This window comes from Paenibacillus sp. MMO-177 (assembly GCF_037147795.1).
Classification (GTDB): Bacteria; Bacillota; Bacilli; order Paenibacillales; family Paenibacillaceae; genus Pristimantibacillus.
Genome location: NZ_JBBCUR010000011.1, coordinates 56,458 through 171,800 on the forward strand (window position 1 = coordinate 56,458; position 115,343 = coordinate 171,800).

Annotated in this window: 105 protein-coding genes and 3 pseudogenes (2 of these 108 only partly in view); 82 read left to right on the forward strand and 26 right to left on the reverse strand. The window is 47.7% G+C overall.

The genetic code is table 11. The annotated features are described in order from the left end of the window. From WFK81_RS25640 to WFK81_RS25655, 4 genes and pseudogenes are all read left to right on the forward strand, one after another. Positions 1–36, forward strand: partial view of a DMT family transporter gene (locus WFK81_RS25640; RefSeq protein ID WP_336789579.1) — the 3' end only. Its footprint begins 876 nt before the window's first position; 36 of the gene's 912 nt are visible here — the last part of the coding sequence; the start codon falls outside the window, past its left edge; the stop codon is at positions 34–36. Positions 37–137: 101 nt separating this feature from the next. Further along, positions 138–410: pseudogene (locus WFK81_RS25645) on the forward strand (GNAT family N-acetyltransferase); the annotation flags it as partial. A 164-nt stretch (positions 411–574) separates the two neighbouring features. Continuing rightward, positions 575–2,746, forward strand: a complete 2,172-nt coding sequence (gene glgP / locus WFK81_RS25650; RefSeq protein ID WP_336789581.1) for an alpha-glucan family phosphorylase — start codon at positions 575–577, stop codon at positions 2,744–2,746. Positions 2,747–2,974: 228 nt separating this feature from the next. After that, positions 2,975–3,907, forward strand: coding sequence for a glycoside hydrolase family 43 protein (locus tag WFK81_RS25655; protein ID WP_336789583.1), 933 nt, complete (start codon positions 2,975–2,977; stop codon positions 3,905–3,907). A gap of 341 nt (positions 3,908–4,248) precedes the next feature. Here WFK81_RS25655 and WFK81_RS25660 read toward each other — a convergent pair whose 3' ends face one another. Continuing rightward, a complete protein-coding gene (locus WFK81_RS25660; protein ID WP_336789585.1) occupies positions 4,249–4,737 on the reverse strand; it encodes a DUF2663 family protein in 489 nt (162 codons plus the stop codon). 63 nt (positions 4,738–4,800) lie between these two features. Between WFK81_RS25660 and WFK81_RS25665 the strand changes: the two genes are divergently transcribed. The 17 genes from WFK81_RS25665 (at position 4,801) to WFK81_RS25745 (ending at position 25,249) form a co-directional block, all read left to right on the forward strand. Further along, positions 4,801–5,034: an HPr family phosphocarrier protein gene (locus WFK81_RS25665; RefSeq protein WP_336789587.1), complete on the forward strand. Its 234-nt coding sequence runs from the start codon at positions 4,801–4,803 to the stop codon at positions 5,032–5,034. A gap of 171 nt (positions 5,035–5,205) precedes the next feature. Continuing rightward, positions 5,206–6,837, forward strand: coding sequence for a response regulator transcription factor (locus WFK81_RS25670; protein ID WP_336789588.1), 1,632 nt, complete (start codon positions 5,206–5,208; stop codon positions 6,835–6,837). 148 nt (positions 6,838–6,985) lie between these two features. Next, positions 6,986–8,791 (forward strand): sensor histidine kinase, encoded by a 1,806-nt coding sequence (locus WFK81_RS25675; protein WP_336789590.1) that lies wholly within the window; start codon positions 6,986–6,988, stop codon positions 8,789–8,791. A 322-nt stretch (positions 8,792–9,113) separates the two neighbouring features. Beyond that, positions 9,114–10,439 carry an ABC transporter substrate-binding protein gene (locus WFK81_RS25680; protein WP_336789592.1) on the forward strand — a complete coding sequence of 442 codons (1,326 nt, stop codon included), beginning with the start codon at positions 9,114–9,116 and terminating at the stop codon, positions 10,437–10,439. 161 nt (positions 10,440–10,600) lie between these two features. Further along, positions 10,601–10,909, forward strand: a complete 309-nt coding sequence (locus WFK81_RS25685) for a PadR family transcriptional regulator (RefSeq protein WP_336789595.1) — start codon at positions 10,601–10,603, stop codon at positions 10,907–10,909. Continuing rightward, positions 10,906–11,253: a DUF1048 domain-containing protein gene (locus WFK81_RS25690; RefSeq protein ID WP_336789597.1), complete on the forward strand. Its 348-nt coding sequence runs from the start codon at positions 10,906–10,908 to the stop codon at positions 11,251–11,253. The genes WFK81_RS25685 and WFK81_RS25690 overlap by 4 nt, the downstream gene beginning before the upstream one ends. Positions 11,254–11,286: 33 nt before the next feature. Next, positions 11,287–11,613 (forward strand): DUF1048 domain-containing protein, encoded by a 327-nt coding sequence (locus WFK81_RS25695; RefSeq protein ID WP_336789599.1) that lies wholly within the window; start codon positions 11,287–11,289, stop codon positions 11,611–11,613. A gap of 209 nt (positions 11,614–11,822) precedes the next feature. Beyond that, on the forward strand, positions 11,823–12,806 hold the full coding sequence (locus tag WFK81_RS25700; RefSeq protein WP_336789601.1) for an ABC transporter permease: 984 nt from the start codon (positions 11,823–11,825) through the stop codon (positions 12,804–12,806). A 15-nt stretch (positions 12,807–12,821) separates the two neighbouring features. Then, a complete protein-coding gene (locus WFK81_RS25705; RefSeq protein WP_336789603.1) occupies positions 12,822–13,703 on the forward strand; it encodes a carbohydrate ABC transporter permease in 882 nt (293 codons plus the stop codon). Between the two features lie 65 nt (positions 13,704–13,768). After that, positions 13,769–15,361 carry an extracellular solute-binding protein gene (locus WFK81_RS25710; RefSeq protein WP_336789605.1) on the forward strand — a complete coding sequence of 531 codons (1,593 nt, stop codon included), beginning with the start codon at positions 13,769–13,771 and terminating at the stop codon, positions 15,359–15,361. Positions 15,362–15,462: 101 nt separating this feature from the next. Beyond that, on the forward strand, positions 15,463–17,280 hold the full coding sequence (locus WFK81_RS25715) for a beta-L-arabinofuranosidase domain-containing protein (RefSeq protein WP_336789607.1): 1,818 nt from the start codon (positions 15,463–15,465) through the stop codon (positions 17,278–17,280). A gap of 116 nt (positions 17,281–17,396) precedes the next feature. Beyond that, positions 17,397–19,169, forward strand: coding sequence for a sensor histidine kinase (locus WFK81_RS25720; protein WP_336789778.1), 1,773 nt, complete (start codon positions 17,397–17,399; stop codon positions 19,167–19,169). Further along, on the forward strand, positions 19,117–19,863 hold the full coding sequence (locus WFK81_RS25725) for a response regulator transcription factor (protein ID WP_336789609.1): 747 nt from the start codon (positions 19,117–19,119) through the stop codon (positions 19,861–19,863). Before WFK81_RS25720 ends, WFK81_RS25725 begins: the two co-directional genes overlap by 53 nt. 6 nt (positions 19,864–19,869) lie before the next feature. Beyond that, positions 19,870–22,188 (forward strand): glycoside hydrolase family 95 protein, encoded by a 2,319-nt coding sequence (locus WFK81_RS25730; protein ID WP_336789611.1) that lies wholly within the window; start codon positions 19,870–19,872, stop codon positions 22,186–22,188. A 42-nt stretch (positions 22,189–22,230) separates the two neighbouring features. Continuing rightward, entirely contained in the window at positions 22,231–23,661 is a 1,431-nt protein-coding gene (locus tag WFK81_RS25735) for an MATE family efflux transporter (RefSeq protein WP_336789613.1), read from the forward strand. Between the two features lie 252 nt (positions 23,662–23,913). Then, positions 23,914–24,297 carry a nuclear transport factor 2 family protein gene (locus WFK81_RS25740; protein ID WP_336789614.1) on the forward strand — a complete coding sequence of 128 codons (384 nt, stop codon included), beginning with the start codon at positions 23,914–23,916 and terminating at the stop codon, positions 24,295–24,297. 187 nt (positions 24,298–24,484) lie between these two features. Continuing rightward, positions 24,485–25,249 carry a nucleotidyltransferase domain-containing protein gene (locus WFK81_RS25745; protein ID WP_336789779.1) on the forward strand — a complete coding sequence of 255 codons (765 nt, stop codon included), beginning with the start codon at positions 24,485–24,487 and terminating at the stop codon, positions 25,247–25,249. 333 nt (positions 25,250–25,582) lie between these two features. Here the strand turns inward: WFK81_RS25745 and WFK81_RS25750 are convergent. Further along, positions 25,583–26,659: pseudogene (locus WFK81_RS25750) on the reverse strand (IS110 family transposase); the annotation flags it as partial. 498 nt (positions 26,660–27,157) lie between these two features. Here WFK81_RS25750 and WFK81_RS25755 point away from each other — a divergent pair. From WFK81_RS25755 to WFK81_RS25815, 13 genes are all read left to right on the forward strand, one after another. Next, complete coding sequence (locus WFK81_RS25755) at positions 27,158–27,670, forward strand: cysteine hydrolase family protein (protein WP_336789616.1); 513 nt, start codon at positions 27,158–27,160, stop codon at positions 27,668–27,670. A gap of 217 nt (positions 27,671–27,887) precedes the next feature. Continuing rightward, the gene (locus tag WFK81_RS25760; RefSeq protein WP_336789618.1) at positions 27,888–28,730 is read left to right on the forward strand and encodes a hypothetical protein; all 843 of its coding nucleotides are present in this window, start codon (positions 27,888–27,890) and stop codon (positions 28,728–28,730) included. A 440-nt stretch (positions 28,731–29,170) separates the two neighbouring features. Further along, a complete protein-coding gene (locus tag WFK81_RS25765) occupies positions 29,171–30,268 on the forward strand; it encodes a helix-turn-helix transcriptional regulator (RefSeq protein ID WP_336789620.1) in 1,098 nt (365 codons plus the stop codon). A gap of 359 nt (positions 30,269–30,627) precedes the next feature. Beyond that, positions 30,628–31,080 (forward strand): DUF4279 domain-containing protein, encoded by a 453-nt coding sequence (locus WFK81_RS25770; RefSeq protein WP_336789622.1) that lies wholly within the window; start codon positions 30,628–30,630, stop codon positions 31,078–31,080. 194 nt (positions 31,081–31,274) lie between these two features. Continuing rightward, complete coding sequence (locus WFK81_RS25775; protein WP_336789624.1) at positions 31,275–31,649, forward strand: VOC family protein; 375 nt, start codon at positions 31,275–31,277, stop codon at positions 31,647–31,649. Between the two features lie 205 nt (positions 31,650–31,854). Continuing rightward, positions 31,855–32,238 (forward strand): DUF7674 family protein, encoded by a 384-nt coding sequence (locus WFK81_RS25780; protein ID WP_336789626.1) that lies wholly within the window; start codon positions 31,855–31,857, stop codon positions 32,236–32,238. Positions 32,239–32,466: 228 nt separating this feature from the next. Further along, positions 32,467–32,919 carry a hypothetical protein gene (locus WFK81_RS25785; protein WP_336789627.1) on the forward strand — a complete coding sequence of 151 codons (453 nt, stop codon included), beginning with the start codon at positions 32,467–32,469 and terminating at the stop codon, positions 32,917–32,919. Between the two features lie 82 nt (positions 32,920–33,001). Next, positions 33,002–33,637, forward strand: a complete 636-nt coding sequence (locus WFK81_RS25790) for a hypothetical protein (protein ID WP_336789628.1) — start codon at positions 33,002–33,004, stop codon at positions 33,635–33,637. A gap of 158 nt (positions 33,638–33,795) precedes the next feature. Beyond that, on the forward strand, positions 33,796–34,332 hold the full coding sequence (locus tag WFK81_RS25795; protein WP_336789629.1) for a WGR domain-containing protein: 537 nt from the start codon (positions 33,796–33,798) through the stop codon (positions 34,330–34,332). 150 nt (positions 34,333–34,482) lie between these two features. Further along, entirely contained in the window at positions 34,483–34,803 is a 321-nt protein-coding gene (locus tag WFK81_RS25800; RefSeq protein ID WP_336789630.1) for a hypothetical protein, read from the forward strand. A gap of 246 nt (positions 34,804–35,049) precedes the next feature. Further along, entirely contained in the window at positions 35,050–35,526 is a 477-nt protein-coding gene (locus tag WFK81_RS25805) for an RNA polymerase sigma factor (RefSeq protein WP_336789632.1), read from the forward strand. Then, entirely contained in the window at positions 35,507–36,217 is a 711-nt protein-coding gene (locus WFK81_RS25810) for a hypothetical protein (protein ID WP_336789634.1), read from the forward strand. Before WFK81_RS25805 ends, WFK81_RS25810 begins: the two co-directional genes overlap by 20 nt. A 254-nt stretch (positions 36,218–36,471) precedes the next feature. Next, on the forward strand, positions 36,472–37,368 hold the full coding sequence (locus WFK81_RS25815) for an AraC family transcriptional regulator (RefSeq protein ID WP_336789636.1): 897 nt from the start codon (positions 36,472–36,474) through the stop codon (positions 37,366–37,368). 280 nt (positions 37,369–37,648) lie between these two features. Here WFK81_RS25815 and WFK81_RS25820 read toward each other — a convergent pair whose 3' ends face one another. After that, entirely contained in the window at positions 37,649–38,500 is an 852-nt protein-coding gene (locus WFK81_RS25820; RefSeq protein ID WP_336789638.1) for an acyltransferase domain-containing protein, read from the reverse strand. 309 nt (positions 38,501–38,809) lie between these two features. On the opposite strand from WFK81_RS25820, the gene WFK81_RS25825 reads away from it, so the two are divergent. The 7 genes and pseudogenes from WFK81_RS25825 (at position 38,810) to WFK81_RS25845 (ending at position 43,032) form a co-directional block, all read left to right on the forward strand. Then, a complete protein-coding gene (locus WFK81_RS25825) occupies positions 38,810–39,169 on the forward strand; it encodes a hypothetical protein (RefSeq protein ID WP_336789640.1) in 360 nt (119 codons plus the stop codon). A 321-nt stretch (positions 39,170–39,490) separates the two neighbouring features. Then, the gene (locus tag WFK81_RS25830; RefSeq protein WP_336789642.1) at positions 39,491–39,820 is read left to right on the forward strand and encodes a hypothetical protein; all 330 of its coding nucleotides are present in this window, start codon (positions 39,491–39,493) and stop codon (positions 39,818–39,820) included. Between the two features lie 203 nt (positions 39,821–40,023). Beyond that, positions 40,024–40,413, forward strand: coding sequence for a hypothetical protein (locus WFK81_RS25835; RefSeq protein ID WP_336789644.1), 390 nt, complete (start codon positions 40,024–40,026; stop codon positions 40,411–40,413). 831 nt (positions 40,414–41,244) lie between these two features. Beyond that, positions 41,245–41,601 carry a VanZ family protein gene (locus tag WFK81_RS31025; RefSeq protein ID WP_442956101.1) on the forward strand — a complete coding sequence of 119 codons (357 nt, stop codon included), beginning with the start codon at positions 41,245–41,247 and terminating at the stop codon, positions 41,599–41,601. Continuing rightward, a pseudogene (locus WFK81_RS31030) lies at positions 41,595–41,738 on the forward strand (VanZ family protein); the annotation flags it as partial. The gene WFK81_RS31025 and the pseudogene WFK81_RS31030, both read left to right, overlap by 7 nt. A 71-nt stretch (positions 41,739–41,809) precedes the next feature. Then, complete coding sequence (locus WFK81_RS25840) at positions 41,810–42,265, forward strand: hypothetical protein (RefSeq protein ID WP_336789646.1); 456 nt, start codon at positions 41,810–41,812, stop codon at positions 42,263–42,265. Between the two features lie 197 nt (positions 42,266–42,462). Beyond that, entirely contained in the window at positions 42,463–43,032 is a 570-nt protein-coding gene (locus WFK81_RS25845) for a GNAT family N-acetyltransferase (protein ID WP_336789648.1), read from the forward strand. Positions 43,033–43,260: 228 nt separating this feature from the next. On the opposite strand, the gene WFK81_RS25850 is transcribed toward WFK81_RS25845, so the two are convergent. Beyond that, the gene (locus WFK81_RS25850) at positions 43,261–46,677 is read right to left on the reverse strand and encodes an S-layer homology domain-containing protein (RefSeq protein ID WP_336789650.1); all 3,417 of its coding nucleotides are present in this window, start codon (positions 46,675–46,677) and stop codon (positions 43,261–43,263) included. Between the two features lie 854 nt (positions 46,678–47,531). Between WFK81_RS25850 and WFK81_RS25855 the strand changes: the two genes are divergently transcribed. From WFK81_RS25855 to WFK81_RS25905, 11 genes are all read left to right on the forward strand, one after another. Further along, the gene (locus WFK81_RS25855; RefSeq protein ID WP_336789652.1) at positions 47,532–48,401 is read left to right on the forward strand and encodes an alpha/beta fold hydrolase; all 870 of its coding nucleotides are present in this window, start codon (positions 47,532–47,534) and stop codon (positions 48,399–48,401) included. Continuing rightward, positions 48,398–49,168, forward strand: coding sequence for a DUF1684 domain-containing protein (locus tag WFK81_RS25860; RefSeq protein ID WP_336789654.1), 771 nt, complete (start codon positions 48,398–48,400; stop codon positions 49,166–49,168). Before WFK81_RS25855 ends, WFK81_RS25860 begins: the two co-directional genes overlap by 4 nt. A 165-nt stretch (positions 49,169–49,333) precedes the next feature. After that, on the forward strand, positions 49,334–50,959 hold the full coding sequence (locus WFK81_RS25865) for an ABC transporter substrate-binding protein (protein ID WP_336789656.1): 1,626 nt from the start codon (positions 49,334–49,336) through the stop codon (positions 50,957–50,959). 45 nt (positions 50,960–51,004) lie between these two features. Next, positions 51,005–52,000 carry an ABC transporter ATP-binding protein gene (locus WFK81_RS25870; protein WP_336789658.1) on the forward strand — a complete coding sequence of 332 codons (996 nt, stop codon included), beginning with the start codon at positions 51,005–51,007 and terminating at the stop codon, positions 51,998–52,000. Further along, a complete protein-coding gene (locus tag WFK81_RS25875; RefSeq protein ID WP_336789660.1) occupies positions 51,993–52,988 on the forward strand; it encodes an ABC transporter ATP-binding protein in 996 nt (331 codons plus the stop codon). The genes WFK81_RS25870 and WFK81_RS25875 overlap by 8 nt, the downstream gene beginning before the upstream one ends. A gap of 21 nt (positions 52,989–53,009) precedes the next feature. Continuing rightward, complete coding sequence (locus WFK81_RS25880; protein WP_336789662.1) at positions 53,010–53,984, forward strand: ABC transporter permease; 975 nt, start codon at positions 53,010–53,012, stop codon at positions 53,982–53,984. Then, positions 53,981–54,895 carry an oligopeptide ABC transporter permease gene (gene opp4C, locus WFK81_RS25885; protein WP_336789663.1) on the forward strand — a complete coding sequence of 305 codons (915 nt, stop codon included), beginning with the start codon at positions 53,981–53,983 and terminating at the stop codon, positions 54,893–54,895. Before WFK81_RS25880 ends, opp4C begins: the two co-directional genes overlap by 4 nt. Positions 54,896–55,237: 342 nt before the next feature. Then, the gene (locus WFK81_RS25890) at positions 55,238–55,552 is read left to right on the forward strand and encodes a hypothetical protein (RefSeq protein ID WP_336789665.1); all 315 of its coding nucleotides are present in this window, start codon (positions 55,238–55,240) and stop codon (positions 55,550–55,552) included. Between the two features lie 3 nt (positions 55,553–55,555). Beyond that, positions 55,556–55,792 (forward strand): hypothetical protein, encoded by a 237-nt coding sequence (locus WFK81_RS25895; protein ID WP_336789667.1) that lies wholly within the window; start codon positions 55,556–55,558, stop codon positions 55,790–55,792. 346 nt (positions 55,793–56,138) lie between these two features. Further along, a complete protein-coding gene (locus WFK81_RS25900; protein WP_336789669.1) occupies positions 56,139–56,576 on the forward strand; it encodes a hypothetical protein in 438 nt (145 codons plus the stop codon). Positions 56,577–56,709: 133 nt separating this feature from the next. Further along, a complete protein-coding gene (locus tag WFK81_RS25905; protein WP_336789671.1) occupies positions 56,710–57,306 on the forward strand; it encodes a hypothetical protein in 597 nt (198 codons plus the stop codon). A 605-nt stretch (positions 57,307–57,911) separates the two neighbouring features. On the opposite strand, the gene WFK81_RS25910 is transcribed toward WFK81_RS25905, so the two are convergent. Then, the gene (locus WFK81_RS25910) at positions 57,912–58,838 is read right to left on the reverse strand and encodes a LysR family transcriptional regulator (protein WP_336789673.1); all 927 of its coding nucleotides are present in this window, start codon (positions 58,836–58,838) and stop codon (positions 57,912–57,914) included. A gap of 99 nt (positions 58,839–58,937) precedes the next feature. Between WFK81_RS25910 and WFK81_RS25915 the strand changes: the two genes are divergently transcribed. From WFK81_RS25915 to WFK81_RS25985, 15 genes are all read left to right on the forward strand, one after another. After that, entirely contained in the window at positions 58,938–59,828 is an 891-nt protein-coding gene (locus tag WFK81_RS25915) for a DMT family transporter (RefSeq protein ID WP_336789780.1), read from the forward strand. 431 nt (positions 59,829–60,259) lie between these two features. Beyond that, entirely contained in the window at positions 60,260–60,736 is a 477-nt protein-coding gene (locus WFK81_RS25920) for a hypothetical protein (protein ID WP_336789675.1), read from the forward strand. Between the two features lie 186 nt (positions 60,737–60,922). Further along, on the forward strand, positions 60,923–61,420 hold the full coding sequence (locus tag WFK81_RS25925; RefSeq protein WP_336789677.1) for a 2,4'-dihydroxyacetophenone dioxygenase family protein: 498 nt from the start codon (positions 60,923–60,925) through the stop codon (positions 61,418–61,420). Positions 61,421–62,006: 586 nt separating this feature from the next. Then, positions 62,007–62,573, forward strand: a complete 567-nt coding sequence (locus tag WFK81_RS25930; protein WP_336789679.1) for a helix-turn-helix transcriptional regulator — start codon at positions 62,007–62,009, stop codon at positions 62,571–62,573. A 581-nt stretch (positions 62,574–63,154) separates the two neighbouring features. After that, the gene (locus WFK81_RS25935) at positions 63,155–63,568 is read left to right on the forward strand and encodes a VOC family protein (RefSeq protein WP_336789681.1); all 414 of its coding nucleotides are present in this window, start codon (positions 63,155–63,157) and stop codon (positions 63,566–63,568) included. A 289-nt stretch (positions 63,569–63,857) separates the two neighbouring features. Next, on the forward strand, positions 63,858–64,733 hold the full coding sequence (locus tag WFK81_RS25940; RefSeq protein ID WP_336789683.1) for an AraC family transcriptional regulator: 876 nt from the start codon (positions 63,858–63,860) through the stop codon (positions 64,731–64,733). Positions 64,734–64,928: 195 nt separating this feature from the next. Further along, the gene (locus tag WFK81_RS25945) at positions 64,929–65,855 is read left to right on the forward strand and encodes a phosphotransferase family protein (RefSeq protein ID WP_336789685.1); all 927 of its coding nucleotides are present in this window, start codon (positions 64,929–64,931) and stop codon (positions 65,853–65,855) included. Between the two features lie 137 nt (positions 65,856–65,992). Then, positions 65,993–66,436 (forward strand): GNAT family N-acetyltransferase, encoded by a 444-nt coding sequence (locus WFK81_RS25950; protein ID WP_336789688.1) that lies wholly within the window; start codon positions 65,993–65,995, stop codon positions 66,434–66,436. A 237-nt stretch (positions 66,437–66,673) separates the two neighbouring features. Beyond that, positions 66,674–67,597, forward strand: a complete 924-nt coding sequence (locus WFK81_RS25955) for an ABC transporter permease (RefSeq protein ID WP_336789690.1) — start codon at positions 66,674–66,676, stop codon at positions 67,595–67,597. A gap of 18 nt (positions 67,598–67,615) precedes the next feature. Next, a complete protein-coding gene (locus tag WFK81_RS25960) occupies positions 67,616–68,500 on the forward strand; it encodes a carbohydrate ABC transporter permease (protein ID WP_336789692.1) in 885 nt (294 codons plus the stop codon). A 56-nt stretch (positions 68,501–68,556) separates the two neighbouring features. Then, positions 68,557–70,128 (forward strand): extracellular solute-binding protein, encoded by a 1,572-nt coding sequence (locus WFK81_RS25965; RefSeq protein ID WP_336789694.1) that lies wholly within the window; start codon positions 68,557–68,559, stop codon positions 70,126–70,128. A gap of 134 nt (positions 70,129–70,262) precedes the next feature. After that, complete coding sequence (locus tag WFK81_RS25970) at positions 70,263–76,193, forward strand: S-layer homology domain-containing protein (RefSeq protein ID WP_336789696.1); 5,931 nt, start codon at positions 70,263–70,265, stop codon at positions 76,191–76,193. A gap of 159 nt (positions 76,194–76,352) precedes the next feature. Next, positions 76,353–77,321 carry a Gfo/Idh/MocA family protein gene (locus tag WFK81_RS25975; RefSeq protein WP_336789698.1) on the forward strand — a complete coding sequence of 323 codons (969 nt, stop codon included), beginning with the start codon at positions 76,353–76,355 and terminating at the stop codon, positions 77,319–77,321. Positions 77,322–78,351: 1,030 nt separating this feature from the next. After that, complete coding sequence (locus tag WFK81_RS25980; RefSeq protein ID WP_336789700.1) at positions 78,352–79,575, forward strand: enolase C-terminal domain-like protein; 1,224 nt, start codon at positions 78,352–78,354, stop codon at positions 79,573–79,575. 27 nt (positions 79,576–79,602) lie between these two features. Beyond that, positions 79,603–80,439, forward strand: coding sequence for an NAD-dependent epimerase/dehydratase family protein (locus WFK81_RS25985; protein WP_336789702.1), 837 nt, complete (start codon positions 79,603–79,605; stop codon positions 80,437–80,439). A gap of 60 nt (positions 80,440–80,499) precedes the next feature. Here the strand turns inward: WFK81_RS25985 and WFK81_RS25990 are convergent, their stop codons facing one another. The 5 genes from WFK81_RS25990 to WFK81_RS26010 all read right to left on the reverse strand — a co-directional run bounded on the left by WFK81_RS25990 (position 80,500) and on the right by WFK81_RS26010 (position 86,209). Then, the gene (locus tag WFK81_RS25990) at positions 80,500–81,384 is read right to left on the reverse strand and encodes a carbohydrate ABC transporter permease (protein WP_336789704.1); all 885 of its coding nucleotides are present in this window, start codon (positions 81,382–81,384) and stop codon (positions 80,500–80,502) included. A gap of 12 nt (positions 81,385–81,396) precedes the next feature. Next, complete coding sequence (locus WFK81_RS25995) at positions 81,397–82,359, reverse strand: ABC transporter permease (RefSeq protein ID WP_336789706.1); 963 nt, start codon at positions 82,357–82,359, stop codon at positions 81,397–81,399. Between the two features lie 18 nt (positions 82,360–82,377). Next, positions 82,378–83,967, reverse strand: coding sequence for an extracellular solute-binding protein (locus WFK81_RS26000; protein ID WP_336789782.1), 1,590 nt, complete (start codon positions 83,965–83,967; stop codon positions 82,378–82,380). A gap of 111 nt (positions 83,968–84,078) precedes the next feature. Further along, positions 84,079–84,945, reverse strand: coding sequence for an AraC family transcriptional regulator (locus tag WFK81_RS26005; protein ID WP_336789708.1), 867 nt, complete (start codon positions 84,943–84,945; stop codon positions 84,079–84,081). Between the two features lie 115 nt (positions 84,946–85,060). After that, the gene (locus tag WFK81_RS26010) at positions 85,061–86,209 is read right to left on the reverse strand and encodes a glycosyl hydrolase family 8 (protein ID WP_336789710.1); all 1,149 of its coding nucleotides are present in this window, start codon (positions 86,207–86,209) and stop codon (positions 85,061–85,063) included. Positions 86,210–86,671: 462 nt separating this feature from the next. Here WFK81_RS26010 and WFK81_RS26015 point away from each other — a divergent pair, with 462 nt between their 5' ends. Both WFK81_RS26015 and WFK81_RS26020 read left to right on the forward strand, forming a co-directional pair. After that, positions 86,672–86,998 carry an NIPSNAP family protein gene (locus WFK81_RS26015; RefSeq protein WP_336789711.1) on the forward strand — a complete coding sequence of 109 codons (327 nt, stop codon included), beginning with the start codon at positions 86,672–86,674 and terminating at the stop codon, positions 86,996–86,998. Positions 86,999–87,282: 284 nt separating this feature from the next. Next, entirely contained in the window at positions 87,283–87,522 is a 240-nt protein-coding gene (locus WFK81_RS26020; protein ID WP_336789713.1) for a hypothetical protein, read from the forward strand. A 232-nt stretch (positions 87,523–87,754) separates the two neighbouring features. Here the strand turns inward: WFK81_RS26020 and hxlB are convergent, their stop codons facing one another. From hxlB to WFK81_RS26035, 3 genes are all read right to left on the reverse strand, one after another. Next, the gene (hxlB, locus tag WFK81_RS26025) at positions 87,755–88,306 is read right to left on the reverse strand and encodes a 6-phospho-3-hexuloisomerase (RefSeq protein WP_336789715.1); all 552 of its coding nucleotides are present in this window, start codon (positions 88,304–88,306) and stop codon (positions 87,755–87,757) included. Between the two features lie 6 nt (positions 88,307–88,312). Further along, positions 88,313–88,942: a 3-hexulose-6-phosphate synthase gene (gene hxlA / locus WFK81_RS26030; RefSeq protein ID WP_336789717.1), complete on the reverse strand. Its 630-nt coding sequence runs from the start codon at positions 88,940–88,942 to the stop codon at positions 88,313–88,315. Between the two features lie 176 nt (positions 88,943–89,118). Continuing rightward, positions 89,119–89,514 (reverse strand): winged helix-turn-helix transcriptional regulator, encoded by a 396-nt coding sequence (locus tag WFK81_RS26035; RefSeq protein ID WP_336789719.1) that lies wholly within the window; start codon positions 89,512–89,514, stop codon positions 89,119–89,121. A 145-nt stretch (positions 89,515–89,659) separates the two neighbouring features. Here WFK81_RS26035 and WFK81_RS26040 point away from each other — a divergent pair, with 145 nt between their 5' ends. Next, complete coding sequence (locus tag WFK81_RS26040) at positions 89,660–91,138, forward strand: methyl-accepting chemotaxis protein (RefSeq protein WP_336789721.1); 1,479 nt, start codon at positions 89,660–89,662, stop codon at positions 91,136–91,138. A 49-nt stretch (positions 91,139–91,187) separates the two neighbouring features. Here WFK81_RS26040 and WFK81_RS26045 read toward each other — a convergent pair whose 3' ends face one another. Genes WFK81_RS26045 through WFK81_RS26060 form a run of 4 tightly spaced genes read right to left on the reverse strand, consistent with a single transcriptional unit; the run spans position 91,188 to position 95,253 of the window. Next, a complete protein-coding gene (locus WFK81_RS26045; RefSeq protein ID WP_336789723.1) occupies positions 91,188–91,409 on the reverse strand; it encodes a hypothetical protein in 222 nt (73 codons plus the stop codon). Between the two features lies 1 nt (position 91,410). Further along, complete coding sequence (locus WFK81_RS26050; protein ID WP_336789725.1) at positions 91,411–92,586, reverse strand: Ger(x)C family spore germination protein; 1,176 nt, start codon at positions 92,584–92,586, stop codon at positions 91,411–91,413. Next, positions 92,583–93,674 (reverse strand): GerAB/ArcD/ProY family transporter, encoded by a 1,092-nt coding sequence (locus WFK81_RS26055; protein WP_336789727.1) that lies wholly within the window; start codon positions 93,672–93,674, stop codon positions 92,583–92,585. The genes WFK81_RS26050 and WFK81_RS26055 overlap by 4 nt, the downstream gene beginning before the upstream one ends. Positions 93,675–93,693: 19 nt before the next feature. Continuing rightward, positions 93,694–95,253, reverse strand: coding sequence for a spore germination protein (locus WFK81_RS26060; protein ID WP_336789729.1), 1,560 nt, complete (start codon positions 95,251–95,253; stop codon positions 93,694–93,696). Positions 95,254–95,483: 230 nt separating this feature from the next. On the opposite strand from WFK81_RS26060, the gene WFK81_RS26065 reads away from it, so the two are divergent. After that, positions 95,484–95,699 (forward strand): DUF6199 family natural product biosynthesis protein, encoded by a 216-nt coding sequence (locus WFK81_RS26065; RefSeq protein WP_336789731.1) that lies wholly within the window; start codon positions 95,484–95,486, stop codon positions 95,697–95,699. Positions 95,700–95,733: 34 nt separating this feature from the next. Further along, on the forward strand, positions 95,734–96,324 hold the full coding sequence (locus WFK81_RS26070; RefSeq protein WP_336789733.1) for a hypothetical protein: 591 nt from the start codon (positions 95,734–95,736) through the stop codon (positions 96,322–96,324). A 50-nt stretch (positions 96,325–96,374) separates the two neighbouring features. Here WFK81_RS26070 and WFK81_RS26075 read toward each other — a convergent pair whose 3' ends face one another. Continuing rightward, a complete protein-coding gene (locus WFK81_RS26075) occupies positions 96,375–97,256 on the reverse strand; it encodes an ROK family protein (protein WP_336789735.1) in 882 nt (293 codons plus the stop codon). A gap of 157 nt (positions 97,257–97,413) precedes the next feature. Continuing rightward, complete coding sequence (gene manA, locus WFK81_RS26080) at positions 97,414–98,361, reverse strand: mannose-6-phosphate isomerase, class I (protein ID WP_336789737.1); 948 nt, start codon at positions 98,359–98,361, stop codon at positions 97,414–97,416. Positions 98,362–98,487: 126 nt separating this feature from the next. On the opposite strand from manA, the gene WFK81_RS26085 reads away from it, so the two are divergent. Continuing rightward, positions 98,488–99,501, forward strand: a complete 1,014-nt coding sequence (locus tag WFK81_RS26085) for a substrate-binding domain-containing protein (RefSeq protein WP_336789739.1) — start codon at positions 98,488–98,490, stop codon at positions 99,499–99,501. A 15-nt stretch (positions 99,502–99,516) separates the two neighbouring features. Here WFK81_RS26085 and WFK81_RS26090 read toward each other — a convergent pair whose 3' ends face one another. Continuing rightward, positions 99,517–99,912, reverse strand: a complete 396-nt coding sequence (locus WFK81_RS26090; protein WP_336789741.1) for a DUF2500 domain-containing protein — start codon at positions 99,910–99,912, stop codon at positions 99,517–99,519. A gap of 190 nt (positions 99,913–100,102) precedes the next feature. Between WFK81_RS26090 and WFK81_RS26095 the strand changes: the two genes are divergently transcribed. The 3 genes from WFK81_RS26095 (at position 100,103) to WFK81_RS26105 (ending at position 104,933) form a co-directional block, all read left to right on the forward strand. Beyond that, the gene (locus WFK81_RS26095) at positions 100,103–100,699 is read left to right on the forward strand and encodes a TetR/AcrR family transcriptional regulator (protein ID WP_336789743.1); all 597 of its coding nucleotides are present in this window, start codon (positions 100,103–100,105) and stop codon (positions 100,697–100,699) included. A 93-nt stretch (positions 100,700–100,792) separates the two neighbouring features. After that, positions 100,793–102,883, forward strand: coding sequence for a YhgE/Pip domain-containing protein (locus tag WFK81_RS26100; RefSeq protein ID WP_336789745.1), 2,091 nt, complete (start codon positions 100,793–100,795; stop codon positions 102,881–102,883). Positions 102,884–103,088: 205 nt separating this feature from the next. Beyond that, on the forward strand, positions 103,089–104,933 hold the full coding sequence (locus WFK81_RS26105) for an LTA synthase family protein (RefSeq protein ID WP_336789784.1): 1,845 nt from the start codon (positions 103,089–103,091) through the stop codon (positions 104,931–104,933). A gap of 1,017 nt (positions 104,934–105,950) precedes the next feature. Here the strand turns inward: WFK81_RS26105 and WFK81_RS26110 are convergent. After that, entirely contained in the window at positions 105,951–106,436 is a 486-nt protein-coding gene (locus tag WFK81_RS26110) for a hypothetical protein (protein WP_336789747.1), read from the reverse strand. A gap of 200 nt (positions 106,437–106,636) precedes the next feature. On the opposite strand from WFK81_RS26110, the gene WFK81_RS26115 reads away from it, so the two are divergent. Together WFK81_RS26115 and yunB are read left to right on the forward strand one after the other, a co-directional pair. Continuing rightward, positions 106,637–107,116, forward strand: coding sequence for a nucleoside deaminase (locus WFK81_RS26115; protein WP_336789749.1), 480 nt, complete (start codon positions 106,637–106,639; stop codon positions 107,114–107,116). Positions 107,117–107,280: 164 nt separating this feature from the next. Next, positions 107,281–108,393, forward strand: a complete 1,113-nt coding sequence (gene yunB / locus WFK81_RS26120; RefSeq protein ID WP_336789753.1) for a sporulation protein YunB — start codon at positions 107,281–107,283, stop codon at positions 108,391–108,393. Between the two features lie 52 nt (positions 108,394–108,445). Here yunB and WFK81_RS26125 read toward each other — a convergent pair whose 3' ends face one another. Continuing rightward, positions 108,446–109,519 (reverse strand): M23 family metallopeptidase, encoded by a 1,074-nt coding sequence (locus tag WFK81_RS26125; RefSeq protein WP_336789755.1) that lies wholly within the window; start codon positions 109,517–109,519, stop codon positions 108,446–108,448. Between the two features lie 131 nt (positions 109,520–109,650). Here WFK81_RS26125 and lipA point away from each other — a divergent pair, with 131 nt between their 5' ends. Together lipA and WFK81_RS26135 are read left to right on the forward strand one after the other, a co-directional pair. Further along, a complete protein-coding gene (lipA, locus tag WFK81_RS26130) occupies positions 109,651–110,553 on the forward strand; it encodes a lipoyl synthase (protein WP_336789757.1) in 903 nt (300 codons plus the stop codon). 35 nt (positions 110,554–110,588) lie between these two features. After that, positions 110,589–111,332 (forward strand): YutD family protein, encoded by a 744-nt coding sequence (locus tag WFK81_RS26135; RefSeq protein ID WP_336789759.1) that lies wholly within the window; start codon positions 110,589–110,591, stop codon positions 111,330–111,332. A gap of 155 nt (positions 111,333–111,487) precedes the next feature. On the opposite strand, the gene WFK81_RS26140 is transcribed toward WFK81_RS26135, so the two are convergent. Together WFK81_RS26140 and ylbJ are read right to left on the reverse strand one after the other, a co-directional pair. Then, entirely contained in the window at positions 111,488–112,276 is a 789-nt protein-coding gene (locus tag WFK81_RS26140) for an NAD kinase (RefSeq protein ID WP_336789761.1), read from the reverse strand. 84 nt (positions 112,277–112,360) lie between these two features. Next, the gene (gene ylbJ, locus WFK81_RS26145) at positions 112,361–113,419 is read right to left on the reverse strand and encodes a sporulation integral membrane protein YlbJ (protein ID WP_336789763.1); all 1,059 of its coding nucleotides are present in this window, start codon (positions 113,417–113,419) and stop codon (positions 112,361–112,363) included. A gap of 409 nt (positions 113,420–113,828) precedes the next feature. On the opposite strand from ylbJ, the gene WFK81_RS26150 reads away from it, so the two are divergent. Next, positions 113,829–114,212 (forward strand): globin domain-containing protein, encoded by a 384-nt coding sequence (locus WFK81_RS26150; RefSeq protein ID WP_336789786.1) that lies wholly within the window; start codon positions 113,829–113,831, stop codon positions 114,210–114,212. A gap of 13 nt (positions 114,213–114,225) precedes the next feature. Then, positions 114,226–114,951, forward strand: coding sequence for a DUF2225 domain-containing protein (locus tag WFK81_RS26155; RefSeq protein ID WP_336789765.1), 726 nt, complete (start codon positions 114,226–114,228; stop codon positions 114,949–114,951). A 15-nt stretch (positions 114,952–114,966) separates the two neighbouring features. On the opposite strand, the gene WFK81_RS26160 is transcribed toward WFK81_RS26155, so the two are convergent. Continuing rightward, positions 114,967–115,209, reverse strand: coding sequence for a hypothetical protein (locus tag WFK81_RS26160; RefSeq protein WP_336789767.1), 243 nt, complete (start codon positions 115,207–115,209; stop codon positions 114,967–114,969). After that, positions 115,206–115,343, reverse strand: partial view of a YycC family protein gene (locus tag WFK81_RS26165; RefSeq protein WP_336789769.1) — the 3' portion only. The gene runs 54 nt beyond the window's last position; only the last 138 of its 192 coding nucleotides appear in the window; its start codon lies off the right edge, out of view — the gene reads right to left on this strand; the stop codon is at positions 115,206–115,208. Before WFK81_RS26165 ends, WFK81_RS26160 begins: the two co-directional genes overlap by 4 nt.

A 115,343-nucleotide genomic window follows, 5' to 3' on the forward strand; every position in this document is an offset into this window, starting at 1 on the left:
TCATTCATCGGAGGGCGGAAAGTCGGTAACCATTGATGAGGTTGGGATCAAGCTCACGGTTTATTTTTGTTGCAAATACAACAAAAATAAGATAACATTTTGAGTAACAACAGGGCTGTAATCGTCCTTAGTCCCTAACGGAACAAATGGGTGACAAAGCGCTTGAGATCGAGAGAATTTATATCCGCTCCGGCTATCAGAGAAAAGGGCTTGGCAAGCATCTTTTTGACAAGGCATTGAAAATCGCTATTGGCCATGACAAAAAGAAGATCTGGCTGGGGGTTTGGGAGAAGAACGAAAACGCCATAGCCTTTTATGAGAAGGCGGGATTCGTTCGGACGGGAGTCCACTCCTTTTATATGGGCGACGAGGAACAAATTGATTTTATTATGAGCAAGACGTTGAAGTAACTTTATTCACCAGAGCGGCTAATCGGAATGATTAGCTGCTTTTTTGTTGCGTTGCCCTTAATCAAATGCATAGGCACGAGTACCATGAATCGGCATATAGTAGTAAGGCATCAAGTTTTTGTGGCGCTTTCATGGCGCAAATTGGCGAAAAACGAGGTGGAAACATGCAAAACAGCAGGATTGCGTATTTCTCGGCGGAGTTTGGACTTGATGAATCCTTACCGATTTATTCGGGTGGTCTTGGCATACTGGCTGGCGACCATATCAAGGCGGCAGCAGACTTGAATATTCCGCTTACGGGCGTAGGCATATTTTACGGTAAAGGTTATTTCCAGCAGCATATTGACGAAGGCGGCTCGCAGCATCATTGGTATCCCGAGGTCGATCTGGAGGCGAGCGTTTACCCGATTGAGCTCGTGCGGAACGGCAATGGCCATCCAGTTATTATCGACGTTCCGCTGGAAGGCAGAAAGGTGTATGCAAAAGCGTTCTCCGTGCAGGTAGGCTCTGTCACCCTGTACCTGCTGAATACCGACGTTGAATCGAACAGCGATGCGGACCGCCGCTTGACTGACACGCTGTATCCCGGCGCACAGGATATTCGCATAAGCCAGGAAATTCTCCTCGGCATCGGCGGTACGAGATTGCTTACCGCGCTGGGCATCCGGCCCGAGGTCTGGCATATGAACGAAGGGCATTGCGCTTTCCTGACCCTGGAGCGCATCCGCATGCTGTCGGCTGAAGGCGTGCCTTTCGAGACGGCGCTTGAAGCCGTCAAGGCAAGTACCGTATTCACGACTCATACGCCGGTTCCGGCGGGGCATGATGTGTTTTCCGTTGAGATGATGGACCGTTATTTTGGCGATTATTACTGGCAGCTCGGAGCGGACAGGGAGCGGATATTATCGCTTGGCATTATGAACGGCGTATTCAACATGACGCGCCTTGCCGTCAGCGCGTCTTCGAAGGTGAATGGAGTAAGCAAGCTGCACGGCGAAGTTACCCGGGAAATGTTCCACCGGTGGATGCCGCATATTCCGGCTAAGGATATTCCCGTTGATTCGGTCACGAACGGCATCCATACGGGAACATGGCTGGCCACCGGCATGAAGGAGCTGTTCGATCGTTATCTCCCGTCCGATTGGTCCTTGCAAGCAGCGGAGCCGGAAGCATGGGCTGCTGTTCGGGAGATTCCGAGCCTTGAGCTGTGGGAGGAGCACCAGCGGGCGAAAGCCAAGATGCTCCAAGCTTTTGGTCTGCCTATCGCCCCTTCGAACGGAGTACCGCTAATCATTGGCTTCGCCAGACGGTTTGCCACGTATAAGCGGGCGCTGCTTATCTTTAACGACCCGGAGCGGATCGCGCGCATTCTGGGGAATCCGGATCGTCCGGTGGTGCTTGTGTTCGCGGGCAAGGCGCATCCTTCGGATGGACCCGGGCAGGACTTGATCCGCAAAATTGTAGAGCTGTCTCAAGATGAAAGGTTCAAAAACCGTGTTTATATGGTTGAGAACTACGCAATGGATAAAGCAAAGCTGCTTGTTCAAGGCGTCGATGTATGGCTCAATACGCCGCTCAAGCCAATGGAAGCCAGCGGTACAAGCGGGCAAAAGGCTGCCCTGAACGGCGTGCTTAACTGCAGCGTACTGGACGGCTGGTGGGTGGAAGGCTACAACGGGCGAAACGGCTGGGCGATCGAGAGCACGATCGATGGCGACCCTTGGCTGCAGGCGAAGCAGGACACCGAAGCGCTTTACCGGCTGCTCGAGGAAGAGATTATCCCGCTGTACTACAAGCGGGGGGAACGGAATGTCCCCGAGGAATGGGTCAACCTGATGAAGGAATCGATCTGTTCGCTTGCGCCGGTCTACAATACCCACAGAATGGTAACGGATTACTGGAACAAGATGTACGTGCCTACAAGCGAGAGAGGGAAGCGGTACGCCGCGGATAACTTCGAGGTTGCGTCAAGGGTTGCGGCCTACAAGCAATTCATCCGCAGCCATTGGTCTGGCGTTCAGGTCAGGAATGTGAATATACAAGAAGACAACGGCAGCAGGAACGAAATAAAAAAATTTCGCGCGGAAATTCAACTAGGCGCTATATGGCGCGGGGATGTCCGTGTGGAAGCGGTTGGCTCCGATGGCCATCGCGGGATCTGGAAGGTGAAGCTGGATCCGGTACAGCAGCAGGAAAAGGGACTGTATGTCTTTGAAGGAGCTTCCGGAGATATCCCGACAGACAACATCTGGGAGGCAGACGTCAACGTGAGGGTTACTCCAATCAGCCCGGATTTCGCTAACGAATTCGAGCTGGAGCTGGCTGCTTGGGGGTAATAGCAGGGAAGCATGATGATATAAAAAGCCGGATCCTTGGAGATCCGGCTTTTTACATGTTTCAACCTGCAATGAAATGGCCTGGAGAACGAGGAAATACAAATCATTACTATTGATTAGTGGATGGTATTGGCTGTTTTGGAATAGGGTAGGGACAACGGGTGCTTTTCCGTTATAATAGTATCCAGGCAAACGGAGTAAAACTTCATTCCTCGAGGTGATGAATTCATGTTGGATACTGACAATTATCTCAAACCTTGGATTGTAAACCGGGCGGATCCATATGTACTCAAGCATACGGATGGTCTCTATTATTTTACCGCTTCCGTACCGGAGTATGACCGGCTTGTACTGCGCAAAGCCGCTACGCTGGAGGGGCTTGTTAACGCGCAGGAAACAGTCATTTGGCGGAAGCATGAAACAGGCGAGATGGGCAACCATATTTGGGCGCCCGAGCTTCATTTTATCGATGGCAAGTGGTACATCTATTTCGCGGCGGGAACGGCGGAGGATCAATGGGCGATTCGGCCTTATGTGCTGGAGTGCGGCGATGAAGATCCCATTACGGGCACATGGGTGGAAAAAGGCAAAATAAAGCTCGACTTCGAAAGCTTCTCTCTGGATGCGACAACGTTCGAGCATAACGGGAAACGGTATCTGATCTGGGCGCAATATAAAGAATCCGACAGCAATCTGTACATAGCCAAGCTGGCTAACCCGTGGACGATTATAGGTCCGCAGGTGTTGATCTCCACGCCGGAATATGACTGGGAGATTCAAGGCTACCGGGTAAATGAAGGGCCGGCCGTGTTAATGCGCAACGGGCGGATTTTTGTTGCTTTTTCCGCAAGCGCGACCGATCACCGGTATTGCATGGGCCTGTTGGAGGCTTCTCTGGAAGCTGATTTGCTGGATCCGGGCAGCTGGACCAAGCATCCCAAGCCTGTGTTCGAGACGAATGAGGAGACGGAGAATTACGGGCCGGGGCATAACAGCTTCACCGTAAGCGAGGACGGCTCAACCGATCTTATGGTATATCATGCGAGACCTTATGAAGAGCTTATCGGCAGTGCGCTTTCCGATCCTAACCGCCATGCCCGCGTCCAGGCGTTTACTTGGAAGGAAGACGGAACGCCTGACTTCGGGGTGCCGGGGAAATAATGCAAAAAAGACGTATGGGGCGCCCATACGTCTTTTTATTTTAATGCGGATAATAGAAACAAATCTCCCTTAACTTACTTACATTGGATTCTCACCAGTCAAATCAGACTTAAAGGCAAACATTTTTCGCTACGTTGGATTCACTCCAGCATAAAGGCCCAGAATGAACCACTGTCGTCCAAAATGAACTAATATAATGGAGGCGATCCAACGTAGCTCGATTCAGTAGTCAAAACAGGCCTGTTACCCTGTACGAAATCCAACGTAGCAGAGTTGCTACCATTACAGGTTAAGCTTAAATACACCGCAAGGGGCTTTCTCATCGAGACAGCCCTTTTTATTTACCCTTTATAATCGATATTGATATCGTAGCTGTTCATCTCGATGGAGATTTCGCTTCTTGTCTCGAAGTTGATGCTCTTAAGCCAGGTGGTATCAAATTTGTCTACCGTCTCCATACGCAGCGTCTCATACTTTTTCTTCGCTTTATCGATCTCCTTGGCCAGCCAGTACAAGTAAACAAAGCTGACGATAAAGACCGCTAACAGGAACATAAGGAAGGAGCTGTTCATGATACTCTCATACAAACTTGCAAAGCTGCCGCGAATGGTGCCGATATTGCGGAAGTAGACAATGCCAAACATTAAAAAACAAAACAAGCATAGCAGTGCACAAAAAATAGCTCTTGATTTGTAATTTTCCCACTTTTTTTTTCGGTCGATGAGTGTTTCGAATGTTTTCCTTGCATCGTTTGGTACGAGTTCACGCCAAGCCATGCCAGCCCCTCCTTTCAAACTTACCTGTCCAATACATGTTATGCCTGTACGCATAAAGCAATGTCTGCCGGCAAACAACTAATAAGAAAAAAATGGATGCTTAAAGGAGATTGCCCGATGATTACGCCGATTAAAGTAAGAGACGTGAAGGACATTGAACAAATCAACCATATCGTATCCCGTTACGACTTCGATATCTGGATTCACGGCAAAAGCGGAATGGCCGACGCCAAGTCGATTCTTGGCCTGTTTGTCCTGAAGCTGAACGAGCCGTTAACGCTTGTCATCCCGGATGACGTGAACCACAAGAAGCTATTCAAAGAGCTGGAACCGTTTCTCGTCATTGGTTAGATAGACCGGTAAACGCAGCAGCATTCCTCAACAATTTAATACAACCCCATAAAGTTTGCTTTTACCCCCGTGCAATCCAAAATCGTGTCGTTTAGTATGGAGGTAGGCTTAAACAGCCGGACAGGATATAATGGTCGCATTGCAACATAGATGATGGGGAAGGGTGAGCGGATGCTGCGTGTGTTAATCGTAGATGACGAGTTCGAGATTCGCGAAGGTTTACGTAACCGCTTTCCGTGGAGCACGTTTGGGATCGAAGAGGTGCTGGTCGCCGATGACGGCGATACGGCGCTTATGCTGGCGAAGGATGAACGTCCGGACCTCATTGTAACGGATATAAAAATGAACCGCATGTCCGGGCTGGAATTTTTGAACGCCGTGCAGCCGATTAAGGATTATCATCCGGAAGCCATTGTGGTGAGCGGTTACGATGATTTTGATCTGGTGAAGCAGGCGATGAAGACCGGAGCGATCGATTATGTTCTTAAACCAATCAATATAAGCGAGCTCGAGCAAATTGTCCGCAAAGCGGTAGAAAATACTCAGCGGAAGCGGCTCGAGCAGCATAATGAGCAGCAACTGATCAACCAGGTGAAGTTCGCGATTCCGAAAATGCGCGAAGAACTGCTTCGGGAAATGGTTGAGCAGGAGCATGACCCGTATAAGGAAACAAGACGGCGCCACCGGCTGACGACGTTAAATATGGAATGGATCACAGCGGATCATATGACCGTAATGGTCATTGTTGCCGATGATCTGAAAGCGATTGAGAACCGGCGCGGGCAGGAAAAGGACCTGATTCTGTTCGGCATCGGCAATGTCGTGAATCAGACGCTGGAGGAGGATTATCCTTACCCGTATGCGATCTGCATGGACAGCTCCGGCAGATGGGTTGTTCTGTTAAGCTGCCTGCGTTCGGAGCAGGCGGAGCTGACGAGCGGAATCGCGCATTTGTGCATCAAGCGAATTAATGATTTCGTCAAGGTGAAGGCAAGCGTTGGACTGCGAACGACCCCTTGCACCTTCGAGCATCTGCACGAGATGTATACGGAAGCGCTTAGCGTTCTCGAGCAGAAGGCCGTCTATGGCGGCAATCGCGTCTTTACGCTGCAGGGCGGCTTTGAAGAAAGCGAGCATGCCGATCTGAAGCTGGCAGAGCCGGAGGAAGTACTGGATCTGGTCAAGTTCGGATCGGATGAAGATATAACCGCAGCAATGGGAAGATTCGAATTAATGGTGCAGGCGTGGCAGCTTACGCAGCTGCGGGATATTCAGCAAAATATTTTCGAGTGGCTGTTCGAGATTGTCAGGAAAGCCGCCGCAGCCGGTATTCCGAATAAAAAATGGGGCAGCAATCCGATCGCGCTTTGGGAGCGGCTGGAGCAATACGATACGCTGCAGTCGCTCAGGGAGCAGGCGGAACGATGCCTGAAGGAAATCGCCGCCGATTTCCGGAGTCTCTCCGCTACGCCAAGCCAGATTATATCCGAAGCGGAAAAAATTTTGCAGCGGGACTATGCGGACAGCTTAACGCTGCAGAGCGTGGCAAGCGCCGTGCACGTTACTCCCGTATGGCTCAGCAAGCTGTTCAAGAAAGAGAAGCGGCAGACGTTCCTTGAATATTTGACCGATATCCGAATTGAGAAGGCGAAGGAGATGCTTGGCGACATCCAATACAAGGTGTACCAAATCTCCTATCAGGTCGGCTATAAAGACCCGGTTCATTTCTCGAAGCTGTTCAAAAAGCAGGTTGGCTGCACGCCAAAAGAATACCGAAGGCAGCGCGGCATTATAGACGAGTAACGCATAAAGGCAGTATCCAAGGTGAATAACGCTTTCCCTTTGGAACTGCCTTTTGCTATATCCGAATGAAAGTAGAGGCTTGATGTAAAGAATCGGATACCCCGCCGCAATGAGGGAAACGCAAACTTTAAGGGGGAATGTTATCGTTATGAGAAAAGTTTCGTTTCGGCTGGCGTCGTCCTTCCGCAACCGCATGATTTTTATTTTTTTGCTTATTATCATTGTCCCGTTCCTGCTCTTCGCCTACTATTCCCATATCAAGTCGATTGAGGGGATATCCGAGACGAATACAAAGATGACGATGAGCTATCTTCTTCAGGCAAAGAAGAACTTCGAAATCTATTTAAATAATTTGAATGAACAAGTCAACGAGGTTATAGGCAATAAAAGCGTCCAGGACTTGCTATACAAGGAACCCGTTGACGAACAGGATGAGGAGTCGTTCGCGGTTAATATGCTGACGGCTCTGTATCATGCCACTCCGGTTATAGATGCCTTCCGGGTGAAGGTATATCCGATTAATCCAGCGAAGTATCCTTCGTATATGCGGTCTATCGATGAATCCGTGCGGATTGGCGACCAATATTGGTTCCAGCGTTCAAAGGCAACGGTAGAGCCGACCTGGTATCTGACCATGCCGAAGCAGGGGAAATACGCAAAGCCGCTGCTCACTTACGTGAAACGGTTCTCCGGATTGTATGATTCAAAGCTGCGGGGGCTTATCGCAACGGATTTGTCCGACGATTTCCTGGAGCGGTATTTCTCCCCGTCGGATCAGCTCAAGGATCAGAAGCTGCTGCTCGTGAACGATAAAGGCATTGTGCATTACGATTCGGCCGTCAATGAATGGACCGGTCAGCCGTTCCCTTCGGAGTCTTTCGTCAACGATATGAAAAAAAGCGACGCCGGGTCGCAGTCCATCTCTATCGGCGGACAAACCTACCTGGCCACCTACGTGACGATGGCCAATCATCCGTGGACGATTGTCAGCTTAACGCCGCTGAAAGAGCTGACCGGTGCCATGGACGAGATTAACCGAGTTCTTATTATTTTTCTCATCGTGTATTTGCTGTGCTGCTTCAGTGTTGTCATCTATCTCACCGTAACCTATACGCAGCCGATTGCCCATCTTGTCCGCCTGATGCGCAAGCTGGAATCGGATAATCTTCATTATTTATCGCCATGGTCCTCCCGCAAGGACGAGGTAGGCTGGCTTTACCGGAGCGTTGGCAATATGGTGCACCGGATAGACGGGCTTGTGAAGGAGGCCGCGCGTTCGGAGCGCAACAAGAAGGCGCTGGAATTCCAGGTGCTCAGCCATCAGATCAATCCGCATTTCCTGTACAACACGCTCGAGTCGATCCGTTGGAAGGCGGAAAACCACGGCCGGAGCGATATAAGCGAGATGGTATCGGCGCTTGGCAATTTGCTTCGCTTGAGCCTCAACCAAGGGAAAGAGATCACCACGCTGAAGCGGGAATTCGATCAGGTGAGAGCCTATGTGGCGATTGAGCAGGCAAGGATGGGCAAGACCGTCCGAATCCTGTACGCATGCGATGAGGACACGCTGGAGCTGCCGTTCCTTCGGCTCCTATTGCAGCCCCTTGTAGAGAATGCGATCCAGCATAGCGTGCGGGATAACTTCGACAAAGGGAAAATCATGATTGACGCAAGACAAGAAGAGGATGATATTGTGATTGATATCGCCGATAATGGGAAAGGCATACCGCAGCATGTGCTCGATCAGCTTGAACAGGCTGAGGAACCGTCAGGCGGCAAGTTCTCGCCATCGCGCAGAGGCGTGGGACTGCGGAACGTGAATGACCGGCTGAAGTTGTATTTTGGCGAGGACTATAAGCTGAAGATTGTAACGGGACCGGAGATCGGAACCAAAATTACGTTAAGGCATCCGGTGCTGAAGGAAGGCCAGGAGCTGGATTCGACCTTTGAGTGAGCTGCTGAGCTATTGGGAGTTGCGTTTCGTTAATAAGGAAAGGAATTTCCTTATTGGGGTGCATTCGGGCCTGCTGCCGCATTCTTATTTACTTTTTGCATGAACAGCGAAATCGAAGTGCCGTATTAGGAAAAAAAGTGCTTATCCCGTGAGTAAAGGATCACAAATTGGCTTCACTCAGCACTATAAGGAAAAAATGAAAGGATGTAAGGAAATTTTGTTTGCAGGTTGAACTAGCGGTCCAGGTAGACGGTCCGAAGTTTAGGGAGTTTAGGGTAGAATTTGTTCACATGCAAGTCTGCTATAAAAGGAGGAGTATGAATTGAATAACAGACGTTACGTTATTGGAAGTTTACTCCTGACGCTTGTACTGTTTCTTGCCGCATGCTCCGGCTATACACCAGAGTCTTCCGCCAAGTCTTCAGAGCCTGCTCCCGTTACGCTCAGACTGCTAACTTGGGCGGGTGACCGTTACCAGCAGCTATACGATAGGTTCCATGAGAAGTATCCTTGGATTACGATTGAGCCGGTTAAGGTAGAGGCGAACGAAAAGGATATTATGGCAAAAATCGATGAGATGCGGAAGGCCGGAACACCGGCCGACCTGGCCTGGATCGACGGTGACCTGCTTGCTTATGAGGAAAAAGGGCTTTTGGAAAATTTGAAGCCCTATATGGATAAAGACTCCTCCTTCCAGGATAAAGTACTCCCGGACGGCTACTTCGATACGATGAATTTCCGCGGTCGCAGATTAGCCGTGCCGTTCGTGGATGTGCCGATGTGGATTGTCGTCAACAAGGATTTACTCGCCAAGCATGGGGTGGAAATGCCGCCAAACAGCTGGACCTTTGATGACTTCCGCTCCATTGCGAAGCAGGTGACCGACCCCGCGCAAGGCGAATACGGACTTACGACCAGCAATGAATTCGTCATGCGCCTGCTCCCGATTAAGGCGGCGGCCGACGGCCATGCCACCAATCTGGCTTATTTGAATGAAGGTATGACCCAGAGCTTGCTTAATACGCCGGCCGTTCTGGACGATGTGCGCTGGCTGACCGATTTCGTGACGGGAGACGGCTCGATGCTCTCTTGGTCGAAGGCGAAGGAACAGCATGATATTCCGCGAAATTTCCTGAACGGAAAAACCGCCTTCGAAGTAGGAGGCGATTGGTTGCTGCCGCGCCTGAAGCGGGATGCGAAGTTTAATTGGGACATTCTGCCCTTCCCCCGTGGGAAGCTGAACCAGTATTCTTTCCATATTTACGGACCGCTCGCTCTACTCAGCGGATCGGAGCATAAGGACGAAGCATACAGATGGATCAGCTTCCAGTTCGAGCTGGAAGCGCAGAAGTGGAAGATCGACGAAGGCGCCAACGCTTCCGTTATTGATCCGGAGTTAACCGATTATATCGACAAAGCTCCGATCTGGCAGGGCCGGAATATCGAGGCGGTCAAGATGAACAAGGACAACGTCCTCGTTCTCCCGGGGGCAACCATTCCCGGCTTCTCCGAGTACAACTGGGTCAACATGATTAACGAGATCGTGTTCAACGGTTATGACATGAAGCATCTGATCCCGGAGACCGAAGCCTGGAACCAAAAAACGCTTCAACTGCGCGAGCAGTGGAAGCAGCAAAGCATCAAATAACGGTTAGCCGTCCGCTAAGGGCGGCTTTCTTTTGTTTATAAACGGCTTAAAGCCCATTGACAACCCGACTACTTAGTGATACTTTATAGCTGTAGTAAGTATTACTGCATACCAGTTATACAGAATAGCTAGAGGTGATTGTGCTGGAAAACATAACGGAAATGCTCAAAGGAGTGCTCGAGGGCTGCGTCCTTGAAATAATAAGCCGCAACGAAACCTACGGCTATGAAATTACGAGGCGGCTGAATGCCCTTGGCTTCACGGATGTTGTAGAAGGAACGGTATATACGATTCTGATTCGGCTCGAGAAGAATAAGCTGGTGGAGACCACCAAGAAACCCTCCGACATGGGACCGCCGCGAAAATTTTTCGCTATCAATGACGCGGGGCGCGAGGAGCTGCGGAGGTTCTGGGAAAAGTGGGGGTTCGTATCCTCGAGAATCAACGAGTTAAAGGAGAGAGGGCAATGAATTTTTGGGAAAAAATCACCGGCAGCGACATGACTAGGGAATTAAAGGCTTTTGAAGCGCGGGCCCGCAAGCTGCCGGCCGATTATCAAGCCGCTTGGGAGAAAATCCAGGCCAATCTTTGGCCGCACGCAGATTTTACGGGCCGTAATCTCATGCCGATTCTGGACGGCGTGCTGGGACTGCTTGAAGAGACGGCGGCGGACGGTCAGCGTGTCCACGAAGTGCTCGGAGACGATCTCAAGGGCTTCTGTTCGGCGCTCGCCGGCGAAGAAGGAGCAAAAACGTTTCGAGACAAGTGGCGCCAGCAGCTGAATCATAATATTGCCAAAAAATTAGGCAAGTAGCTTAAGTTCATCATGCTTAGGAGGAGGGTAAACATGAGTATACAGGATATCATCCAAGGCAAAAAAGAGTGGAGGGCGCATGTGGCGCGGGTCAAAGCGCTCCCTCACGATTATCAGATTGTTTACAAAGAGATGCAGAAATATTTCTTTAAGGTTGGCCCTGTCGAACTAACGGAAGGAACGGGGCTGCTCTCCGGAATCGTCGACCTGTTTGAAGAGGGAGCGGCACAGGGGAAAGGCGTGCTCGAAGTGACGGGCAAGGATGTAGCGGCTTTCTGCGACGAACTGGTCAAGGATTCAATGACGTACGCTGACCTTTATCAAGAATCCATAGACAAGAAGGGCAAGAGCAAGAAATAAGGGCCGCCATTAGAGCATGCATATTAGCTATGCGAGCTGCCATTGAGGAACGTGCAGCTCTTAGCCTTGGCGCAACAAACAAAGCCGTCCATACGTGGGCGGCTTTTGGTTTGTGCGGCAATCTTTAAAAATGACAACGCTTTCTTAAGAATGTTGGCTTTCGGCGGCTTTGTCCGGAAGCGTACACTGAGAAAAAAGGAGGAACGGAAATGGAGTTGGATACTCGGGTAACGGGAAACAAGGGAAACACAGAGCAGCGACTGCAATTTTGGAAGCGGTTCAAAAAACAAAAAACGCTGCACCTTTTCGTCGGGCTTGGCATGATTTTTTTATTGATTTTCGCTTATACGCCGATGTTCGGCATTCTAATGGCTTTTAAGCAATATTCCATCTCTACAGGGATCAAGGGGATTTTCACAAGCGATTGGGTGGGATTAAAGCATTTCAAGGAATTCGTGGGCGACTACCAGTTCGGAATGATTGTCCGCAATACGCTGGCTTTAAGTCTTCTAAAAGTCTTCTTCGCTTTTCCGGCTCCCATATTGCTGGCCATTCTATTAAGCGAAGTGAAAAATTTGAAATTTAAGCGGTTTGTCCAGACGATCAGCTATTTGCCCCATTTCATCTCGTGGGTCGTTGTTGCGGGGATCGCTTTCGCCTTCCTGTCGACCGATGTCGGGATGATCAACAAAGCGCTGCTAGGGCTGGGTTTGATAGACAAACCGATTGACGTATTGACCAATCCCAGCTACTTTTGGGGATTTGCGACGGGAAGCGCCGTGTGGAAGGAAATGGGCTGGTGGACGATCATCTTCCTGGCCGCGATCGCGGGAATCAATCCGTCGCTGTACGAGGCCGCGCAGATCGACGGAGCCGGCCGTTTGGCCCGAATTCGCCATATCACGTTCCCCGGAATGAAAGGAACGATAGTTGTCGTGCTTATTTTGACCATCGGAAGCATTCTGGGCGGAGGCTTAGTCGGGTCCAACTTCGAGCAGGCGTTTCTGTTCGGCAACAGCATCAATAATCCGACCTCGGAGATCGTGCAAACCTATGCGTTTAAGGTCGGTTTAAGGGACGGAAGATTTTCTTATGCGGCAGCCATTGATTTGATTCAATCCGTCATTTCCGTCGTCCTGATCTTCTCCAGCAATTTCATCGCCAAACGTTCTTCAGGTTCAAGTCTATTCTAGGAAAGGGGAGCGGGCATGCAGCTCAGCCAGAAACAAAAAGACCGCGTCATGGATGCCTTGATATATGCGTTATTAACCATTCTGACGTTATCGATGCTTTATCCGTTTTATTACGTCCTGATTCTTTCCTTTAATAAAGGAACCGATTCGCTTCTTGGCGGCGTTTATTTATGGCCAAGAACCTTTACTTTTGAGAATTACGTCAGGTTTTTGGATGATCCCCACTGGTACCGCGCTTTTTTGGTCACGATTATGAGAACGCTTGCAGGAACAGCTTTGGGCGTCCTTTTTACCTGCTTGGTCGCTTACGGATTGTCGCACCGGGATCTGCTGTTTCGTAAAGGCTATTTCACGGTCATTATATTCGCGATGTATTTTTCCGGCGGTCTTATCCCGTACTACGTCGTTCTGCGCTCCGTTGGACTGTTGAACACGTTTGGGGTCTATGTGATTCCGTCCATGCTGAGTACGTTCTTCCTCTTGATAGCCATTTCGTTCTTTCAAGAGATTCCGGGCGAATTAAAAGAATCGGCCCATATGGACGGTGCCAGCGAGCTTGTTATTTTCTACCGGATCATTCTTCCCGTCTCGATGCCGCTTATTGCAACCATGTCGTTATTCTTGGGAGTGGGACAGTGGAACTCTTGGCTTGATTCCGCCTACTTCGTGCAATCGGAAGGTCTGCGGACGCTCGCCTTCCGGATGATGGAGGTCATCAACAAGAGCAACGCTCCGATGGACGCTATTGCCGTTGCGAACAGTGCCTCGGCGGGCGTTACCAGCTATTCGCTTCAGGTAGCGGCCATGGTGATTTCCATCGCGCCTATCGTATGCGTGTATCCGTTTCTTCAAAGATTTTTTATTCAGGGCATTATGTTAGGTTCCGTGAAGGGCTGATTATGAATTGGCATGATATTAAAGCGTTTGCTTTAATATAAACATCACTTGTTGGAGGGGTTACATTGAACAGAAACAAAGGGAAGAAGGCTCTGCTCCTATCGCTCATCCTCATGATGACGATAACGTTAATGTCCGCATGCGGCGGAAATAGCAATAACGACGGTCAGAAGAACAACGCAGCCGCCGCCAACTCTCCGGGGACAACCCCCGATTCGCCCGCAAAAAGCAACGAGGTGAAGGAGCTGTCCTTGTTTATTGATGCCTCCTGGTATCCGGTGAAGGAATGGAAGGGCCCCGTTGCCGAGGAAATTACGAAAAAGACGGGAATTAAGCTGAAAGTAACGGTCGCGACGGACGATAAGCAGCTTCCGCTGATGATCGCTTCCGGAGACCTTCCGGACCTGGTGTTCACTTATGCCAATATCGACCGGATGTCCGATTCAAAGCTTTCCTATCCATGGAATGAACTCATCGAGAAATACGCGCCGGACTTTAAAATCGACCCGACAAGAATCGCGATACACACCATGGATGACGGCAATTTCTATACGGTGCGCAACTCCTTTGCGACGCAGGAGGAAATGGCTGCGAACAAATACTCGCTGGGAAGCGACGGCAACCCGGGTATCGCAGTGCGCGAGGATATCCTGAAAGAGCTCGGAAATCCCCCGATTGACACCATCGATAATTTTGTAAAGGTATTGGGCATGGTTAAACAAAAATATCCGGATATGGTGCCGCTCATTATGGATAAGGACTGGATCGAGCAATACTTCCTGCAGCAGTTCGGCGTCGAAGGTCTTCTGGACGGCTGGTACGAGCGGGACGGAAAAGTGGACTATGCGATTAGACAACCCGAAATGCTGGAATTTTTCAAATTTATGAACCGTCTTTACCGCGAAGGGGATATTCTGGCCGAGAACTTTGCCTATACGAACGATCAAATCGACGATCAGTATGCGACCAGCGGGAAGGCTTTCGCGCATAGCCATACGGTCAGCGTAGCGGATATGGACAATATTAAGGTTAAAAACGCGGGCGGTTCGTATACGTTCCAGATGCTGCCTAGCGCTATTTCAAAAAATACGAAAGCGGTCAGCTCGGGACTAGGCTTCGCAGGCACTTTTATCACGAAGAATAACAAGGATCCAGAAGCATCGATTAAATTCCTTCAATATCTCGCGAGCGACGAAGGAAAGAAATTGACCATGTTTGGCGTTGAGGGCGAACATTGGACTTGGAATGACGAAGGTTATCCGAATTTGAAATACGATCCGTCCGATGCCGATTTCGTCAACACGAACGGAATTAAATGGTGGTACTTGTACAACGACGGCGTTACCGAAGGAATGCTGAGTTACGTGCCGGGGGCTCAGAAAACGAAAGCCTTGATGGAGAAAAAAGCGTTTACGGTATACAAGCCGGAGCTTGGTTTGATTCAGTTGCAGCCGGATTCCGAAGAGAAGACGATTAAGACGAAGATCGACGAGATGATCAAAAACGAAAAGGTCAAAATTTACTTGGCGAAATCGGAAGAAGAGGCCGTGGCAAACTACGAGACCATGGTGAAGAACGCGGAGAAGATCGGTTTGAACCGCTTGGTGGATTGGGCAAACGAAACGTATCAGAAGAAAAAGGGTTTGTTTAAAAAATAAGGGCAAAGTCCGGCAGCAGCGCGATGCGTTGCTACCGGACTTTGTATGCTATAATCCGTTCTACCACAATTTGCGTTTGCGAAAGGATGAGGCTAAGCGGTATGTTCATTTCGTTTGAATTGGACGAAGTCAGGTTAACCGACGATGTTTTTGCTTCCAGGAGAGAACTTGCAAAAGCATACATTCGAGAGTTTGATCATGAGCGTCTGATGCACACGTTCAAGATTAACGCGGGAATTTCGTCCGCAGCGGAACCTCTAGGCGGCTGGGAGGCACCGGATTGCGGCTTAAGAGGACACTTCGTCGGACATTTTCTGTCCGCGTGCGCCAAATTCGCATATGGCGATCACGATGAAACATTGAAGACTAAGGCGAGTGAAATTGTCGGCGTCTTGCAGGCGTGCGCACAGCCAAGCGGCTATTTAAGCGCCTTCGAGGAGGAAAAGCTTGACGTCCTGGAGCTCGAAGAGAACCGCAACGTATGGGCTCCCTACTATACCCTCCACAAAATCATGCAGGGCTTGATCGATTGCTATAAATATTTGCACCATGCGCAAGCGCTGGAGCTTGCGGTCAATCTTGCGCATTATATTCGAGGAAGATTCGAACGTCTCTCCCATTGGAAGATCGATGGCATTCTTCGCTGCACGAAAGTAAATCCCGTAAACGAGTTTGGCGGTTTGGGAGACTCCCTTTATACGTTATACGAGTTGACCGGAGATGCCATGCTCCTCGGCCTGGCCCGTATTTTTGACAGGGATTACTGGCTGGGGCCGCTTGCGGAAGGCAGGGATGTATTGGAGGACCTGCATGCCAACACTCACCTTCCGATGATTCTTGCAGCCATGCACCGCTACAAGATAGGAGAAGAAGACTCCTATAAGAAATCGGCTCTCCGTTTCTACGATTTCTTGAAGGGGAGAACCTTCGCGAACGGAAACAACAGCTCCAAGGCGACAGCCTTTATCCGGGGCGGAGTATCGGAGAAAGCGGAGCATTGGGGTGGTTACGGTCAATTGGCGGATGCGCTGACCGGGGGAGAAAGCGAAAGCTGCTGCGCGCATAATACGGAAAAAATTGTGGAGCGCTTGCTGGAATGGTCGCCGGAGACCGGGTATTTGGACCATCTGGAATCCCTGAAGTACAACGCGGTCTTGAATAGCGCAAGCGCTAAAACGGGTCTTTCCCAATATCATCAGCCGCTTGGAACAAATGCGGTGAAAAAATTCAGCGAACCGTATCATTCCTTCTGGTGCTGCACCGGGTCAGGGATCGAAGCCATGAGCGAACTGCAAAAAAACATCTGGTTTAGGAACGGAAACGCCATTCTTCTTAATGCTTTTGTTTCCTCGCAGGCAGCATGGAAGGAGCGCGGAATCGTTATTCATCAACGGACAAGTTTTCCCGATAGTCTAATTTCCGCGCTGCATTTCGAAATGGATGAGCCGGCGGAGCTTCGGATGATGTTTAAGGAAAAAGCCGTCAAGAACATAAGAATTAATGACGAAGGCATCCATCTCGAAAAGGAAGAAGGGTATATCGTAGTCGAACGCCTATTTCGTAATGGGGATCGGATCGACATTGAAATCGAAGCTTCCTTGAGGCTGATTCCGCTTCCGGGATCGGAAGCATCGGCAGCTCTCCTATACGGCAGCGTGCTCCTCGCCAGGGTCGGTGACGACAAGCCATTGACAGGAATATCCGATCAGAATCTCGAGGAGAAGCTGGCCGGCAGGGTAAAGGATGGAAAGCTGGAGGTTATCGTCGAAGACGATAGGGGAACTCAAGCCAGATTCATTCCGTTATTTAGAGTCGAGGAGGAATCGTATTCCGTTTATATCGATTGGTCGGGACTTGCGGCGCCGGAACGCGGCTTTTCCTTTGCGGCGGACGGAAGAGCGGCCTACGGAGGAAGTTAACGATCGGCTTTCGACGGATGGCTCCGGGGAAATGCGACTCTAGCGGAATTATGGAGTACGTGATACGTTTACGATATATGGATTCCATAATGGAGGGAAAAGCATCCGTGAGCATCATGCGCAAGATCGTGCTTGGCTACGTCATTATGATCTTTATCCCGGTTATCGCTTTCGGTTATCACTATTACACGCAAATCTACGGAAACTTGACCCAACAATTCGTAGAGAGCAGGCAAAAGATTCTGGAGCAGGCTTACGCCAATATGAAGACGGATTTCGCCCGGATTCAATCGGTCCACCGGGTGATGCAATACAATCCTTATTTGACCGACTATTTGGATGGCGTATATGATTCCGACGCGGACAGCGTCTACGCGCTGACCCGGTATATTCTCCCGCTATACACCCAATCGATGTTCGCCAATCCGGAGATCGAATCTATCGTTATCTATAAAATGAAGGATCGGGTGCTGCCCATAACCAATCTGTTTCGGGACTGGTCCATGCTGGATCCGCAAACCGAGGCCACCGTCGCGTCTCTGAAAGCCGGTAACGGGATATGGCTGCGCGCCGATCCTCGCGTATCCGATCCGGACTTGATTTATTACCAGTACATCTATAATACGCAAATTACGGAACGGATCGGCCTCCTTGAAATGCGGGTCAGCAATAGCTTAATCCGCAACTTTTATGCCGCTGCCGGCGTGGAGGGAAATTGGAAAGCCGCTCTGCTCTCCGGGCAAGGTCAATGGCTTACGAACGAAGCGGCAGGATTGGACAAGAAGACGCTGAGTATTCTGCAAGCGGAGGAACGGAATTTTTTTATCAACCGGAATATGATTGTCAATCAGCTAAAGCTTGAGCCCCTGGACGTTCGCGTTATCATCACCGGTCAGGTGGGAGACGTATTCCGTTCCGTGAAGCAGAAAGAGGTCGTCTTGGTGACGATCATCGTACTGCTGCTCATCGCCTTATCCATCGCCTATTATTTGCTGGCTTCTACGATTACGAAACGAATTCTCCGCTTGGCCCGGCATATGCGCACTCTGAGCGACAATAACCTAAGGCAGCTGACGATCCCAAGCGGCAGGTATGAAAAGGACGAAATCGGGTTCCTGATCGTTACCTACAACTCCATGGTCGGGAGGATGGACGAGCTTATTAATAATGTCCACCGGGCTGAGCTTCGCAACAAAGAAGCGGCATACCAGGTGCTGCAAGCGCAGATTAAGCCTCATTTTCTATACAACACGCTGGAAACGATCCGAATGGTCGCAGAAGCCAACAACGACAAGGAAGTTGCCGATATATCCTTCTGGTTCGGGAAGCTGATGCGGTACAGCTTGTCGTCCGCGCAGCAGGAAACGGTTCTCGCGAAGGAAATCGAGATGGTTGCCTTTTACATGAACATCCACAAAATGAGGCTTCAAAGTAGGCTGACCTACGAGATTGACGTTCAGCTGGAGGCCGACAAGCTTTCCTGTCCGCGCTTTCTCCTGCAGCCTCTTATCGAAAACAGCATCGTGCATGGGGCTTCCGCCGTTCTGCGTCCCGTCCATATCCGGCTGCAAGCAACGGAAACGGAATCCGAGGTTGCGATCGAAGTCTCCGACAACGGAAACGGGATTCCGCTTGAGCGGCTTCTCGAGCTGCGCGAACGGCTGACCAGGCACGATGAATTCAAGAAATCGGATGAACCGGCTGGCGTAGGCTTGAAAAATGTCAACGAAAGAGTCAAGGGGTTTTTCGGCGGAAATTCCCGATTGGAAATCATCAGCGAGCCCGGCAAGGGAACCTGCATGCGCATTATTATTGAGAAAAGGACGGCGGTGGACGATGAAGATCTTGATCGTAGACGACGAACCTTTGATTCTGAAAGGGTTGGTTAAAATCATAGAAGAGGTCGCGCCGGCCGGTTCCGACATTTGCTCGGCCTTCAACGCATTGGAGGCGCTGGAAGCCATGAAGCGCTTTATGCCCGATGTGACCGTAACCGATATTAATATGCCCGAGAAGAACGGTTTCGAATTGATTCGGGACGCCAGGCTTGAGGGATTATGCGACCGATTCATTATCCTGACCGGCTATGACGAGTTCGACTATGTCCGCCAGGCACTTCGCTCGGGCGTTGTGGATTATTTGCTGAAGCCCTTGGACAAGAAGGAAATCGCAGCCCTGCTCAGCCGAGTCAAGGAAGAGCTTCCCGCCGCATCCGATACGGAGTACAGCCGGCATGCCGAGCGGATACTAGCCTATTTGCAGTCGAATTACATGAAAGATTTGTCTCTCGATCACCTCGCGGAACGAATGAGCCTGCACCCGAATTATATCAGCAGCCTGTTCAAGAAGGAGACGGGCGATACCTTTGTGAATTACTTAAATTCGCTGCGGATCCGGGAGGCGCAGAAACTATTGAAAACGCAGCCTCATCTGACGGTATGCGCAATTAGTCAGCAGGTCGGTTTCGACACCAAGCATTACTTTGCGAAGGTGTTCAAAAAGTACGCAGGCACGACTCCCGGCGCTTATCGCGAAATTCAGGAAGACGACGAACGGATTCCATCAATTAACGGAAGGGATTGAACGCAAATGCTGGAGAGCAATCGCGAATACGAGGATACGCTGCTCTATCATACTCCTGCCGGGCAATGGGACGAAGCCCTGCCGATCGGCAATGGGCGCTTGGGAGCCATGATATTTGGCGATCCGATTGCGGAACGCATGCAATTAAACGAGGATTCCTTATGGTACGGGGGCCCCAGAGACCGGCATAATCCGGATGCCCTGCCGAATTTGGCAGAAATTCGCAAGCTTATACTCGAGGGAAAGCTTCGGGAAGCCGAGCGTCTGGCTTCGATGGCGCTGACCGCCATTCCCGAAACCCAGCGTCATTATGTTCCGCTCGGCGACCTGTTCCTCCAATTCGAGCACGCCGGCGAGATTGAGAATTACGAAAGACGGCTTGATTTATCCGAGGCTATTGTTCGCGTTTCCTATAGGGCGGGAGAAACAAACTTCGTCCGCGAAATTTTCGCGAGCTATCCGGACAGAGCAATCGTGATGAGGGTTAAGGCGGATGTTCCCGGCCAGATTTCGTTTACCGCCCGAATGGGACGCGAACGGTTCCGTTATGTGGACGAGATTCGGGCGGAGAACGGTAAGATCATCATGAGCGGGAACAGCGGCGGAGGCGTCCGGTATTGCGGAGTCCTTGCATGCAAGCCCGAGGGAGGCAGCATGCGAACGATTGGCGAGCATCTGGTCGTCTCGAACGCGGATTCCGTTATTCTGGTCGTGACCGCGTCGACGGATTTCCGCGAGGCCGACCCCGAGGCTGCGGCGCTTGGCGACGCCGGACGCGTTGCCGCAGCCTCTTATGAGGAACTGCGGGCTTCGCATATTTCGGATTACCGCGGACTGTACGCCCGAACAAGCCTTTCGTTAGGCGCCGAATCCGGCCTGAAGACCAAGACGCAGCGGGATACCTCGGAACGACTCGCTAACGTTAAGGCCGGCCGCGAGGATCATGGTCTTATTGCCTTATATTTTCATTATGGTCGTTACCTTCTGATCGCTTCGAGCAGGCCCGGGTCGCTGCCCGCGAATTTGCAAGGAATTTGGAACAAAGATATGCTTCCCGCCTGGGACAGCAAATTCACCATCAACATCAATACGCAGATGAATTATTGGCCTGCTGAGAGCTGCCATTTGGCGGAGTGCCACTTGCCGCTCTTCGACCTGATCGAGCGCATGATTCCTAACGGCAGGCATACCGCCCGGTCCATGTATGGCTGCCGCGGAAGCGCCGCCCATCACAACACGGACATTTGGGCGGACACGGCTCCTCAGGATTTGTGGCCTTCGTCGACCTATTGGCCGCTTGGTCTCGCATGGCTGTCCCTTCACCTTTGGGAGCATTATCGATACGGGGAAGACAAGACGTTCCTAGGGCGCGCTTACCCGATGATGAAGGAAGCGGCGGTCTTCCTGCTTGATTATCTAGTCGAGCTTCCCGGCGGGGAATGGGTCACCTGCCCATCGGTTTCTCCCGAGAATACCTATCGGCTGCCGAACGGGGAGACAGGCGTGCTATGCTACGGGCCGTCCATGGACAGCCAAATTGCCGGTGAGCTGTTTCAAGCATGCCTAGCAGCGGGAGAAAGGCTCGAATCCGAAGACGAAGACTTTCCGGAGGAGCTGAAGAAGGCGCTGGGCAAGCTTCCCCCATCCCGCATCGGACGTCACGGCCAGCTGCAGGAATGGTACGAGGACTACGAGGAGGTGGAGCTTGGTCACCGCCACATCTCGCATCTGTTCGCCCTGCATCCAGGCACCCAAATTACGCCGGATCATACGCCGGAACTTAGCGATGCCGCTCGCCGAACGCTGGAGCGCCGCTTGGAGAACGGAGGAGGGCATACCGGCTGGAGCCGGGCCTGGATCGTTAACTTCTGGGCAAGACTGCGGGACGCGGAGGAAGCGTATGCCAACGTAACCGCTTTATTGTCCCACTCTACACTGCCGAATTTATTAGACAACCATCCGCCTTTTCAAATCGATGGCAATTTCGGGGGCACGGCAGGCATTGCGGAAATGCTTTTGCAGAGCCACGAGGATTGCATCCATTTGCTGCCCGCCCTTCCGAAGGCATGGCCGGACGGCGAAGTCCGGGGACTTAGGGCCCGCGGCGGCGTCACGGTGGATATCGCTTGGAGAAAAGGAGTCATCCATCAAGCAATTCTAACGCCCGACCGTCAAGGGACATACCGCGTGCGTTGCGATCACCCCGTAGGTTTGTCGGGAGAAGGATTAGCCTTTGATTCGGAAAAGACGAGCGGTTTGCTGTCGATTGACGGGGAGGCAGACATTGCCGTCGTCATCCATGCTATACCCAAGGATAGTAACTGATCTTCATATCACTTCTTTTCAGCGGGAAGACTCCCTCCTATAATGAAAGCAGGTTTTGCCTACGGTAAAGAGCAGGCAGAATCGAATTCCCTGCGAAGAGGTGCAGTCTTGCTGTTGGTCAAACGAATCCTAACATTAGCGATCCCGTCTATCGCGACCTTCTCCTCCATGACTTTTACCGGATTGCTGGTGCTAATGATCGTCGGAAATTTGGGAGCGGCGTCCATTGCGGTTGTGGGCATTACGAATATTATCATTTACAATCTGTGGGCCTTATTCTCCGGCGTACAAGGGGCGATTAACTTTCTCGTCGCGCAGAACTACGGCTCCGGCAATATCCGGCAGGGAAACCAACGGATGCAGATTGCGCTGATCATTACGGCCGTACAGGGGATTACCCTGCTCATAGGCAGCTTCCTGCTTCCTTACGGCATTCTCTACCTGATGGGCTCGAACGAGACCATCCTCTCCCTTGGCACACCTTACCTTCTGGTAAGAATGATTGCTCTGATCTTTACGATGTTTAATACCGTATTCTTTGCTTATATGCGGGCCGTCGGGGATACGCGTACGCCAATGGCTCTCTCGCTCGTCAATAGCGCGCTGGTCGTAAGCTTAACCTATGTCCTTGCCTATGGAAAGTTCGGTTTCCCGGAGCTTGGGCTTCAAGGTGCGGCGTGGAGCATGGTAACTGCCGAAGGGGTAACCTTACTGCTAAGTGTAATCGTCTATTACGGTTTCATGAGCGTCCCGTACGCAACGCGGGGCTGGATACGCATCGAGATACAACAGGTGCGTCTGCTTTTGTTCGAGAGCATCAAGCTTGGCATAACGGAGCTGTCCAACAGCGTTGGAATGCTTGTGTTTACCGCATGCATTACAAGGCTTGGCACAACGGCTATAGCCGCCAATGAGATCGCGCTTAACATCTTGTCCTTCGGGTTTATGCCTTCGAATGGCTTCGGCGCTGCGGCTACAATCGGGATTGGACAGGAAGTGGGCAAGGGCAACGGCGTCGCTGCCCGAAGATTCGGGATTGTGACGGTTTATCTCGGCCTTATCTTTATGGCGCTGATCTCGGTTGTCTTCTTCTTGTTCGCCTTGCCAATCGCCAAGCTGTATACCTCGGAGACGGCGGTGTATGAAACGGCAATTTCGCTTATTCATCTAACCGCTTGCGTTCAACTATTCACAGGGGCAAACATTATATTCGGCGGCGGACTTCGAGGCATAGGGGACACGACGTTCCTGTCCCGGACGGCGCTTGTCTTGAACTGGCTGCTATTCATTCCGCTAACGATTCTCTTGACCAGGGTGCTCGATTGGGGGCAAACCGGCGCTTGGTCCGCGTTATGCTTGCTGATCGTTCTTTCGGCTGTTGCTAACGGATGGCGCTATTTGACGCTCGACTGGTCCCGAGTGAAAGCGACGACGGGAAAAATACCGGTAACCTCAGCTGCCGGACATATGTAAAATGAGCTAACAGCCGGTAATTGCTACCGGCTGTTTTTGGTATAGTACAAGTTTTTTTTGATGTGTACGTATTCTTGTCGTTTGTTTTAAAACCTACATATTCCTCTATACTACAATGACAAAAGAATCACTAAAGTAAAGTGTGACAGTCTACTCTTCTTTAAGCTAACGAACAGAATTGTTCCAAAATATGGTACTATTGTATTAAAAATAAGTCTTCTATATAAACAGGTTAAGGAGAGGAGTATGTTTATGGTTCGCAATGAAATAAGGGGTATAATTGAAAATTATCTTGAGGCATACAATACATTTAATATTGAAGGCATGGTTCACCTCTTGCACAAGGATATAGTATTTAGGAATATTTCCAACGGAGAAACTACCACGGAAACGAGAGGAATACAAGCGTTTAGAGAATTGGCAGAACAGTCGTCAACGATGTTCTCCAGCCGTCGCCAGATAATCACCGAGTGCAGTATCATAAATGACAAAGTAGAGGTTGGAATAGATTATGAAGGTATTCTTGCCGTGAATTTTCCTAACGGATTAAAAATGGGGGATAAGCTGCAATTAAATGGAAAGTCAAAATACGAGATTAAGGAAGGAAAGATCTCATTGATTGAAGATTACAGTTGAGCAATACAATGTTTTTTCTGTCTTGAGAAAATAAAGTATGAGACCGTGAAAAAGTAGACTGAGCTGGGCTTTAAGAAGGGCAGGATAGTTGAATCATTTCGCGAATAGCTTAAGTCACGACGAATTTACGAAGTTCGCAAAAAGACGTTAGCCGAAAGAAGTTCTTAGTTTAGGAGGAGTCTATACGATATTAGAAAAAGTTATAAATAGAATTGTAATACAAAGTGAATATAAGGATTTTGTTGATAAGTATATAAATAATATACTTACCGAATTTAAAGGTAAGATTCATAGCATTTATATGTGTGGCTCGATTCCAAAAGGAACTGCTAAACCTTTTAAGTCAGATGCAGACTTTACTATTGTATGTGTAAATCCCAAAGATATTGATTACGAAAGATTGTCAAAAATTAAAGACAGGCTTTTGGAAGAATATCCAGTAGTAACTAAGATTGATACGATAATTTGCTCGATTGACGATGTATTAAGTAAACCAAATGAGTGGGGGTTTTGGGTAAAGATAATTTGTGTTTGCATATATGGTCATGACGTTGGTGAAAAAGTACCACCGATAATTATTTCTTCAGAGTTCATTTTAGACTTAAATACAGAGACCAAGGAGGAAGTAAGTCGTATACATAGTTTACTTTCTAATGCTAGTGATAATACGATGAAAACTAGATATATTAAAGGTTACTCTAAGAGATTAATTCGTGCATTATACTCTTTGGTTTTAGAAGATACAGGTGTATGGCAAGATGACATTATTAAGATGAAAAATGCCATATTAAACTATTGTGAGATTGACTCCGCTTTAGTTGATTATCTGTATGATTGTTACTTGGATAGTAATGTACTTGTTGAAGAGTTTCTGGGAATTGCAGATGAAGTATATAGCTATTTTGAGAACGCCTTAAATGCAATGGCTGCTTCCAGAACTTCCTTCGGCTAACACCTATTGACGCTCCGGGTCATTCTGAGAAGCAAGTGACCACATCCAGCCCCCTAAGCCCGTCGGGACGTCACTGTCTTAGGTGTTCGGCAAGCCTCACAACTATAAGCAGCGACTCTAATTAAAACAAAAGACTATTGAGCTAACTTATAATTTTCATATTGGGAATTGTGAACTGAATGAATATCACATTAATAATTATGCAATTACTTGATTGAACTACCATGAAAATTCCTTGAAGTAACATCAAAAATAGACAAAACCAAAGAAGGGTGCAGTTCTTTAATTTTTTTTAAAGTCGAGCACCTGTTACATACTTATATAAAACAAGGATCAGGACACGTCAGAAATAGAAACGGAATATCCCAAGCTTTCAAGTCTTCGAACAGAATTTCTAACCACTGCAGCATGTTTATGTCGTTCAAAATAATCTTCGCCCAAATCTACGTACATTTCTTTTCGGGTTAGTAAGTAATAAGCGATTCTAAGCATGGCATGAGCTACTACAATAGCCGCACGTTTTCTACCTTTTTTAGCGAGTGTTCGTCGATACATGGCACCAAGATAGTTTTTGGATGCACCTACTGAATGTGCCGCTTCTGTTAAAGCAGCTTTCAAGTATTTGTTTCCTTTCTTACCTTTAGTGGATTTGCGTTTGCCAGCACTCTCGTTATGTCCAGGAACTAATGCTGCCCAAGAACACAAATGAGCTGCGCTAGGAAACTGGTTCTCAATGTTTGTACCAAGCTCAGCTAAAATCTGTTCCGCCATGCGTGGGGCAATACCGGGAATGGAATCTAATCGCTCTATGTCTTCCTGAAAAGAGCTAACTCTTTGGGCTATCTCTTGATCTAACATCTCAATTTGTTCTGTCAGAAAATCGATGTGGTTTAGAATGGTCTTGATCATTAAACGCTGATGAGGGTTCACATAACCACGCAGAGCAAGTTCTAGTTCCGCTTTTTTCTTTTTCAGTGTACGCTGGGCTAAATTTGCTAGTGTTTCAGGATCTTCTTCACCTTCTGCAATGGCACGAAGCATATTCTTAGAAGAAACGCCCATAATGTCTGAAACAACGGAACCGAGCTTAATATTTGCTCCTTCTAGAACTTTTTGAATTCGGTTATGTTGTCTGGCACGCTCTTCAATTATGCTGCGACGGTACCGAACCAATTCTCTCAGTTCTCGTTGGGCGCGGTTTGGAATAAAACTAGCTGTGAGAAGCCCATGACGTAGTAGCTGAGCAATCCATTCTGCATCTTTGACATCGGTTTTACGTCCCGGAAGTGCTTTCATATGTTGAGCATTCACGACTAAAAACGTAATGTCTTCGGATTCTAAGAGGTTTACAATTGGTTTCCAAAATACACCTGTACTTTCCATCGCTACATGCGTACAGCCATGGTCTTTATTACACTTCGTATTTCTTTATTTTGATATAAATTAAATCCAAGAGAGGAAATTATTATTACACCGAGTATTACGATGATGAATTCTCTTTTTATTTTTCACCTCATTTAGGTCAATTCAAGGCTTACCGTGCACAACTTGAAAATGAGAAAATTTCTAAACAAAATGGTGATGTTTCAATTTAATGAGCAAATAAATGACATGCAATTCATTGCCCAGTGGTTGGATAAGAAGTATTAGAAAAAAGATTTTGATGTTTATTCGGACGAAGAATTCTTTAATGAAGTTTTTCTCCAATTGAAAAGTAGTGTTAAAGATGACTATTTTAAAGGTTATTAGAGTTAAGCTTTGTGGAACTAACGAAGAACTTTAGTTAAGTAAATAACCTGAAGAAGCTGCTGGCGCTGGTCGGCAGCTTCATTACGTTAACGGGAGAATAGTTCAATAAAGAATGATATAATATAATTAAAAATTTACGATAATAATGAGGTTAAAGACATGGAAACTTGTGCAGATGTTTTAATAGTAATTGATTTGCAAAATGGAGTATGTTACAACAAAGAGCATTTATATGAATTGCAAAAATTACTTACTAAAGTAGGTGAAAGAATCTCCCTGTTTAGGAAGTTACAGAAACCAATTATTTTTGTTCAACATTGTGATGAGGATTTAGTATATGGAGAGGAATTATGGGCTATTAATGCTAAACTTGATGTTCAGGAAGAAGATTTTTTAATTAATAAAATACATGCAAATTCTTTTTACAAAACGAACTTAAGAAGTCTTTTAGAGCAATTAGCTGTACAAAGTATTGAATTTTGCGGTGCCCAGACCGAATACTGTATGGATGCTACAATTAAATTTGCTCATGGACTGGGTTACAAAAACTATATGGTACACAATGCAACATCGACATTGAATAATTCATTTATGTCTGCAGAAGAGACGATAATGTTTTATGAAAAAATGTGGAGTCATAGATATTTAGAGTTCATAGAAGATAATTCATAAATGAACGAATATTCTTGTCAAAAGATTTCTCTGTTTACCAATAGTTCGGTTTTGTTACGCTAACTAGTACTTTAGTCCAAAACAGAATGACAGCAGCCGGCGCATTAAGTACGGCTGCTTTTTATTGAACTAAAGGGCAGGATAGTTCCAATTTGTGGTCGAAAATTATTATAGATAGGATGAGTTCAATAAATGAGAGCGATGGTGAACATTTATGGTGGCTATCAAAGATGGCTTCAAATTTATTGAGAACAATTTATTCGACACTCTCATTTTAGATGGAGATAATATAGCACGATGCTTAGATTATTTAAATGAGCGAGACATAAGTAAGCTGTCCATATTATCGACTTATTACAAAGGTACTGACTTAGAATTTCTGAATGATTGTAAACATATCCTAGAGTTGGATATTGATACTGAACGAATTACAGATCTAGCAGGGATATATAAACTCTCTCAGTTGAAAGTCTTGTCCTTCACAGAACTGAAATTTGATTTTGATTTGTCGCCTTTCAAGGAACTCCAAGCGTTTGCAGCAATCTATAATAATAAGCTAAAAAACTTAGTTACACTAAAGCAACTTAAACATTTAGAGTTAACTAAATTTAAAAGTACTAATGGGGATTTGGGAGAATTAATCGAATTGAATAATTTAGAATCACTTCGGTTAACTCAAGCCTCAATCAGTTCCTTAAAAGGCTCAAAAGTATTTACTAAAATGAAAAAACTGGAGCTTTATTATTTGCGTCGACTATCCATACTTGATGAATTACCTGAAAACCTAGAAACCCTTTACTTGGAGTCTTGTTCCAGACTTGAGAATCATCAGTTTATTGCGAAATTAAAGAAGCTCGAGCATTTGAAACTTACTAAGTGTGGTGAAATTAAATCATTGGATTTTGTTCAAAATCTGCCGCATTTAAGTTCCATCAGCTTTATTGATACAAACATACTAGGTGGAGATTTATCTCCGTGTATTGGACTTAATTACGTTGGATTCATTGATAAGAAGCATTACTCTCATAAGTTTGAGGAACTGAATCCAAGTAAGTATTAAAATATGTTCCACATAATATAAAAAGTGGGATCCAGCGTTGATGCCATTGAACTAATTGTTGAGGATATAGTGAACAGTAAACAATGCAGGTTAGTGGATTAAGCTAACGGGGAACATTAGCTCAACAATAAGACGGCTGCCTACATCAATCGGCAGTTGTTTTTCATTGAACGATTTGGCAGGGTAAAAGAAATGATTTGTAGAAAAAAACTAAATGATAGTGACAAAAGTAGTGTAGGGTGTGTGGATTCCAGATCTCGCAGATGATGCAGAATCATATGCCTACCCTCTCTGGCGATTTTCAATCTGGACAATTCTACCGGCAGTTGAATAAAGCGGATGTGATAATTCAACCAACGCTTGATAGGATTGCGTTTGCGGAAATGCTATGCTGTTTTCGACAGTGCGCACTGTACATTTTCTTTTATCGGAGGTATACGATGCTCGACTTGCGTAAAATTGGAGCTTATATTTCGAAGCTTCGCAAAGACCAAGATCTGACCCAATTGGAACTTGCCGATCAACTGAATGTAAGTCATCAAGCGGTATCGAAATGGGAACGGGGTGACTCGCTACCGGATATCGGAACGCTTCCACAGTTAGCGAGGTTATTCGGCAAAACAGTAGACGACATTTTAAATGCAGGAGACAACGCAGAAAATCGAGAGCACCAGCACCTTGGAACGATCGTTAAGGAGATCGCAGAGAACAGGCCGGTACAAGTTGCAGAGATGGTCAATACCGGAGAGGTGAAGGTGGAAGAGCTTGTACAAGTAGCGCCGTTTGTAAAGGCAAGCGCTCTGCATAAGGTTACAGAACGATTAGACAGCAGCGTCCTTAAATTAGACGTGATCATGCGGCTGGCTCCGTTCCTTGGAACAGATACATTGGATGAACTGGTTCGTCAGGCAGAAGAGGGCGAAATTGTGTGGAATGCCATTACTGGACTCGCTCCGTTCGTCAACAGCAACACATTAAGCCGACTGGTAGATAAATCGATTGACGGTTCCTTAGAAGTGCACAATCTTGTTGGAATTGCCCCGTTTCTTGGAAGAGAACATGTAGATCGGTTGGTACAAGAAGCCGAAGAAGGCAGCTTGAGCTGGCATTCCGTCCAAGGGCTGGCACCTTTTATTAGCAGAGAAACATTAAGTCGTTTGGTAGACCGGGTTGTAGATGGCACCATCGATGCGAACCGGATCGTAAGCCTCGCACCTTTCCTGGGTAGGGAGCAAGTGGATCGGTTGGTACAAGTAGCCGAAGAGGGCAGCTTGAGCTGGCATTCCGTTCAAGGGCTGGCACCTTTTATTAGCAGAGAAACATTAGGTCGTTTGGTAGACCGGGTTGTAGACGGCACCATCGATGCGAACCGGATCATAAGCCTCGCACCTTTTCTGGATAGGGAAAATCTCGAGAAGTTGATTGGTGGAGTCGAAGGTGAACATCTTAGCCCGGATCTGCTGGCAAGTCTTGCTCCTTTCGTCGCTCAAGGTACATTGAGCAGAATGGTGACAAATTTATTAAATAAAGTAAAGTAGACATGTATATCTGAGAACGGAGATTGGTGATGCATAGACTGTCGGCGATCCGCAAAGCTACCGGCTTGAAATTTGGTAGCTTTTTGTTTGGATTTTCGGTTCATTGCGAGCCAACAATACACAGACTGCGGCTGTCTTGGGAAAATAAAGAATAAGACTGAAATAAAGTATTCGATTGTGAGAATAAAGTTCTAGATTAGGCAACGGCGTGAGCTAACGGGGAACTATAGTTCAATCAACACAGCGGCAGTCGATCGGAGGATCAGCTGCCGCTTTTATTGAAGTAATGGGCAGTTTAGCATAGTTAGTGGTACAATCGCTATAATAGAGATTATTTGAAATAATTGGGGTGAATGAGAATGGATAAGACCAAAGTCATGGTGTACTTCAGTATTTTTGGTGAGGATTTTCCAGTGAATGAAGTTACACAATTACTGGGCATAAATCCAACCAATTCTCATAATAAAAGTGATGTTATTGCTAAAGAGGAAAATGCCAATGTGAATAGTACAAAAGTGCATTACAGAAAAGAGACGGCTTGGAAACTTAGCACAGGCTATCAAGAATCCTATGATGTCAAAGAACAATTGGACCAAATCTTAGAGCGATTGAAATATAAATCAGAGATTATAAACCAGTTAAAATTGAAGTATAAATTGGAATGCCTTTTTTCTATTGTAATAATTATGGAAAATGGATACACACCAGGTTTACATCTTGATAAAGAACAGATTGAATTCGCAAATAGTATAAAAGCTGAGTTTGATATTGATTTGTATGCAAACCCATATGAAAGCAATTTTAACATGTAAATAGCAACATACTGATTAAACCGTTCAGCTAACGAGGAACATTAGTTTAAAACAAAGACCGGCAGCAGATCAGTGATCCGCTGCCGGTCTTTGTTGAAGTAAAGGGCAGTTTACTTCCACATATAAGAGGATATTTGGTTTGTTTTGTTGAACATATAGATTCATGTAAAAATATGGATTTAAGGAGCGAGAAAATGACACAATTTATTAGTCATGTGCAGATTCCAGTAAAGAACCTAGAAGAAACTGTCGAGTGGTATGTTTCATATCTTGATTGTGAGTTTATCGCCAACTTTGGAGATTTTGCATTAATAAGGTTTAGAGAAGATCGAACCAATATCTTTTTATGGCAAACTGCGGATGAAACGACAGCGACATTCTCTGTAAACGGAGAGTCATTTCCTACAATTGGTTTTCAAGTAAACGATATGGATGCACTTTGCAAGAAGATTGTAGATTCTGGAACACGGGTATATGGTGATCCTCTTGCACCGCCTGTCGAAGAAGGTAGACGATTTTTGAAATTCTTTGATTTGAATGGAAATATGCTTGTAGCACACACCGAATAATCCTTTTTTTGCTTGAATTAGAGGGTGTCTCGATATGGTTCTGATGTGGGTCGCTCAACTAACGGGAAACATTAGTTGAGAACATCAAAAAGGCAACTGATCAATCAGGATGATCAGTTGCCTTTTTTGTTTAAGTAAAGGGTAGGATAGTTGAAGACATAAACATAAGGAATATGATACTGTTGAAATATAGGAGCTGGTGGTTATGAATAAAAAAACGGAAGAATTCTTTAGAAGAATGTTGTATTTCTTACCGTCAACTGAGGATGCGTATAAAGAATCAATCGCGACCTACGGTGGGGTGTTAGAAACTATCATAGTTGAGGGCATCTTCATGCCTGAAATAATTAAACTATTAAGTGAGGAAAGAAATATCAATCTGTTAGATAAAATTTTTAAATATTTCGAAGAAGTATCTAATGAAGAAGATGCTCACTTAATGAACCTTTTTTCAGTTACGGTTTTGGAAATACTCGGGAATGACAGAGCGATTCTAGGGACTGCACGAAAATACATGGGTACTAAAACGATACAACTTCAAATTAAAGCTGATAGAGATTTAGGTAGAGAAGTCCCCGACTTCGACTAACACCATTATGACTAATTTTTAGAAGGGCTTTTATTGTACTACCATGAAAGAACGAATTTACTTTCATGCTCTGTGGTGCAAATATCAGATGCATGGAAGGCTAACGGGAAACTTTAGTTCAATCAAAAAAGCTGCAGCGGATCGGAGGATCTACTGCAGCTTTTGTTGAAGTAAAGGGCAGAATACTTGAACGGCTGTCAAGAATTAGCGTTAAAAGGGGGATATCCGATGGATTGGATAGAAATTAAAGACAATAATGATATTAAAAGTCTTTTGAATAAATTTGGTGGATTCCATGATAGTTGTTTAAAGGAATTATACATGTGGACTGAGAGTTATGTTGGTGAAAATTTATCAATGGGTATGTCAGACGAACTTGATACTAATGTACGAATCCTGTTCCAGAGGCAGTATCGTAACCCTTCTGCAATTGAGTTATTATTTGAAGGTGTAACCCAATTTCACATCGTTCCAAGTCCAATAAATTACGATTCAATTATTCTTGATGCAAAACTTCTTTTACATAATGGTTTATTTTATTGGGCGGATAACTATCATTGGAATCCCGAAGATTATACACCTGACACAAATAGCTGGGTTTCTGCCAAAAGTCTTAAATGGCGTGATGCAAGTACTTGGATGGGAAAACAAAATAGATACGGAGTACTAAACGAAGGTTAAAAAAGGATTACGCTAACGGGAGACTTTAGTTAAATTTTGATAACGAATAAATTAAACATCACAAAAAGGGGAGAAAGTAGAAATGTCCTCTTATTTACCAGTTTATAATAAGTTATTCAAATGCTCTGATGTTTACTCAACAAGACCATTTAAGGCAGGAATTGAAGCTGCTTTTGATTATTCATGTGCTTTGTTACGAGGGGATATTAAGCCTTCTGAACCACTAGAGGCTAGACATTTGAGGGGGACGCATACACCCTCACTTGTCATCCATACTGGCTTTTCTTTATTGCTACATGAATCGATTATTGAAACGTTCATTCAACATCAAATAACTGGATGGGAATCATTTTCGGTAACCCTTTATGGAAAAAAAGATGAACTTATTCCCAATTATTCTGGGATTTCCATTACAGGCAGATGCAATCCAGTAGATTATTACCGTAGCGAAATTGTATTAAAGGAACACCCTGGAGTTATCCGTTTTCACCAATGTTTTAAGGGCACATATTTTAAGGATGACGGTTGGGATGGGACGGATTTGTTCATGGATAACGCTGACAAAAGAGGATATACCTTGGATCAGTATGTTTCAGAACGAGTAAAGAACATTTTTGACAACAATAAAATTAAAAATTTGGAATTTACGAATCTGACAGAGACCGAGACTGATGTAATGCACATTCCAAATGAAAGAAGACCAGAACACTTGAGATAATATCTATACAGGGCTAACTTACGGAGAACATTAGATTAAAACAAAGACCGGCAGCAGATCAGTGATCCGCTGCCGGTCTTTGTTGAAGTAAAGGGCAGATTAATTGGATAAGTGTTAAAATAGAAACAAAAATCTGAGATGGTCGGGGGCACTTCAAAGTGATAAAGTTAATCAAATTGATTGATCATGAAATAGTTTACTGGGAAGTCTGGGAAGATGATAAAACCTTACAAGTCCATTATGGAGTTGTTGGAGAAACTGGAGAAACAGAAGAAGTTAAATTGAGAATCTTTGAAAAAGCTGAAAAAGTAATGAAGAAATTAGCTGAAGAAAAGTTGAATGAGGGCTATGAACATCTTGATGAAGAAGAACTGATAGAACTTGTAGTCCAGTACCCTTATGAAGAAAGTCAAATGAAAGAAGCTCTTGATGGTAGACATAATGTGGAAGATTTAATGAATGAATGTTTAGGTTGGACGGGAAATGGTTTTTGTGATGGCGGAGACATTGGGAGTGGTACTACCAATGTCGTCAACTATGTGATTGATGCCAAAAAAGCTTTAAAGACGATTACGATCGAATTATCTAATAACAATTTTTTGGAAAAAGCTAAAATAGCATATTTAGGCAAAGACGAAGAATACGTTTGTCTTTATCCAGAAGGTGCGGATTTTGATCTCCTATTATATAGCTAACGAATCTGGTTCTAAACTACCATGAAAGAACGAATTTACTTTCATGCTCTGTGGTGCAAATATCTAACGGGAAACGATAGTTGAGACTACAAAAATTGCAGAATAGTGCAATCGTTTTTTCAGTTATTTACTGTTTAATAATAAACAACTGTGGGAGGTATAAATATCTTTGAAAACTTTGATTTCAGGCCAGGAGTTGTTAAATGGAACTCTTATAAACTAAGTCCTGAAGATATGACTGATATTAAATGGTTAAGTGAAGATATGTTTATGGTCGAATATCCAAATGGATACTTAGTTGATGTCGGATGGTATGGCAGATTTTCAACTCTTAACGGTGTTTTTATTATATATATTATCAAGAACACAGAATGGAGCAACCCGGTATTCAAAAAAGAATATCGGTCAGTAACAGAATTGTATGAAGGAATGAAGATAGCAATTAATAAAGTAAACCAGTTAATAAAGTAATATTTGCTTGTAAATCGAATTGGATATTCGTACTCCGATGATTTTGGGATTAAACTAATTGGGGACGTTGAATAAAGAAACGGCAGCCAATCGGCTGCCGTTTTTCTTTTGAACCATAGCCAAGTGGAAGTCTTCTAAATTAACTATAGTCATTGGTCCAGCCACTATCTACAATAAAAATATTATTTTATAAGAATAGGATATTTCTTGTTGCACGATCGTGTTATACATATATGGGGTGAATGAATGGAAGAGATTTATAAGCGCAACATCGAAATGATTTATCGTATCTGCTTCATGTATTTCAAAAATCGAACAGACACAGAGGATGCTGTACAATCGATTTTTCTGAAGCTCATGAAGTCCAACGTTTCTTTTAAAGACTTTGAGCATGAGAAAGCATGGTTAATTGTAACAGCCAAAAACCATTGCAAGGATCAGTTGAAGGAATGGTGGAGAAGACGGAAAGTTGATCTTACAAGCTTGCCGGAATCGGTCTGGAGAGATAAAAATGATTACCCAGGCAAAGTGCTTGAACAACTGCTTGCATTGCCCGAAAAATACAAAATTGTTCTATACCTTTATTATTTCGAAGGCTATTCGGTCAGAGAAATATCAAACATGCTTAACAGCAAAGAAAGTACAATTCAAACCCAGCTGGCAAAAGGACGCAAACTCATGAAATTAAGCTTAGGAGGTTATTATGACAACTCATCACATTAATCAGGTTTTCGAAGCCATTGCTCCTGACGAGATTCAGAAAGAGAACATGTGGGCTGCTTTCGAAGACCGGCGCCTTGCGGTATGTAATTCAGATAAAAAAGTGAATGGACGAGCCTCCTATCGTAAAATGGTGATCTCTCTATTTGTTTGTTTTCTCGCACTCTTCATCTCTGCTTCAACTTTTGCTGCAGTATCAGGCGATATCGAAAAGATGTACGACCGTTTTTTTGATGGAAAAGGACAGACGATCACCTTTGCAAATGGCGATTCGCTACACTATATTGTTAATGGGAATAGTACCGAAATAATGGGCGGTAGTGGCGACGGACCTTGGCTTGTCAAGAAATCCTGGGGACGGCTTATCCTAAGCGTCAACGGCGAAAAAATTAATATTACGAATGCACTTAAAGAGAAGGGCTACTTTTATTACAACTATCGAGATAATGCTAATATTCTACATCGTTTGTATATTGTGAAGAATGCCGGTGGAACCAAAGATTATGCGGAGAGGTGGTACTCCCAACTGGAATGGCTACCAGAGCTTGGCATGGCAGGAGGATGGAGAGGACTTAGCGGACCTTTATCAGATGCCATCGTATGGGCTGATATTGACGCAAAGGAAGGAAGGAAAGACCTAGACGCCGGACTTAAAGAGCGCTTGTCGAAATATTGGGAAGAGTATGGTGAATAACCAAAAATAAGTGGAGATCATAACTTGTTCAACTACCGAGGAACGTTAGATGAGAACAACAAAGGCCGCAGCAGATGTGAAGATCTGCTGCGGCTTTTGTTGAAGTAAAGGGTAGAATAGCCCCAATATATGGTACCATATATTGCAGTAATAGATTTAGTACTTTGTTGATGAGAAGCAACATCTTTGGGCACAAAACGTTGCGAAGCGGTTTCCAACCTCGGCTATACTTGATTTCGAGAGGAGGGAATTAAATGGAATGGCTGGAACGAATGAATCTTGCATTAGATTATGTTGAAGAAAACCTAAATGGGGAGATTGAGTTGAGCGAGGTGGCCAGCAGGGCTTGCTGCTCGTCATACCAGTTCCAGCGTATGTTTTCGTTCATCACGGATGTGACACTTGCCGAGTACATTAGACGAAGACGGTTAACTCTAGCCGCGCTGGAGTTACAACACGGCAAGAATGTGAAGGTAATCGATGTCGCACTTAAGTTTGGCTATGAATCTCCGGTCTCGTTCGCGCGGGCTTTTCATGCTTTACATGGCATCACACCAGCCATGGCCCGTCAAGACGGAATAGCGCTTAAAGCATATCCCCGTCTGTCCTTCCTTATCACGATTAAAGGGGCAGAGGCCATGAATTATCGAATTGAGACGAAGGATAGCTTTGAAGTGTTCGGCATTGAAGGGGTATTCCGAACCGACGGGAACGGAGAAGTTCCACAAACGCCAGCCAAGCTATGGGAGCAAAGCATTGCAAATGGGGATGTGAAGAGACTTGAAGCTCATGCTGGCGATTTACCTCCCTTCATCAGCCATGAGTTAAATTTCGTGCATGCAGTATGTAGCTACAGGAAGACAGAACTGGACACGTTCCCGTACATGATTTGTGCCTTCAGGGGCGAAGCTAGTGTTATAGAAGGGTATACCTTGGTTACTATTCCAGCACACACTTGGGCCATCTTCCCATCGGAGCCGCATCCGTGGGATAAGTTTGATGATACGATAGAGACACTTTACCGCCGATTTTATACCGAGTGGCTCCCGACATCCGGATACGAGCAGGTGGATGGGGCAGAATTCGAAATGTACGGCACTAAAGACAACCTCAACTATATAGAGCTCTGGTTCGCGGTTCGTAAAGTGTAATTTAAGGGTCAACCGATAAGGATGGCCAAATACAGCGAAGAAGTAGATTGCGGCCGCAGTCTGCTTGTGTGTTCAGACGGGGAACGTTAGCTCAAGATAGTACGACGGCAGCAAATCCTATGATGAGCTGCCGTTTTCTCAACTAACCCGTAGGATAGATAACGTGGAAAATTATTGAGTTAAATAAAGCTATTGATGATTATCCTGGAGCAGGGGTGAGCTCGGTAAGCAAATCATTGTACAGGAAGCCGATCGTCACATCCATAATTTACGGCAGGCACTAGTGCTTCCAGGGGTCTTCCTGCAGTATTCCGTAGGCTGCGCCAATGCTGCCGCCTTCCAACAGAGAGGTCTTGATTTTTTTCTGTAAGGAAGTATGCTCCGGGAGTCTGTGTATCGGAAGATCCGTTCTTCCATAAACCCATCTGATCGCGCTGTCGTTCGTTACATCCTCACGTATCGAGTCGAACGCCTTCTGAAAGCGGATTATATTTGAGCTTTCCGGCAACATCTTAGCAAGAACAGGGGAAAGCAGCCAGGAATCGCACACCATATCGGACTGTCCGTACTCCGGGTAATATTTTGCAAAAAATACCCTAGCGTCCTCATAAGACTTCCGCAAGCTCTCGCGCCCCATATCCGCATCAGCGGGGATATGTATATTTATTAACTTCTTTTCTTCCTTCTCGATCATTTCATATTCTAGGGCACCGATTCGGAATTCGCGGAGAGAAAGCTGTCTTGGGAACCACCATCCCCATGTAAACGCATAGGTGCCATGCACCTTATAATGTTCTTCAACGAATCTGCTGCAGAACTTCATCGTATCCGTAAAAATGGTCTCACTGATTCCTTTTTTTTCGTATTCCTGATGGGTCTCAACTGCACGCAAAAGCATAAAAGTGAGCATTTTGCTTCCATCAGGATCATCTCCCAACCCCCCTGCTATTTGTTTAACTGCCTCTTCCCAGGCAGATGGATCATTCAGGGCAGCGGAATAGGGCTCTAAGGTCTTCTCATCGAAACTACTTGCAAAGTCAAGTACTATTCTTTTCATTTGATCCGGTAAGCAAATACAATCACACACTTTTTGTAAATTCATATTCATATTCTCCTTAACAGATAATAGCATCGTACTTTCCAGATTTTAACCCTATTCCTTTCTACAATGCTATAGTTTATTCTTCAATATCGGTAACATTGGTTAAGAGTCGATTACGTTTCGTGGTAGCTTAACGTCTGTAGCCGGTCTATATCTGCTCGTTATACTATGGATGAACATTCTGGATGATAATAAATAATTGAACCTCGCGAATAAAATTACAATCGTAAGAATTTGCATGAAATAGGGAGATCACCCTTAACTAGTATGGATTTCTTTACAATTAATATGGTATATTATACCTATTGAGAAAAAGAAAGTAGGTAGATTGTACCCTGTATGAAACTATACACAAAGGCTGAACCATCTGATATGTATAGCGGTTATGGATCGACTGATACTCATGACTATCAAATTTCGATTGAAATTTTCGCTTGGGAATATTATGACGAAGAGTGTGATACAGATCATCCCAACTGGAAGCAGTTCAATGAAGAGTGGGATATAGCTGCAGAGGTGTTTGGTGGCATTCAAGGAGCAATTTGTGAGGTATGGATTGAATATGGTGATCCGGAAATCAAAGAGAATCCCTTTATTCAAGCTGCAATAGCAAAAGCGACTAAATTCATTCAAGAGGATTTAGATCATTATATAAAACTAGAGAGCCTATTATCTCCCCAAGTCGAAGAAGATTCCTAAAGAGAAAACCATGTTAGAATCTTATCATCAAGCGGTGTATTTTTTCATTTGTGTTTTGAACTACCATGAAAAAACGAACTAACGAATGGCTAACGGGAAACGATACTTGAACGGCTGCTACGAAGCAATCATGATTACGTTAACGGACAGTTTAGAGCAACATATCCTAATATAATGGGTAATAATATGTAAATAAATTGCAAGGAAGTGAAGGCTATTCGCTGGAGAAAAGCAATATTTACAATACAGGGAGTCACAATTATTGCTCTAATCGGCGTTATTTTCGTACTCATAAATAAAACTGACAAAGCAAATGAAAACGTGGATAACGCGCTGCGCTACCAACTGAGCATCGTGGCTTCGAGCTTTAGCAAAGACCTGGATGAGGACGATGAAGGTTTTAACCAATGCAAGGAGGCCTTATCCGCCGCTGCGGCATTGGCTCCGTTAACGACCTTCGAATCGCAAAACAATGCAATCGATGGCGTATTATACCAATTTGGCTGGTTGCTTAGCAAACCGTCTAACAAGCAAACGGTCGTTCAGCACGGGTTAGAGTTACGCGAGATATTCATGAAGTTGAACGCAGACCCAGGGGACGTCGATACGACGAAGCGGTTATCCGATTTCTTTTCTTCACTGAAGACGTAAGCTGATAACTGACGTGACGACTATACAATAAACTTACTTTTACAGAACGATATTTTAAAGGTTATTAGTGTTAAGCTTTGTGAAACTAACGAAGAACTTTAGTTGAGTAAATAACCTGAAGAAGCTGCTGGCGCTGGTCGGCAGCTTCATTACGTTAACGGCTAGTTTAACGAAACAAAAGGGAAACTTTTACGTCTAAACTAGTGACTTCTAAATTAATGATTTGGAATACAACTTTAGGAGGGGGAACACTGTTGTATAGAACTTTGTTGATGGTCGTTTTAGCCTTGTTCGTAATTTCTGGATGCTCACTCAAACCTAAAACTGATAATAGTCAAGAATTACGTGAAGTAGCATGGAATAGTCTAACCACCGAGGACCAACAAGAGGTGCCTGATTGGAAAATTGCAAAAGTTGAAGAGTCTAATGGTAGTGACATGCCAGCTCCGAAAGGTGGAGAGAAATATCCGAAAGTAGAACATCTATTTAAAGTATCCTTTGAATCCAAAAGTGATAAAATTGTAGGTCCAATATTAGTTTTTGTTGATGGAGACACGAAAAAGACAGTTAGTTACAGCAAAACAGTCAAATAAGCATCCCCCTATCTTGAACTAACGGGATACTATAGTTCAATCAATAAAGCTGCAGCAGATTAGAGGATCAGCTGCGGCTTTATTGAAGTAAAGGGCAGTTTGCGCAATAACAAGGTGAAAACGTGGTAACCGTCGACCACTTATAGTTCGTACCAGTCGCTTTAAGAACGTCAACGGCTTTTTGCGGGATATAGGCTGCCATCTACCATAATACCCAATCCGTAAATGCCGGATATAAGTGATACTTGTCCACGCATAAGGCAAAGCCGTGACATAGGATACATCAAAATGAATTTATTAAAGAAGGTGTATCGAAATGTCATGTTCATGTAGATCTGGCGGTAAGAAGAGGAAAAAAACAACAGGAAAAGGTTGTAAACGGCGGCGTGTGGTAGAAAGAGATTCTGTAATGTTATCAGGTAAGAACAGAGGGATAATATCTAATTTCTCAATCACAGGAAGCGCTGACCCATGCACGTCATTAATCGCTCAAGGGAAAAGCTTTATTGATGCCCATAACTGTTTAATTAAAAATCGTTTTATTCCTATAAGCTTATCCGACACAACTACAGGGTATGTAAGAATCCGCTACAGTTCGAGCCGGAGATAGTAGTATAATGGTGCAAGATGAGCGATATTTCCATTTATATATCGTTGAAAATAATACAGATTTTTTCTATTCCTAAGTCAATAAAGCTGCAGCAGATCTCCAATCTGCTGCAGCTTTTCCTGAAGTAAAGGGCGGTTTAGCGCAACTTTATTGTTAATTATTGCGTCATGCTAATGGGATTATCTGTAATGCCGATACTGTGAGGTGTGATTATTATTTTAATGGTTTCTAAGGAAAATCAAATTAGAGGAAAAAGAATCGTTATTATTCTCATATTGCTAGTTTACTTGCTAATTTTGTTCAAAGTCGTATTGTTTAAAGTCGCCTCCCCGCTTTATGTTATTGAAAGTATGTTTAATATTAGTTTGAATGATTTCAACCGCAGAATAAATTTAGGCACAAACTTTGTGCCATTTAAAACAATTTCAAATTATTTATTTCATACGACCAATATAAATATTGCTATTAAGAACATAATAGGCAACCTAATCATTTTTGTACCATTTGGATGGTTATTGCCTATGGTTGTACGAAATAAGCAAAGCATTGGTTTAATTATTACTGTTTCTTTTTATTGAGCTTATTTTTTGAACTTATCCAATTGTTCTCTGGGACAGGTAGCTTTGATGTTGATGATTTAATACTAAATATCCTCGGGTCTTTACTTGGAATAGCTATATGGAAAGTTCAAACCAAATACTTTGGTCTAATTTAATATTAAAAATTATAAAAACAGGAAACTGCAATCATTAGAATTAAAAAATTAGTGCTGGGGAGATGTAAGTTTTGGGGAGATTTAAGTATAAAGACATGATTCTTAGTACAGTCACGGTTCTGGCACTGGCAAGCTCTGTTTATCTACATTATTCAAAAGATAAAAGTGAAGAACGGTATGACCTTCTTCAAGATCAAGCAAATAAAACGTTTCAACGTCAATTGGGGCAGGTAAGCGAATGTTTTGGTGTGCAAATAGACGACCCAGCTTACACAAAATGTATCGCTGCTGTTGCTGCTGCAGATTCGACTCCACACCTCACTACCTATGAGCAGGGGCAAGGAGAAACAATCGATTTTCTCTTGAACAAGCTATATATAGAAATGTTGGTACCAGATAATAAGTCCACTATTATTAACCACCAAGAGCAATTATTCAGTCTATTCGGTCGCTTAGCACAAAACCCAGCCGATCCGCAGTTAAAGCAACAACTGGAAGAATTCGTTGAAGGTTTAAAGATTAGTTAGTTATTCGAGCAAAGTGTGAGTGTTAAGATATCAATCGTTTATGGCATGGAGTCTCTAACAGGATGGGAAGATATCCCGCAGTATACAGATGATAACAAGCAGAAATATAGTAGAGATTGAGACCGCCGAAGTGTTTGAGCGAGGAGTTTTGACAGAAGTGAATTATTAGCACTAGCTTAATATAAAGGAGGATAGCAATGCTCGATACAAGTTTGGAATGGTACAGGGTCATTCTTAAACGTAGTGCAGGAACACTGCTTCCGCAGGCTTCATTACCTGAAGGATTTTCTTTCGTAATGTTCCAGGCTGGAGATGAAGAATCATGGGCAGAAATTGAGACATCTGTCTTGGAATTTAATTCTAAGGAAGTGGCTTTGGATTACTTTATTAAGAACCATTTACTTTATATGAGTGAAGTTAAATTAAGAACTTTGTTCATTCAATCTGACAAGGGTGAAAAAATTGCTACTTTTACAGCCTGGTGGAAATATACAGGGATCCGTAGACATCCATTTGTTCAGTGGGTTGCCGTTAAGCCGCAATATCAAGGACTAGGACTTGGTAAAGCGTTAATTGCGCAAGGCGTGAGACATATGATCAATCTAGAAGGCGATCAGATAATGTATGTGCCTACATCAACTTGGGCTTATAAAGCAATAAAACTATATAAATGGGCAGGATTTGAGTTAGAACTTAATGAAGATGAGCCAGGAGGTTATAAGAATCAAACTGTACAGGCATTGGAACTTTTAAGAGACCATACATAAGTCATACATTGTTGAAGTAACGGAAAACGTTCAATATACAGCGGCAGTTTAGGACTTAATATCTGAGTCCAAGGCCACCGCTGTTTCTATTTTTAAGCAGTCTAATCGCGTACCGGACGCTCGTTGAAATCGATGACAGCAGTCATCAGACCGGAGATTTTCTTTGTAAAATAGAAGGAGACCCTTCCGGTTGGATATTGTCCAGCCGGAAGGGTCCAATTTTTCCTTTTACTTAGCCAGATATTCGACGAACCTTTTAAAAATAGTGGCTACTTCGGCACGGGTGGCGGTGGCTTCGGGGTCAAAGAGGTTGTTCGGCTTGCCTGATACAATGCCGATGCCCTGCAGCGCCTGAACGGCCTTGAGCGCCCATGAGCTGATCTCACTCTTGTCCGCGAAGGAGTTAGATTGGCTTTCAGGTATCTCATAGCCCTTGTACTTCATGTAGTTGTACAGTATTACCAGCATCTGCTCGCGCGTCATCGGTGAATTGGGGTCAAACAAGTCTGCTTTTATACCGTTGACTATGCCGCTTTCGGCCGCCCACTCGACTGCCGCCGTATACCATTGCCCGTCCGTCACGTCGCTAAAGCGGGAACTCGTGTAGCCGGAGCGGTTTACGTTCTCAAGATTGGCCAGTACCTGCACGAACATCGCGCGCGTCATTGAGGTGCCCGGTGAGAACGTCGTGGACGTCGTGCCGTTGAAAAGACCGTATGTGTAAGCGAAGTTTACGTAGCTGTAGAACCAGTCGTCCGTGTTGACATCCCTGAAAGGATTGCCCGACATCACGAGGAAGCCCAGCGGGGTGTCGTCAACGAACACAAGCTCCGTACCCTCATGGATGTTCAGCGACATGCCGCCTGGTAGTATCACTTCGGCGCTCTTGCCCGCCGGAATGGTCACTTTATCGTTTGAGTCTATTGTCGTGCCTTCGGGTACCTTAATTTTCGTCCCACCCTTGATCGCGATCTCGCCGCCGCCGGGTAGGGTGGTGTTGCCGTTTTTGTCTGTGACCGCGGGCTTATCCTTAGGTGTATTCACCGTGTAGTTCGACTTCGATCCCGCGTCTGTCCCGGTGCCCGTATTTCCGCTGTTGCCACCAGGAGTTGTTGTCTTCGTCGGCGTAGCCGTTGCACTGACTTCTGCGCCTTCGCCCTTCGCATTTACCGCAACGATCTTGAAGGTGTAGGCTTGGTCGTTTGTCAGGCCCGTGAAGGTATATTTGGTCTCTGCCGCACCCAGTGTGACTAGCATCACGCTGCCGTACCAGACCTTGTAACCCAATATCGCGCTGCCACCGTTGTCAGCCGGAGCAGTCCAGCTTAATGCGACCTGTCCGTCGCCCGCCGTTGCTTTGAAGTTGCCCGGAGCACCGGGCCCGTCCGTTTTTCTCTGCGCGAACATCCAATCAAAGACGTCTGTGTAGTCATTCTTCCAAGCCGGCAAGTTAGGGGACTGCGCCGTTGGAGCTATGCTCCAAGTTCCCATCGTTATCTGGTTGTAAAGAACCGCAGCTTCAACCTCGTGCGCTATATAATCAGGCAGGGCAGGTGTGTTGGCCGGATTCGGCCTTTGACTCGGCTGATCATATTGATTGTAGGGCCATGTAAGAGCCTCATTGCTCTCAAAGCGGGAAGCTCTCGCGTTGGTCATTTTCGGCATATTGGTGTTTATGAAGGTTGCGAGGTTAGTCTGGTATATTCCAACGTTATTCGCATTGATAAACATCCAATAGGCCAGTTTGGCGTGAGCGTCGTTGGTGCTCGCGTTCGGTGATCCGTTTACCGGAGACATAGGTGCTGCGGCCGCGAAGAAGCCGGGATAGTCGTTAACTAAGGTGTTCGTATACAGGCCGCCCCATGAGAAGCCGGCTACGTAAATACGGTTAGGGTCTACTGCGCCGCTGGCAACCAGGTTGTCTATAACCTTCTTAACATTGGCTGTGGAGGGAGTAGATACGCCATTATAGGAAATATTCAGGATATGGCTGGCGTATTTTTTGGGATTTTCCTCCATTTTTTTCATTAAAGCAACCGAGCCATTGGCGGATTTCATGGCCGCTTTGGGGTCTGTTTCAGCGTTTGTGCCGCCGCGTGACCTGCCGTGGGTATAGACATACAGAGGCAATCGTTGCACCACATTACCGTTGCCATCCTTGTGAAGGTAGAGCGCGCGATTGACCGAATCGCCCGTCGGTGTTGTAAACTTGTCAAGGATCGGATTCACAACTTTGTCCTGCTCAAAAACCACGTTGCGAAGCGAACTCCCATCTGTTAGTTGGATCTCGTCGTTCTGGACGATGTTGTAAACTTGCTTTGTCGAGTTACTGTTGCCGTCCAGCGTTATATTGCCGCCGCTCTCCGAATAAAACTCAAACTCAACTACGATGTAACGGCCGCTTGCCAGTCCTTCCTGATAATCCGGTGAATGGCTTACCGTCCCCAGATAGCCGCGTACCTTTGGTTCGTTGTTGGCGTATACCCTTGTGATCTTGCGCGTCCCTTCAAAGGTCACCGAGTCGCCGCTGAGGGTCGTGTTCCTAGCCGAGACGGTAAACAAGCCCGGTTTAAGCGCGGAGCCTAACGCCGCCTTCCCATCGCCTAAGTCAATGATGACGGCCGTCGTGTACTCGCCACGGGCGAAGTTGTCATTCCATACGATAAAGGGAAGCTGCTTCGCGTTCGGATCGTTTTTGAATGTCACGTGAATGGTATGGTCAGCCTCAATATTTGCGAAGGTATAAGTTCCAGCAGTTAGAGTCACGGCCTCGCCGTCTACCGTTACGGTATCCACAATTTTGCCGTGATTGGGGGTAAACGTAAATTGTTTGCTTGAGCCCTTAGCAAGTCTCAGAACATCGCCGGGTGGGTCCGGCGTTATTGTACCGCCCGGTCCCGCCGTGGCGGTGATTGAGAATCTGGTGTCCGCTTCATTGGCTGAAGTGAGCTGCAGGCTGTCTGTAAATGAAGCATCGCTGGAATAACCCGCGTCCGGAACTCCGAAAGAGGAAACGACTTCATAGCGATCACCGCCCTTTTCCGTCGAGTTATTGATATAGACCTCAAAGGTAAGCTTGCCTTCTTCCTGTAAGGTCAAGTTTCCTTTAGGTATTCTCATCTCCACGATATATCCTGTATCCGTGATCTGGGTCCACGCAGCTCTGCCAGGAGCGGACTGTCCTGAAAACACGCCCGTCGCGCTGACACGCCATTGGTTTGAGCCTCCGGATCCTTTGCCGACGTAAAACTCCAGGCTGTCGTACTGGTAATCTCCGCCGGCTCCCTGATATAGATTGCTGTCCTTCACAACTACGCGGGCATACAGGTAGTCGTGGTCCCAAAGGATTCTGGCTGTGCCCGTGGCATGGGGTCTGGGGTCGTCGGGTACAGTGCTTTTGTTGATGGGATGTTCCATTGTCAAGGTCCACAGTGGGTCGTTTGACCCGAGTTCGGGAGTTCCGAAAATGGCGGTCGGCGTATCATTCGCCTGCAAGGTTGTAAGAGTTGTAGAACTGAGGTCGCCATCACGTGCTTCTGCGTACTCGATGTTGCCAGAGGCGGCGGCAAAGCTGACAGTCATTAGTGACGCCACCATTACCAAGCAACAGAGGAACGCGAGCATTCTGCCAAATCGTTTTGACATCAATGAAAATCCTCCTTATTTTTCGATCCGGTGCGCCCACGGCTTACCCGCATCGTATTGGGACACATTGTCAATTTGACAAACGCCCAACTATATCATGTGGTATATTTTCCAGGTTTTCAACCTGTCAAAATATAGAATCTTTGGAAGCGCTTGCTCCGAGAAATCTTTAATAATAATCATGATTCAGTTCAAATAGATGCTGATGGTAAAGTGGCTTATTTATCTCAGATTCAAGGCAAAATGCTACGATTTCGTTGTTCCATAAATCCTTGATAACACACACATAAATAGATCCGCTCATCGCTAAAGAGTGATATTTGAGAAAGTGTTGATTGATATTTTCGTGATGACTCAGCAAGAGACTGTTTGATTCCTTCAAGCCTACTCGCTGAGCACTAATAAGCAAGCATACAGTCTTCCATTGCAACAGTAGCTTTCTCAGACAGAGTAAAGATGGTAACTAATTTCTCATGTGCCGCTTGATACCGCTGCTCATTTATTTGCATTTGTGGTGTGGTTATAAGGATTAAATTCAATAAGCTCCAATTTATTACTTACTAATTGTGAGGCGATCGATGTCTCCATTTCGGAGATATTACCAGAAAGTTTGTTGTGAACAATACTTTGCTCTCGCTGAGGTTGTAGCATTTTCTGAGCATCAATAAGTTCAGTAAGCGTTGTTTATATACAGCAGCAAATAAGGTGAGCTGATATCGATTGGCCAGTTCATTTGCCTTTCCAGAAAGAACCTCAAGAGAGAGTTTCTGACCTTTTAATGTCTTTATTGACCTAAAGGAATTGGACATAGATAATTGAGACAGCTATTTATAATGGAAAGAGGAGTGCATCTTATGTTCGCAACTTTGAATGGAACCCGCATTTATTTCGATGTAGAAGGCTCTGGTTATGTACCAAATGGGAGCAAAATGGAGGCTCGTCCGGTACTCTTTGCCGTTCATGGCGGACCGGGCAGCGACCACTCTGATTTCAAGCCTTGGTTGACACCGCTGGCGGATCAAATGCAGATTGTCTATCTGGATCTGCGTTGTAACGGCCAATCGGAAAGAGTTGATCCGGCTACTTGCACGCTGGAGCAGCTTGCTGATGATATTGAAGCACTGCGTCAGTATTTGGGATTTGACCGTATTCATCTGCTGGGTCATTCGTTCGGGGGCATGGTTGCTCAAGTCTTCGCAACACGTTATCCGAACTCACTGGAGAAGCTTCTTCTTATCTGCACGGCTCCAAGCCGGGAGTTCTATCCTGCTGCACTTGCATATGCAAGCAATGTCGCAACGGAAGAGCAGCTGCGGGTGATCCCTGAATTATTCGAGGGCCGGATCCGAGACGATGCACATTTGATCGCCTGGTGGGACGTCTGCTATCCGCTGTACTTCCATGTTCAGGACCTGGAGCTTATGATGGAGACTGGCAATCGTCCAATTGGTTCCCTGGAGGCAGCCAACTATACCTTTAAGCATTTTATTCCTCAATATGATGTCCGGCCAAAGCTTCCTGCGCTGCAAGTGCCCGTCTTAATCGTTGGCGCACGCTATGATTGGATTACACCTGTATCACAATCAGAGGAAATGCACCGCTTGCTTCCTCAATCGGAGCTGGTCTTGTTCGAAAATAGCGGGCATATGCCGTTTATCGAGGAGCATGAGGCCTTTATTCAGAAAGTATCAGGCTTTATTGCCAAAGAGCGTGTCGGCCTATGATCTCTATAGAAGAATGGCGGGCTTACCGCCATCAGTCAGTAAGCGGATTTCAAGGGGATTTGAGTCTGGTCCTGCTTCAAGAGATCACGGTACCAACGATCCTTGACGGCATACCGGGGATTTGGGCTCCATGTACATCCGGGCCAGGCCTTCTATTGACTGCAGAGAAGTCTGAAGGCATTACTGTCGACGGTCATTTGGTCGATGGAACGGTTGCGCTTGCGACGGATACTACGGTTGTCCGTTTCTCGGACAAGCTTAGTGCTATGGCGACCAGCCAGCCAGGCTCGGATCATCTGCTGGCTGTATGGGATGCGGAGGCAAAGCCACTGCAAAGCTATGACTCGATCTCCGCTTATCCATATGACCCGGAGTGGGTCATTGAAGGGGAGTTTATTCAAGGCGAGCAGGGCAGAACGGTGTCCTTTGCTCATTTGTCGGATCAAGAGGGCAGCCTGAGGCAGCATCAATCGCCGGGAGATATCCAGGTCACGATAGGAGGAACATTCTATCAGTTAACGCCTTTTGCATCCGGCGAATCGCTCATTATTGTCTTTGGCGATCAGACGAACGGCCGCGAAACCTATGGATTGGGACGAATGGTTCTTGTAGCGGTCCAAGCGGATGGCTCGGTTATTCTGGACTTCAACCGGACATTCCTGCCTTCCTGTGCTTTCTCGCATCATTTCAATTGTCCGTTCCCTCCCCGCAACAATCGATTGCCGTTTGAGCTTAAGGCAGGGGAAAAATTGGTTGTAAATTATTAATTCATATAATAAAAGTAAAAAACAGGGGGCTAATCCCCTGTTTTTTTATGTCGTACAACATTGTTTTTCGACAAATTTCTATCTCTATTGACAAAATACTAAAAACATTCGATACTCAAATTAAGCCAATGAGATTAATAGGAATAACACTAGGGGAGTGTAATTATGTTATTAAAAAAAGGCATTAAGATGTCGTATGCTTTATTGCTTGCAGCCGTTTTAATCGTAGTATCTGCATGCAGCAACAACAGCAACAGCGGCAAAAATGCGGAAACTAGTACGGAAAACAGCAAGAAAGTCGTTAATATCGGAGTTACCTATGCGCCAAGCGGCATAAATCCATTAGCTCCAGTCGGCCTTGTATCTACCTATGTTGCAGGTCTTATGTTCCCGCCGCTCGTAGAGATCGACTCTGATTTGTCGTACAAGCCGATGCTGGCTGATTCCATTGATACAACTGACAATAAAGTGTTCACAGTGAAATTAAATAGCAACGCCAAATGGACAGACGGAACTCCTGTGACGGCTGACGATGTTATTTTCACCCTTCAATTGATGACCAACCCTGCGGTTGCCTCTAACTATGCTTATATGTTCGCGATTATCGAGGGCCTCGATGACGCTGGATACTTGCCGGAAGGCAAGACGGATATCTCCGGCGTGAAGAAGATCGACGAGCATACTCTCACCATTACAACGAAAGCTCCAACAACCCTTAATATTTTTAAAGATACAATCGGCAGAAACGTGATGACATTGCCGCAGTCGGCACTGAAAGATATACCTGCTGCTGATATTAACAAAAGCGATTTCATGCAGAAGCCTACAGTAACGAGCGGTCCGTTCAAGCTTACAAGCATCGATCGTGATCATTATGTCACGATGGAAGCGAACAAGGATTATTTCAAAGGCGCTCCGAAGCTTGAGCAATTGAACTTCAAGGTGCTTCAAGGCGCGGCTATCTCTACACAACTCCAAAGCGGCGAGATCGACATGAATATCCCGTCGGCCGGCGTTATCCCGATCAATGATTATGAGAAGGTCAAAGGCCTGGACAGTGTAACTACAGTAGACGGGCCGCCAATTGCTACTCAATTTATGTACATTAATGAAAAAGTCGTACCTGATGCGAAGCAAAGACAAGCGATTTCTTATGCTATGAACCGTACGCAAATCGTGGAGAAGCTGCTTAAAGGTGCTGGCGAAGTTGTAGATGGATATTTCACAAGCTACAGTCCTTATCGGGATGAGAACGCAAAGCCTGTTGAATACGATCCGGAGAAAGCAAAGAGCCTCCTGAGCGAGTCTGGCTGGAAGTCGGGTAAGACGCTTACCATGTCCGTTCTATCCGGTGATGCAACGCTTGAGCAGGCAGCTAATATTATTGCCGAGAACCTGGGTGCGGTAGGCGTTCCTGTCAAAATCCAGATGATGGACCTTGCAACGCTGATCGACAAGCTTGTGAAGATGGATTACGACTTAGGCATCCTCACGGTATCCCTGACGCCAATTAATCCATTGCCGGACCTTGCTTACTTCCTGAATGAAGGCAATCCAAGCGGCTACAAGAATGCCGAAGCAGAGCAAGTATTAGCTTCCTTGGGTGCGGAAACCGATGAAGCGAAGATTAAAGAGGGTTATGCCAAGCTGCAGCAGATCGTTGCACAGGACGTACCGATGCCTTCTATTTATGCAACGAAAGCACTGGGCGCTGTGAACAAACGAGTAACCGGTGCTACACCAAAAGACTTCGGCATGTTCATTAATGTTAACGAGTGGGATGTGCAATAAATCCGAACTGTGTGAGCCATTCCGTCGGATGAGAAGGGAGTAACAATGGAACACATTCTGAACGTCAATCATTTACGGACGGTATTCGAGACGGATCGAGGACAAGTCATTAGCGTTGACGACGTAAGCTTCCAACTGAAGGCTGGAGAAGTGCTTGCTATTGTAGGGGAATCCGGCTGCGGCAAAAGTGTGACGGCTCTCTCCGTCATGCAGCTCCTGGGCAAGAACAGCCGCATTGATGACGGAGACATCGTACTGGACGGCACGAGCCTGCTGGCGCTGAATGAAAAACAAATGCAGGCGATTCGGGGCAATCAGATCTCTATGATTTTCCAAGAGCCGATGACTTCCTTGAACCCGGTTTTTACGATCGGTTACCAGATGATGGAAGCGATACAGCTTCATCTCAATCAAGATAAGAAGCAAGCTTATGAGAGTGCGGTCGAGATGCTGAGGAAGGTGGGCTTGCCTCGCCCTGAGCGGATTATGAAGGATTATCCCTTTGCCCTATCGGGCGGGATGAGACAACGTGTCATGATCGCCATGGCGCTTGCCTGCAAGCCTAAAGTGCTTATTGCGGACGAGCCAACGACTGCTCTGGACGTTACCGTTCAGGCACAGATCCTTCGGCTTATGAAAGAGCTCTGCGCCGAGGTAGGTACGGCTATTATTCTAATTACTCATGATCTTGGTGTTGTAGCAGAAATCGCCGACCGCGTACTCGTTATGTACGCAGGGCAAGTGGTAGAGGATACGGACGTATTTACCCTCTTTGACAGCCCGGGACATCCTTATACGCAAGGCTTGTTAAAGTCCATTCTCCATTTGGATGCCGACGACACCGCAAGGCTCGCAGCCATTCCAGGGACTGTGCCAACCATGTACCAATCACTAGCGGGCTGCCGGTTCCACAATCGCTGCTCTATAGCTACGGAACATTGCTTCAGTCAGCCGCCTGCTCTGAATGCCGTGCAGCCGGGGCATCTGACCCGATGCTGGGAAGCAGCTAAGCATCATATTCAGGAGGAAGCTCATGAATAAACAAGAATCTACTAGCGGCTCTCTTTCTCCGCTGCTTGTCTTGGATCAGCTGAAGAAGCATTATCCGGTACGCAAAGGACTTTTTAATCGAACAGCAGATCATGTAAAAGCCGTAGATGGCGTTAATCTAAGCATCATGCCAGGGGAAACCTTGGGTTTAGTCGGAGAATCAGGCTGCGGCAAATCAACGATTGGCCGATCTATTGTTGGACTGGAGACACCAACGGAGGGACGGATTTTATTCGAAGGGACGGATATCTCTATTCTTTCTTCCAAAGAGATGACCGGATTTCGGTCGAAGATGCAGATTGTCTTTCAAGATCCGTATTCTTCGTTGAACCCTCGGATGTCCATCGGTGATCTGCTCGCAGAGCCGTTATTGGTGCACGGTATCGTGCCTAGAAGTGAGGTTGCATCGGAGGTTGAACGGCTGTTGGATATCGTTGGACTGCCTAAGACGAGCAAGGTCCGTTACCCGCATGAATTCTCGGGCGGACAGCGTCAGCGTGTGGGTATTGCCAGAGCACTGTCATTAAAACCCAAGCTGATCGTATGCGATGAGCCTGTATCCGCACTTGATGTTTCGATCCAAGCTCAGGTGATGAATCTGCTGAAAGATCTGCAGCAGGAATTTAACTTAACCTATTTGTTTATTGCCCATGGGCTGGGTGCTGTCAAATATATGAGTGATCGGATTGCGGTCATGTATTTAGGGAAAATCGTGGAGATTGGAACGGCCAAAGAACTGTTCCGCAATCCCAAGCATCCGTATACGAAGGCACTGCTTGCTGCCTTTCCCATCGCGAATCCGCGGCTCAGACAGCAATCGCGGAACGTGCTTCAGGATGATGTGCCGCATTCGTCCCCTCAATCGAAGGGCTGCCGCTTCCAATCACGCTGTCCATTAGCTGAGGCGAAATGCCGTGAACTGGAGCCCGATCTGATCGGGGATAACGATCATGCATCGGCTTGTTTTATCTCCAATTGATGAAGATCCGAGGTGCTGGTTTTGCTTAATTATGTTATACGACGTTTCCTGATTGCCATTCCGGTCCTGCTTGGGGTAACGATCATCAACTTTATCATTATGAGAATGGCACCGGGCAGTCCGATCGATATGCTCGTCAGTCCCAAGTTGCCGGCTGCGGCTATCGAGGCGAAGAAGGTTGAGCTGGGGCTTAATTCACCTGTCTATGTCCAATATTTCCATTGGCTTAAAAATCTCGTGCTTCACGGGGATTTAGGCTATTCCATGATTACTTACGAGTCGGTAACGAAGATGATCTGGAGTCACATGGGACCTACTGTGCTGCTGATGGGGACAGCGCTGATCCTTGGTATTGCTATTGCGATTCCACTAGGTGTTCTAAGCGCAACCAGACAATATTCCAAGCTGGATTACGCAGCAATGACCGGATCCTTCCTTGGAATATCGGTACCGAACTTCTTTTTAGGTTTAGGACTTATCTATGTATTTGCCCTTCAGCTCAAGTGGCTTCCATCCAGCGGCATGACGGTTCTGGGCGGCAGCGGAGGCGGTGGAGACGTCTTGCGGCATCTCATCCTGCCCGTCATTGTACTGACAGCTAATGTAGCAGGAAGAAATGTTCGTTATGTACGCTCCAGCATGCTCGAAATTATGGGGCAGGACTACTTAAGGACAGCCCGTGCCAAGGGCCTCAGAGAGTTTCTAGTCGTTAACCGCCATGCTATGCGCAATGCTCTCATTCCAATTGTTACGGTACTTGGCATGGAAATTCCGATCCTGTTTGGCGGGGCGGTTGTTATTGAACAGATATTCTCTTGGCCGGGGATCGGTCAATTGACGTTGTCCTCCATTATGAGCCGTGATTATTCTACGATCATGGGTCTTAATCTGATGGCGGCCTTCATTGTCATCCTAGCGAATTTATTAACAGATGTGCTGTATGCCTTGGTTGATCCGAGAATTAAAAACAGCTATCAAGGAGCGGCCAAATCATGAATATATTAAAGCGATATTTCTCGAGGCAATCTGAACCGCAGGTTGGTTCGGAATGGATCGAGCATGGAGGCAGCACCAAGGGGATGTTCTTTACTCGGTTCAAACGCCATAAACTTGCGGTGGCCGGACTCATCGCGATTGGCATCATCACGTTATGTGCGGTGTTCGCTCCATTCCTGACGGCGTATGCCCCAACAACGGTCACTGATTCGTTCGGCTCTGCGCCATCATGGAAGCATCCACTTGGAACGGACCAGGTTGGCCGTGATATGCTCAGCCGTCTGATCTACGCGGCAAGAGTATCACTGGCCGTCGGTATTGGCTCTGTCGTTATCTCTGCTGCTATCGGAACAGTCCTTGGACTGATCTCCGGCTATATTGGAGGCTGGGTGGACGGCGTTATTATGAGGATAACTGATATTTTCATGTCGTTTCCTTACATTATGCTTATTCTCGTTGTATCGAGCATCGTAGGACCGGGATTATTGAATATCATCTTAATTCTAGGTGTGTTAGGCTGGCCGGGTGTAGCCCGTCTCGTTAGGGGCAACGTATTATCAATCAAGCAGATGGACTATGTGAAGGCGAGTGTCGTGCTGGGCTACCGAATGCCGCGAATATTGTTCCGGCACATTCTTCCGAACACGGTGGCTCCTATCCTGATTTACGCGACATCCGGTGTAGCGGGGGCTATTCTCGACGAGGCGGCGCTGAGCTTTCTCGGACTAGGCGTTCAGCCGCCTACTCCAAGCTGGGGGAATATGCTCGCCAGCGCACAGTCTCTTTCTGTGTTGACTTCACAGCCTTGGCTGTGGGTTCCTCCAGGTGTAATGATAATTATCATCGTATTATCTATTAACTTCATCGGGGACGCCCTTCGGGATACGTTGGACCCTAAGAATAATAAGTAACATTGCTGATGGAATAGATCAGTAAATAAGGGTTGTCCCAGAGTCATTATGATATGCTCCCCTTTAAGTAGACAGGTTTAATAAATAAACCGCTACTTGAAGGGGAGATTTTTTATGTCTAAAAGAATGAGCACAGTTCAGCGGAGAAGCTTGCTATTCTGCAGGAGTTAGAGTCGGGTAAACTAAGCCGGGCTGGAGTCGTTCAGTTATGTGCTGGGCAGTAGAGTAAAGGAGTGGTAGTCTGCCCCTTAGTCATAGCTGTTGCTCCCTTGTTTATCGCCGCTTATAACTACGCTTACAACAACGCAGGCAACATGACTATGAAGCTGGATCCAGTTGAATTTGTATACTTACGTGCATAATAACCCATTAATTTATTGGGACCCGACAGGTCACTGGATAGAGAGCGATAAGTCGCTGAATGTAGAGGATCAGGCGGCTATTATTGCATACACAAATGCCTATTACAATGCGACTACCGATGCGGTGAAACAAGCTGCATCTGCAGGAGCACAAGCGATTCGAGATACGGCAAAAACGGAGAAAGCCAGTGGCACGTACAACCAAAATGTCGTCTCGCCGTTACAATTCCAAACCAGTCAGATTAAAAAAAGTTGTAAACACGGCTGTCGCACAGCGCGGGTATATGACGAGTGAAGAATGGAGTGCGGCGACCAGCACAGCAGGTTAAGTATTAGTTATAATGTTTCGCTGGAAGAGGCTCTGTTCTTAAATAATTTCCTAGCAACACTTGACGCTGATGAGACTTATACGGCAGAACAAATCCTTGTGCTTTACAGCATGATGGATGCCCAAAATGGGGGAATTACCAACGCACAACTGGACCAGATAGGGATTTCTCACTATTCGGGACGAAATCTTGGAATATTCCCGTAAGATACGATAACGGATCTGCAACAAGCGTATAATCTGGCAAAGAAGCAAGTTACGTTTCAGGAAGTTAACGCGGGGCTTATTGCTGAGTCGCTGAGTAGTTTTGGACGACAACAACATCTATGCAATCAAAGTCGCATAAACAGCGGCTTTTTATTTATTGTGTAGAAGTTCTTGTCGTCAGCTCAAGACAAGAACTTCTATACAGCCCCGAGCCCCCGAAAAATGCACGATTTATTAAGCTAACGGGCAGTTTAGTTCCAATATGTGTTATTGTAAAAGGTGAGTTTGTTTTAACTAAATAAGGTAAACATCAATTGAATTAAACTGCGAAAAGGACTGAATTCAAATGACGGATACGATGTGGAAAACCATCTATAACAAAACAAACAATCAAACAACTTGCAAAGAAATTGACGAACTGCTCTCATCACTTAATGAAGGTAGATGTAATTTATCGGATGATGAAATTACAATTAAAGTGGGGTGTTTTATTCCTAGTCAAGGCTGTGAAGGTGCTGCAGATGGCTATTTAGAGTTGCTAGCAACCATATCACCGCTTCGAATCAATATTACCCAAAACCTTCTTATTATCGCACTTCAGCCAATTTATTATATGGGCTTTGAGGAGACAGAAAGTCTCTGTCAGTACATTGCTGCTGTCGCAAGAGATGGACATTTTTTAAACAATTTTCAGAAAAAAGTGCTAGCGGACTTAGCGACTCAAGAAACACTTATCGAATCTGCTTTTACTACGATGTTGCAGTATGAAGAAACATATCAATAATTAAGTTCTTTGAATAGTGACCATTTTCATTACGCTATCAGGAAACTATAGTTCAACAACAATACAGCAGCCGGCATGACCGGTTGCTTAAGGCGAGTGGCTGAAAAAGCTAAATAAAGGGAGAGCTTGAATTATGAGGCTTTATCATTATTATGATAAATCGACCGATCCCTTTAAAAATCTTTCAGACCTAGATATAGAAGAGGCAGAAATAATCCTAAACAAGCTTCGATCTGAGAGTAAGGGATTTGCAAGAAAAAGATCTAAGGAGTATCTTGGTATTCGTCAAGAGCTTGAAGAAAAGGCAAGGCTGCTGTTCATTAAAAAAGGCGGTAAACCAATACGTATGGCTCCTCATTATATGACTTTAGGAAGCTGTCCATGGCTTTTGGAGTGGTTTGAAAACGGATGCGAGCTTTCTATACCAATCGAAAATTTCGATCCATCAATAGTCAGCTTTACGTATGGAGATTTATTTCCTACCATGAGAGTTCAGGATGGAAAGAAATATCGTAGTCATGTTTATTCATTGGATGAGATTAACGAGTTAGTTACTGAACTTGGCTTCCCCCAGGATTGGAATCCTTATGGAGACAAAGGGCCTGAGCCGTATATTGAAGCTCAGATCTGGGACAATAACCCTTTAACACAATGGATGTTACGGGGAACGATAGTTCAATCAGGAACAGGGAGCAGCCCCCAAAAGCTGCTCCCTGTTCCATTGCAGTAACGTGAAAAAATGCAACCTGAATTGATTCCGCAGCGTCTAATGTATAGAAGTAATTCCCTGTTTTTAGGAGGAGTGGATTATACGGTATTTCATCAAACTAAATGCTCTAAGCGCTATCATTGCACTGATACCATTTATTATCAGCGAACTATTAGTCAATGTGTATAGAATAAATCGAATAACTGGGATTGAAATAGACGTTATAAATAGGGCTACTTCAATTATCAGTTTTGTAAGCCTAATTATCATATTTGTTATTTTTGTTCCCTTAGTTTTTCTGATTTTACCATCAAAGTTAACAAACTTTTTGACATCCATTATGTGGTTCCCATATTACTGCTTGTATGTCTATGTCTTCTTTACCCTTTTTCCTGCAAATAATCCAGCTGATGATCCTAATCCTGTTTCAGGGTTAATCATTATTGCAATTTTGTTTTTATATCCGTTTTTAATAGCAGGAATTAATGGTGTTGCTCTATTTCTCCATTATTTTAAGGGGCGCAAGGTGTTAAACTAACGGGAGACCTTAGTTGAGAAAAACAAAAATGGCAGCTGATCCAGATGTGATCAGTTGCCATTTTTGTTGAAGGAAAGGGCAGCTTAAGTCAATTCAGCTCTACATAAGTGGAATTTTCCGTTGAATTTGCTAGCGCACAACTGGATAAAAAAAGCTCTTTTGCGATCTGAATGAACAGCTTGACGCCGTGAGAAGCTTCCTTTAATGAAGGAACCGCCAGATGAATTTCTCTATAAGGCTGCGGATCAATTGTCCGGATACGGACATTAGATGGAATTCTCGATAACGATAGAGAAGTTTTCGATACGATCGAGATGCCTAGCCCTTCTTGAATCAGGTTCAACGCCGTGCTTATGTTATGACCATTAAATTTGATGTTCAACGTGGATCCAAATTGCTGGAACAGCTCGTAAATCGGCGTTACAAACCCACCTTTGCACACAATCATAGGTTCATTGTCTAGATCCGTAATTTGGATTGTTTGGCGACTCTGCAATGGATGATCATCCCGATGGATCAGACATAATTCATCTTGGAAGAAAGGGATCGTTTCAAGTTCGTTGCTCGGGGGAATAATCCAACCGACATCGATAATTCTGGAATCTAGCCATTTTTTAATCTCATCGATGGTCCCATCATACAGTTCGAATGTCAGCCCCGGATGCTTTTCCCCAATAACCCGCAATATTTTCGGCAAGAAGCACGCAGACACAATCGGAAACACCCCAACACGAACAGTACCAACCTCAAACCCTTTTTCAGCCGTGACCTCCTGCTCAACCCTATTGTATCCGTGTAAAATCTCTCTGAATATGGCAAGCAACCGCAAGCCAATATCGGTAAGAATAACACCGCTTTTACGATCCCGAATCATAAGAGTGACTCCTAATTCGGATTCAAGTGTAGAGATGGCGCGACTTACGGCAGGCTGCGTCATACCCAGTTGCTCACCAGCCTTTGTAAAGCTACCGGTCTCGACTATCTTTACAAACAATAAAAGTTGAGATTCATTCATAACAGATTTGATATCCACCTCATGAGAAACATTCATTTTATTTATGCATTGCGCTATTGTACCATAGTAAACACCATCACAGAAAGGAGCTTGAAGAAAATGCAGCTCTCGAGAACAAAAACATTTATCTTACTTACATTTTTAGTTGCGATGTGGGGGGTGAACTGGCCGCTCTCTAAATATGCACTTGAATTCGCAACACCGTTGCTTTTTGCTGGTTTAAGGATCACTATAGGAGGTCTCATTTTGCTTGTATTCGCTTTACCGCGATATCGAAGTCTTAATTTAAAGCAAACTTGGCACATTTATCTGATTTCCGCAATTTTAAATATCATTCTCTTCTTCGGTTTTCAAACATTCGGACTGAGTATGATGCCTGCCGGTTTATTTTCGACAATCGTGTTCATGCAGCCCGTTCTGCTCGGAATTGGAGCCTGGTTGTGGTTGGGTGAATCCATGAACGGCTTCAAAATAGTCGGCTTGATTTTAGGTTTTATAGGAGTCGCTGTTATTAGCATCAACGATGGCTCCGGAAATATTTCGACCCTAGGTGTCTTGCTTGGTTTAGCTAGCACAGTTACATGGTCATTCGGTACGATCTATATGAAGAAAACATCTACTAAAGTCGATGCGATCTGGTTAACTACTCTTCAGATGATCTTCGGTGGAATTGTGTTGTTGATTGCAGGTACTGCCGTTGAAAATTGGACGGATATCGTTTGGAATCAGCCGTTCATCACGACATTGTCGGTTATTGCAATCTTCTGCACGGCCTTGACCTGGCTCGTTTTCTTTTTGCTTGTCAGATCGGGTGAAGCCGGAAAAATTGGATCGTTTAACTTTCTAGTCCCACTCATTGCGATCGTGATCAGCGTTATTTTTTTAGGTGAAACCATTACTACTAAGATGGTCGTCGGACTTCTATTAATTATCATAGGTATTGTACTGGTAAATCTCAAAATGAAATCACAAAATCGGAACAATGTGTAAATAATCATTCAATTGTTTTAATCATACGGCGAACGTAAGAGTCATGAGCTAACGCATGATTGAAATATTCTACAATGAACGTTCTGCCGAGGAACTTTAATGTAATCTGAGTAACAGCTAATTCAGTGTATACAAGGAATATCACCATGCAGCGAACTGTTGTAAAGTAATCAGATGATCAGTTGCCATTTTTGTTGAAGTAAAGGGCCGCAGTTTGGTTCCAATATGTGGTACTATTGCTTGTAAGGTGATTAATCTGAATAACAAGATAAATTCCTTTTCTTTTGCTCCATAAAACGAGGAACTATAACTCAGTACACACTATACACCTGCGACGAAGCTGCTGACATTATCGGCAGCTTCAATACGTTAAAGGACAGAATAATCAACAAAATGCTTTCTTTTTCGTTAATTTTATATGGGGTGAGACAATGAGAAGTATTCCTTTTGTTTTTCTAGTATTGATGTTCTTAATCAGTGGATGTAGTAGGGGCAATCCAACCACAGAAAGAAGTAAATCAATACTCAATGATTTCACTGAGCCAACTACATTTCCATTTGAGGTTAATGAAGTTCGTACGGAAATAGAGATCGATAATCCAGATGTACTTCAACAATATGTTTTTCATTATAAAAACAAGCAAACCACTCAAGAAATAAGGTATATCTTGAGCAAGGTTATAGATGAACCAGAGAAAATATCTAAGCAAGGGAAAGAACTTTTTGAACTTGAAAATGGGATACAGACATATTACGAAGAGGGCGAGACCAGCCAATCAATTTGGTGGGAAAGTCAGGATGGTTTTTTGGCTCGCTTTGTTTATTACATTAACGGTAATCAAAATCCATTAGGTGAGTACAAGTTAGCTCGATCTGAGCTAATAGATCTAGTTAAACAAGTTCAATGACGTGTTAAGCTAAACGCGAGACGTTAGTTGAGAACAACAAGATTGCAGCTGATTATTTAATCAGTCGCTATTTTGGTTGAAGACAAGACAGGTTAATATGATGACAGATGGTGGAAAAAAAGGTGAAATTGAAACGAGTTTCGAATATTAACTATGACTGAACCAAATTGAATGAAGGTGCTCTCAATGAATTCTCTTATTGAAGAATCGGTTATAAAACTCGCAGAGAAGTTTCAGTTACCAGAACGTATAGTGAACATTGACGATTTGCCCTGGGTTCCGTTCACTGAAAATCACTCCTGCTATTTCAAACCTTTACGCTTTGATCTAAACACCGGAACATGGATTTACTTATTTAAGATTAAGAAAAATCAGATTTTAGGAAGACACAGACACACTGGAGGATCGGTAATTGGCTATAATATTCAGGGGAAATGGAGATACGAAGGGCGAGAATGGGTTGCTGTTCCGGGAACTTTTATATATGAACCACCAGGCGATATTCATACCCTTATAACAGAAGACGAAGAAGTTGTAACTCTGTTTATATTAGGAGGCTCTCTGCAGTATTTTGATGAAAATGATCAAATTATTGGTCAAGACGACATTTATACTGTCCTAAATAAGTACATAGTTTATTGCGAATTGCACGGGATTCAAACTAGAGATGACCTGATATATTAAGCTCTTAATATAAATGATCCGTTGAGCTAATGGAGAACATTAGCTCAAGAAAGATAAAACGGCAGCTCATACTGATGAGCTGCCGTTTTATCATCTATTCACTCATTACTTAACCAAATATAAGGTATTCTAAAGGGTTGTACGAGTTACGGACCTAATCAACACATGATTTTCGAATGTGATTCTGCAGGACATATGAAGTGGGAATTGGAAGTGGATTGTATTGTTGGCGCATAGGGATCTCGATGGGACCAGCTTCGACTTTATTATGGATCATAGGCTTGTATTCTTGTACATTTACATTCACCTAAAAGAGATAAATACTGTGCACATAACTGACCGGCTCAAATGTACGGACTATGTGAAACTAGTCTTTGTAAATCATAACAATCGCGTTTATATACAAAAAGGGGAAAGTTCCCTCGAACTAATGAGTCCAGGAATGCAGATAGTTTCTCGCCATTAAACATCACTTGCAACCCAAGGTTGCATTTTATGGAGTATCTAATTCAACATACACTCGATTTTGATTCCGATTTCTTTATGATACTATTTGCTATAGTTGAGTAATGGAGGTGGGCTTCCGGTGTTAGACAACAAAAAGATTGGCAAAAACATATTGGAATTGCGGAAGAGAGTATCGTTAACTCAGGTAGAGCTTTCCAACCTACTGGGCGTAAGTCATCAAGCAGTATCAAAATGGGAGCAAGGTGAATGCTTGCCTGATATCGAGGTTTTACTAAAACTTGGGCAGGTCTTCAATAAGTCAGTAGAAGAACTTCTTCTAAGGGAAAGGATAACGAGTGATTCTGTAATTGATGAAAATGTAAACTTTAATATTGCGATATCGGAACAACTTGATATCTGGACACAAGTTTTGGAGAAAATAAAAAGTCTAATCGCTACTCCAAGCTTCAATACATGGTTTAAGAATACGAAGGCTGAGTATGTGGATGGTACCTATTTAATATACAGTCCAAACAACTTTACTACTGAATGGTTATACCAAAGATACTCAAATTTCATAATACAAATTCTCGAAGAAACGACAGGTGAATCCAACTTTAAGGTCGAGTTCCGGTCAAAGGATAATTATTCGACCAATTTTGGAGCCCCAAATATTAAGGATAGGGCGAGATTGGGTCTAAGCTAACGGGAATCGTTATTTAGCACCATCAGGAAGAAGCTGCCGGCATGATCGGCAGCTTCATAAGTGTCGTACAACAACAACATCTATACAACGGAAGTCGCATAAACTGCGGCTTTTTTATTTTTTGATAGAAGTTCTTGTCGTCTGCGCAAGACAAGCCGTATTAGGACAGAACTTCTATACATAAGCGACAAGAGCACAACCAAGCTCGACCCGAGCGGTTCGTGAAGAAATGATCGTCATGCGCCTTCCTTTATCACCATGTTAGGTGTGATCTCAACCACGTGATCAGCACGAAATAAAGAATATACCGGAATTCATCATATTTTATTTAGGACATGAAAAAGCATCAACTACTCAAATTTATGCCAAGCTGTTCGGGAAACGTAAAAGAGAGTTGTATCGTTGCTTTTTTAGCAAATGGTAAAGTAAGTAACGGCAATCTGTAAATTAAAATGTCGTTACTCAACGGGAGGATAGTGCGATTACTTCGCGAATTTCATAGACTATGGAAAATTTATGAAGATTAAAAAAGACGTTATATGAAATCAAGGAAATTCATAATTTATGAGAGGACAAATACAATGAAAATCAGAGTCGGTGCAGTATTTATTCCTGTTTTGAACTTAATAGATAGTATTACATGGTATTCTGAATTTTTTTGTCTTCAATTAATTGATAACTGGGGGGCAGGAGCTAGCTTAAGTTTTAAAGAAGGAGAAGCATTAATTGCACTCATTCAGGTTGAAGAAATTCAATCGTTACAATTCCAAGTAAATAAAAATCAGAAAAATGTGTATTTTCACTTCGAAACTAACAATATAAATGAAACTATTGATTTTTTAGAGAAAAAAGGAGTTGAAATTATCAGTTCTTATGATTATGGATTAATGAAAGAATGTTTTATTCAAGATCCTTCTGGCAATCAAATTGCTATTTATTGTGAGAAGAAAGAATCCCCTTTTTATAATCATGCAACAGGGAATATATCATGGTAAAAACGTTTTATGAAGTCCAACCTGATTCTCAACGTGATAAAAGATAAAGAAGCGATAAAACAGTTTACCTATGCCATTCGATTTGCTGATAAACAATCAGGTCAAGAATACGAAACCCAAGATACGATTAATTGATTAGGAGGTTATTAAACTATCGGCGAACGATAGTTTAACCAAAAAAGGGAGCAGACCGCCGGGGCGCTTGCAATAACCCTGCAGAAATTGAACAAGATGTGTCGGATGTTTACTTATATTGCCTGCTATTCTATAGATGAAAGGAGGTCGTTGGATGAATATGCTAGAAAATTTGAACGGAGCATTAGACTACATCGAACAGAATCTTGAGAACGAGATTGATGAAGATGAGGTAGCTAAACGTGCATTCTGTTCGATTTTTCATTTCAAAAGAATGTTTTCTTACTTGGCGGGTATTCCTCTTCAAGAATATATTCGTCGCAGACGTCTCACGCTAGCAGCATTTGATTTGCAGGATCGAACTCTCAAAGTGATCGACATCGCCATTAAGTACGGTTACAATTCACCTGATGCATTTACTCGCGCTTTTCACGTGTTACATGGAATTACACCAACAGAAGCGAGAATAACCAACCGTTCACTAAAAGCATTTCCTCCAATGGTCTTTCGATTATCAATAGGAGGTAGTGAGCCAATGAAGTTTAGAATTGAACAAAAGAACGCTTTTCGAGTGGTTGGGGTAAGTAATAGAGTTACACCAATAGATTCTGGTGAACATCCTGGTGTAGAAGAGGTTTTGAAATCGACTGAAAACGAAACGTATGCCACACTGAAATCACGTAACAATATAGAACCGTTCGGAATTTTACATGTGAGCTTCGGTGAAGGAGTACGTGTGAAGCGTGATTATGATTATTACATGGCAGTTGCTTCAACGGAACCCTGTCCAGAAAACCTCTCGGAGTTAATTGTGCCGGCTATGACCTGGGCAGTATTTGAAGTAAAGGTTCCTTGGGAAAAAGAGAAATGGCACCGCATTTATGGAGAATGGTTTCCTTCCTCAGGATACGAGCAAGTTGAGGGTCCAATGATACAAGTTGGCCCTGAAATCGAGGTAGGGTTAGAAAAACAGGTTTTTACCGAAGAAAAAGAAGTTGAGTTATGGATTCCTGTTGTTAAAGTCCGCTAGAAATAGTTGGATCTAAAAGGGCGACCGTACTACTTGCTGGAAGGGTCAACCCGCAAAGAATGCCCTAAAACTTGTGATAATTAACCGTTTCGCAAACGGAGGCAGTTCAATAAATAAAATTATTATCACCCTTTTTAAACGTTTGAGAGGTGCTAAAATGACTATATATTTCTATTGAGAACAGGGGCTGGGACCATGACCGCATATGAAAAACCAAGATTGGGCGTAAGTGAAATCGAGGAAGTGTTGCGGAAGCATTTTGGACCTGGTGCGGCCGAAATAACCCCATTGACCGGGGGCAACTTGAGCACTGTGTTTTCCTTTGTTCATGAAAGCAATGGTTACGTCGTCAAATTCAGCGAATTGGAAGACGCTTATCAGACGGAAGGCTTTGTCTCTGACTTGCTGTCCGGTCAAGGCGTTACTTTTCCGAGATGCTTAGCGCTGGGGAGATACGGTCCGTTGTCATATATCATCATGGAACGGATGGGTGGGCGCAACCTAGCTGATTACACGGTAGAGCAACAGGCCTCTCACTTGCCAGAGCTTATCAGTATTCTAACCAGACTGGCTGGAGTGGACGTCGAATCAACAAAAGGATTTGGGTGGATCGGGCCTGATGGCAACGGAGCTTACGCATCCTGGAAAGACTTCGTCATTGCGTGCAACGCGGAGGATCAGACCGGGACATTCTGGGAGAACTGGCACGACCTTTATCGAACTTCTTGCTTAGAGCGAGACGTTTATGAAGAAATCTATAACCGCTTGATGAGCTGCATATCGTATAACGAACCGCACAGAGGTTTTATCCACGGGGACTTTCACCAGTGGAATATCTTGTCGAATGGCGATTATATTACTGGCATCATTGACGGTAACTATATGTACGGCGACTCCCTCGTGGACCTTGCGATTCTCGATCGGCATATGCCGTGGAGCGGCGCCATTAAGGCGTACCAAGGTTTTCAAGCCAAATGTGGCATCACGATACCTAACTTCAATGAACGGCTAATTGGCGCTTATTATTTCAAGGGACTCGACGGATTACGGTTCTATGCGAAGATGGGATGGAAAGACGCCTATCAAAGCATACGGCATTTTCTTCTTAACCTCGAGAGTTGAGCGGAAAGGCGAAAGAGGATATTTTGAAAAGAGTGGTAAGCATGAAGTCATATATCAATTGGAGATATACGATCACCATCTACAAAAAAAGTGTGAAAGGAGCGTGATAAATTAAAAAGAAAAAGGAGCAAAACCAAATGGTACAAAACAGAATAGCAACTGTTAATGACTATGAGATGATTATAAATCTTTGGGAAAGATCGGTAATGGCCACTCATCATTTTTTGAGTTTTATGGATAAAGAGGAAATCAAAAAAGAATTACCCATGTATTTTCCTCATCTTGATGTACGTCTATGGTATACCGAAGACTCTATCATCGGTTTTACAGCCATCAATGAAAGTCACTTGGAAGCACTGTTTCTCGATCCCGATAAAATTGGCAAAGGGTATGGGAAATATATTATGCAAACATGCATCAATGGTTTTGGAATCACGTCCGTTGATGTGAATAAACAAAATGAGAATGCGATAAGGTTTTACTTAAAATGCGGTTTCGTAATAACCAGTGAAGATTTGACGGATGGAGCAGGCCGCCCTTATCCCATTTTACATTTGACATACAATGAACAGCAGAGGTAATTGTTCTGTTCAGGCTGTCGCAGAATTAGAGCGGATTGAATTGAAGGACTAAATTTAATGTGTCGTGAAGAGCGGGTTATCGAAAAGATAGCCTGCTCTTTTTTTATGCGGATGGAAGTGAACGACCGCCAGTTCGGCTTTGTTTAATCCCAAACTATAAAGGATAAGATCCACTCATGGTTTTCGATTTCCCTCAAATCTACAATAAAACTATCACAAGAGAGAAGGGAAAACGCTATGAAAAATGGTGTCATTCGGGAATTGTTTAAAAATCGCACCTTGCTGCTTATGTTCCTCCCTGTAGCGGTACTCCTATTTTTGTTCAACTACCTGCCGCTGGCCGGACTTGTAATCGCCTTCAAAGATTTCGATTTTACCAAAGGCATCTTCGGCAGCGACTGGATGCATCCGCTATTCGATAACTTTGATTACCTGTTCTCGTCGGACACCGCGTTCCGGGCCGTGAGAAACACGATTCTGCTGAATGCGCTCTTTATTACCGTTGGCCTCATTTTCGAGGTGGGGTTCGCGCTTCTGCTGAACGAGGTCAGGAACAAATATTTCAAACGGGTATCGCAGTCCCTGACGTTCCTGCCGTTCTTTATCTCCTGGATCGTCGTTGGCGTATTCGCCTACAATCTGCTCGACTTCGAGAGCGGCGCGATCAACCACTTCCTTATGACCATTGGACTGAAGCCAATCGACTTCTATAGCGAAGCAGGTTTATGGCCGCTGATTCTAACCATTGCAATAAGGTGGAAAGCGACAGGATACGGAACAATCATTTATCTGGCTGCGCTGACCTCCATCGATAATTCTTATTATGAAGCGGCTTCGATCGACGGAGCGACAAGGTGGCAGCAGATTCGTTACATCAGCCTCCCTATGCTGCGTCCAACGATCATTATATTAACGCTGCTTGCCGTGGGAAGAATTATGAATGCCGACTTCGGGATGTTTTACGCGATGGTAGGAGACGCTTCCCTGCTGTTCCCGACGACAGACGTTATCGATACGTTCGTGTATCGCAGCTTGCGCAAATCCGGCGATATCGGCATGGCATCCGCGGCAGGCTTCCTGCAGTCGATGATCGCATTTGTACTGGTTATCGCGAGCAATTACGCAGCACGCAAAATCGATAAAGATTCGGCTATCTTCTAAGAACGGAGGAAACACGATATGCCCGCAAAAAGATTCTCAATCTCGCAATCTCTCATTGTTCTCGTCATATCCTTGTTCAGCTTGTCCTGCTTATTTCCGTTCGTCATGGTTATTTCGGGCTCTCTAAGCACGGAGAAGGACATTATGGATTTCGGTTATACGGTGTGGCCGCATCACATTACGCTTGACTCCTACAAGATTTTGCTCCTCGGTTCCAACCGAATTATCGATGCTTACGGCATCAGCATTCTGGTAACCGTTGCCGGTACCATTCTATCGGTGTTCGTCACCAGTATGGGCGCCTATGTAATGGCGAGGCGGTCTTTCAAGTACCGGAATATTTTATCCGTCTACGTCATCATTACGATGCTGTTCAACGGCGGTCTGGTACCTTGGTATATCATCTGCGTTCATTATCTGAATCTAAAAGACACGCTCTGGGCACTGATTCTGCCGATGCTCGCCAACGCGTTTAATATGTTCCTGATCCGCAACTTCATGAATTCGATTCCGGAAGAGATTAACGAGTCGGCGAAAATGGACGGAGCGGGGGAATTCAAAATTTTCTACCGCCTGATCATGCCGCTGTCGCTGCCCGTACTGGCAACCGTTGGATTGTTTGTCGCGCTCAGCTACTGGAACGACTGGTTCCTCGGTCTGATGTTCGTCGATAAACAGGAGCTCCAGCCCCTGCAGCTGCTGCTAAGAACATTGGTATCCAACGTTGAGTTTCTGAAGAGCTCCAGCAACGCTTCGGCGATGCAGCGCATATCGGCGCAAATTCCGTCGGAATCGATCAAGATGGCGCTTACGGTTGTTACGATCGGACCAATTGTTTTTCTGTATCCGTTTCTGCAGCGTTATTTCGTCAAAGGCCTCATGGTAGGCGCGGTAAAAGGATGACTATATCGGCTAACGCCGTGTAGTATATAAATGACAAGCATAAGGGAGAGGTCAGGATGAAGAAGAAGATCCGCATCATGTCGTTAGCCCTAGCGGCTACAATGTCTTTGAGCATTATGCTCTCGGCATGCAGCAACTCTAATAACGGCAACGGCAATACGCCTAGCAATGGCAGCAGCGGCGGGAACGCTCCTAAGGAAAGCACGGCAACCGAAAGCACGGAGCCGGAAAAAGAAGTTACGCTGAAGTTCTATTTCGGCGGCGATAAAAAAGCGGCTACCGACGAGGTATGGTCCAAAGTCAGTGAATATGTGAAAGAAAAAGGCCTTAATGTCAAATTCGATATTAACTTTATTCCGTTTGGCGACTTTAAAGATAAAATGCTCGTTATGGCCGCTTCCGGCGACAAATGGGACATGAACTTTGACGGCGACTGGCTGTCCTATAAGCAAATGGCGGCAAAAGGCTCTTACATGACGCTGAACGATCTGCTTCCGGAATATGCGCCTAACCTGTACAAGAAATACCAGGAGCAAGGCACGCTTGGCGCCGCTACCGTTAACGGCAATATCGTAGGCTTGCCATGGACGATGAAGATGAATGAGCGTAAGTTCATCGCCTGGCGTTCCGATTTGACGGAGAAAGCGGGAATCGATGTTCCGGAGGGCTCGATCAAGACGATTGAGGATCTTGACAAATTGCTTCGCCAGATGAAAGAAGCTTATCCGAACGAGAGAATTAACCGCACAACTCCGTTGTCCATGTATATGGTTCGCGACGAATGGGTGGACCTGAACTTCCATGGCCTTGGCTTCTATTTGAACGATCCAGCCGTAAAGGTTCAGCCGGTTGAGCAGCAGCCATTTTATCTGGAAGCATCCAAACTGGTCAAAACCTGGTATGACGACAACCTGATCAACCGGGATGCCATGATCGACAAAACGGATGGAGCAGCCGAGTGGAGAAACGGTAAAATGCTCGTGACGCTTACCTCCCATGAATGGGTTAACGCGAATCCAGGCTTCTCCGATCCAACGTACAAGCTGGAATCTTCCGTGCTTTATCCGGACAAGAAATTCGTGAACCGTACAGCCCTTGCTAACGTTGTGGCGATTAACCGCAACTCCAAAAACGCGGATCGCGTACTCCGCTTCCTCGACATGATGGAAACGGACAAAACCCTTTACGATCTTGTTCAATACGGTATTGAAGGCAAAACCTACGTCCTGAACGGCGATACGGCCGAATATCCGGAAGGCATGGATACAACAACAAGCAACTACATGGAGTGGGGCGGTCAATGGGCGTTCTGGAAGCCGCAATTCATGCGTCCAACGATGACTTACGGACCGGACTTCTGGGTGAACGAAGCGAAGTTCGCAAGCGAGCCTAACAACGTTAACTCGCCAATCGACGGTCTGTTCCTCGCGGAAGACACGATGAAGAACGAGCTGGCGAAACGCGATGCGGCAAGCGACGAGCTGAGCCGGCCAATCGAATACGGGGTAGTGAAGGATGTAGACAAAGCGGTTAACGACTACATCGAAGCGCAAAAGAAAAACGGTCTGGATACGATCCTTGCCGAGACTCAAAAACAAATCGACGCATTCCTTGCCAACAAGAAGTAATCATAACCAACAAACATATCGCACAGACAAACAAGAGAAGCCGGCCTGATGACACCTATAGGAGGCTTCTCTTTTTTGCCCCATTGTAAGCGGATTCATCTGTCAAAATACATCTGCAAACTGGAGGTTTGATTGTGATTACGAATAGTGGTTGGACAAACGCGCGCACAGGAATAGCCAGAATGCTTGTTATGCTGATGATCTTTTCCTCCGTCGGCTTTATCGGAATGCCAAGCGTGCATGCAGCGGAAGAGGATGCGGCAACGATTGTGCTTGGAGAGGTGCCTATCGAGAACGGGATATCCGGCAGAGCCGGAGATAACGGGGATGGGCTGCAGACCGGTAAGGCAGGAGATACGCCATATTGGCAGACCAACAAAGCGCAAGGCACGACCTACTTGTATATGAATGTCGGCGACGATTATCTGTTCGACAGCGCGGATTATAACGTGGATGTCACCATTCGTTACTATGATGAAGAAAGCGGAAGCTTCCTGCTGCAATACGATGCGCAGTCGGCTGCTTTCAAGGACAGCGCAAAGTTTACTTACGGCGATACGAAGACGTGGAAGGACTACACCTTTCATCTGAGCGACGCCAAATTCGCCAACCGTACGAACGGCTCCGACTTCCGGATCGCCATAGAAGGCGGCGGGATTAACGGCGAACAGAATCCGGACCTGAAGGTTGCAAGCGTTACGGTCAAGAAGACGCTGAAGGAAACGGCCAGTCCGGAAGCCAGCATAATTCTTGGCGCAACTCCGGTATCGCATGGCATTACCGCACGTCCCGGAGATGGCGCAGCGGAGAATCTTGTGACTGGCGAGATCGGAGGCAAGACGTACTGGAAAACGAACCAGACGATCAGCCCTACCGACCATGGCGCCAACATTCTTTATTTCTACTTCGACGTTTCGGACAGCTACTTGTTCGATAACGCGGATCAGGATGTTTTCGTAACGGTCGAGTATTACGACAGCGGCAATGGCAGCATGAAGCTGCAATACGATGCCCAGTCGGCAGCCTTTAAGGATGCGCCTGAATTTACTTATACGAACACGAATACGTGGAAAAAGCATACGTTTAAGCTTGGCGACGCCAAGTTCGCAAACGGTACCAACGGCGGTGATTTCCGTCTTCACGTGTCCGGGCCGGGAGCGATTGGCGCCAATCCGGATCTCTATATCGCTTCGGTATCGGTAAAAACCCAGCCGCAGCAAAATGTTTCGACGGAAACCAAGGTGTACGACACAGTCTATCCTACGGATGACGTTGTTATCGCCGATATGAGCGTGAAGGACTTCGGCGCGGCCGGCGACGGCTTGAAGGATGATACCAAAGCATTCCAGGATGCGCTTGCGGCTGCAGGCAACCGCGGGGGCGGCATTGTTTTTGCGCCGGCAGGCACGTATAAGCTGACCAGTCATCTCATCGTTCCGACAGGAGTAACGCTGCGCGGCGATTGGATTAGTCCCGATGCAGCCGGCGGCGAAGTAAAAGGAACCATTCTTGCCGTCTATGCCGATAAAGGCATCGAGAATGGACCTAGTTTCCTGCAGCTGGCGCCGGTGAGCGGCGTGACGAACTTGTCCGTCTGGTATCCGGAGCAGTCGCTGAATGCACCGGTTGCTTATCCGTGGACATTCGAACAGCTGTCCGGTGACAGCATGACGGTTAAGAATGTAACACTCGTCAACTCCTACAACGGCGTCAAGATTGGTCCTAGCTGGAACGAACTGCATTATGTGCGCAACTTGTACGGTACGGTGCTGAAAACGGGCATCTTCCTCGACTTTACGACCGATATCGGAAGACTGGAGCATATCCGTCTGGCGTCCTCCTATTGGGCGGGCTCCGGCTTGGCAGGCTCGCCGCAGCCGGCGGAGCTGAAAGCCTATACGACCAGTAGCACCGAAGGGATCGTCATGGGCCGTTCGGACTGGGAGTACATGTCCGATATTGACCTGGCCGATTTCAAGAACGGCATGCGGATTACGACAAGAACGGGCAGCCTGGAGACAGCCAACGCCCAGCTCTACAAAATCAATGTTCATGACAGCAACGTGGCGCTGAAGATTGAAGGCGTCAACGATTTTGGCCTGTTAATCTCGGACAGCAGCTTTAAAGCTAACGTAGGCGTTGACCCTAAAGCGGTCTATGCAACCGAAGGCTTCCACTCCATCGTTCAATTCAACCAAGTAACGTTTGGCGGTACGCCGCATCATGCGGTTGTGAATGAAGGCAGCGGCGTATTGTCGTTCGAGAACAGTACGTTCGAGAACTGGGATGATCAGAACGGCGGTTATGCGATTGCCGCGAAGGGCGGCTTGCTAATTCTAGGTCAGTCCGCTTTCTTTAAAGCTTCCAAGCATGTACTCTTGGAAGGCAGCGTGGCAACGGTTAATTCGGTCAACTCCGGGCATAACGGCAGTCTGGCGGTAACCGATAACAGCGATGCGGCAGATGTTAACGTTCATCAGGACGCGAAATATGTGCTGGAGCAGCAGCCAACCGTTGGGGCGCTTGATCTGGCGAACCGTCCGAAACCGGCGAACAACAGCCTGTTTGATATTACGGCTGCCCCTTACGAGGCGGACAGCACAGGCGAGACGGATGTATCGGCGAAAATCCAGCAAGCGCTTGACGATGCTAATGCGGCAGGCGGCGGTACGGTTTATTTGCCGGCTGGTATATACCGCGTCAATAATCCGCTTACGGTTCCTAGCGGCGTAGAGCTGCGCGGCTCATGGGATGTTCCGCATCATACGATTGGCGGCGGCACCGCAATATTTACGGCTTATGGCGAGAATAAACCTGACGGCGCTGCGTTTATCTCTCTTGAGCAGGATGCGGGTCTCAGAGGCTTATCCGTTTATTACGACCAGCAGAGCTGGACGAACGTGAAGCCTTACGCTTGGACGGTTCAAGGCAAAGGCAGCGGCGTTTACCTGATTGATACAACCCTTATCAACCCTTATAAGGGCGTAGATTTTGGCACTTACGATACGAGCGGCCATTACATTGATTACGTTGCCGGCTCTCCTCTGATGGAAGGCATTTTCCTAGGCGGAGGCGCTGACGGAGGATTGATGCGCAACGTTCAGTTCAACCCGCATTATTACGGGCGCAACAATTTCCCTAACCATCCTTCCACGGATCAGGACTTTGACGCGGTATGGAGCTACCAGAAGGAAAATCTGGACGCGTTCCGGATTGGCGATGTGAAGAGCGAGACGATCTTTAATACGTTCGTGTACGGCTCGAAATACGGAATCCATTTTGAAGAGCAGGACGGGGTTGGACCTGAAGCAGTTGTCATCGGCCACGGTACGGACGGCAGCAAGAAGGGCGCCGTGCTGGATGCCGCGGGAGAAGCGGGTCTGAAGCTGATTAATACCGAGCTGGTGTCGATGAGCTCCTCGGACAAAGTGTATGTGGTGGTTGGCAAGGATTTTGATTCCAAGGCCGTATTCTTCAACTCCTCGATGTGGGGGGATACGACGCGTTCCTTTGATATCTTCGGAGGAGATGTCCGCATTCAGCAGAGCAACTTTACGAGAGTCGGGCAGCGCGGCATTAATGCGGTTGGCGGCGACATTACACTGTACGATTCCTACTTCCAACAGCCTAACACCAATCATGTGTACGCCGGCCCGGACATTCAGAAGCTGATTATCGCAAACAACCTGTTTAAAGGCGGCCTGCAGCTTGTTAATGAAGCGGGGACAAAGGTGACGGGTTCGAACCTGGTTCCGGTTGCGCTGGATCTGGTGAAGGGCGAGTTCGACGAGAGCAACCCGGCTAACGCGAATTTTGCCCTAAAGCTGACCAACATGACGGAATCCGATCCGCTTGCGGGTAAGATCGAAGTTATTGCCCCGGACAGCTACAAGGATAAATTTGTACCGGTTCGCTTCAAGGGGATCGCGCTTGGTGGGAGCGTGATCGTTAAGCTTCCTTATTTATCGGGGGACACTCTGAAATACAAAGTAACGCTGGATAATGGCTATTCCTATGTGACGCAGGTGAAGACGGCTCAGTCGTTTGCGACGCGCAAGGACGATAACAGCCAGGTTCAGCCTACTATCGATATTTCAAGCTCCACCAATTATTCCAGTCTAGGCGGTATTTGGGGCGGCAAAGACGACCTGAGCGCACAGGCAAGCGTACGCTACGATAACGATAATCTGTATGTAACGGTACGCGCGACGGACAATACGCATTACCAGACATGGACGAACGGCGATATTTGGCAGGGCGACAGCTTGCAGCTTGGGATTGATTTATCGAGAAAAGACGGTTCCGCCAGCCAAAACGTAAACGAGCTGGGTTTTGCCCTTACGAACAGCGGCACCGTCTCGAAGTGGAGATGGCGCGCGCCTGCCGGCGTAGCTTCCGGAGCCTTTAATGTCGGCGATGCCGTCATTACTAGGGATGAAGCCACTCACCAGACGGTGTACGACATTACCCTTCCGCTCTCTGCTCTGCATGGCGCAGGTTATACCTTCTCGCAGGGGGATCCGCTTGGTTTGACGATTTTGCTCAATGAACATGACGGCGCCGGCCGTTCGGGCTTTATCGAGTATAACCAAGGGATCGGAACAAGCAAGGACGCTACGCAATTTGGCGATCTGTACTTGCTGAGCTCGGATTACGAAAGTCTGCTCGAGCAATCTGCGGAAGCAGCGGTAGCAGCGGCTGAACAGTCGAAGGATGTTACAAGCATTGACGCTGCAACCAACTTTGTCAGCCTGCTTCCGCAAGGAACGGTAAAATCCGGACTGTCGGCAAGACTGTCGGTGCTTGGCGGAACAACAAATCCGGGTAACGGGTCGGGTTCAGGCTCAGGCTCGGGTGCAGGACCAACGGACCAGCCGAAGGTGACGGTTGGAGCGAATGGGGCTGTTCAAGTAGAAGGCAAGGGAACGCTTGATGCCGGTTCGAAAAATGCAAAACTTTCGCTGACTTCCGCGTTGCTGGATCAAGCGTTCTCGAAAACATCTGGTCAGGCCGGCAAGAAGAAGGTTACCGTGGTGCTTCCTAGCGTAGCTGGTGCAAATGGCTATTCCTTGGAGCTTCCTTCAAGCTATGTGAACCAGCAGTCGCCGGATAAGCTAATCGAACTGGTAACTCCGACAGGGACGATTCTGCTCTCCAGCGATATGCTGAAGCCGGATGCGGGTAAGCTTGGTCAGACGGTAACAATTAGCATTAATAACGCGAATACCAGCGGTTGGAGCGAGCAGTTGAAAAAGAAGCTTGGCGACCGTCCTGTAGTAGATTTATCGATTCAGTCTGCTGGTCAGACCATTGACTGGCACAACAGCGGGTCGCCTGTGACGGTATCGATTCCGTATGTTCCTTCGGCAACCGAGAAGGCCGATGTCAAAAAGCTGACCGTATGGTATATCGACGGAAGCGGCAAGCCGTTTCCGGTACCCAGCGGACAGTATATGGAAGCGGCCGGAAGCATCGTATTTACGACGAAGCATTTTAGCCAATACGCGGTTGCTTTCGTGCAAAAATCGTTCGGTGATCTGAACGGCTACGCATGGGCGAAAGAAGCGATCGAGGTACTTGCGGCAAAAGGAATCATTAACGGCGTATCCGATACGTCTTATGCTCCTGGCGTTTCGATTACGAGAGCCGATTTCGTGAAGCTGCTTATCGATACGTTTGGTTTTACGACGGACACACCGGGCGGCTTTGCCGATGTGAGCTCGAATCGTTATTACGCCAACGCGGTAGGCACGGCTAAGGCTCTTGGCATTACGAACGGTGCCGGCGGCAACCGGTTTAATCCGGAAGCCCCGATTACGAGAGAGGAAGCGGCAACGTTTATCGAGCGTGCTCTCGCTGTTGCCAAGGCTGGTTTGCCAGCTGCCTCTGATGATGTGCTTGCCGGATTTACCGATGCCGGCGAAATTTCGGCTTACGCGAAAAGCAGCATAAGCGCGCTTGTCACAGCGGGACTTTTGCTGGGCCATGACGGACTGCTGGAGCCAAAAGGCCAATTGACGCGGGCGGAAGCAGCTGCTTTGTTCTACCGGATTTATAATCAATAAATAAGTTGCTGGAGCCGGATTCCGTGCAGGAATCCGGCTCCTTTTTGGCGTATTATTAGCGTACTAAACATGCCTTTGCACCAATAAGTTAGACAAGTAATGCTGTATCAGAGGATTGCAGACACTGGAATGGCTATTCATGTTGGGAGGCTATATGGGATGAGCAATATTCGGATTGGGTTTATTGGAACGGGAGGGATTGCCGGCTGGCATGCCAAGCAGCTGCTAGAGCTCCCGGAGGTACAAATTACCGCGCTATCGGATACAAGCGAAGGCAACCGCGTTGCTTTTGCCGAGAAATTTGGTTTGCAGGATGCCCGGCAGTTCTCCGCATATGAGGATATGCTTGAGCAAGGCGAGCTGGATGCGGTTGTGATCTGTTCTCCGCATACGCTTCATTTCAGGCAAGCCTACGATGCGCTGGACAGAGGTCTGCATGTGCTTATCGAGAAGCCGATGACTTGCTCGTCGGAGGAAGCGGAGCAGCTTATTCAGAAGGCGGAAGAGTCGGGGAAAGTGATGCAGGTGTCGTACCAGCGGCATTTCCAGCCGGAATTTCTGTACATTCGGGATGCCATTGCAAATGGGGAGATTGGCAGGCTGACCTCTGTAACCGCTTCACTTAGCCAAGAGTGGTACCAGCTTACGGAAGGCACGTGGAGGCAGGTTCCTTCGCTTTCCGGCGGAGGGTTTCTGATGGACTCCGGCAGCCATATTATTGACGTGCTGTTATGGACAACTGGAATGACTCCCGTAGAAGTAAAGTCCCAGCTTCAGAACCATGGAGCGCCGGTTGAGATCGACAGCTTCACTTCGATCCGCTTTGCGGAAGGGGTGCTCGCGGGTTTGAACTTTGCTGGCTATGCCCCAGGCTGGAACGAGACGTTTGCGTTCTGCGGAGATAACGGCGGCATCTACTACGACAACGGTAGAATCACGCTTCGCCGCTTGAACGAAGAGCCGATTGTACCTGAACTCCCGGAGCAAACGACGAACCAGGACAAAAGCTTCGTCGATGCCATTCTTGGCCGCCACGAGGTGCTTGTCCCTGGAGAGTTCGCCCTCAAGGTCGTATCCTTAAGCGAAATGATCTACCAGGCAGCGGGTTATGATCCGCTGAAAAGATAACAACAAAGGGTTGCCCCGTGCGCGGGGCAACCCTTTGTTGTGTAGTTGGCTGGCTAGGATCGGCCAGCTGTGAAGTCTGTAAGGCCGAAAACGGCCTTACAGCAAGCAAAACTGGTACACCCGGAAACGCTGTAAGGCTGAAAACCGGCCTAACAGGGGTGGACCACCACCAACCGATGCCTGCGCCCAATCTCAAGCTGTAAGCTCCAAAGGAGGCTACCAGCAGTAAAAAGTAGCCTCGCCGAGTGCTGTAAGCTCCAAAGGAAGCTAACAGCAGTAAAAAGTAACCTCGCCGAGCGCTGTAAGCTCCTAAGGAAGCTAACAGCCCCCATCAACTGGTGCACGCGAGCTTAATCCGCAGTCTGTAAGCTCCAAAGGAGGCTACCAGCAGCAAAAAGTAACCTCGCCGAGCGCTGAAAGCTCCTAAGGAAGCTACAACTGATGCACTCGAGCTTAATCCGCAGTCTGTAAGCTCCAAAGGAGGCTACAAGCAGTAAAAAGTAACCTCACCGAGCGCTGTAAGCTCCAAAGGAAGCTAACAGCCCGCACCAACTGGTGCACCTGAGCCTAATCCGCAGTCTGTAAGCTCCAAAGGAAGCTACCAGCAGTAAAAAGTAACCTCGCCGAGCGCTGTAAGCTCCAAAGGAAGCTAACAGCCCCCATCAACTGGTACACCTGACCCTAATCCGCAGTCTGTAAGCTCCAAAGGAGGCTACCAGCAGCAAAAAGTAACCTCGCCGAGCGCTGTAAGCTCCTAAGGAAGCTAACAGCCCGCACCAACTGGTGCACCTGAGCCTAATCCGCAGTCTGTAAGCTCCAAAGGCAGCTACCAGCCCGCCAACCAGCTCATAGCCGCTTACTTGATTTCAAACTCGCCCACCAGGGCAATGTATAGCGCAACGGAAAGCACCTAGACATAGCTCAAGCGAAAGAGGCCAAGAATGCGACAGAAAGTTTAAAGATGTCTCATTTAGAGCACGCCTAAACCGGGCTAGAATGGGAGGGAGCACGACAAGAGGAGGGTACTCGAATGGCAAAAATAACGGAAATCAAATGTATTCGCACCCGCAAAAACGGGACCTGGACCATCGTCAAAGTGATGACGGACCAGGATGGGCTGTACGGGCTTGGCTCCGCATCCGATGTCTATAATCCGGAAGCGGTCGTGCAAATCATCGAGCAATTGCTTGCTCCTCTATTAATCGGAAAGGATGCCGCCAATATAGAAGATTTGTGGCAGACGATGTATATGAGCGGCTATTGGAGAAACGGCGCATTGCTGCATACCGCAATCGGCGGCATCGACATGGCGCTGTGGGATATAAAAGGCAAGGATGCTGGGCTTCCCGTTTACCAGCTGCTTGGAGGAGCTTGCCGCGCCGCGGTTCCATGTTACGGTCATGCCGGCGGCAAGGATATCGCCGAGCTGAAAGAGGATGTGCACCGGTTTATGGAAGAAGGCTACACCGTCATCCGCGTACAGATGGGCGGCTACGGAGGCGGCGGCTTTATTGACCGGGATAAGGCGAACATTCCTAAGCAGGCATGGGGCAGCGGTCCGGTATTTGACGAGCAGTCATACTTGCATGCGATCCCGCATATGTTCGAACAGCTGCGGAATGAATTCAGCATGAGCGTTCAGTTCACCCATGACGTGCATGAGCATCTAACGCCGGTGAATGCGATTCAGCTTGCGAAGCGTGTGGAGCCTTACAGCTTGTTTTTCCTCGAGGATGCCATCGCGCCGGAGCAGATTGGTTGGTATCGTCACTTGCGGCAGCAATCCGCTACCCCTCAGGCGGTTGGCGAGCTGTTCGTGAATCCGCAGGAGTGGACGCAGCTGATCAAGGAACGGCTGATCGACTTTATCCGCGTGCGCGTATCCAAGGCGGGAGGCATAAGCGCCTGCCGCAAAATCGCCGCTTTAGCCGAAGCATTTGGCGTACGTACGGCTTGGCAGGAGGGCGGGGAAAACGATCCCGTCAATCAGGCGGCAGCCGTTCACCTCGATATGGCGATATGGAATTTCGGTATTCAGGAAGTGAACCATTTCAAGCCGGAAGAGAAGGATGCTTTCGAGGGGCATATCGAGCGGAAAGGCGGCTATTTGTATCCGTCGCAAAAGCCGGGTCTCGGCATTGAGCTGGATGAGCTGAAGGCGCAGCAGCTGCTGGGAGAAGGCTGGAGCAAATCGGTGTATTTCAATCCTTATCAGCTGGACCGCAAGGCGGACGGCACGCTGGTACGCCCATAATTCTTCATTAATAGGAGTGTAACCCTTATGAAAACAATTGCAGTAACAGGCGGCAGCGGCAAGCTGGGCTCGGCACTGATCAAGGAGCTCCAGCTGGAGGGCTACAATGTCACATCGCTGGATACGCAGCACTCCAACGAGCTGAGGTGCCGGCAAATCAAGGTGGACCTGAACGATTTCGGACAAGTCGTCTCCGCGCTCCATGGAGCCGATGCGGTCATTCATCTGGCTGCGATTCCGGCTCCGCTTGGTTACCCGTATCCGTATATTTTCTCTAATAACGTAGTGTCCGGCTACAATATTCTCGAAGCGGCTTCGCTGCTTAACATCCGCAAGGTTGTTGTTGGATCCAGCGAGTCCTCTTACGGATTTGCTTGGGCGCCAACCCCGTTCTCGCCGGATTATCTCCCGGTGGACGAGGAGCATCCCCAGCAGCCGCAGGAATGTTACGGTTTATCGAAGATCGTAAACGAGCTGACGGCCGCGATATTCGACCGCCGTAACGGGATGCAGGTGATCTCGCTCCGCTTCTCCATGATTACGAAGCCGGAGGATTACAAGCATCTGGCAATCCACAAACCGGAGGCATTCAAAAATATTTTCTGGAGCTACATCGATATCCGGGATGCCGTCAGCGCCTGCATCGCTTCGCTTAAAGTCGACGATAGAGGAGCAGTCTGTCTCAACATTACAAGCAGCGATACGCTGAGCGACCGGCCAACCGCGCAATTACTCGAGCAGTTCTATCCGGACGTAAAGGATCTGCGCGATTCGTTCCCGGAGCGGACGGCAATCGTCAGCAACAAGGAAGCCGAGAGAGTGCTCGGCTGGAAGCCGCGGCATTCCTGGGCGGACAGCGAATAAAGCACAATGACAAAGCCCTGAACCGGTCAAGATAGCTTGATCGCTCAGGGCTTTTCTGCCTTATCCTTTAATAGAGCCAATCATAACTCCCGTAACGAAATGCCGCTGCACAAACGGATACATGATCCATACCGGCAGGCTGGAGACGATAATAATCGCATACTTGATGCTTTCGGCAAGAAGAATTTTGTCCTCCAGTCCCACATTGCCGTCAACGGCCGCCGATTGGCTGATCATCAGGATTTCGCGCAATACGAGCTGCAGCGGATAATGCGACTCGTCGCGCATATAGATAAGCGCGTTAAAGAACGAATTCCAATGGCCTACCGCGTAGAACAACACCATCACGGCCAGAATCGGCTTCGACAGCGGCAAAATAATGTTCACCAGCAGCCGCCAGTTCGAGCAGCCGTCAATATGGCCCGCCTCCTGGATCTCCCACGGAATGCTGGATTGGAAGTAAGTTCTCATGACGATCAAGTTGTAGGTCGATATGGCGCCCGGAACAACAAGCGACCAGATCGTATCCACCATCCCGAGATCCTTCACAAGCAGGTAAGTTGGAATAAGTCCGCCGCTGAAAAACATCGTAAGCGTAATAAGCAGCATCAGCATTTTCCGCCCGGGAAGGTCGGGTCTCGACAGCGGATAAGCGGCCAAGGTCGTCATTATGATGTTTATGACGGTTCCCGCAACGGTGTAAAGGATGGTATTCCGGTAACCGATCCAAACCTCGTTATTATGAAAAATATTCGTATAAGCCTCTAATGTCAGGCCCTTTGGCAGCAGCCATACCCCGCCGTCCAACACCTTAGCCGGATCGCTGACGGAAGCGCTGACTACAAAAAGCAGCGGATACAGCACAATAAGAATAATAACTGCAGCAAGTATATACACAACCGCATTAAACAGCCGTTCACTCGACACTCCCGAGCGGTTGATCATTGGCTTCCCTCCTTACCATAAGCTTGTCTCGGACAGCTTGCGGGCGAACCGGTTCACGACGAGCAGGAGCGCCAGATTAATGACAGCGTTAAACAGTCCAATCGCGGCGGTATAGCTGTATTCGCCTTTCAATATGCCCGTCGTATAGACAAAGGTTGAGATGACATCGCTGGCCTCGATATTCATGCTATTCTGCATAAGCAGCACCTTCTCGAAGCCGATATTCATAAAATGGCCAATATCCAGAATAAGCAGGATCACGATAACCGGCACGATACCGGGCAGGGAGATATGCCAGATCCGCCGCAGCCGGGAAGCCCCGTCCATCTTAGCCGCTTCGTACAGCTGAGGATTAATGCCAATGAGAGCCGCGATGTACATAATCGACTGCCAGCCCATGTTCTGCCAAATGTTCGAGCTGATGAAAATCGGCTTGAACCAAGCGGCCTCCTCGAGGAACCGGATTGGCGTGCCGCCAAACGCCTCGATTAGCCCGTTGACGGGGCCGCTTTTGGGAGACAGGAACAGCTGCAGCATCCCAACGATTACGACAATGGAGATAAAATGGGGAAGGTACGTAATATTTTGCAGCCATTTGCTAAAGCCCCTGCTCGGAAGCTCTTGAATAATGAGAGCCAGAACGATCGGAATCGGGAAGGCAATCAGCAGCGAGAACAAATTGATGGAGATGGTATTCCACAGCAGCCTCCAGAAATAATACGAATCGAAGAAGCGGGTGAATTGCTCGAACCCGACCCATTTGCTGCCTACGATTCCTTTGGCCGGATTAAAGTCTTTAAACGCGATTTGGAGCCCGTACAGCGGGCCGTATTGGAACAGAAGATACCAGGCAATAGGAAGCAGGAGCATCAAATATAAATCGTAACGTTTAGTTATCTTTTTAAACAGCCGGGAGCCGCGCATGGAGCGGCTCCGCGGACTGGCGGTCGGATGATTGGCCTCGGCCGGTCTCATGTGCGACCTCCTTTTTAGTTATTGTTTCACTTTATCGTAGGCATCCTGATACAGCTTCTGCAGCTCCTCGATCTTCAGCTTCTTCAGCGTAGCTTGGAAGTCATCCCATTTATCGAAGCTAAGCGCGCCGGTAATAAACTTGGTGCTTTGCTCGTCGTAATATTTATCAAGGTCGTTGCGGAGCACGTCGACTTTCTTGGCGGTCTCCTCGTCGAACATCGGAGCGGCATAGCGGACCTCAGGCATGTAAGGATCAAGCTTCTTTTGGGCCTCTTGCACTTGAGGCGGATTAATAAAGGAGGCTACATTCTCGCTGATGAGATGAGGTGCGCCGCCCCCCGCGTAAGGCGTAATTTTGCCTTGGTTTCCGGTATTCAAAAATTGCTGCGTATAATACGGAATGCCGTCTTTAAGCTCATAGTTTTCGCCTTCCCGGCCGAACCTGAGCAGAGTGGAGCCTTCTTCGCTGTAGAAATAATCGATCCAGCGCATGGTTGCTTCCGGATGCTTGTTCACGGATGTAATGGCGAATGAGCCCAGGTCACGGGGAACGGGAGCGCCTTGGCTTTGCAGGCGGTCGCCATGCGGACCTTCAAGCGGTGCGATACCGGTATACTGATCCTGAATCGGCAGGAACGCGTTATTGGTTTGATCAAAGAAGAAGCCAACGTTGCCCGATCCCTGCTTGGCGATATATTGGGCTTCCGTCTGGGAGAACACTTCCGGGTCAAGCAGCTTTTCGCTGTAGAGCTTGTTCAAATATTGAAGCAGCTCCTTGTTCCGGTCATTGCCCATCCAGATTTCCACCTTGCCATCGACCAGATTGATGTTATATCCAAGCTGCGTATCCAGGCCAAACGAACCGCTCATCATCGGAATAATCGGCAGGCCTAGACCAACCCCGGCGCTGGCACGGGCCGTCAATGGGATTTCATCCTGTTTTCCGTTGCCGTTCGGGTCTTTGTCCCGGAAGGCAACCAGCACATTATACAAATCCTCCGTCGTTTGAGGCTCCTGCAAATTGAGCTTTTTCAGCCAGGCTTGATTAATCCATTTCTTGTCCGTCCGTGCTGCCCCTACCGTAACAACCGTAGGCAGGGCGTAAATATGGCCTTCCGGCGTTGTAATCGCAGATCCAATCTCGGGATATTGCTCCATCAGCTTTTTGAAATTCGGGGCGTAATCATTGATCAGATTTTCCAGCGGAATCAATTGGCCGGCCGTTCCGTAACGGATCGCCTCAAGCGAAGTAAGAGAGGAACGGAACAGGGCGTCGGGCAGCTCATTGGATGCGAACAGCAAATTCTTTTTTTCCTGGAAGCCATCCGTAGGCACCTCGGTAAACTCTACGTCAATGTTGCTTTGCTTGGCATAGTCCTGGAACACGGGCATGTCCTTGAACGGGCCATTCACAGGGGCAATACGCGAGAACATTTTCAGCTTAATCGGCTCCTGAACGATCGGAAAACCGGTTTTGCTGACTTCGCTTGAGGAAGCTTCCTTTGAGCTGTTTTTGTTATCCGCGTCATGGCTTGAGCTGCACCCGGCTAGCGCCAATGAAAGGGCAAGCATCGCGGACACGGTAATGGTACTCCGTTGTTTAATCATCATTACAGCAGTCTCCTTTAAAACATAGTATTCAAAGTCATATAGTTGGTTTTGTGAGCTGCATTTAGCATAAAGTAAGCGGTATGAAATAGAAATAACATTTCGTTGTGATCAATTTGGCATTTTGTTAGACGCCAGCAGCTTGCTGCGGTAGTTCGACGGCGACATGCCGGTGTAATTGCAGAAGGCTCTCGAGAAAGTGTAAAGGTCTGTATAACCTAGCGAAAGCGAGATATCGGTAATCGATAGAGTCCGGCTCTGCAGCATCTCGACGGCCCGTTCCATCCGCAGCTTTATTAGATATTCGCGGGGACTTATGCCGAAGCTTTGTTTGAACCTGCTGGACAGATGAGAGCGATGCATGCCGGACCACTCCGCCAGGTCCGTTACGCTTATGCCTTCCGCATAATGCGTCTGCATATATTGCAGGCAGGATTTTAGCCAATCTTTCTCCTCGCTCACTTCGGGAAGCGGACGCGACAGTATTTCGAACAGCTGGTACAGCATCATCTGCAGCTGTAAATCGCCGTCCTTCTGCCAGTTTTTCATCCGTTCCATGCATGCCTGCAACTGATTGGCAAGCTCAGTCGTAAGCCTGTTGCGCAAATACGGCTTATGCTCGGTAATTCCGATCCTTCGGACAAGCATCTCCGCTTGGGAGCCGGTAAAGGCTAGCCAATGCATCTTGAGCGGGGAAGCGGAATCGTATTGCGTAATCCAGTAGCTGTGCTTCACATCGGGGAACAGGCAGAACATGCTGCCCTTCGGCAGAGTAACGGTCTCGCCCATGCTGGACAGCGTAACCGAGCCGTTAAGCACAAAATGGAAAGAGAAGCATTCAATCACCCTTGGTCCAACGCTATAATTCGCCTTGGCGATATTGCGGCCCGTGCGAAGCGGCCAAAGCCCGCCCAGCTTCTCAAATTCGTTAGGCGTGTAATAAAAGATGTCTGCAAATTCATGGCCGTAATCTTTCAAAGGAATTCACCCCGCAAAAAAAAGACATAGCGGTGCCAAGGGGCACATGCTATGTCTCTAGTAGTCTAGTCGACGATCTGTCTATTGTAGCATAGATCGTCATTTCCGTTCAGGGCTAGGCGTAAATCCGGTAGCTGCCGCTTAATGCCAGCAGGCTGAAGAAATAAAGGCAGTTATCGTAATAGCGGCGCTCGCCCTTGCGAAGCGGGGTGTTCCAGAACAGCTGAACAAAGTGGCCGGCGTCCGGACCATCCGCAGCAAGAGAAGCCATGGCATTGGTCGCTAGCAATCCGATAGGATGCAGCGCCGGCTCGTCGAAAGGTTTGCCGTCAATCGTATAACGGCGGTAAGCCGCAACTTCGACCGGACGGAAAAACCGCTGGATCCGGTTCGACTGTCCGACCTGCCACTGATCCTGGCGGAACCATGCCCAGTCCAGGCCGATATTGGCCGCTACCCGGTAAGCATCGCTGTAGAAATGACGGAAGTCGCCATGGCGCTGCACCGCTGCCGGCGTTCCGTCGTAGTTGGCGTACTCCGGCGACAGTCCCGTCTCGGGATGGCAGGCCGCATGCAGGTAAGCCCGGCTTGCTTCCGCCGCTTCCCGCCAGAACGGTCTGTCCTCTTCGTCCGCCCATAAGGCGAACAATTCGTAGAAATGGGGGAGATGGTAGGACGGATCGCTAAACGGTGATTCCGGCACAAACTTGATCAGCTTATTGGAAGGCTCCCACATCGGACTGCCTCCATTGCCGTCTTCGCCTTGATGGACACAGGCACGCAATATTCGCCTCGCCTGCTCCGAGTAATTGTACGGCTCCGGTCCGTCGCCCCAGCGGTTCGCGGCAAAGAACAGCGCCATCGCGAAAAACTCCTCGCCGTCCGGCGCAGGCCCTTGGGACAGACGGGTTCCGTCCGTTTTGCAATGCCAGGCGAAGTAATCCTTGTAACGTCCTTCCGAGTGCTGCATATAAGTGACGGAGAAGTTCCACAGCCGGTCGAAAATCTCCTTGTCATTCATCTGAACCGCCATCATCATGCCGTAGGACATGCCCTCCGACCGGACATCCACATTACCCGTATCGAGGAAATACCCTTTGTCTTCTCCCATCGGGTAATAAATCCGGACATCCGGATCACCGTGCAGCAGATCATTCCAAGCTTGCTTCAGCTTAGCTTGTATGGCTGTCTCGGAGTAACCGAGTTCCTTGAACAAATTTCGGTATTCACCGGTATAATAAGCCCCTTTTTCCAAAGCTGTCATTGTAGTAAAAACCTCCATTTCGTGGTGTATAACCCCATCTTAGCACAGGCAGAACTATATAAATTAAAGCGTTTTCATTGAAAATTATAGATTGCTGCTGTCAGTAGAAAATAAAGTTCAAAACTAGAAAAATAAAGGATTATACTAGGCAAATAAAGTTGCAGAATTAGAAAATGGGTAATAAGACTTGCGATCTTTATTAACGAGGAACAATAGTTCAGAAGGAGAATCAGCAGGCTGCTTCATTTTAAGGCAACTTCTGATTTCTAATTTCATAGTTTATTGATATATTTAAGATCCATGAAGATGAATTTGGAGTAGATGGGAAGAGAATAGAATGTTGTGATGCAAAGACTGACAACATGCTGCCAACAACCGGTAAATGCGCTCGATCAGATTTTTAAAAAGTCGAAATAGATGTGTGCTGGATTACCAATCAGATTCATTCAGGGAGGAAATAACATGCTATACGAGTTGCGAATCTATACGATTTACGAAGGTCGAATGGATGCCATTCAAGACAGATTTAAGGAGCATACGTTTAGAATTTTTACAAGACTGGGAATGAAGGTCGTGAATTTCTGGATAGATGCAACAGGCCAAAATAAACTATATTATGTGATGGAATATAAGGATATGGCGCAGCGTCAAAGGCTATGGGAGCAGTTTAAGAAAGACATAGAATGGATTCAAGTAAAACGCAACTCGGAAGAAAACGGAGGGCTCATAGTCGAAAAAATTGATGAATATTTTATGAATCAAGCTGAATTTTTTGGATTGGGAAATTGAACTTGGACGGAGAACGATAGCTCAATATAAGAACAGTGCAGCAGCCGGTCAATAATGATCGGCTGCTGCACGTTTCTCAACGAATCGGCAGTTATGAAGGCCCCCCTTTATTATATAGCACGAACTTGAACCCGCCTCCGCAGCGGGGTGTTTTTTTGTCTGCTTCAATTGTTCATGTAAGCACTAGAGATATGAACCGATTCTATTAAAATCCCAGTAACTTTTAAATGCGTTTGAATAGATTAATAGAGTAGTACAACTTTAGATGAAAGGGGGAATGACATATGGCTGTCAGTAAAAAACAAATTTCGAAATATTACGGCAAGAAGATCTATGCGGTCAAGAAGGACGGAACAATCGTTACAGGAACACTGACACAAGTTCAGGGTAATCGTGTGATTCTTACCCAGTTAAGACCGGAAAAAGGGAAAACAGTAGAAACGAAATGCTTTTTACCACTGTTTTTATTTGATTTGCTAGCAATTGGACTGTTTGACGGTTTTGACGGAGATTTCTTCTTTTAAGCATGAGATCCACAAAAGATTTATCACGGTATAAAAAATCAGCGTTACCGAATTTTAAAACGGTAACGCTGATTTTTTATAGACAGCAGGAGAAGTGAGAAATTATGAAGTGCTTGTCGTCCCACATCGAAGATGTCGGATGACAAGAACATTTGAAAATAAAACAGCGACAGTCCTATTCTTGTCCTAGGCTGTCGCTGTTTCAATTCTAGGCTTCACGGCGGCCTAGCTGCTATTCCAGGTTCGCGTGATTGTTGTACATGGCTGCCCCTTGCAGCTCCTGCCGCTGCATGAGGTGCAGCACGATCGTATCCAGCAGAAGCAGAAGGCTTTGCTCGAACAAGGTGCCCATTGGCTGGCTGGAGCCTCCGGAAGTGCTGTCTTTGGTTACAGCCGGGATCGTTACCCGGGAGGAAGCCGCTGCTCCTAAGGTAGACTCCGGAACAATGGTCACCACGCCAACGGCTGCGCCAATGCTTTGGGCTTTGGCGGCCATGCTTGTCAGCGTTTTGGTCTCGCCGGAGCCCGAGCCGATGAGCAGCAGATCCCCCTCAGCAATACCGGGCGTAACGGTCTCGCCTACGACGTAAGCGCGGAAGCCCATATGCATCAGGCGCATGGCAAAGGCCCGCATCATCAGTCCGGAACGTCCGGCTCCGGCTACAAAAATTTTGTCCGCTTCCGTTATCCGATTCATTAAAGCCTCGATCTCGCCTGGATTAACCGCGTCAAGCGTGCGTTCCAGCTCTTGAAGAATGGAGGATGCTGCACTCGGCGTACGCATTGGCCATTACCCTTTGATCAGCTGCTGCATTTGAGCGGCAACGGCTTGCTTGTCATCCGCGCCGGTAATGCCGCCGCCAACGATAACCAGATCCGGCTGGGCACTGATGACTTCAGGCAGCGTTTGAAGCTTGATGCCGCCTGCGATCGCTGTTTTTGCCTGCTTCACAACGCGTTTGATCGTAGCCAGATCCTCGAACGAGTTTTTGCCGTCTGCCTGATGGTCGTAACCGGAATGAACGCAAATATAATCAACGCCAAGATTATCGATTTCCACTGCGCGCGCTGCAATGTCCTTTACGTTAATCATGTCGACCATAATCTTTTTGTTCTGCTTGCGGGCTTCATCAACCGCGCCTTTAATCGTGGAATCGTCGGATACGCCAAGAACGGTGATGATGTCGGCGCCTGCTTCAGAAGCTTTCATTACTTCATAACCGCCGGCATCCATAATTTTCAGATCGGCCAGTACTTTGAGCGACGGGAATTCCTCTTTGATTTCTTTGACGGCGCGGAGCCCTTCGTTAATGACAACAGGGGTACCAATCTCAACGATATCAATATAAGGGGCAACCTCTTTCACGACTTCCTTTGCCTCCGGGATGTTTACCAGGTCAAGCGCCAATTGCAGTTCCATAATATGATTCTCTCCTTTATTTTGGGTGTTGAAAGCGATGAGTTCATATTAGGGCGATACCGGAATTTACGGAAGTACGCACTTTCAAGTAAGTCCGTATCCTGCAGGAAACTATGGAGCGCAAAAAAGCAGACTCCATGCGGAGTCTGCTCGGCTTTCATTCAGAAATATGCGGTTTAAATTTCTGCTGCTTGAAGGGAAATCGGCTCCGAATCCGATGTTCTGCCCAATACCTCTTCGCCGTAATGCTTGCCCCAGTTGTACATCAGCTTCAGGATCGGCACCAGGCTTTCTCCATGCGGGGTCAGCTTATATTCGACCTTCGGCGGTACAACCGGATAGACGGTCCGCTTGACAAGCTGATCCTCCTCCAGCTCGCGGAGCTGGTTCGTCAGAATCTTTTGCGTGATATGGGGAATGAGCTTTTGCAGCTCGCTGAACCGTTTTGTGCCGTCAATGCCCAGATGCCAGAGGATGATAAGCTTCCATTTGCCTCCGATTAACGCAAGGGTTAGTTCTTTTTCACAGTTGATTTGATCAATCTCAATTCGGGAACGAATATCTTTCGCCAACGTTAAGCACCTCCACTTATCTAACCGTGTCACAATAGATTACAAGATTATCGGGTTCATGTCTATTAAAGATGATGTCGAAAAATATCGGTTTATGGTATGATCGAAATTATTGCCTATATTATGGTAAAAAGGTGGAGAATAAATGGATTATAGGGAGACCCTGCACCGAAGAAACAAGCTGCTGGTAAATATTATATGGGTCATGCTGTTACTCGGCGTAGCCGTTGATTTTCTGACCGGAGCCGGGATGGATTCGATTATCGTCCTCGCTATCGTAGGCACGCTTACCTGCGGCGCTGCAACGATTCTGGTCTATAAACGCTGGTTAACGAACTATATTATGTATTTCATTTCGACAATTGTTACCGTGCTAACCTTGCTGTTATTGTTAACCGGACCGATCATTACGACTTATTTTCTCGTATATGTCAATCTGGCCATCATGACGCTTTACGGCAACTCCAGGGCGATTGGCTATTCCGGATTAATGGGCGTCCTTCTGACGGTTTATTGTTACGTTAGTCCCGACAAGACCGAGATTTTCGGCGATAACGCTCCAACCACGATGTTTATGTATTTCTGTATGGTGGCGGTTCCGCTATATGTATCGACCAAGTTCAGCGAGCGGCTGCAGCACAATATTATTGAGCATGGCGAGCGGGCGATGCTGGAGAACAAACGGTCGCTCGAGCTAGTCGGACAGGTCTCTTCCTCGGCGGGACAGCTGAATTCGTTCAGCACGAACCTGAAATCCAACATGACAACGGCCGGTTCGATTTCCAAGGAAGTTACCTCGGCCTTCTCGGAAATTACGTCAAGCATGGAAGCTCAAACGTCCAGCATGAATGACATCAGCGAAGCGATCCGCCATATCGAAGCTTCCGTGTCCTCGCTTGCGAACCGTTCCACCGAGATGAAGGAACTGTCGGCAAGCTCAGCTCTCTTAACCAAAGCCGGAAGCGAAGGAACCGCTGATCTTGAGCACGAGATGAAGCGCGTTAACGATACGATCGATACCTCCGTGCAGCTCATGAATGAGCTCGGCGAGCAGAATGCGAGCATCATCGAGATTGTGGCAACCATTAAGCATATTTCCGCGCAGACGAACCTGCTTGCATTGAACGCGGCGATTGAAGCGGCACGCGCAGGCGAGCATGGCAAAGGCTTTGCCGTTGTCTCGCATGAAATCCGCAAGCTGGCGGAGACATCCCAGCATTCAACCGAGCAGATCGAGCAAATTTTGGAGAGCATCCGCACGAAGACGATTTTGGCGGCAGAGCAGGTGGTTGAAGGGCAGCAGTCCGTTATTGGCAGCACGGCGGCAGCCCGCAAGGTAGCCGATGTGATGCGGGCTTTGGCGTCAGACGCCAATAAACTGGAGAGCCATTCGGGCGAGGTCGACTATTCGGCGGAGCAGCTTCAGGAGCAATATACGAGAATTACCGGTCAAATCGTATCGATTGCCGGTTCCACGGAACAGAATATGGCGGCAATCCAGGAGATGTCGGCCAGCATGACGACGCAGGACAGCCGGATTGTTGAGATTGTCGAGAGCTTCCTGCAGCTGGACAAGCTGACCTCCGATTTGAACGAGATGACCGAACGGAGAACAAGGGAATAGAGAAAAAGCTAATGAGGCCGCTGCTTCATTGGCTTTTTCTTTATGCATATTAAGGCTGAATTAAGCTTTTGAGCGGTTTGAATAGGAATTCATCTACGGTAGGAGTACCCGGCGTATCCGGAATATCGAGAAACAAGAAAATCCAGATAACCGCCAGGAGGGAGAAGAACACCGTTTTTTCCTTCGACCCCCATTTTTTTAACTTCGGCCATTCCAGCCATAAGATCAGGAAGGTTCCCAGGGTAATGAATATAATAAACTGCAGCCTCATTTTATTTCCCCTCTTCATATGGCATTCCGCCGGGTGCGTTAATTAAACCCGGTTTTTTAATATCGGTTTTAACATCCATAGTAATTTTGATTTTAGCGAATTGCTCATCCCATTGCCCCTTTGCCCGCTCCCATTCTCTTGGATATTTCTTGTGATAAACGCTGGAGAAGTGAACGGCGTCCGCCTTTAATTGCTGCAAATAGAGGACGGAAGTCTCGATCCGACGATGAATATCCTCGCGGAATGCCCGGTTCATTTCCTCGAGAACCTCGGGCTTCATGGGATCCATGCTTGTATTGTTCTGAACAATGCTTCCCATGGATTGAACTTTAATGGTCATCGACCAGTTATTCCCTTCGATATGGGGAGTCAATCGTACTTTTGTTTTTACAGGATGCAGGGAAACCTGCTTTCCCCCGACATCGAACGTTACGCTGTAATCCGAGATGACGTTATTAACCAGCAGGACTCCCCGCAGTCTCTTTTCCGTAAGCTTGCCGGACAGCTTGCCCTTCTTCAGGACAGCGGCACCTCGCATATAAGGGATGGTTTGGGTTGGCTTGTCCGCCAGCTTGGATGGCGGCAGTATGTAGACCAACGGAAGGGCGGTGGTCTCGGCATCCCCTTTCAGCTCCATACTCATTTGCTCCATCGTTACAAGCAGCCCGTCATGCAGATTGGAGATCTCGCGCAAAGCCTCCGATGAGGTGCGTTCAATAGGCGGGATCAAGTCAAGAGTTTCTGCGGCCTTCCCTTTGCTGATCATCATATAAGCCCGTTCCCGGGGCTCAGGATGCCGGACGAGAAAATCAAACTCCTCGCGGATCCCGGTTCTCGCCAGCTCCTCGCTGAAAATAAAAATTTTGCATTGTCCCCAAAACAGTCTTCTTGGCATTTTGCGTTGAAGCTTGGACAGGGCATCCTCGATATTGATTCCTTCCGCAGAGCGCGTAATGGCCCGGGGACCGCCTCCTCCGCTGCTTCCGGTTGCTTGCTGTCCGCTCCCCTGATTCTGAGGAATAATCACCTGCACGGTAACCTGCATTTTATTATGGATCCCTTTGTCAAAGGCTGTTGCCGTTATCAGCGCAAGATCATTCAGCTCGGTTCGGTCCCAGCATCCGGTGAGCGTTAACATGGAACTACCAATCATCAAAGCGATTATTATCTTTCTCATGAGACATGCTTGCTCCATGGTTTTCTGCACAGGGCTATAATCAGCAGCAAGAACGGCACGGCAAGCATGAAGGTTGACAAATGAATCGATCCCACCGTGGCGAGAAATCCGGCCATCTTGAAGAAGCTGGGAATATCCCAGAAGCAATGAATAACAATGAGAATGCCGATTGGAAATACAAAGGGTCTGTAGTCCTTCAGGTTAAAGCAGGAGGTGAAGGATAATACGGCAGCGTAATAAACAGCCGCGATTTTTATGAAGTTGCCAACGACCCACATCGCGAGAAGCAAAGCCTCCAGATTCTCGAAAAAATCGGCCCTGGAGATATACCGGAAAGCCGTTAATACCGGATACACCTTGTTGGCCGTATCGGGACCAAGCACGAACAATGCGATCAGACAAACATAGGTTAAGCTGGCAGAGACGGCTAATAGTGAAAGGAAGCTGTATTTGACGGTTTTATTCTTATCGATAACGCTGGGAAGGAAGAAGGCGATAATGAAAAATTCGGAATACCACGAGATCGGTGCCAATGATCCCTTTATAACCGGGATAATGCCATGGCTCATAAACGGCAGAATATGGCTTATATCGAAATCTGGTATTAATAAAAGCAAGAAAAATAATGGCAAAATAAAAAGCGGGGTTAACAATAACGCGCATCTGACCAGCAGTTCAACACCGCCGCGTACAGTAAATGCAGCCAGCAGAACCATTAAAATCACTAGGCAGAACATAGGCGTCTTGAATAAGTAATTGCCTGTGACAAATTCGGCGTATTCTCTGGAGACAATGCCGCACGTAAATACGAAAAATTGAAAATAGACGAGTCCAAGAACTTTTCCGGGTACTTTGCCAATGATGAGTTCACTGTATTGAACCAGATTTTTATCCGGGTACAGGCGATGCAGCTTAATCGAGATGGCAAGCACGATTCCACCTGCTAATATGGCAACGATAGGCGCCAGCCAGAAGTCGTTCCTGGCGTAATGGGCAGAGATTGCGGGAATCGTTATAAAACCGGTTGCCAATATAACCGAGTACATCAGAAGCGACATTTGAAAAGAAGTAATTTTCCCATTGTCCATTCCAGATCACCAATCCCTTTCATTCGTCATTCGTGCCCTGCCCCGGATTCGGCATTTGGCCCTGCGCTTGCCGGTATTTATTTGTCGTTCTAATGAGATCGGGCCTTGCGTCCATCATCCAGATTGGTGACCGGATCAGGATATCCCTCAGTTCACTCTTCATCACTCCTGATAAATAAGGCACATTGAAGGATTTCAGGCTGCACAAATGGATCACAAGGGCGATAAGACCCGACATGATGCCGAGTAGGCCAAGCGACCCGGCCAGCAGGATAAACGGGAACCTCAGCAGCCGTATAGGGAGTCCGGTTATATAACGCGGAATCATAAAGGATGAAATGCCTGTAATCGCAACTATGATAACCATGGGAGCCGATACCAGACCGGCTTGAACGGCAGCCTGCCCGATAACAAGCGCTCCTACGATACTGACGGCCGCACCGATTTGCTTGGGCAGTCTTACCCCGGCCTCACGCAAGGCTTCGAATGTAATCTCCATCAGCAGCGCTTCAACGAGCGCGGGAAAAGGCACGGCTTCGCGAGAGGTTGCCATGCTGAATAACAACGAACCAGGCACCATCTCCTGATGGAAAGTGAGCAAGGCTACATAAATGGAAGGAAGCAAAAGGGAGATGGCGGCGAAAAAATAACGCAGCCACCTGATGGCCGTGCTGAACATAAACCGCTGGTAATAATCCTCCGCGGACTGCATGAGCGAAAAGAAGGTGACCGGTGCAATTAAGGCAAAAGGCGTTCCTTCCGTCAGTATAACAACCCGGCCTTCAAGCAGGTTGCTGCTGACGACGTCAGGTCTCTCCGTGCTTAAGATTTGCGGGAATGGCGACAGCGGGTGATCTTCGATTAATTCCTCTATATAGCCGCTTTCGAGAATACCGTCTATCTGTATGCTCCCGAGACGCTCCTTGACTTCGCTTATCAGCTCAGGCGCTGCCAGGCCTTCAATATAGGCAATGATAATGCTTGTCTGCGTATATTCGCCGATGCAAAAGGAGTCCATTTTTAGCAAGGGGCTCTTTATGATCCGGCGAATAAGGGCTGTATTGACCCGTAATGTCTCCGTAAAGCCTTCCCTCGGTCCTCTAATGACAGATTCGGCGGTAGGCTCTTCAATGGATCGGGTTTGCCAGCTGCTCAAGCCAAACGCAAGTCCTTGGGGTTCATCATTCAGGAATAGCACAGGCTCCCCAATCGATAAATGTTTAATAACCTCTTCAAAGGTAGACAAGAGTTTTGACGAAGCGGATGTGATCAGATGCTCAGCCATGTATCCGACCGAAATCGTCTCGCCACTAAATCCCGTAAGCGGCTCAATCACCGTCTGCTCGATTCTTGAAGCATTGGCAAGTCCGTCGATGTAATAAATAACGGCCTGATTGCTATCCCCGATCGGCAAGTAACGGACATGGAAATCGGAGCACCTTGAATAAACCCCTTCAAGCTGCTGTTTGTTCAACTCCAGGCTCGGATGGAGGGGATGCTGCTCACCCTGCTTCATGATGTTTGGATTGATTTGCGCCGTTCTTTTGCCGAATGCTCGTGAAAGTCTAGATTTTCTCATAAATTTACTTTTTGCAGAATGAGTATGTAATATTCGCGGACATCGTCCTATTTTACTGCCGTTCCGGTTAGTCCGTCGGAAATGGAAAATAGGTTTAAAAATTAATACAAATAACTAAATTTTGGTATTTTCATCTATGGGAATGTCGATTATATTGAGGATTATTCAGGCCTTCTAAGATCGGAGATGGCCTTGTTTCGCTCGGCAGTTGAACAATTGGAGATGATAACGTGGTAGTTTTCATTTCGCTTATTTTCATTATTGCGGGAGTTATGGGATGGCTGTTCCCGTCTTTAAGCTGGCATATGAAGCATGGCTGGGCCGCGGACGGCAATTCGGGTCCAAGCGATAACTACATCCGTTTCAGCAGATTCGGAGCCGTTATTGTACTAGGCTGGGGGATTTACATTCTCATTACCGGAGATTTAGGCAAGCACAGTTCATAGAAGAGGCGAGGGGATTAGGATGCGAAGAGTGCCGATGGAACGTCCTACGGATCACTACGATGCCCGTTTATTCAAGATTGACGAGCAGCTCTGCGCTTTGCTTGAAGAACGAAGAGAGGTTTCCAACCAGAACCCGGGATTTCCGCCCTTTAAAAGCATTGAGAACTGGGCTGACCGGTATCGCTTGTACCCGGATTTGTTGAAGTCCATATTCAGCCTGTTAATGAATGAAGAGGTGTATCTGCCGCTGGTCGAGCCATCGGGCTTCCGCAAGCATTTGCCCGTTCTCCGTTGCGTGGAGAGCGGAGATAGAGTCTATACCTTATCCGGTATAAGGCAATACGAGAACGCCAGCGTCGTCAACCTGAGCATTCACGAGGACTACCGGGAACGCGAGAAGGAGGCCATGCGTACGCCTGCTTATATCGAGCTGGAGCTGGGCGAAGGTTATCGCTGTTATGTGGACCAGGGTACAAGCTCCGGAGGGAACTCCGCTTACGGCTTTGTTGTTTCTCCCGCTCTTCCGGATGATCTTGCCGGTCTTGCCTTTGTATTCAGCGAATACGAAAGGCCGTTAAGAAGGAAGCCGACAGGCGTAGAGATCGTTTTTCGGATGGAAGAATAGCATGTAACGAAGAAGGCCTTACCGGTCGATTCCGGTAAGGCCTTCTTCCATTATTGCTGGCGATCGAGCGCGTCGATTCCAAGTGCGACCGATCCGCAAAGACCGGCGTTATCGCCAAGTCCTGGCGGCACGATATAGGAATCAATGCCTTCACGCAGCGCTTCGTGCGAAGCGTAGCCGTTTAGGTTCTTCTGTACTTCCGCGCGGATCAGCGGGAACAGCTGCTCCTGATGCATAACGCCGCCGCCAAGGATAACCTTCTTCGGAGACAGCAGCAGAATCGCGCTGGCAATGGCTTGGCCGAGATAGAAAGCTTCCATCTGCCATGCCGGATGGTCCTTTGTCAGCTCGTCAGCCTTCACGCCCCAGCGTTGTCCGATAGCGGGACCTGCCGCCATGCCCTCCAGGCAGTCGCCATGGTAAGGGCAGAAGCCGGCGAATGTATCCTCCGGGTGTCTGCGGGTAAGAACATGGCCGCCTTCCGGATGCAGCAGGCCATGAACAAGCTTGCCTTCCGTGTAAACGCCAACGCCAATACCGGTACCTACCGTGTAATAAAGCGCGCTATTAAGCCCTTTTGCCGCGCCCCATTTGGCTTCGCCAAATGCGGCCGCGTTTACGTCCGTATCCCAGCCGTAAGGAACGGGAAGCTCGCGCTTCATCGTGCCAAGGAAATCATACCCGGACCAGCCTGGTTTAGGGGTTGTCGTAACAAACCCATAGGTAGGGCTGGCAGGATCGATATCGATCGGTCCAAAGGTGCCGATACCGATAGCTTCAACCTGCTTGTCGCGGAAGTAGTTCAGGACCTCGCGCAGCGTGGAATCCGGGTGCTCGGTCGGCAAGCTGATCCGTTCTTCGATTTCACCGTGTTCGTTGCCAATTCCGCATACAAATTTTGTTCCGCCTGCTTCAATTGCTCCAATACGCAAGTTCGTTGCCTCCTCAAAAGAATTGCCACACGAACGGCCTAGTTATTGGCCGTACGTGGTAAATCTTGCCTCGTAAGCATAGTGCTAAAGAATTGCCACACGAACGGCCTAGTATTTGGCCGTTCGTGGTAAATCTTGCTTCGTAAGCTTCACTCTGCTATTCGTGCGAAATAATAAGCTCAAGCTGGCCGCGAAGCGTAAAGTTTCCGAAGCCCAGCGGAATAATGAAATGGTCGCCTTTTTTCAGCGGATAGCTGCCCGTGGAATTTTCCAGCTCGCCAGCTCCTTCTAGGACGCTGCAGATCGTAAATTGAACCGGCTCCGGGAATGCCGTTTCGCCGCTCGTGTTCCATTTTTGAACCGTAAAGAAGCTGTTGGATACAAAGGTTGTTACCTCGGTGCCGCCTATGGTTTCCGTGGAGAAGGATGTCTCTGCATCCACATGGGGCACGGTAGTGACTTCAATGCCTTTATCCAAATGAAGCTCGCGTGTCGCGCCTTTATCATCTGTCCGGTCGTAATCATAGATCCGGTAAGTGGTGTCCGAGCTTTGCTGCGTTTCAAGCACTTGAATGCCTTTGCCAAGCGCATGGAGAGTGCCGCTAGGGACGTAGAAGAAATCGCCCGGCTTCACGGTTACCTTCGTAAGCAGCTGATTCCACTCGCCTGCATCAACCATTTGCTTTAATTGCTCTTTCGTAGCCGCGGAATGGCCGTAAATAATTTCAGCCCCCGGCTCGCAGCCAAGGATGTACCAGCATTCGGTCTTGCCAAGCTCGCCGTTCTCGTTCACCTGCGCATAGGCATCATCCGGATGCACCTGCACGGACAGATCGTCCGAGGCGTCGAGAATTTTGGTCAGAAGCGGGAATTTAACCGCTTCGGAGCCGAACAGCTGCGGCTGCTGATCCCACAACTCGCCAAGCTTAAGCCCTTTGTAAGGACCGTTATGAACAACGCTTTGACCGTTAGGGTGAGCGGAGACTGCCCAGCATTCCCCGGTGCGATCAGACGGAATATCGTAATGGAATTGCTCTCTTAATTGCTTGCCGCCCCAAATTCGTTCTTGAAATACAGGTTCCAGGAAAATCGGTTGATTCGCCAATCTTGATCCCTCCAAGTCATCGATTTCAACTTTACTAAACTTGACAATATAAACATTTGTAAAGTAAATTGATTATAACATAGGAACAGAGGAAGTTGAAGAATGCCGCGACCAAAAAAAATATCTATGCAAACGATCGCCGATAAGCTGGGCATATCCCGCAATGCGGTATCATTGGCGCTTTCTAATAAGAAGGGAATCGGAGAAGAGCTGAGGCAGCAAATTATCCAGACTGCTCAAGAGGTTGGATATCCGCTGAATGAAGGCCAATCCTCCGTTAGCGCTCCGGTTCTTGTGCTTGTGCCGGAACGAATTATGAGTCATGAGGATAACGAGCATTTTTTGTTTTATCATGATTTGATTTGGGGGTTGGACAGCCGGCTGCAGGAGGAAGGCTACAGCGCGGTTATTGTGAGAATCAGCATGGCCCAGGAAGACGAGCGTATCCTCCCCGAGCTGGTTCAGCATATCGACTGTCAGGGGATTATCGCATTTGGCATATTGGAGAAGGATTATATCTTAAAAGTGCAGCAGACCCTTGTAAAGCCGATGCTGCTGTTTGATTCCTATTACCGGGATATCGAGGCGTCCGCCGTTACTTCGGCAAATATCGAAGGGGCAAGCTTCGCGGTTAACTCTTTAATTGATGCGGGTCACAAACGGATCGGCTGTATTGCGCCGGTTAACCTGACGACCAGTCATGAGGAGCGTTGGTTTGGTTATACGAAGGCCATGCTGGAAAATAACCTGCAGCCCGACTTCTCCGTATGCCTGCTGGAGTCGGAAGGCTTTAGCCGAACGCAGGAGGAATTGTCGGTTTATTGCGACCGGTTCGGGGAGGGGGAATACCCTACGGCAGTTTTCTGCGGAAATGACCGGATTGCCCTCCTGCTCATGAAGGAGCTGGATAAACGGGGCATGCAGGTACCCGGCGATGTATCGGTCATCGGGTTTGACGGGCTTGCCATGTCCGCGGAGACGAGTCCTCCGTTAACGACGATGGCGGTCAATAAAAAAGCGCTATGCACCGCAGCGGTCGACGTGCTTGGTCTCATGCTCCGGCAGCCCGACAGTCCCGCCGTGCGCTGCAGTGCCGCGCCTATACTTCGTATGGGGGGCTCAGTCAGAAGTCTGACATGAGCCTCTTTTATTTGTTTAAATGCTTGCTCCGCTGTTGCGCTCGAAAGCGACAATCCACTCGCCTTGCGTCGCGGCATAACCGGTATCGCCTTCCACAACAAGGCCGTACAGATTTTTTACATCCAGGAATTCCTGGCGCTGGCCGTCAACGAACTCCAAAGTGATGTAATAATAAGTATGGGACGAATGACTGACGTGGCCATCATGGTTATGGGAGCTTTGCCTTACGTCCATTCGTTTGGATACAACCTTAGCAAAAGTAGATTCTTTGGGCGAGGTTGCGTTTTTCACGTACTTCGCGCCGCGAAAAATGACGGTTCCGATAACGATAACGAATCCGATTACAATAATAACGGGGATAATAGTGATCATCAGATCAAATCCCATTGGCGGTCCAAAGCCGTTGTTCATTCCTTGCTCCTCCGATGCTTCCCAGGATATGGGCATGTAATATGTTGATTGTACGTATGGAAGAGAAGAAAAGTTGCACTTGATCTTGCGATACCGAATATGTTATAAATGGAACGTGACTGATTGACCGGAATTGAATTTTGGTCATTTTACGAAGGTTCATGACTGTAGAAGGAAAGGAGATTGGCTCATGTCCATTGACCGCAAAGCGTTAATATTGAAGGCAGCGACGCAGTCGTTTGCGCAATTTGGCTACAAAGCGACCACAATGGATCTGGTGTCCAAGATCGCAAGCGTAGGCAAAGGCACGATCTATACTTTTTTCAAGACGAAGGAGGAGCTGTTCGAAGCGATTTTGAACAAGGCCGAGATCGAATTGAAGGAAGCGATGAACTGCGGATTTGATATGGAAGGCAATGAGCGTTCATTTATTCATAGCGTGTTCAGCCTGCTTGATTCTATCCTCGAATTCCGCTCGGATCATGAGCTGTTCGTGAAGCTGGCTCAGGAGGTTAGGGATATCGGCACTGTCCAGGCGCTGGAGGGGATCCGGCGGATCGAGCTGTTTGGGCTTGAGTTCCTGAAGCAGAAGCTGGATGTTGCGATTGAGAAAGGCGAAGTCAGGGAATGCGATACGACAATCACATCCTATATGATCTTCCGCTTGTATCTAGGTCTTGCAACGGAATGGAACAAGTCGCATAGCGAGCCGCTCACCAAAGAGCAGATTAAGGAGAACATCGCGATGCTTATCACCAAAGGCATTGTGAAGGAATCCCGATCTTAGAAAATTCCAGCCTGTAATGGGCTGTTTTTTTGGTCAAAAATGACCGAAATACGAATTTAGTCAGTTATTCAACCGAAAGAAGGATGTGTGAACATGAGGCCGATTCAAGTTTTCCTCAAGGACATGAAAACTCTGGCGACGAAAAGAATGCTGCTGCTTTCTTTTATTGGCGTCGCCCTGCTTCCCATGCTGTACAGCAGCATACTGATTGACGGCTCGATGGACCCTTACGGCCAGACGAGCAAGCTACCCGTAGCCGTTGTTAACCTTGACAAAGGGGCGACTTATGAAGGGAAAACGATGAATGTCGGGGAAGACTTCGTTGACGAATTGAAGAAAAGCGATAATTTCAAATGGGATTTCGTTAGCGAAGAGCAGGCGAAGGATGGCATGGAGCATAACGATTACTACATGACCATCACCGTGCCTAGCAATTTCTCGGAAAACGCAGCGACCTTAACGCAGGAAAATCCGGTTCAGGCGGAGCTGATTTTCGAGCCGAACAGCCAATATAACTTTGTGGCCGGTCAGATCGGCAACAGCGCGATGAAAGAATTGCGTTCGAAGCTGAACACGCAAATTACCGAAGCGTATACCCGCAGCATGTTCGAACAGGTAGGAACGATCTCGGACGGTCTTGGCAAAGCTGGAGAAGGCGCAACTGAATTGAAGGACGGAGCGGGCAAGCTGGATGACGGCATTGCCACGCTGAAGGAAAACCTCAATAAGCTGGCTAGCGGCACTTCCGAGCTCAGCGGCGGCGTATCCAAACTGTACGATGGCGCTGCAAGCTTAAGCCAAGGCACCAGCCAATTGTCCTCTGGGGCATCGAGCTTAGCTGGCGGTCTGGGGCAATTGTCCGCAGCCGAGCGTCAGCTTGAGAACGGAGCTTCGCAGTCCAAGGCTGGCGCAGCCCAATTGGCCGAAGGATTAAAGGCTTCGAAAGACGGCGCGGCTGCGCTGAAGCAAGGTTTAACCGCTTCTGCCGCGGCAAGCGCGCAGGTAGCCGACGGTGCGGCCCAGGTTGCAAAAGGACTCGAGCAGCTGATGGCGGGGACGCCGGAGCTGCAGGATAACGAGGCGCTGAAACAGCTTCTCGCGGCAAGCAAGCAGGTCGCGGCGGGCAGCGCGCAGCTGAAGGAAGGGCAAGAGCAGCTTCTGGCCGGCGGCAGCAAGCTGGCTCTGGGCCAGGAGCAACTATATGCAGGCGCAAATTCGCTTAGCCAGGGTCAGGAAAAACTGGCGGCCGGCCTTGAGACCTTTGGCGGGAAGCTGAAGGAAGCAGGTGCCGGCGCGGAGCAGCTGGCGGCCGGAGCAAAAGCAGCGAATAGCGGCGCCGCTCAGCTGAAGGATGGACTTGGCAAGCTGTCCGGCGGTGTCGAAGGCATTGCGGACGGTTCGAAACAGCTGGATCAAGGCGCGGGACAGCTGAAGGACGGCTCTAAGCAGCTCGTGAACGGCTCGGGCGAGCTTGCTGCGAAGCTGAATGATGCCGCTGCGGAGACCGGCAGCATCAAGGATGGCGACAATACCGTAAATATGTTTGCGGAGCCGGTTGTCGTAAAAGAAAATACCGACCATAAGCTTGACCGTTACGGACTTGGTATTGCTCCTTACTTCTTATCGCTGGCGTTGTTTATGGGCGCGCTTGTTTATACGACGGTATTCTCGGTGCGCGATTCGTACACCTTGGGCGCTTCGGCGATGGGCCGTTTCATGAGCCGCACGTTGACTTACGTGACGATAAGCCTTCTGCAGTCCTTGATTGCCGATGCCGTTCTCCTGTATGGATTGAAGATTGACGTAACAAGCGTGCCGCTCTTTGTATTCTTTACCATTCTGACAAGTCTGGCGTATACGTTTATTATTCAAGCGCTTGTTACTTGGCTGGATAATCCGGGACGCTTCCTGGTTGTTCTGCTGATGATCTTCCAGCTGACATCAAGCGCAGGCACCTTCCCGCTTGAACTGCTGCCGGATTGGATGCAGAAGCTGAACCCTTGGCTGCCGATGACCCATGCGATTACCGGCTTCAAGACGATTATCGCAAGCGGCGATTATGCCCTGATGCGCGAGCAGATGCTTGTCCTTGGCGCTTTTGCCGTCGTGTTCCTGGCACTAACCTTCCTGTACTTCAAACGTCAGTCGAAGAGCTCCGCCGAGAACGTCACGACAGCTGCGTAAGCTTAGAGGCAGGCTGGATAGCCATCTATTAATTGTCATGGAACATCCATCCTGCTCCTCTTTTCTCTTACTAGCAAATCGGTTAATATTAATAGAATCAGTAGTTGAACAAAGTGGCCGTCATTTGACGGCTTCTTTTCTTTTTTCGTATGGGAGAGTGAGTACATTGCTATCGTTCTACAAAGATGATTACCGGCGGTCGCCGATGCTCGGAATTTGGCTTCTGCTGCTGCTGAAATCCGTCCTGTTCCGGGTGTTCCTGTTCGGAGAGCTGCAGTGGAACGGCCTTCTGGCGGATGCGGCGGCTTGGCTTGGGCTGCTCCTTATCGTGGAGCTTATTACGGGCTCAAGATGGAGAGGAATCGCGTACTGGGCGGTGAATTTGATTGTGTCCGTTCTGCTCTTTGCGTCAACCGTATACTTTAGTTATTACGGTTCCGTGCCGACGTATACGGCCCTCAAAGCGCTTGATCAAGTCAATCAAATACAAGACAGCGTAAGATCGCTAATTAAGGTTAGCTATTATATTTATTTTCTGGATCTTGCGATTCTTGCAATCTTGTATATCGTTCGTTTGATTAGAGGAACCCGGGTTCCGGGACGTAATAGAATCGGACAGCTGCGTCTCGTTATCGGAGGCCTTCTGGTATGTGTCGTTGTATCCGGAAGCTTGGTTTATGCCGGGAGCGATATTCCGAATGAACTGGAGCAAGCCGAAGGGCTGGGCTTTATCGGGTATCAGGCTGCTGCAGCCTGGAATAACCAGAGCGAGAAAGCGATGGCGAGCAGCGGAGATATCGAACAGACCAAAGCGGATATTAACGAGCTGATGTCTTCCTATTCTTATCAGGATCAACCCGGGAAGCCGGCTATCCAATTCGGAACCGCGCAAGGGAAGAACGTGATCGTTGTCCAGATGGAAGCTTTTCAGAACTTTCCGCTTCATCTGTCGGTAGGCGGAGTGGAGCTGACGCCCGTGCTGAACAAGCTGGCTGACGAGAGCTATTATTTCCCTCATATCTATCAGCAGATCGGCCAGGGCAACACCTCGGATGCGGAGTTTATGTCGAACACCTCGATTTATCCGACGGGCGAGATTGCCATGTCGACGGGTTATGGCAACCGCGAGTTGCCAAGCATGCCGCGCATGCTGGAGAGCAAAGGGTATGAAGCCAACACGTTTCACGTAAACGATGTGACGTTCTGGGACCGGAATAAGCTTTATCCGGCGCTTGGGTTTGACCACTATTATGACAAACCGTTTTATACGGATGATCATTTTAATGCATTTGGCGCATCGGATGAGGAGCTGTACCGGGTTGCCGTAGACAAGCTGCAGGCGCTGCACGAGCAGAAGAAGCCGTTTTACGCGCAGATGGTGACCGTCTCCAGCCACTTCCCGTTCGAAGTGCCGAAGGACCGGACGGATTTGACCCTGCCGGCATCCATGGAGGGAACGCAGCTCGGCAATTATTTGCAGGCTGTCCATTACACGGACTACGCGCTTGGCACGCTGATTGACCGCCTGAAGGCGAACGGCATGTGGGACGACACCGTGCTTGTAGCGTATGGCGACCACTTTGGCCTGCAGCCGGAGAAAGCCAGCGCGGCGGAGATCAGCCAGCAGCTGGGCATTCATTACGATGACCGGCTCAGCCGTTTCAACATTCCTTTGATTATCCATGTTCCGGGTCAAAGCAGCGGCCATGTCGTAGAGCAGCCGGGCGGGCAGCTTGATATTATGCCAACCGTTGCGAACCTGCTGGGCGTGAAGCCGGCAGACGAAGGGGTTGTTCCATTCGGGCATGACCTGTTGAACATTAACCATAACGTATTTGGCATGCGGTATTATCTGCCGACAGGATCGTTCTTCAATAACGATATCCTGTTCGTTCCGGGCAAAGGCTTTGACGACGGCACCGCCTACTCGCTCAAAACGATGGAGCCCGTTCAGGACTTCTCCCAGTATCGCAGCGACTACGACTACATCATGAAGCTGATGAGTCTCTCGGACAAGTATGTCCGACAGTTGCCTAAGAGGACTCCGTGAATTGCAGGATCTACATGACGAATGCGGCTGAATTCTAGCTCCGTCATGACGCAAATGGATTTCCTTACGGCCGTTGTTGCTTTCACTTTGCTTTGAACTATGTTCTAGATGATGCAAAGTGAAAGCAACGGCGAACGTTTCACTCCTCCATCCAGCACGGATGTAATTGGAATATATAACCATCCATTTCCGCCATAAGGAGCTGATGGGGCGCTGTAACACGGAAAAGCCGTCTTATTCGCTTCCGTTGGCCGCTCGCAATGAGTCAAAGTGGTCTGTAACACGGAAAAACCGTGTTATTCGCTCCCGTTGGCTGCTTGCAATGAGTCAAAGCGGCCTGTAACACGGAAAAGCCGTCTTATTTGCTCCCGTTGGCCGCTCGCAAAGGTCTAATGTGGGCTGTAACACGGATAAACCATCTTATTCGCTCCCGTTGGCTGCTCGCAATGAGTCAAAGTGGTCTGTAACACGGAAAAACCATCTTATTCGCTCCCGTTAGCTGCTCGCAATGAGTCAAAGTGGTCTGTAACACGGAAAAGCCGTCTTATTCGCTTCCGTTGGCTGCTCGCAATGAGTCAAAGTGGGCTGTAACACGGAAAAGCCGTCTTATTCGCTCCCGTTGGCTGCTTGCAATGAGTCAAAGCGGCCTGTAACACGGAAAAGCCGTCTTATTCGCTCCCGTTGGCTGCTCGCAATGAGTCAAAGCGGCCTATAACACGGAAGAGCCGTCTTATTTGATCAATTAGCCATGGGGTAGTAGATATTAAGCTGACATAAGAAGAGGGCAGCCCAGATTCATTGGGCTGCCCTTTCTCTGCTTACTCCCACCGTCGGAGTAGGAGGAGTGAAGGAAATGTATCTCCTGGAAGAGTGGAACGCTCGCCTTTGTCATTCTGAATTCTCGTAATACGAGTTAATTCAATAATTCAGAATGACAACAGCGACTGGAAGGAGATACATTTTCGGAATGACGGGCTTAATCCGGTATCCTTCCACCATCATTCCATCATCCTTCGCTTAGTTCTGCTCCCGACGGAACCCTTCTTCTTTCATGTATTCCTCTACCTCGCCGTACGCTTCGAACGCCATCTCCAGATTAAGACCGGAATAGACGTACCACATATCGTCTTCCCATTTTACCGTCAGACTTTGATTCTCTTCGTTGGTCCATAGCTGGTCTTTCTTTTTGCGGTTGCGCGACGGCTTGGGAGCGGGCTCTTCCTCGCGTACGGAGAGCGAATCGATCGATTGGCGGAGCAGCGTCCGCAGCTGAAGCTCGTTGTAGTCGCGGATATTGATCATCCCTTTTTCGTCCTGGCTGAAATTGCGCAGCAGCCCGGCATAGACGAAGCCGTTACCGTTCGGGTGCAGGTGGTACACGACATTTTTGCGGTCATATAAGCTGTTCTCGAACTGGAAGTTCACACGCCCCAAAGATACATTGGTCCGCGTCAGCTCCGGGAACGATTCAATAATAGCCAGCTTTTCGTCAAAAGTTAACATAACATCCTCCATCATCTATCCAAAATGTGCTTCGGCTATTATAGCACAAGCGTCTCCCGCATACGAAGCGGCTTTCCCTTCTGTGCGCGGCAACTAAAGAGGCGGGCTTCCGATTAGTCGCCGCCACAAAGTTGCCGCGGGCTCGTTTACTCCTTGCGACGCTCTGACTATGATAAGGGAAACGAAGGGAGCGAGAGAGGATGAATCAGGACCATACTTATTATTTAAAATATTGCATAGAGGTGTCCCGCAGGTCGAGAGAGAACGGCAATACGCCGTTTGGCGCGATTCTTGTGAACGAGCGGGGCGAGATTGTGCTGGAGCAGGAGAACGTGGAGCTTACGGAAAGACGGTGCACCGGCCATGCCGAAACCGCGCTGATGGAGAAAGCCTCCCATCGATACGAGCATCATGACCTGTGGAACTACACCCTATACACCACCTTTGAGCCATGCGCGATGTGCTCGGGTGCTATCTATTGGGGTAATGTCGGAAAAGTGGTCTACGCCGCGACGGAGGAAGCGCTGCTGAAGCTGACGGGCGACCACGAGCAGAATCCGACGTTTAATCTGCCTTGCCGGGACATTTTTGCTAAAGGCCAGAAGCCGATTGAAGTCATTGGGCCTTTTCCCGAGCTTGAAGAAGAGGTAGTAGCGGTACACAAAGGGTACTGGGACTAAGGTTAAACAGTAGTTGCCGGCATGGTTGTCCCCTAACGAGAGGTCGTCTTTTTTGTCCTTGCCCTGCATAAGCATGTAGAGGTACGGGCTTACGAAGTAAGAATTTCCACAAATGATCACGATACGGTCATTTGTTTGGCAATTCTTTTTAGGAGGCGATGGAAGTGACGAAATGGGGACGAAGAGGTTGGATGCTTCGGTCACTTGGCCTGAGCCGGCAGCAACTATGGTCTAACCGTCCTTTTGCAAAGGTGAAGCGGGTCAGCTGGGGAAGCAAAACCTCCTCTCCAGGCAGCACGCCAAAGCCATGGGGAACAAGCAAGTGGCGGTCGCCTCGAAAGCCAAAGCCAGCGGGCGGCTGGGGCGGGATGTGGCAGCCTCGCAAACACCCGGTCAGACCGACTGGAAGAGGCGTCAAAACGATGAGCATCAGCTCGGCGGGCAGCGGAAGCGGCGGAACAAGGCTTAGATCCGGCAAACGGCGCACCAAGCTATGGATTATCATCTCGGTTCTTATTCTGCTGTTCGGCACTATTCAATCCCTTGTTTATATCGAAAAGCATCTGCGTCCGCCTCTTATGAAGGTCGCGCAGCTGCGGATCAAGCAGGTCGCTACACAGGCGATTAACAAGGCCACGACGGATGAGGTTGTCAGCAATGCCGATTTCGAGAAGCTGATCGATTGGAAAATGAACAGCGCCGGCAAAGTATCCGGCTTTATGCTGAACTATGCCGAGCATACGAAAATCCGGTCGGAGACGATCAAGACGGTGCAGGCTACGCTTGACGAGCTGAAGGAAATCCCCGAGCATATCCCGGTCGGCAACGCGCTGGGCAGTGCCCTGATCTCGACTTACGGTCCGAGAATTCCCGTCAAGTTCGAGCCGGTGGGAGCCGTGAAGGTGGACCTGAACACGCGCCAGACGAACGCCGGGATCAATATGATTCTGATCGAAGTGTATATTCATATCGTATCCGAGGTTGCCATTATCGTCCCGTTTGAGACGGATCCGCAAATTGTGGAAACCGAAATCCCGATCTCGTATCTGCTTGTTGTTGGAGACGTGCCTATGTATTACTACGATAATGAAGGCAAGCCGGTCGGCGAATCCGCGCCTAACGCTCCGAATATTTCGCTGCCTATGTCAAAGGGGCAAGGAGTTACCCAGCCGTCGGACGGAAGCATGCTGAAGGAGCAGCTGGATCCAGGCGTAACTCCGCTGCCTTCGAACAACGCCGGCAATAACAATGCAGCCAATGCTGGAGGCGGCGGATAACAAATAAAGGGGCATCCCCAAAGGTCCAACTAACCTTTGGGGACTGCCCCTTTTATCGGTTTGCCGCTTTTAAGCGGTTCCGTTCGTCCTGTTCCCACCGCCTCAAGAGCGGATAGGGGTCAAATGCCCATTCGATAAGCCCGCGGTCGCGATATACCCCGTAATGAAGATGCGGCGGGAATTTGCCTTGCGTTCCGGGCTTGCCGTAACCGGAGCTGCCAACCCAACCGATTGTTTGACCCGGTTTTACAATCGTTCCGATGCCAATCGTCTTATCGAACCCGGACAAATGGGCGTAATAGTGGTAGTAGTTATTCAAATCCCGGATGCCGATCCTCCAGCCTCCGTAAGGATTCCACCCTTTTATCTCCACGACGCCAAAGCAGGTGCTTCGGACAGGGATGCCGTAATTGGCGAAAATATCGGTTCCTTCATGAGTACGCCGTCCTCCCCAGCCGCGGGCATTCCCCCATGTGCTGCGGTACGAATAATTGTTCCCGACCGGGACGGGAAACGCATGCTCAAACAAGTCCAGACGCCCGAAGGTAGCGTAAATATTGGAAAACTGCTGAATGCGCTGCACAGCCCTGCTATTATGGTAGTACTCCCATACTCCAATGGAAAAGTCGTCTTCCGTAGACCCGCCATACTGAAGCAGTCTGTTCGATACGGAATACAGCAGGTCGAGATCGTTTGTGCGGTCGGCAAAGCCGTCTCCGTCACCGTCGCGGCCAATGCCGTTGAACCACTGGATCGAAGCCGGTACGTTATCGGCCGAGTCCGGATTAAGCGGGCCGGCCCATTGCTCCTCTTCGACATAGATGCCAACGATTTTGCCCAATTGAGGCCGGGCTTTAGGTCTGGCTTTGGACAACGTACGCTCGTATTGGTCGACGGCAGCGATACGGTACCAAGGAATGCCGGTAACGGTGCTAAGCCTGTCGTAAAGCTGCTGTCTGACGCTTAAGGAGTCTGCCTCTCCTTCCGAAGATTGGGTTTGAGCCGCAGGTTTTGCTTTACCGGCACTTAAGCTCGGACTTTGATTCGAATTTGCATAGCCTGTTTGCCCGGAAATTAGCATGGAAGCGACAACGGCAGCCAAGGCAATAGAAAAAGTCTGTTTCAATCGTTCCACCCTTTCGAAAGCTCGAAGCAATATTCATTATGTTTTGCAAATCATTGGATTTTATCCGAACTATGCTATAATAAACGGTGAGATTCGGCTGTCCAATTGAAAGTGAAAGCAGGGAATTCCAGATGAAATCAAACAAAGAAAAATTGAAAAAGCCGGACTGGCTTAAAATAAAGCTTACAACCGAAGGCAACTACACCGAAATCAAAGACATGATGCGCACCAAAACGCTGCACACGGTCTGCGAGGAAGCGCGTTGCCCAAATATTTACGAGTGCTGGTCGAACCGTACGGCAACCTTTATGATTTTGGGCGATATTTGTACGCGCGCCTGCCGCTTTTGCGCCGTAAAAACAGGTCTTCCTACGGAGCTTGATCTTCAGGAGCCGCAGCGCGTAGCGGAAGCCGCCGAGCAAATGGGCCTTCGCCATTGCGTAGTTACTTCCGTTGCCCGCGATGATTTGGCTGATGGCGGAGCTTCGATTTTTGCCGGCACGATCAAGGCTATTCGCGAGCGGATGCCGTTTACCCGCGTGGAAGTGCTGATCCCGGATTTTATGGGTAATGAAGAATCGCTGAAGATTGTAATGGATGCGAAGCCGGACATCCTGAACCATAATATCGAGACGGTTGAACGGATGTCGAACCGCGTGCGCGCCAAAGCGAAGTACAGAAGATCTCTGGAACTCCTGAGACGCGCGAAGGAAATGAATCCTAAGATTCCAACGAAATCAAGCATTATGCTTGGCGTTGGCGAAACCTACGAAGAAGTATTGCAGGCTATGGATGATCTTCGCGCGGTAGACTGCAACATTTTGACCCTTGGCCAATATTTACAGCCTACGCCAAACCATATGCCGATTGATCGTTATGTGCACCCGGATGAATTCAAAAGCTTGAAGGAAGAAGGCTACAAACGCGGATTCCGTCATGTCGAATCGGGACCGCTGGTACGAAGCTCCTACCACGCGCATGAACAGACCGATTCAGCTGCAGCAGCGGAGGAACGCGAGCTCAGCAACGCATAGCTTCTATTGGTGAATTCGAAAGAGGGGAAACGGAATTGATCCAAATTGGCGGCAAAATATATGAACTCATTCATGAAAATCGCAACGGCTGGAACGCGGACGCGTTTAAGGATCGTTACAGCGAGGTTTTGGAGCGCTACGATTTTATTATTGGCGACTGGGGCTATAACCAGCTGCGCCTGAAGGGCTTTTTCCGCGATAATCATATGAAAGCAACGAAGGACAGCGCATATTCGGGAATGTCCGATTATATTAATGAATATTGCAATTTTGGCTGCGCTTATTTCGTTCTGGAGAAGACCGGTACGGCTGCAAAATCTCCGGATGAAGAAGCGGGAGATGAGCAGGAGGCTTCTTCGAAGCAGGATACCTATGGGCAGGATAAAATCGATGCGGAGGAAGAGCAGGAGGTTGGTGCCTCCTCGCTTGCTGACGCTGTACTCGCTGGTGCCGCGGCAGCCGCAAGGGAAAGCGCAGCTGCGGGCAGAGGCGGCGGACGTCACGCCGAGGATTCCCAGCAGCAACAGCAGCAGTCGTCCCGGCAGCATGGCCAGTCGCATCATCAGCAGCGCAGCGGGAAGGACCAGCAGCATAGAAGAGGCTATCGTCCTAACGGCAGGAAGCCGATTAGACCGGCTGCGAACAAGGATGTTGCCGCAGCATCCGAGCAAGCAACGGTTCATTCTCCTTCCGGCCAGAAGCGTGGAGAACGCGGAGAGCGGGATAGAAACAAGGATAGTAATAAAGAGAACAACAAAGAGCAAGGAAGCCGTCAATAACATAACGAAAGGGCTGTCCGCTGGTCGTCGAGACCTGGTGGACAGCCCTTTTTTAATACCACTCCACGAAAGGTGGAAACAGAAATTCTATTTGGCGATAAAACCTACCTCTAAACGCGGTCGATCATCTTCGAGGGACTTCGGTAGAGGTTTTTTCACATATCAACAAACGCATCGCGGACGCGGTTCCAGAACGGGAACGGCCGGTACCGTGCAAAGCTGACTTTGCGGGTAGAGACACTGCAGCGGATGGAGCGTATATCGGTCCGTTGAAGGCTGAGATGATCAACCGTAAGCAAAAGCCGCTGTTCCTTTTTCGAGATAATATCGCAGTGATGATGCTGAGGCAGCAGGAACGACGACCCCAGCGTCCGATACACGCGGTTGTTAATCGACGCGATCTCGGCAATCTGCAGCGATTCAATGGACGGGTGAACGATAGCGCCCCCGACGCTTTTGTTATAAGCGGTGCTTCCTGACGGAGTGGAGATCACGATCCCGTCGCCCCGGAACATTTCGAAGGACTCATCGTTAACGCTAAGCTGTACAACGAGAGTAGCGTCAACGCCTTTTAACGTAAATTCGTTTAGTGCAAGGTAGTAATAGTTTTGCTCACCGGTCTCCACCGCGATTTCCGCGAGCGGATAACGAACGAGATGGGGCGTTTCTTCCGCCATCAAGGTGACAAGCGTCTCTAATTCATCTGCTTTCCAGTCGGCGTAAAAGCCCAGATGACCCGTATGAATACCAACAAAGGATACATCGGTTACCCGGTCGGTATATTTGTGGAAAGCCTGGAGCAGCGTTCCGTCTCCGCCGATGGACACAATGACGTCCGGCATGTCGTCATGACGCGTAAGTCCGCGTTCTGCCGCCAGTTGATGGAATCGCTCCGCTAATGATTTCGATAATTGATCGCCCCGATCGATGACTGCATATTTCAAGAAATTGAACCCCTTCCGGCCTATTGCAAAGATACTAATGATGATATAGGAATATGGCTTCAAATTCAACGCCGCTACAAAAGTTTAAGGTGCGAGCCATCCCCACAGCAAATAAACGAGAGCGACGGAGATAAACGCATGAGTCAGGCGGGCGAGCATAAGCGGCATGTATCGCAGATCCGTACGGCTTAGCAAGCTTAGCACCTGGGCATGCACGGAAAGGCCTCCCCAAGATAAAATCCAAGCGGCAATAGCGGCCTGATGCATCAATCCGGTGCCTGCTTCTCCCGCAGCCCGCGCGCCAAGCGTTACCTCGAATAAACCAAACACGATGGCGTCGGCTAGCTTCGCCGGAAGCCCAACAGCGCCGAACAAGAAGCGCAGCCCTTCGGCTAAAGCCTCAACAACTCCCGCATGAGTGAGAAGCTCCATCACAACGGAGAAAAAAACGACAAGTCCGCCAACTACCATCATAAGGCGCAGCGCGGATTGAATGCTGTCCTGAAGCAGCTTGCCGAGACTTCTGCCATCCATAAGCCGGGCTTCATGCATCGCTTTGGTTGCTTCCACCAGCCGGGAGGCGCGGCGCGAGGGCGCTCGCCTATGAGATTCGGTAACCGGCTCGTGGGGGTCATGGAACCGCATCAGGAGTCCGATAATAAAGGCCCCGCCATAGTGGGCGGCTGCAAGCAGGGGAGCGAGTGCTGCATTATGGAAAAAACCGACGGATACCGCACCAATCAGGAAGATGGGATCGGATGTTGTCGTAAAAGCGACCAGCCGCTCGCCTTCCGCGCGTTTGACAAGACCCTGCTCCCACAGCTGGGCGGTAAGCCTTGCCCCAACCGGATAACCGGATACGTATCCCATCGTAACGACAAAGCTTCCGATGCCCGGAAGGCGGAATAACGGCCTCATCAGCGGGTCCAGCAGCTTGCCGAAAAAATGGACAATCCCGAACCCGAGCAGCAGCTCGGAAATGACGAAGAAAGGGAAAAGAGCCGGGAATAACACCTGCCACCATATCGATAATCCCCGCAGCGCCGACTCCAGCGTTTGGGAGGGGAACACGGCCATCAGCAGGACGATGAGCAGGGCGACGAGGCCGGTTATCGAAGCCGGCCGGGTAAGCGTTCGGAGCATGGATGCGTCCTCCTTTGGACATTGGGACATGCGGAAAAAGAAAATGTACAACCCCTACATGAGGTATATGATGAAAGGTGGACATCCATCACTAAAGGTGCGGATTTTGCTGTAAAAATTTTTTTCATAATTCTAAGAAAACGCTTGCAAAAAGGGCTGGACGGTCCGGTTTTTTATGATACAATGGAGGTACCTTTGAAGGCTTGGAGTGATGATAATGAGTATAATCGCTGGCATTCTGGTCTGTGCGTTTGTGTATGTCATCCGAGAATCACTGACAGCACCGGGAGAAGAGGACTACGAAGGTTAATCGTTGCAGCTAATCAATAATAATCCCGCATTGGTGACGATGCGGGGTTTTTTTTGTGTTATAATACTAAATACCTACATGATGGAGATGAAATTGACGATGAATAGGAATATAAGCCTTTATGAAGCAATTGGTGGAGCTGAGACTTTAAGACGAATCGTTGAGTCTTTTTACCCTAAAGTGCAGGCGCATGAGCTGCTTGGTCCACTATTTCCGGAAAACATCATCCCCGTTATGGAGAAGCAGATCATGTTTTTGACGCAGTTTTTTGGAGGACCCACGTTGTTTTCCGATGAATACGGCCATCCGATGATGCGGGCGAGGCATATGCCTTTTCCGATTACGCCGAAGCATGCGGCAGCCTGGCTTGATTGCATGAAGCGGGCCCTGCAGGAGGCTTCCGGCCTCGATGAGGAGCTTCAAGCATACATTATCGAGAGACTGTCAGGTCCGGCCTACCATTTTGTGAACACACCCGAATAGGAGATGGATTGGTATGGAGCCGCTCTATCAGACAAAGATGAATTGCATTTGCTGTGAGACCATCTTTACGACATCACGAGTACGCCCAAGCTTTAAAAAAGCGGTGGCTATCGATTCTGATTTTTGCGGTTATTACCGGGCGGAAGCAAATCCGGAATTTTACGTGGTCCGGGTCTGTCCGACTTGCGGATTTGCAACAACGGAGAACGGTGCGCAAAGGCTTACCGAGCGGCAGCGCAAAAATTATTTGGAGCAGATCGGCTCACGCTGGACTCCTTATGATTACGGCGGTGAACGCGATGCGGCGCAGGCGATGAAGGTGTACAAGCTGGCCTTATTGTCGGCGCAGGCGATTGAGGAAAAGCCGAGAGTTATAGCGGGCATTTTGCATCATATTGCATGGTTATACCGTTACGAGGGAAATCAGCGGGAGGAGCTGCGATTTATGCGGTTCGCTCTTCAAGCATATATCAAGGTCTATGAGGAAGAAGGCTCGCAATTAAACAATGCGAAGCTGATGTACATTATCGGGGAGCTGAACCGGCGAACGGGCGAGCTGTCAGAAGCTGTAAAATGGTTCTCGCGCATCGTAAGCGACAAGCGCATTATGGATGAAGCCATGATCCGGCGGAGCCGCGAGCAATGGCAGCTTATCCGGGAGCAGATGGAGCAGGGACAGCCGGTATCGCCGGCCGCTGCGACGGGAGAGACCGAGTCCCCCGTGCAGACGACGGCTTAACAGACTTGTCCTGCATTAATGGCTTAGCTTGCGGAGCGGCTGATCCGTCAGCATATAGTCCTGGTCCATATCAAGGACCGTGACTTTGTTATGGCAGCACGGGAAGACAAGCAGCTTCTTCTTGCCATGCTGAATGTCCTGGATCTCCCGAACGCGAAGAGGGATGAGTACGTTCTCGCTGCCGCAGAAGGGACAGCTGGGAACGTAAACGTCCTTCATCACAATATCATAGGGCCAAGTCCTCTCGAACGGAATCATGAGGACGACTCCTCCGTACCGGAAGCGGATTCAGACGGCTTTCCCGCCTCTGCTTCCGCTTTTGCCAGTTCGGTCAGTTTTTGCAGTAATATATGTTTAGGCATATGCATCAAATGCTCGAGCGGCACGCCAAG

Coding starts and splice junctions, on each gene's coding strand:
- glgP (WP_336789581.1), top strand. CDS start 575: ATGCAAAACAGCAGGATTGCGTATTTCTCGGCGGAGTTTGGACTTGAT.
- WFK81_RS25655 (WP_336789583.1), top strand. CDS start 2,975: ATGTTGGATACTGACAATTATCTCAAACCTTGGATTGTAAACCGGGCG.
- WFK81_RS25660 (WP_336789585.1), bottom strand. CDS start 4,737: ATGCGTACAGGCATAACATGTATTGGACAGGTAAGTTTGAAAGGAGGG.
- WFK81_RS25665 (WP_336789587.1), top strand. CDS start 4,801: ATGATTACGCCGATTAAAGTAAGAGACGTGAAGGACATTGAACAAATC.
- WFK81_RS25670 (WP_336789588.1), top strand. CDS start 5,206: ATGCTGCGTGTGTTAATCGTAGATGACGAGTTCGAGATTCGCGAAGGT.
- WFK81_RS25675 (WP_336789590.1), top strand. CDS start 6,986: ATGAGAAAAGTTTCGTTTCGGCTGGCGTCGTCCTTCCGCAACCGCATG.
- WFK81_RS25685 (WP_336789595.1), top strand. CDS start 10,601: ATGCTCAAAGGAGTGCTCGAGGGCTGCGTCCTTGAAATAATAAGCCGC.
- WFK81_RS25690 (WP_336789597.1), top strand. CDS start 10,906: ATGAATTTTTGGGAAAAAATCACCGGCAGCGACATGACTAGGGAATTA.
- WFK81_RS25695 (WP_336789599.1), top strand. CDS start 11,287: ATGAGTATACAGGATATCATCCAAGGCAAAAAAGAGTGGAGGGCGCAT.
- WFK81_RS25700 (WP_336789601.1), top strand. CDS start 11,823: ATGGAGTTGGATACTCGGGTAACGGGAAACAAGGGAAACACAGAGCAG.
- WFK81_RS25705 (WP_336789603.1), top strand. CDS start 12,822: ATGCAGCTCAGCCAGAAACAAAAAGACCGCGTCATGGATGCCTTGATA.
- WFK81_RS25715 (WP_336789607.1), top strand. CDS start 15,463: ATGTTCATTTCGTTTGAATTGGACGAAGTCAGGTTAACCGACGATGTT.
- WFK81_RS25720 (WP_336789778.1), top strand. CDS start 17,397: ATGCGCAAGATCGTGCTTGGCTACGTCATTATGATCTTTATCCCGGTT.
- WFK81_RS25725 (WP_336789609.1), top strand. CDS start 19,117: ATGAAGATCTTGATCGTAGACGACGAACCTTTGATTCTGAAAGGGTTG.
- WFK81_RS25730 (WP_336789611.1), top strand. CDS start 19,870: ATGCTGGAGAGCAATCGCGAATACGAGGATACGCTGCTCTATCATACT.
- WFK81_RS25735 (WP_336789613.1), top strand. CDS start 22,231: ATGAAAGCAGGTTTTGCCTACGGTAAAGAGCAGGCAGAATCGAATTCC.
- WFK81_RS25740 (WP_336789614.1), top strand. CDS start 23,914: ATGGTTCGCAATGAAATAAGGGGTATAATTGAAAATTATCTTGAGGCA.
- WFK81_RS25755 (WP_336789616.1), top strand. CDS start 27,158: ATGGAAACTTGTGCAGATGTTTTAATAGTAATTGATTTGCAAAATGGA.
- WFK81_RS25765 (WP_336789620.1), top strand. CDS start 29,171: ATGCTCGACTTGCGTAAAATTGGAGCTTATATTTCGAAGCTTCGCAAA.
- WFK81_RS25770 (WP_336789622.1), top strand. CDS start 30,628: ATGGATAAGACCAAAGTCATGGTGTACTTCAGTATTTTTGGTGAGGAT.
- WFK81_RS25775 (WP_336789624.1), top strand. CDS start 31,275: ATGACACAATTTATTAGTCATGTGCAGATTCCAGTAAAGAACCTAGAA.
- WFK81_RS25780 (WP_336789626.1), top strand. CDS start 31,855: ATGAATAAAAAAACGGAAGAATTCTTTAGAAGAATGTTGTATTTCTTA.
- WFK81_RS25785 (WP_336789627.1), top strand. CDS start 32,467: ATGGATTGGATAGAAATTAAAGACAATAATGATATTAAAAGTCTTTTG.
- WFK81_RS25790 (WP_336789628.1), top strand. CDS start 33,002: ATGTCCTCTTATTTACCAGTTTATAATAAGTTATTCAAATGCTCTGAT.
- WFK81_RS25805 (WP_336789632.1), top strand. CDS start 35,050: ATGGAAGAGATTTATAAGCGCAACATCGAAATGATTTATCGTATCTGC.
- WFK81_RS25810 (WP_336789634.1), top strand. CDS start 35,507: ATGACAACTCATCACATTAATCAGGTTTTCGAAGCCATTGCTCCTGAC.
- WFK81_RS25815 (WP_336789636.1), top strand. CDS start 36,472: ATGGAATGGCTGGAACGAATGAATCTTGCATTAGATTATGTTGAAGAA.
- WFK81_RS25820 (WP_336789638.1), bottom strand. CDS start 38,500: ATGCTATTATCTGTTAAGGAGAATATGAATATGAATTTACAAAAAGTG.
- WFK81_RS25825 (WP_336789640.1), top strand. CDS start 38,810: ATGAAACTATACACAAAGGCTGAACCATCTGATATGTATAGCGGTTAT.
- WFK81_RS31025 (WP_442956101.1), top strand. CDS start 41,245: ATGGTTTCTAAGGAAAATCAAATTAGAGGAAAAAGAATCGTTATTATT.
- WFK81_RS25845 (WP_336789648.1), top strand. CDS start 42,463: ATGCTCGATACAAGTTTGGAATGGTACAGGGTCATTCTTAAACGTAGT.
- WFK81_RS25850 (WP_336789650.1), bottom strand. CDS start 46,677: ATGTCAAAACGATTTGGCAGAATGCTCGCGTTCCTCTGTTGCTTGGTA.
- WFK81_RS25855 (WP_336789652.1), top strand. CDS start 47,532: ATGTTCGCAACTTTGAATGGAACCCGCATTTATTTCGATGTAGAAGGC.
- WFK81_RS25860 (WP_336789654.1), top strand. CDS start 48,398: ATGATCTCTATAGAAGAATGGCGGGCTTACCGCCATCAGTCAGTAAGC.
- WFK81_RS25865 (WP_336789656.1), top strand. CDS start 49,334: ATGTTATTAAAAAAAGGCATTAAGATGTCGTATGCTTTATTGCTTGCA.
- WFK81_RS25870 (WP_336789658.1), top strand. CDS start 51,005: ATGGAACACATTCTGAACGTCAATCATTTACGGACGGTATTCGAGACG.
- WFK81_RS25875 (WP_336789660.1), top strand. CDS start 51,993: ATGAATAAACAAGAATCTACTAGCGGCTCTCTTTCTCCGCTGCTTGTC.
- opp4C (WP_336789663.1), top strand. CDS start 53,981: ATGAATATATTAAAGCGATATTTCTCGAGGCAATCTGAACCGCAGGTT.
- WFK81_RS25895 (WP_336789667.1), top strand. CDS start 55,556: ATGGAGTGCGGCGACCAGCACAGCAGGTTAAGTATTAGTTATAATGTT.
- WFK81_RS25900 (WP_336789669.1), top strand. CDS start 56,139: ATGACGGATACGATGTGGAAAACCATCTATAACAAAACAAACAATCAA.
- WFK81_RS25905 (WP_336789671.1), top strand. CDS start 56,710: ATGAGGCTTTATCATTATTATGATAAATCGACCGATCCCTTTAAAAAT.
- WFK81_RS25910 (WP_336789673.1), bottom strand. CDS start 58,838: ATGAATGAATCTCAACTTTTATTGTTTGTAAAGATAGTCGAGACCGGT.
- WFK81_RS25915 (WP_336789780.1), top strand. CDS start 58,938: ATGCAGCTCTCGAGAACAAAAACATTTATCTTACTTACATTTTTAGTT.
- WFK81_RS25920 (WP_336789675.1), top strand. CDS start 60,260: ATGAGAAGTATTCCTTTTGTTTTTCTAGTATTGATGTTCTTAATCAGT.
- WFK81_RS25925 (WP_336789677.1), top strand. CDS start 60,923: ATGAATTCTCTTATTGAAGAATCGGTTATAAAACTCGCAGAGAAGTTT.
- WFK81_RS25935 (WP_336789681.1), top strand. CDS start 63,155: ATGAAAATCAGAGTCGGTGCAGTATTTATTCCTGTTTTGAACTTAATA.
- WFK81_RS25940 (WP_336789683.1), top strand. CDS start 63,858: ATGAATATGCTAGAAAATTTGAACGGAGCATTAGACTACATCGAACAG.
- WFK81_RS25945 (WP_336789685.1), top strand. CDS start 64,929: ATGACCGCATATGAAAAACCAAGATTGGGCGTAAGTGAAATCGAGGAA.
- WFK81_RS25950 (WP_336789688.1), top strand. CDS start 65,993: ATGGTACAAAACAGAATAGCAACTGTTAATGACTATGAGATGATTATA.
- WFK81_RS25955 (WP_336789690.1), top strand. CDS start 66,674: ATGAAAAATGGTGTCATTCGGGAATTGTTTAAAAATCGCACCTTGCTG.
- WFK81_RS25960 (WP_336789692.1), top strand. CDS start 67,616: ATGCCCGCAAAAAGATTCTCAATCTCGCAATCTCTCATTGTTCTCGTC.
- WFK81_RS25965 (WP_336789694.1), top strand. CDS start 68,557: ATGAAGAAGAAGATCCGCATCATGTCGTTAGCCCTAGCGGCTACAATG.
- WFK81_RS25975 (WP_336789698.1), top strand. CDS start 76,353: ATGAGCAATATTCGGATTGGGTTTATTGGAACGGGAGGGATTGCCGGC.
- WFK81_RS25980 (WP_336789700.1), top strand. CDS start 78,352: ATGGCAAAAATAACGGAAATCAAATGTATTCGCACCCGCAAAAACGGG.
- WFK81_RS25985 (WP_336789702.1), top strand. CDS start 79,603: ATGAAAACAATTGCAGTAACAGGCGGCAGCGGCAAGCTGGGCTCGGCA.
- WFK81_RS25990 (WP_336789704.1), bottom strand. CDS start 81,384: ATGATCAACCGCTCGGGAGTGTCGAGTGAACGGCTGTTTAATGCGGTT.
- WFK81_RS25995 (WP_336789706.1), bottom strand. CDS start 82,359: ATGAGACCGGCCGAGGCCAATCATCCGACCGCCAGTCCGCGGAGCCGC.
- WFK81_RS26000 (WP_336789782.1), bottom strand. CDS start 83,967: ATGATTAAACAACGGAGTACCATTACCGTGTCCGCGATGCTTGCCCTT.
- WFK81_RS26010 (WP_336789710.1), bottom strand. CDS start 86,209: ATGACAGCTTTGGAAAAAGGGGCTTATTATACCGGTGAATACCGAAAT.
- WFK81_RS26015 (WP_336789711.1), top strand. CDS start 86,672: ATGCTATACGAGTTGCGAATCTATACGATTTACGAAGGTCGAATGGAT.
- WFK81_RS26020 (WP_336789713.1), top strand. CDS start 87,283: ATGGCTGTCAGTAAAAAACAAATTTCGAAATATTACGGCAAGAAGATC.
- hxlB (WP_336789715.1), bottom strand. CDS start 88,306: ATGCGTACGCCGAGTGCAGCATCCTCCATTCTTCAAGAGCTGGAACGC.
- hxlA (WP_336789717.1), bottom strand. CDS start 88,942: ATGGAACTGCAATTGGCGCTTGACCTGGTAAACATCCCGGAGGCAAAG.
- WFK81_RS26040 (WP_336789721.1), top strand. CDS start 89,660: ATGGATTATAGGGAGACCCTGCACCGAAGAAACAAGCTGCTGGTAAAT.
- WFK81_RS26045 (WP_336789723.1), bottom strand. CDS start 91,409: ATGAGGCTGCAGTTTATTATATTCATTACCCTGGGAACCTTCCTGATC.
- WFK81_RS26050 (WP_336789725.1), bottom strand. CDS start 92,586: ATGAGAAAGATAATAATCGCTTTGATGATTGGTAGTTCCATGTTAACG.
- WFK81_RS26055 (WP_336789727.1), bottom strand. CDS start 93,674: ATGGACAATGGGAAAATTACTTCTTTTCAAATGTCGCTTCTGATGTAC.
- WFK81_RS26060 (WP_336789729.1), bottom strand. CDS start 95,253: ATGAGAAAATCTAGACTTTCACGAGCATTCGGCAAAAGAACGGCGCAA.
- WFK81_RS26070 (WP_336789733.1), top strand. CDS start 95,734: ATGGAACGTCCTACGGATCACTACGATGCCCGTTTATTCAAGATTGAC.
- WFK81_RS26085 (WP_336789739.1), top strand. CDS start 98,488: ATGCAAACGATCGCCGATAAGCTGGGCATATCCCGCAATGCGGTATCA.
- WFK81_RS26090 (WP_336789741.1), bottom strand. CDS start 99,912: ATGAACAACGGCTTTGGACCGCCAATGGGATTTGATCTGATGATCACT.
- WFK81_RS26095 (WP_336789743.1), top strand. CDS start 100,103: ATGTCCATTGACCGCAAAGCGTTAATATTGAAGGCAGCGACGCAGTCG.
- WFK81_RS26100 (WP_336789745.1), top strand. CDS start 100,793: ATGAGGCCGATTCAAGTTTTCCTCAAGGACATGAAAACTCTGGCGACG.
- WFK81_RS26105 (WP_336789784.1), top strand. CDS start 103,089: ATGCTCGGAATTTGGCTTCTGCTGCTGCTGAAATCCGTCCTGTTCCGG.
- WFK81_RS26110 (WP_336789747.1), bottom strand. CDS start 106,436: ATGTTAACTTTTGACGAAAAGCTGGCTATTATTGAATCGTTCCCGGAG.
- WFK81_RS26115 (WP_336789749.1), top strand. CDS start 106,637: ATGAATCAGGACCATACTTATTATTTAAAATATTGCATAGAGGTGTCC.
- lipA (WP_336789757.1), top strand. CDS start 109,651: ATGAAATCAAACAAAGAAAAATTGAAAAAGCCGGACTGGCTTAAAATA.
- ylbJ (WP_336789763.1), bottom strand. CDS start 113,419: ATGCTCCGAACGCTTACCCGGCCGGCTTCGATAACCGGCCTCGTCGCC.
- WFK81_RS26150 (WP_336789786.1), top strand. CDS start 113,829: ATGAATAGGAATATAAGCCTTTATGAAGCAATTGGTGGAGCTGAGACT.
- WFK81_RS26155 (WP_336789765.1), top strand. CDS start 114,226: ATGGAGCCGCTCTATCAGACAAAGATGAATTGCATTTGCTGTGAGACC.
- WFK81_RS26160 (WP_336789767.1), bottom strand. CDS start 115,209: ATGATTCCGTTCGAGAGGACTTGGCCCTATGATATTGTGATGAAGGAC.